Raw genomic sequence first — 115343 nt, forward strand, 5'->3', positions numbered from 1 at the left:
ATCGCTATTCCGCTGCCGACGGCATAGATGATCCGGTCACGCCGCCGGCAGTGTCACCACGCTGCCAGGCGCATCCCGCAACCGCAAATAGAGCTTCCCGTCCTGTGGCGTCGGCGCCTTCAGGGCGGAACCTGTATAGCCATGCGCGACCTGCGCCGCCTGATCGAGCGTAGGCATCGTACCCACCGCGTCGATCAGGAACAGGTCTCGGCCACGGATCGTACAACCGTTGCTCTTGGTCTCGCAGACCACCGCCTCGATCTGGGGCAGTCGCGCCAGCGTCACCAGCGGCTGCCAGTCGCTTGCCTCTTCGCCTCGCAGCAGACGGAAGCGGAGCGGGCCAAAGAGCGAGGGAGGCATTATTTTGGGGTCCAGCGTCGCGACCATCACCTGCGGTCCTTCCAGCCGCAGACCATTCGTCGTGGCGAGGCGAAGCGATGTCGTGCCGTCAACAGGTGCGACCTCAATCGCATCGGCAGCGGTCAATCGCGTATCCCCTTTCGCCTGCACCGAAAAGACCAATCGCCCATTGTCAGGCAGGACCTCGTCATCATTCAGCGTCAGCGCCTTGGCATTCGCAGCCGGTGCCCCTGGTGTGACGCTTTTGCTTAACAGGGCAATTTGAGGCCGAGCCGCCGCCACCGTCACCGCCAGGCTGACTGTCCGCCCGTCGAGCAGCTTCACCTTGGCGCTCGCATCACTGCCCGGACTAACTGTGGTGCCTTCACCCTGCGCCATCAGCCGCAGTCGATCCACCGTGCCGTCGCGCGTCAAGCCGTCGGGTCGCAGCACAAGTCCTGCCACATTAACGCTCTCCACTTGGTCGAGCCGCTGGCCCGACAGCAGCGCGCTCCTGTCTCCTGCATGGATCAGCAAATCATCCAGGCGGCTAGCCTGCACATAGCTGCGCAGCGAGACGATCGAGGGCTGGGCGACCCCCTGATATTTCACGGCGATGTCGAGTGTACCGGGCCGGCGCTCGGCCAACGGCAAGGTCAGCGCCAGCCCGTCCTGGCCCTGCACCTTCCACCCGATCGACTGGGCCTGCCCGTTCCCCTGACGGATCGTCACACTTTCCACACAGGCGGGGGCGCTACCCTTCAGCATCAGCGCATTGTCGCGCCCTACGACCAGCGCGGGCGTCTCTCCTTCGACGCTCCAACCGCCTTCGTCGGGCAGTTGCAGTGTAAAGTCCGGCCCGTCGAACCGGTCGAAGCCCCAATGACCATGGAGATGCCCCTCCACCGCCCCCTTGAACGCAGCGGGCAGGTCGGCCCGACCCGGCAGGACATAACCGCCCCGGTCGGCCCGTGCCGTGACCGGCAGTTCTACAGTCTCGCCCGACGCCGCCTTCAGCATCAGCTTCATGTCGCGCGCATAAGTGGTGGAATAGATGAGCGGCGCCCCCTCGACCGGTAGCACCGTACCTGCACCTACCGCACAGATCGGCGCTTCGGCCACGTTCCGCAGCCGGGGCGGGCTATCCGCCTCGATCGCAGGCATGGCGATCACCATCACCGACTTGGGCTTCTGGAAGGAGGGCGCGGCATTGAGCAACAGCCCGATGCCGTCGTCCCTGCGCACGCTGAGCGTCGGCAGATAGTCGAACTGCGGATTGCTGAACGCACCGAAAATCTTCGCCACATCGCGCACCACGGCGATATAGGGGCTGTAATAGCCAAAGCCTGCCTCACGCGTAGCGCTGAGCTGTAGCGCCAGGTCCGTCGGCGCGCCGGTCAGCGTCTCGGCCATGGAGCTGCTGTGCACATCGGCGAGCACCAGCGTTTCCCGATTATCGAGCAGACAGGACGCTTGCAACTCAACCACCTTCGACAGGCATTCCTCGTTGAGCTTCATCGACAGGCTGCGTGCCAGCGTCGGGGCTACGCCACGCAGAAATTCGGGATGAGTGTTTTCCTGGGCGCGGATCGCCGCCATGAAGGCATCGAGCCGCGACCGGTCGAGCGAAGCCTGGTTGAGATCCTGCGTCGCCCGCACGAACTCGCCCGGCTTGCCGCGTACCGCGCCGATCAGCGCACTTTCCGCCCCGCCCGTATCAGGGACCAGAAACATCACCATCTGTCGCGCGCCCTTCGGCACGGTCAGCGTCAGCGCCTTGTCCTTCTTCTTCCACGTCTCGGCAAAGCCAATCCAATCCTTGGGCGGCGGATTGGTTGCGCCGCGCAGGAAGGCGGACACCAGAATGAAGCGCGCACCCTGGTCGGCGGGCAAGTTCGCTTCGATTGACAGCTTGTCGCCTTCCGACAGGCTTGGCACCTGCGTGATCGGCAAACTCTGCGCCCCACGCGCCACCATGATGCGCAACGCCGGGCCGGACAGTTCGAATGGCGCAGGATCAGCCGCGTAAAGCGACGCCGGCGCCAGCAAGCCGAGCAGCATGACCAGACCCAAGCCAATGACGCGACATATCATCCTGTTGATCGGCAAATGCATGTTTTTATCTTCCGGCATCCTGTTCCGCGACCCTGACCGCCTCTCCCACATCGGCGCATACAAGCCAAGAGTAGAAGGATAACGTCGCGGTAGGCCGGCAGGTTCACCGGCGGGCAGGAGGGTGGCCCTACCCCAGCCTGCCGTCAGCCCATCGGATGATCGCGCCATCCGGCCAATATCCGCCTTTCATATGCGCAAAGACTGCCACGCCTGCTCCTCTTACCCCTGCATCCGTCACAACCGCGCGCGCAGCGTCGCCATCACGTTGCGCGGATCGCCATAGGCGTCCACCGACCCCCAGCGAATGTCATAACCCACTGCCTTATAATAGGTCTTGTCCAACACATTGTTGAGGTTCACCTGCAAGTCGATCCGGTCGTTCAGCTTAACGCTGCCCATCAGATCGAGGATGGCATAGGCGCCCTGATCCACGATGAAGGATATATTGTTGAAATTGGCGCCACGCAGATTCTGGTTATAGATGCGGCTCTGCCAATGCAGCGACGCTCCAACCCGGAACCGGTCGAGCGTGCCCGGCAAGGTGTAGAAGGATGACAGCTTGACGATATGTTCGGGATAGTCGGTGTCGAATACCCGGCTTTCATTGGTCGGATTGAGACCCTCGACATAGCGGACGCGGACATAGGCCCAACCCGCCGACAGTTGCCAGCCGGGCAAGGGCTCGCCCTGCACTTCCGCCTCGACACCCTTGCTGCGCACCAGCCCTGAGGAAACCGAACAGGAGGCAGCCGGGAAGGTCGGGCAACCGCTCTGGTCGACGGGCACGATCGCGCGATTGGTCTGGTCGACCTGGAACAGGGCGATCGTGGCGTTCAAATGGCCGTCCAGATATTCCCCCTTCAGCCCCACCTCATAATTCTTGCCAAGGATCGGGTCCAATATCCGCTGCGACCCGGCGTCGGGCGCAAACCCCTTCGCGCTCTGCGGCTGGAACACATCCGTGTAGCTGGCATAGAGGGTATGATGGCGGTCGAGATCCAGCAGCACGCCGGCATAGAATGTCTTATGCGCATTTACCCGATAGTCGCCGACGCTGGTTCCGACATTGTCATAGTCATACCAGTCAAGTCGTCCGCCCAGAATGATTTTCAACGGATCGGCGGGGTTCAACCGGATTGAGGCATAGGCGCCCTTCTGGGTGATGATGTTGGTGCTCACGTTCGTCGGCCGAAAATCCGGCCGGGCCATGGCCGACGGATCGAAATCGAACACGTCGATATTGCCGGCCACTTCGCCGCCGGGCGAATAATTCTGCGTCCGCGTCTTCGTTTCTCGCCAGCTCGCGCCCAGAATGATGTCGTGCGGCCGGCCGAACAGGGTCAACGGGCCGCCGGCATAGAGGTCAGCGCCTGCCTGGTCTTCGTCATAGCTGGCCTGATAGATGCTCTGGGTCAACGACAGGTCGTCGTTCCGGCGATAGACATAGGAACCGGAGAAAATGGCGTCCTGCCACGTCTTCATCCCGGCCAGCCGGACCTGCCAGTCATTTCCGAGAACATGCTTCAGTTCGCCGAACAGGCTGTTCGCCTTCTGCCACTTGCCTTCCCAATCGTTGGACAAACGGGTGGAACGAGGCAGATTCAGATGCGCGCCGGTCGCGCTCAACGGCAAGCCGCCCCAGAAACTGTTGTAGAAATCATCCTGATGGGTCGCACCAACCATCAGCAACGTGTTCGGCCCTACATCATATTCAGCGATGGCATGGATCAGCCCACGATGGATCTTCTCCCCGTCGCGAAAGCTGCTGCTGTCCTGGTAGCTGCCGACGGTGCGGACGCGCAACGTGCCGGATTCGTTGACCGGGCCGCCCATGTCGATCTCACCCCTGTAATTGTCCCAGCTTCCCGCTGCGGCCGTCAGGTCCATGTGAAATTCGCGCTGGGGACGCTTGCGGACCATGTTGATCGCCGCCGACGGATTGCCGCTGCCGGTGATGAGGCCCGTGGCGCCGCGCACCACCTCCACCCGGTCGAAAATGGCGAGGTTCGCCTGTAACCCGACAATAAAACCCTGATAACGGCTGGGCAGCCCGTCATACATAATATTGTCGATGTCGAAGCCGCGCGCGTTGAAGGCGGGGCGCCCTGGGCCATTGCCGGTATTCAGGAACAGGCCCGGCGTGAATTTCACCACATCGGTGACATTTATCATCTGCAAGTCATCAAGCCGCTGCCGGGTGACGATAGTCACCGATTGCGGCGTTTCGCGAAGCGACAGCGGCAGCTTGGTCGCGGTCTTGCTCGATTTGGCGGTGTAGCTGCCTGTTCCCTCGGTCGCATCGTCGCGCAGGCCGGTAACGACGATGGCGTCGCGATTGGGCTCCTCGACAGGCGCGGTTTCTCCGGCCGCAGCGGCGGCCAGGGCAAAAAGCGTGAATGACATGACGAACTCCCCTTTGTTCGGGGCGCTCGATAGGTCAGGTCACTCCATATTGCAAATGATTCTCATCATTATAATATCCGCACGTTTCAGCCTTCAGCCGTCTCGCGCTTTTCACCGCCCGGCACGCCATGGGCGACACGCTTCTCATAGTCGGGATCGTCCCCGGGCTTCGCCAAGGCCACCATCACGCGAGCGTGGATATCCTCCAGCGTACCGCGAAATTCCGGATAGGGCAGGATGTAAAGCTGATCCGCCTCCACCCCTTCCAGCACATATCGGGCCAGCATTTCCGGCTCCATGCCAACCGCGATCACCCGCTTGAGATGCGCCATGACATCGGGGTCAGCGCCATAATAGCCCGTCGTCTGCTGATGCGCCGGCCGCGTCAGCACCGCCTCATGAATGTTGGTGTTGACCGCGCCGGGACATAGCATCGACACACCGATGCCCTGATCCGTCAAGTCCAGCGCCAGACATTCGGTCAGCCCCCGGATCGCCATCTTCGACGTGCAATAAATACCTGTCCCCTTGAGCGCCACAAAGGCGGACATGGACGCGGTATTGACGATATGCCCGCCCTTCCCCCGCGCAATCATGCGCGGCACGAAGGTCTGGATGCCGTTGATGACGCCCCGCAGATTGACGTCGAGCTGCCAGTCCCAATCGTCATAGGTCGCATTCTGTAGCGGCCCGAAGATCGACACACCCGCCGTATTGAACAGCAATTCGACCGGCCCAAGTTTCGCCTCGACCTCGTCGGCGGCACGCGCATAGGCTTCCCGATCGGTGATATCGAGCTTCACCGCCATCACGTCATGGCCGCGCCCTTCGAACCAGGCCATCGCCTCGTCCAGATGATCCTGCCGAATGTCGGCAATCGCAACCTTGCAACCGGCCTGCGCAAACACCTTTGCCTGCCCCAGCGCCACGCCCGATCCCCCTCCGGTGATGAAGGCCGTACGTCCAGCAACCTTCGTCATGCCGCCAGTTCCTTCCCCTGCCGCCGTGCCAACTGATCGTCGAAAGCGGGGTTGGAAAGCAGGAAGCCGATCTCCTTCGCCCGATCCTGGTTGATCGCTTCGTCAGGCATGGATGCCAGGATCGCGTCGAAGCGCGTCCGCATCCCCGGCCCGAACTCCGGATGGGTCAATATGTACAGGTCGTTGTCGCGAATGCCAGCCAGCACCCGCTCCCCCACCTCATCCGCGCTCATCCAGAGCGGCGAAACAGGGCGCTTCTCCAGATCCTCCTCGCGCTGGCGATAGCCGCTGTCACTGCGATATTCGGCCGGGCGCAATTCGCCGCTATGGGCGATATGGCTTTGCACCGGGCCGGGCATGAAGGCCGACACGCCGATATTCTCTCCCGCCAGCTCACCCCGGATCGCCTCGGATATCCCCAGGATCGCCGCCTTGGCCGCCGTATAAATGGCCGAATAGCTGATCGGGAGCAGCGCCGATTGCGAGGAGGTCGTAACGATCTGCCCACCCTCTCCATGTGCCTTGATCCGCGGCAGGATGGTGACGATGCCGTTGATGACCCCGCCCAGATTCACGCCCATGCCCCAGTCCCAATCGTCGAAGCGCGCGTCAAGCACCGGCCCCATCACGCCGATGCCCGCATTGCCGACCAGCATATGGACCTTGCCGAACCGCGCTTCCGCCGCATCGGCGGCACGGGCAAAAGCAGCGCGATCGGTGACGTCGAGCTGGACCGTCTCCACCTGCGCATCGGAACCAATTTCGGCCCTGGCCTGCGCCAACGACTCCTCACGGATGTCGGCGATCACCACATTGGCTCCTGCTTGCACCAATGCGCGCGCGATCCCCAGCCCGATGCCGTTCGCTCCGCCGGTGATGAAGGCGGTCTTTCCCCGCACATCGCCCATCGGTGCCTTTACTGCCTGCGTCATCATCCTCTCCTTATTGTTTCAGGCCCAGCATGGCCCGCGTCTCTCCGGCGCTCGCTATGTCACCCCCGATCTTCTCGATCAGCTCGACGCCCCAGCGCACCATTTCCGCATTGTCCGCCGCCATCCGGCCGCGCCGCAGGTAGATCGTATCCTCGAACCCCACGCGCACATTACCGCCCAGCAACGCTGACTGCGCAGCCATGGGGAAGCTGTGGCGGCTGACGCCAAAGCCGGTGAAATGCGCGCCGCGCGGTATCTGGTTCTTCGCATAGAGCATCGCCTCAGTCGTCGCCGGCAAGCCATATTTGGTCCCCAGCACGAAGGTGAAGGGGACATTCTTCGGGATCGCTCCCTTGGCCATCAGATCGTCGGCGAACACGAAATCACCCGCCTCGAAACATTCGATCTCCGGCAAGACGCCGGCATCCTGGATCATATGCCCCATTTTCGTTATCATCGGGTCCAGGTTGATCGCCACCCCGCCCCAAAGCTGCATCGTGCAGATGTCGAGCGTGCACATATCGGGCTTCAGGTCCAGGATATGCTCCAGCCGCCGTTCGGCGGTGAACATCAGCGTACCGGGACCGCAGACCGACGGATCGTCATCGCTCTGCATCCAGGTGCAGCCCGGCCCGGTGGTGACGTTCAGGATCACCTCATTATTCTTCGCACGGATCAGGCCGACAACCTCACGATAATCTTCCAGCGCCTGCGACGGGTCGCCCGTCTCCCGGTCGCGCACATGGACGTGGATGATCGACGCGCCCGCCTCTGCCGCCGCCAGCGCCTGCGCGGCGACATGGTCGGGGCGAAAGGGGAAATCGGGGTGCGTTGGCATCGGTGAACTTCCCGTCACCGCGCAGGTCACAAATAGCTTGCCAGCCAATCTCGCTCTCCTGTCTAGTCTCGGCTATGCTGCCGATCGCAGGACGGAAGGTTTTGCAGAGGAGAAGGCCCGCAAGAAGGCCGGTGGATGTCCCATTATTGCGAGTAACTGGATAAGGCATGGCACAAAGGGAAGAATTGTCGCGGTTCCTGAAAGCGGCCCGAGCAAAGCTCGCGCCGTCCGAAGTCGGCCTGCCCGCTGGCGAACGCCGCCGCACGCGCGGCCTGCGGCGCGAGGAGGTGGCGACGCTCGCGGGAATGAGCGTCACCTGGTACACCTGGTTCGAACAGGGGCGGGATGTCCAGCTCTCCGCCCCGATGCTGGAGCGCCTGAGCCGCACCCTGCGGCTCAGCGCCAATGAACGCGAATTTCTCTTCGCCCTAGCGCAGCATCGCCCGCCCCCGCTGGCCACTCGTCCCGATGAGACGATCCACGCTGGCACCCAGCATCTGATGGATAGCCTCTCCATACCGGCCCTGGTGATCGTAGAGGACTGGACGGTGATCGGCTGGAACCGGCTCGTCGCCCGCGCCTTCCGCGATTATAGCGATATGCCGCGCGAGGAACGCAATCTGTTCCGCATCCTGATGCTGAACCCGCGCTACCGCGCCGACCCGGACAAGTTCCAGGACATGTGCCGACGCCTGATCGCCCGCTTCAAATGGGATTATAGCCGCACCGCCCAGCCCGAGGTGTTCGAAGGCATCATTACAGACATGATGGAGCAGTCCGAATTTTTCCGCCTCTATTGGCAGGAATCGGAAATCATGGCCCATTTCGAGGATACGAACATCGCCGACATGCCGGGCGTGGGCGAAATCATGTTCCGCCATACCAGCTACGCTATCGAGGAGGCGCCGGGCCAGCGCCTCCTGCTCTTCGCCCCGCTGGACGATGTCAGTGCCACGCGGCTGGCAAAGCTGGTCGCGGAAACGGAAAACCTCGCAGTCTGACAATTCATTGCCGCCATTCCCGCACAGGCGGGAATGGCGCTTCGATGGTCAGTTCGTCTCCAGCTTCAACCGTTCGGCCAAAGCCTCTATCTCTTCCGGCTCCAGCAGCCAGGTGCGCGTCTTGCGCCCGTCCCGGTGGACGGGTTGGGTCAGCAGGACGCGCGCCTGCGCTTTGGCATGAGGCTTAAAAAGGCCGAAATGAACGGCGCAGTCGCGAATCGTACCGATCAGCGGCGGCTTGCCATCCAAGTCTATCATGGTCGCGGGCTGGTCCCAGGGGATGCCGGCGACACCGGGGTATTTCTGTTCCATGACGCGGGGACACCACGGGCCGACGCCGAAATCAAGACCTATCCGAGCAGCGCCATCAGGATCGGGTCGCCAGTCGCACGCGGATCGCGCCGAATTTCCGCCTCCTCGCGCCCAATTGCGCGGAAAATGGCGTCGCCGATCTGGCCCGACACATTGTCGGCCAGCGCCGCATAATCCTTGCCCCCCGTGGCGGAGAGCGCAGCCGACAGCATTTCGAAGATGTCCGAGTGCAGCGCCCGCGACGCCCCGGGCAACAGCGCCTCGACCACCGATCCGCGCGTCTCCCGCGCCAGCAGATCGGTCGCCGCCGTCGGCCCGCCGCGCAGCACCGACACCGCGTCGGCCAACGTCATGCGATGCACCGCATCCATCACGATCGGCGCGGCATTGTCAGCCAGATCGACCGCCACGTCATTCAATCCCATCGCCATCCGATCCCGTACCGCGCGCGTGCGCAGCAAAGCGGAAAGCACCGCCCCGCCTTTCCCGCCGCCCAGGTCGGGCGGTACGATCCGTGTCAGTTGATCGTCATAAAAGCCGCCCGGCTCGGTCAGCCGGGCGAAAGCGCGCTGGCTCGACAATTCCAGCAACCGCCGCACCGCATCCTCGACCGTATAGCGTCCCATCGGCGTGGCGCAGGCCGCAAGCGGCAGAAGCACCAATGTCGCGATCAGGCTGCGCCTGTCGGATAGGCCGAACGATTGCTCCATGACGCATCTCCCTTTTTTGCAGAGCGACGCTATCGACCGGTCAGGCTTGACCGGCGCTGAACATCGGCTGGAGCATCATGTTATCTGGCGGGTGCGGGCTATGTCCATAAAATGGACCAAGGCAAAGACCTCCACCGGCACCACCTAACCAAAGGATCGTGCGCCACGACGGCATCCCAGTTACCGACACGGCGCACATATCGCCCAAGAACGGCTATCAGTCGTTGCCGGAAGCCTTTCGATAGTCGAGCGTCGGCCCCTTGTCGCCCAGCAGCGAACGATAGACGAAGTCAGCCCCCCGCCGCCGGTCCAGCTCGGCCTTGGCCTCGACCAGCGTATCCGGGCTTTGGAAAAGCTGCGCCGCACTCAGTGCAATCGTCTTTGCCGCCGTCACCGCGCCCTTGACGCCGACGGTGGTGCCGCTGGCCGCCACCGCTTGCCAGCTGTGCGGCGGCGTGCCAGGCGCCCAGGTCTCGGCCACCATCCCGGCGGTCGGCGTGGTGTAGCTGACATCGCCGACATCAGTCGACGCCGGAGAAAGCCGACCGCTCGAATAGGGTTCGACCGACCCGTCACCCATCCGCGTCCCCTTGGGGAAGGTCGACTGGATCTTCGTGATGAAGGCCTGCTCCTCCGCCGTATGAGCGGGTATCGTCAGGCTCTTGAGATTATCGTACATCACATGGCCCAGAGCATCGTTGGGCAACAGATCAAAGGTGCCGCCGACCTGATTGAACTCGACCGTCGTACCGGTGCCCAGCGCTGCGCCTTCCGCCGCTTTCTTCACCCGTTCCATAATATCGGCCACTATCTTCTGGTCGGGGTGGCGGACATAATAATAGACCTCCGCCGTGTCGGGCACGACATTGGGGGCCTTGCCGCCGTCGGTGATGACATAGTGGATGCGCGTTTCCTGCGGCACATGCTCGCGCATCATGTTCACCATATTATCCATCGCCTCGACGCCATCGAGCGCGGAACGCCCTCGCTCCGGCGCGGCGGCGGCATGAGCGGCGATGCCGTGGAAGCGGAATTTGCCGCTGATATTGGCAAGCGCCCGCCCCTGCGACGCGCTGTTCGCATCGGCCGCGTGCCAATGTAGCATCGCCGACACATCCTTGGTCAGCCCGGCCCGCACCATGAAGACCTTGCCCGATCCGCCCTCCTCGGCCGGTGCGCCATAAAGGCGAAGTTCGCCCTTGATCCCATGCGCAACCATCCATTTCTTCGTCGCGATCGCTGCCGCGACCGACGCCGCACCGAAGAGGTTATGCCCGCAACCATGCCCCGCGACGCCGGAAAGCGGATGGCGTTCCGGCTCCGCCGCCTGCGACAGGCCTGGCAGCGCGTCGAACTCGGCGAGAATGCCGATCACCGGCCCCTCCCCGCTCTTGAAGCTGGCGATGAAAGCCGTCGGCATCCCCGCCACGCCCGCATCGATCGTGAACCCTGCCGCTTTCAACTCCTTCTGCAACAGGGCGGAGCTTTTCGTCTCCTGAAAACCGACTTCGGCATAGGTCCATATCTGCAAGGCCGTCTTTTCGAGCGCAGGCGTCCCACGATCGATATCGGCGATGATCGCCATGCGATCGCCATCGGCCAGCGGACCCGCCAACGCCTGCGTGGAAACGCCCGCGACCAGCAGGCTGAGAAAGGACCAGGTTAAACTTTTCATGGATAGAAAACCCCGTTCAAATAGACCGCATCGAAAGGACAAGGATCAGCGCTTGCCGAACGCCACGCGCAACTGCACCCCGATAACGCGCGGTTCGTTGTAAACCAGCGTAGTCGAGGTGATGGACGGCGTCACCACGCCGCCGGCGGCGGCATAGGTTACATCGAACAGGTTGCGCACGAAGAGGCCCAGATCGATGCCGCGCCCCTGGATATCGTTGAGGTCGAATTTCAGATTGACCGTATCATAGGCCTTCTGAATGCCGTTCGTGTCCAGCGGCCGTTCGACATACCAGACCTTGGCGCTGTGGAACCAGTTGGCGTTGACCACCAGCTCGGCGAAATCACCCAGATCATGCGCATAGCGCGCGCCTGCCCCCAGGGTCCATTTCGGCGTATAGGAGAATTTATTGTTGACCGGATTGTTGCCGAGCAGCGAGACGAAGGCTGCGGGGGCAGCATATTCATCATATCTGGCGTCGGTATAGGCGCCGAATCCGGTCAGGCTGAACCCGCGCGCCGGTGTCACCGAGAAGTCGAATTCCGTCCCCTTGATGGTCGCTTTCGCCGCGTTGATGATCAGGTTGGCGGGATCATTGGCCGGATTATCATCGCCATCGAAGTTCGCGCCGGGGAATATGGAACGCTGGATATTGCTATATTTGCTGGTGTAGGCGGCGATGTTGAAGCGGCCCTTCACATCACCGATCTGCCAACTGCTCTTGATGCCCGCCTCATAGTCGGTGACCTTCTCCGGCTTGTAGGTTTCGAACCCGTCGAAATAGGAAGAAAGGCCGCTCTGGTTGAAGCCGGCGGCGCGATAGCCGCGGCGGTTAGTGATATAGAGGAAGATATCCTCATTCACCTTATAATCGAAGCCCAGCGTCCAGGTCGGTGCCTTGGATTTTTCCGCGCCGGTCCTGCCCCCCCGCGCTTCGCAGGCGTCCGGGCCGATCCGGTCGAGCGTGGAAAGCGCCGCGACGGAACAGCCCGAGGACTTGTCCCAAGTATAACGGAACCCGCCGTTGAAGCGCAGCCCTTCGGCAAAGCCGCCAAAGGCATAGCCGATCTGGCCGAACAGCGCCTTACTGGTCGCGCTGTTGTAATTCTCGTTATAGGTGAAGGTCCGCCCCGGAATGACCGCAGCGTAGGTGACACCGCCGTTGACACCGCTCGGATCGCTCTTAAGATAGAAAGCGCCCACGATCCAGTCGAGCCTGTCATTGAGCAACTTGCCCATGATCTGGAACTCGTTCGAATATTGCTCGACATTCGTGTTCGATACGCCATCGTTCAATTGCAGATAAGTGCCGTCCATGTCACGCGCGCCATCCACCTTGCTGCTGCGGTAGCCGAAGATATTCTTGAAGGTGACGGCGCCCGCATCCAGCGTGGTCGTATTGGCCACGCCCCAGAAGATTCGGTTGGAATAGGGATCGATGCTGGTGGCGATACCGCGAGCGCCGCGCGCCTGCTGTTCGGCCAGCGCGATATCGACGTCGCAACCCGCAACGCCGCAATCATAATAGGGGCGATTGGCCGCCGTGCGCGCGCTGCCGCCGCCCGGAACGGCGGGGTTGGGATAAACGCCGTTATTGACCAGGCCCGTGCCATTCTCCTTCGCCTTGTAATAGTCGAGAACGGTCACGTTCTTGAAGCCATCGACCGGTTCGATCAGCAACGACGCCCGAATGGCATTATTGTGCCGGTCGTCCAAGTCGCCACCGATACCGTAATTTCTGGTATATCCCTCACGCCGCGCGATCTGCCCGGCCAGGCGCAATGCCACGCGATCGTCCACCACCGGCACGTTCACCGCGCCCTCGAACGTCCGTTCATTATAGGAACCCAGCGTCACCTGCCCATAGCCGCCGAAATCATAGTCCGGCGCGACCGGATAGAGCAGCAGTGCGCCGCCCGTCGTGTTGCGGCCGAACAACGTGCCCTGCGGACCTTTCAGCACCTGGATCGACCCCACGTCGAAGGTCGGCACGATGCTGCCTTCATTGGGCAGCGGCACGTCGGCAAAATAGGTGACGACCGATGGCGCGGCGGCCCCGGCGGTGGCGCGACGCTGGCCGCGAATGACAATGCTGGGGGTGTCGCGCGAGGTTTGCGGCGCGACATTCAGGCCGGGCGTGGTGTAGGTCAGATCCTGCGTGCTGACTATGGCCTTTTCGCGCAACATTTCCGCATTGAACGCCGTGACGGACACCGGGACGGTCTGTGCGCTTTCTTCACGGCGGCGCGCGGTGACGACGATCTGGTCGCCCGGATCGCTCGCCTGCGGCGCGGCGGTCTGGGCATAGGTGCCCGGCGTTGCGATGGCGATGAGGGAGGAGGCAAGAAGCCATGCGGATGCAGTGCGATAGGCCATTATGATTTTTCCCCTTCTTATGTCGCGGCCCCACCCCATTTTTCGCGAGGCCGATGAACGCAAGACGCAGGCGCACGCAGATCATTCGCTCGTCCGGAAAAAATATTTCGGATGACGGTTTTCCTGAGCCTGGGCTAAGGGAGTAGGCAGGTTGATCGGAGGCTCAGGCCATTTTCTCGCTACGCAGGACATCGCCGGATCGCGCCGCGCCCGTGCGCGACCTGTCCGTCTATGCACCAATCCTGCGCCGCTACATCGCCAAGCGCGCCGATCCGGCAGACGTCGACGATCTGGTGCAGGACGTGATGCTGCGTATGCATGTGCGTGGCCAGTCGGAAGCGATCGCCAATATCGAGGGCTATCTGTTCCAGGTCGCTGCCAGCGTACTTACCGACCGTGCTCGTCGCGATCGCACCCGCGAACGTGGCGCCCATTGCGAACTGACCGAACCGCTGCATCCGGTGGAAGATCGCACGCCTGAACGGGTGCTGCGCGGGCGCGAGGATGTCGACCGGCTGGTGGAAGCGCTGGAGGCAATGCCCGACCTCACCCGCGATGCTTTCGTGCTCCATCGGTTCGAGGAAATGTCTTATGACGCCATAGGCGAGCATCTGGGCATTTCGACCAGCGCGGTCGGCCGCCACCTGATGAAGGCCATGCGCTTTCTCGCCGCGAGGGATCTGCCATGAGCAAGCCCTTCGATGCCCGCGCGCTGGAACAGATCGACTCTCCGCAAGCGACGGCAGCCGCCTATTTCAGCCATTTCCGTTCTCCGAACGCCACGGCGGAGGATTATGTCGCCTTCGAACATTGGCATGCCCGTGATGAAGCGCACCGCTCCGCCTGGGCGCGGATCGAGCGGGAATGGGAGGAAGCAGGCAAGATGCGAACCGACGCCCGGATACTCGCTATTCGCGAGCAGGCGATCGCCAATCGGCGCCCACGCCGACGCTGGCGGCGTCCCCTGGCGACCGCTGCAGCGCTGGGCGCGCTGCTGATCGGCGGGTCCGTCATCTGGCATCGCCACACCAATGCGCCCGCCGCATTCGTGCAGGCGGAAGGCCGCACAATTTCCACCGGCATCGGCCAGCAGGCATCCTTCCGCATGGCCGACGGTTCCACCATCACGGTGAACACCGGTTCGACATTGTCGGTCAGCGAAAGCGACACCCGACGCAGCAGCTTCCTCAAACAGGGCGAAGCCTTTTTCGAAGTGGCGAAGAACCCGCGCAAGCCGTTTGTCGTCGAGGTGGAGGGAGTGACGGTGACGGCGCTAGGTACCGCCTTTGCCGTGCGCGATCTGGGCGATGGCGGCGTGCGGGTGACGCTCGCCCACGGCCGGGTACGCGTCGACATGCCCGCCGCCAGCGGCAAGCCCGCGCAATCGGCGATCCTCTCTCCCCAAACCGAATTGCTTTGGCAGGCGGGGCGCTTCCGCACGACGTCGGTGGATGTCGACCGACAACTCGGCTGGCGGCAGGGAATGATCGCCTTCGACCATATGCCGCTCGACCAGGCGGTGGCGGAAATCAACCGCTACAGCCCGCAGGAAATCATTATCGCCAGCCCCGCTCTGGCCCATTATCCGATCAGCGGCAGCTTCCGCATCGGCGTGACGCGCGGCTTCCTGCAAAGTTTGGAACTCAGCGGCATCGCGCGCGTCACCAACGAAAGCGCCACCCGCGCCGAACTGGTCACGCCCTGATTACTCAAACGAATAACGCATTCGCAGCCCGAAAGTCCTGGGCGCGCCTGGAATGACGGTCGCAGCGGTGAACATCGGATTGAGCGTCCCGCCCCCGCTCGCATAGAAACGGTCGGTCAGGTTCCGTCCCCACAGTTCCACGTCCAGCGGCCTGCCCCCGATACGCCGCCAGCCGATCGACGCCCCCCATAAGCCGTAGGTTGGTTGAATACCGAAGGATTCGTTCACCCGTTCGGCAAAACGGATGGTGCTGACATGGCTATAATCGACGCCCAGTTCCAGCCGCCCCAGATCGCCCGCCAACGGAAATTCCCGCACCACATTGGCCACGCCGCTGAAACGCGGCGTATAGGAAAAGCGATTGTTGATTGGATCGCTTCCCAGCAGCGCGGCCAACTGCGGCGGCGCATTCACCCGAATATAGCGCGCATCGACATAGGACAGACTGACCGTGGCGCGCAGATGCGCGCCCATCGCGGCCGATAGATCACCGTCGAACCCGGCCACACGCGCGCGCGAAACATTGACGTAGAAGGAAATCGGATCATTGGCCGGGTCACTGTCACCATCGAAACCGGACGCAGGAAACAGCGCCCGCTGGATATTGCGATAAATCCCGGCATAAACTGCCGTGGCATAGGAGCCGTCGATCCCGCCCAATGTCCAGCGTCCCTTCACCCCCAATTCCAGATCCGTGAAGCTTTCCGGCTTGAAGGTCTGAAACGGCGCCAGCGTTCCCCCCAGCCTGGGACTATTATATCCCCCCGACCGGAAGGCGCGTCGGCTGGTAAGGTACAGGCTGCTTTCTCCCATTTTTTTGGTCAGCGCCACCGTCCACGTAACGCGTCCCGACCGTATCGAAGCCGATGATCCGTCCCAATCCACACAATCCGCCCGCGACAGGGGAGTGGCATTGCTGGTCCGCAACGCACATCCTCGCATTCGCTCCGTCGTGTAGCGAAGACCCAGATCCGCCGTCACGCCATAGTCCAGGGGCACCGTCACCTGCCCGAAGACCGCTGCGCTCTGAAAATGCTGATAATTGGCGATAATGCTGGCGGGATTGCCTGGCCGAACGAACTGCGCGCTTTGTTGCAACATGGTTCCCGCCGGCGCGCTGTCGAGAAAGAATATCCCGCTGATGTAGCGCAACCGCCCCCAACGCCCCTGCATCTGAAGCTCTTCGGTCCATTGGCGCAGATCCGTCCGGCTGGTGAGGTCGTTGATTGCAAGCAGCGTCCCGTCACCATCCAGCGCATTGGAAATCCTGGTGGATCGCCAGCCAACGATGTTGCGGACAAGCAGATCATCGTCGCCATACTCGGTCATGTTGGTCAGCCCGCGGAACCGTCTCTGGAATGTCGGTGCCAGTCCCGATTGCGACGTCCGCGGCCCCAGCATCTGCTGCAGGGCAAGATAATAGTCGACGTCGCATGACCCTTGGCCACAATCGAAATGGGACGCATTGCCTGCCATTCGCGCGCCGCCGCCCGTATAAACGCCGGTCAGCACCTGCGCCGAACCCTTTTCATCCGCGTTCAGCAGGTCGAATGTCAGCAGCGACCGGAACAGCCCCTCCGGCGCGAACCGCAACGCCGCGCGGACGGCATCGCTATGCACATCATCCGCCCGGCCGCCCGACGTCATGGCGATAAACCCGTCGCGGCGCATCCGCTGCCCGGCGATCCGCATCGACCAGGCACCGATAACGGGCAATTCTGTTGCTCCCTCGATCCGGGCCATGCCGTAATTGCCGGCATCCACCTCGATATAGGATGGCGTGCCCTCCCCTGGCCGAACGGACCGCAGCAGGATCGCGCCGCTGGTCGTATTCCGGCCGAACAGCGTCCCTTGCGGCCCGCGCAGGATTTCGACCGAAGCCATGTCGTAGAGCGGCGAAAGCGCGGCCTGGTTCGGCAGCGGCACCTCATCCTGATAGACCACCAGCGGCAAGCGGTTCTCATCGCTGATCGACCGTCTTTGGCCGCGCATGACCAGCAAGGGTGTTGCGCTCGACGTCTGCCCCGTAGCGACAAAACCCGGCGTCACCCGCGCCAGATCGGCCAGCGTCCGCAACGCCTGACGGCCAAGCGTTTCGGAGCCGAACTGCGTCACCATCAGCGGCACGTCGCCTTCCTTCTCCAACCGCCGCCGGGCAGTAACGAGAATGTCGGGATCGCTGTCGCTCCTCACGGTTTTGGACGAAGCGACGGATCGGGGCGACATGGGCTGGATAATATAGATCCCTCCGTCCACCCTCCGCACGGTCAGATCCAGGCCCCGTGTCATTCGGTTCAATGCGCTCTCCACTGTCATCGATCCACGGACCGGCCGCGTGCGATGCCGCTCCCAACGGGGCGCGTGGAGCAGAATTTCGACCTGGGTCTGCCTTGCCAAAGCCGCCACGGCCGATGTCAAAGGCTGCGCTGGAATGTTGATCGAAACGCTTTCCGCGCGGGCATCGATCGCTGCCGTTGCCACAACCGCTATCAGGATGGGAGTGCGAACAACGCGGATGGACAACCCGTCGGTTCCTACACTGGTCCTGCGGCCAAACAGGTAGCTGCCAACATGGCAATCCCGTAACCCTAGCCGGGCGGGATCACAAGCGGATGATCGCCATCGGTCGAAACAAAAGCAAGATCGTATCCGCTAGGCGGGATCGTCATTCAGTCCGCAGAAGGCGGCAACAATCTGACGATTTTGCCGGTCGGCCTCGAACCGAGCGAGCGCCGGATCGCGATGCAGGATGGCATCGATAATTTTAAGGCGCCCAACCTTCCATTGTCCCAGATCAAAGGCGCCATGCAACATGGCGTCGCCTTCCGAACGACGGGCCGTACCAAGGGCGACGCGCGTGAGCAGTTCGAACAAGGGCTGGCTTACCATGCGGAACAGAATGTCCTGCAAGCTGGTCTCCAACCCACCCAGAGCGGACGCATCCTCGCAAGACGCAATCTCAGCCCGAAGTTGACGCAATTCGGCATGAATAGCGAGGTCGTCGCATCGCGCGGCGGTGGCACAGAGCTGATTGAAGAGGAGTGATGTGATGTCGAGCACCTCGCGCCAGGAACCCGGTTCGCTATACAGATAGGCGCTCAACATGCGCTCCAGGTCCGCCAGTCCCGGCCGCCGGCCATAATAGCCACCGCCAGGCCCACGCCGGACTTCCAATATGCCCTCATGCTCCAGAATACGCGCGGCTTGCTGAACCGTCACGATACCGACACCCAGTTCGCGCGCCAGGGTCGTCAACGAACCGATCTGCTCCCCGGCGGGCCGCGCAAAAATCCGTCCCCGCAGCGCTTCGGCTGCATTGGCAACCACATTGCGCTTGCCGTCGCGTTTCTGACGGTCTGCCGCCGCTTGATCCATTTTACCCACCGATAAAAATATGCCTATAAAAGGGAAGTTCGCAAGGGCGATATCGCATAATCGCGGCTTGAACTTGAATAAATATAGCTTTTATTGAGTGATAAGCAACATAGCGGCTGGCACAGAGATGAACGGATTGAGTCGGAGAGTTCCGGCCGGGGAGAGAGAAATGGCGTTCACAGAACCATCAACCGACGCGCTGCCGCGTCATCCGATCATCATTGATGGCAAGCGCGAGGAGCAGGGAAGCGGCCTGGTCTACCCGCATGTCTATCCCGGCACCGGCAAGGTTACCCGCGAACTGCGCATGGCAAGTGCCGGCGACGTCGATCGCTCGGTTGCGGCAGCGCGGAAGGCTTTCCCCGCATGGCGGGCCATGCCCGGCGACAAGCGGCGTGACCTCATGTTCCGCATCGCCGCGTTGCTTGAGGCGAAATCGGGGGAGTTCGCACCCAGCCTCATCTCGGAAAACGGTTCGGTCGCCATGACGGCGCCTTATATGGGATATGATGCCGCACAGAAATTTCGCTATTTCGGCGGCTGGTGCGACAAGATCCACGGACGCACAATCCCCATGTGGGGCACGCCTGCCCATGACTATGTGTCTTACGAGCCCTATGGCGTGGTCGGTATCATTGTGCCCTGGAACGGTCCCCTCTTTGCCGCGACCATGGTTCTCGCCCCGGCGCTCGCAGCCGGCAATTGCATCATTCTGAAATCACCGGACCTTGCCCCCTACAGCGCCATGAAGCTTGTGGAGATCCTGCATGAGGCCGGGCTTCCCGACGGCGTCGTCAATCTTGTCACCGGCGGCGCGGACGTGGGCGAGGCGATGGTGGCGCATCCTGGAATCGACAAGATCGAGTTTATCGGCTCGGGCGCTACCGCAAAGAAGGTGCTGACCAGTGCGGCGCAATCGCTCAAGCCGGTGGGACTCGAACTCGGCGGCAAATCGGCCGTCATCATATTTGACGATGCAGATCTGATGCTGGCAGCGAAGAAGGGCCTGACCGGCGCAATCTCCTCCAATGGGCAGGGCTGTGTGAATGGCACGCGCCTGCTCGTACAGCGCGGGGTCTATGATCGCTATCTCCAGTTGATCGCGGCCATGGCCGCCCAGGTGAAATCCGGCGATCCTTTTGATCCCTCCACAATATTGGGGCCGGTCATCAGCCAGGGCGCGCTCGATCGCATCAGCGGCATGATCGATCGCGGCGTGACAGACGGCGGCAGGATCGTGGCGGGTGGCGCGCGTCTGGACGGGGCGTTTGCTCAGGGCTTCTTCCTGCCAGTGACCATCCTGGCGGACATTTCCAATAATTGCGAGATCGCCCAGACAGAGGTGTTCGGCCCGGTGCTGACCGTCACGCCGTTTGACGATGAGGAAGAGGCGATCACGCTGGCGAACGGCACCGACTATGGCCTGGGCGCCTATGTCCATACTCAGAATCTGCGTCGCGCCCACCATTTGGCGGGCACGCTGCAAGCAGGCATGATCCATGTGAACGGAGCGGGCGAAGCGATGCAGCCCAACTGCCCGTTCGGGGGGTTCAAGAAGAGCGGCCATGGCCGCCTGGGCGGGGTGGAGGGTCTGCACGAATTCCTCCAACCCAAGAATATCTGGATGAGCATGGCGCCGCCGGAGGGCGGACAATGAGCCTGCTCGACCCACGCCTGCGCACCGAACGGGGGCGTGCGCTCCAGACCGAGTTGACGGGTCAGCCCCCTGCCGAACCGGAAACGCTGCTCCAGCAAAGTTGGCGCGACTTCATCTATGCCGAAATCTGGTCGCGGCCCGGGCTGGATCAGCGAGCGCGCTTCCTTATCTCGATCGCATCGGCCGCCGGCAGCAATGGTCCGCGCGATGCACTCGACGCCTATGTCCGTGGAGCGCTTACCACCAAGGCGCTGACGCTGTCCGAACTGCGGGAGGCGGCGCTGCACGTCGCCGTTTATTCGGGCTGGGACCGGGGCGGCGATCTCGACGCAGCGATCACGCGCGTCGCAAAGACATTGGGGATCGCATCGGTCAGCCTTCCCCCGATCCGCAGCGCGCCCTGGGACCCCCGGCACCGGATGGAGGAAGGGTTCGCCGAGTTCAACGCCGTCATGACATTCGATGGCCCGCGTGTCGGCAACGGCCTGCCCTATCTGCAGGATGGAATTCTGAACTTCGTGTTCGGCGAAATGTGGTGCCGTGATGGGCTGGATCAGCGCGCACGCCGCTTCCTGACTTTGGTGGGGGTAGCGGATTCCGCCGCGGTGGTGCCGATCGGCAGCCATTTCCATGCCGCCATGGCGAGCGGAAACTGCACAGCTGCGGAACTGCATGAATTCGTGCTGCAATATGCCGTCCATGCGGGATGGCCAAAGGCATCGGTAATCCAGGGCGTCGTTTTCGAAATGGCCGGCAAGATCGAAAAAGGCCTGCCCTGGAACGGGTAAGGCGGGAGAGCATATGATGAATATCCGCATCGATATGACGGACAAAGTCGCCATAGTGACCGGGGCGGCTTCGGGCCTTGGCCAGGCAACCGCGCTAAAACTTGCCGAGGCAGGCGCGAAACTCTGCCTCGCCGATGTCAATGGTGAGGGGCTGGCGGAAACCCAGCGACTGCTCGCCGCCAACGACGGCACAAGCATTACGCATGTTGCGGACCTTTCCGATCCGGCCGCTTGCAGAGCATTGGTCGCAGCTACCGTAACGCATTTTGGGCGGCTTGATGCGCTGTGCAACGTGGCGGGTCTTATCTACCTCGCCAACTCGCCCGAAATGCCGGAAGAATTGTGGCATCGGACCCTTGCGGTCAATCTGACGGCGCCCTTCCTCCTTTCGCAGGCGGCAATCCCGCACCTGCTCGATACGCATGGCGCAATCGTGAATGTCGCGTCATCGGCCGCCTTTATCGGCGAAGCCTATGCCGCCGCTTACTGCGCCTCCAAGGCGGGGCTTGTGAACATGACCAAAGCGATGGCGATGGAGTTCCAGAAGAAGCCGATCCGTATCAACGCCATCGCACCCGGCGGCATGATAACCAACATCGTCACGAACTTCCGCCCTCCGGAAGGTTGCGATGTCGAATTGCTCAAACGATTTTCGGGTATGCGCGGCACGGTAGAGGTCGATGACGTCGCCGATATGGTTGTCATGCTGGCATCCCCCGCCGGGCGGGGCTTCCACGGCAACTGCCTGTCCATCGACGCCGGCATCACGGCAGGATGAGCGTGATGGAAAAGATCGGCTTCATCGGCATCGGCAGTCAAGGCGGCCCCATGGCCGAGCGGATCGCCGCTGCTGGCTATCCACTCACCCTTTGGGCGCGGCGGGCCGATGCATTGGCGCCCTTTCTAGCGAAAGGCGCGAAAGGCGCAGCGCATATCGCGGACCTTGGGGCAGTCTGCGATCATGTCGGCATCTGCGTGGTCGATGATGCGGGCGTTGCCGCGATCGTTGACGATCTCCTCCCGGCAATGAAGCCCGGCAGCCGGATCGTCGTCCACTCCACGATCCTGCCCGACCATTGCGTCGCCCTGGCGCAGCGTTGCGCCGAAAGGGGGGTCGGCTTCATCGATGCACCGGTGAGCGGGGGTGGAGCAGGCGCCGCAGCCGGGACGCTCACCGTCATGTGCGGCGGCGCGCTCGCCCTGTTTGACGCGGCGAAACCCGTTTTCGAGACATTCGGCGGTCTGATCGTGCACATGGGCGACGTCGGTGCGGGACAAAGAGCCAAGATCGTCAATAACGCCCTGATGGCGGCGAATATGGGGCTGGCCCATGCGGCGATGGATGTGGGGGCCGCGCTGGGGCTGGATGGCGCGGCGCTGCGCGACCTCGTGAAAGCCAGTAGCGGGCGCAGCTTCGGCTTTGAAGTCTATGCGCGCCTACCCACGCCCCAGGCCTTCTCGCACGGCGCGCCGCTCCTGATGAAGGACGTAAATCTTCTCAAGGCAACCCTCCCCGGCAATGCCGGCGCCGAAGCTCTCAGCTCGGCTGCCGATCCCTTTCTTTCCGCCGCGAGCGGCATCTGACAATTTCGGAGGACATAGTATGAGCTTCACTCTCGACCAGTTCCGCCTTGATGGCAAAGTGGCCATCGTTACCGGTGCCGGCGGGCGCGGCAATTCAATCGGACGCGCCTATGCGATCGGGCTGGCTGCGGCTGGAGCAGCGGTCATCGTGGCCGATCTCAACGGCGATGGTGCGCGGGCCGTTGCAGACGAAATCGCGGCAGCGGGAGGGACGGCGCTGGCCGTGCAGGTCGATGTCGCGGACGAAGCGTCAACGCTCGCCATGGGGGCAGCCGCCCGGGAAGCGTTCGGCGGTGTCGACATCCTTATCAACAATGCAGCGCTGATGGTCGATGTCAGCTACGACAATTGCGAGACGGTCAGCCTCGACGCCTGGAATCGCGCTTTCGCGGTCAATCTCAACGGGGCGCTGCTCTGTGCACGGGCCGTCATCCCCTCGATGCGCAAACGCGGCGGCGGCCGCATCGTCAATCAGACATCCGGCGGCGCGTTCCCGGCAAGTGGCCTCTATGGTATCTCGAAGCTGGCCCTGGTCGGCCTGACCACCACGCTCGCCAAGCAATTTGGCAAGGACAACATCACCTGTAATGCCATCGCACCGGGCAATGTGACGTCCGACGCCGGCAAGATGCTGGTTCCGGATGATTCGCCCTTCATCAAGTTCCTGCAGATGACGTGCGCCCTGCGCGCGCGCGGTGAACCTGATGAACTGGTCGGCACCGCACTTCTGCTCTGTTCCGAAGCAGGGCGGTGGATCACCGGCCAGACCATTCATGTCGATGGTGGATGGGTGCTCCGTCCCTGATCCACACCGTCATTGCGCGCCTAGCGAAGCAAGAACGCTTCTCGTGGCCTCGCTGCGTTACGCAGCGAGGTTTCTATAATCGCGAATGCCGAGTTCCAGGAGCCGTGCTTCCGCCTTGAGCAGGTGAGTTCGGCCCAGCGGGTTGGGCGTATGCAGGATATGTTGCAGGGCCATGTCGGTCGTCACGGTGACGACACGCTCCAGTCCGGTCATCAGCGCGGTCGCCATGCTGAAAAGCGGTGATTGCGATTGGCTAAGATCACCATCCATCTGCTCGACCAGCAGCCGCATTACCGGCTGGGCCGCCCCGACGCGATGCAGCATCATCCGCTCATTCTGCGCGTCGGCCATGCGATTTCGCAAGTGGAGCAGGCGCGAATGCTTGATCCAGAAGCCATGATAGGCGGTGACGAATGCCAGCGTCCGTTCACCCAGCACCGCATCGTCCCAACGGCTGCGCAACAACGAGATATACTCATCCTCGGCCGTCGCCATCACCGGCTCCAGCACCGCGACCAGCAATTCGGTGAGATCATTGAAATAATTATAGAGCGAGGTCATGCCCAGCGAAGCCTGCCGCGCCACCGCGCTGAGCGAAATCTCGATATCAGGCGGACCGGCAAGCAAGTCATTGGTGGCAGCGAGAATACGGTCGCGCGTGTCGCGCCCCTTGCGCCCCAGCCGCTGGCCGTTGAGATTGTGGCTGAGCAGTTTCGCGGTCGCCGATGCGCGCGGACGAGCAGATGACGCCTTGGCCATCTTCTCTACCGCCGCTTCATCCGCCTTTGTACCCAAAGTCCGATCCCGCTATCCTGTCATGCCCGCCAGGCCACCAGCTTGGTTTCGAGAAACTCCTCGATTCCCTCCAGACCCCATTCGCGGCCCATGCCACTGGCCTTGTAGCCGCCAAAAGGCAAGTCCCCGGCGATGCACATCCCGCCATTAACGCTCACCGAGCCCGCCCGTATCCTGCGGGCGACATTGATCGCGCGATCGAAATCCCCGGAAGCCACGCCGCCGGACAGGCCATAAGCGCTCTCATTGGCGATGCGGATCGCATCTTCGTCATCCTCATAAGGGATTACGACCAGAACAGGGCCGAAAATCTCCTCCTGCGCGATGCGCATGTCGTTGGTGACGTCCACAAAGCAGGTCGGTTCCACGAAATAGCCATGGCCCTTGTCGGGACGCGCCTTGCCGCCCGCGAGGAGGGTCGCCCCCTCCTCCTGCCCCAGTTGAACATAGGAAAGGACACGCTCCATCTGCTTCTTCGACACCACCGGTCCCATGATGTGCTGCGGATTGTCGAAATCGCCCCAATTATCCCCGAAACTGCCATAGGCATGTTTGAGCACCGCCTTCGCTTCCTCATAGCGGCTGCGCGGCACCAGCAGGCGCGAATGGACGGCACAGCCCTGACCGGCATGGAAAACGAGCATGGACTGGGCCACATCCATGGCGAAATTGGGCGCATCGTCGAGGACGATTTTGGCGGACTTGCCGCCCAGTTCCAGGAAAATGCGCTTCAGGCTGGCACCCCCCTGTTCCATGATGCGCTTACCCACTCCGGTCGAGCCGGTGAAGGAGATGAGGTCCACCCTGGGATCGGTCACCAGCATCTCACCCGCAAGCGCCGGATCGCTGCCGAAAACGACGTTGAGCACGCCGGCGGGAAAGCCTGCCGCTGCCGCCAGTTCACCAAAGATCGCGCCCATGCCCGGCGTGTTGGGCGCGGGCTTCAGGATGACGGTGCAACCGGCGAGCAGCGCGGCGACCACCTTCCCGACATTGACATAGAGCGGAACGTTCCAGGGCGTGATCGCCCCCACCACGCCAATCGGCTCATAAAAGGCCCGGCGTTGCGTTTCGAAGCCATATCCGGTGCGCGCGCCGAAATCCTTCTCCCATGCGATCTGGGGGAAGAGGCGCAGATAATCATCCCAGCCTTCCAGCGCCATGTCGACATGCGCGCGCCCGACCGCCCCTATGGCGGCGCCGGCCTCATGGCGGGCCAGATCGGACAGGCGATCCCTGTTCTCCTCGAACAAGGCCCGCAATTTCGTGACGAGCGCGACGCGCAGTGCGACATTGGTCGACCAGTCGGTCGTGTCGAATGCCCGGCGAGCGGCTGCGATCGCCGCATCGACATCTGCGGCCGAAGCGTCGGCGGCGCGGCCGACCGGTTCCCCTGTCCACGGACCGATCACCTCGAAAGTCCTGCCGTCCTCAGCCGTACGCAGGACGCCATCAATATAGAGTTTGGCGTCGGGGAGAATGGCCATGATCTTGGTCTTCCTATGAATGGCGTTATGGTTGGGCGCGACGGTCGGCAGTGAGCGCGACGTGACGAATATGGAGGTCGGCCGGCATGTCGACGACCGCGCGGAAGGCGTCCGTGACGGAATTATAGTGGCTGATGGGGCGTTCGCGGGGATTGAGGCCGATCTTCGCATTGTCCTGCATGAAGCGCATGGCGACATCCATCGGCCAGCTCGTCCCGGTCTTGGTCTCATCCATCATCTGCCCGGCCTGCACGACCGTCACGCGGACGCCATCGTCAGCCAGTTCGCGCGCCCAGATGTCAGACATCAATTCCATCCCCGCCTTGCCCCCGGCATAGAGCCACAGCATCGCCATCTTGATGGCCACGGCCTCACTGCTCACATTGATGATGTGGCCGTTGCCCCGCAGCAGCGGCAGCGCTTCGCGCGCGCAGAAAATGGTGCCGGCGACATTGGTCATCAACGAGGCGACGACCTGATCGTCCCGCACCTCGGCCAAGGTGAAGGGTTCGTAGATGGAGGCGTTGTTGATGAGGACGTCGATCTTAGGGTGAACCTCGGCAATCTTCGCAAAGGCCGCGCGTACCGATGCGGGATCGGCGATATCGCAGGCCAATGCCAGGTGTGACGCACCCAGTTCCGCCGCCACGGCCTCCACCTTGGCGGCGGTGCGTCCAAGCAGAACCACCGTCTCCCCGTCCGCCGCGAAGCGCCGGGCGAGCGCACGGCCCAAGCCATCGCCTGCACCGGTAATGACGATCGTCTTGCCCATGCCTTCCATCCTCTTTCCGCTCTTTCCCCCTACCTGCCTTCAGTCGCAGGTATCAGGCAAGAGACAGACCATCGTACGCGCGATAGTTCGCCGCTTCACCCCACCGGGCGAGCAAAATCCGCAGGATAGACCGACAGGTCGCCATCATAGGCGATGCCACCGGGCCAGAAGCGGGTGCCGCTCACCTTGCGGAAATAATGGACGGTGCGCGCGAAGGAGCCAGCCGCCGACCGAGACGCAAAGGCGACGCCGCTGGGGCTGACGCCACGCGCGCGCGCGCTGAAATCCTTGACGGTGAAGAGCAGATCGTCCGTCTGCTGCGCACAAAGAACTAGGTCACTACCGGGGCAGTAACGCCGTGGCTCGACCTGCACCGGCGACAGACGGCCACGCTTCATCGCCACCTTGCCCGGCACCCGCGTCACCTCAGGCGCGTGCACCGTGTCATACCAATGATGATATTCCGCCTCCCGTCCGGCGACGAAATTGGCAAGGATGATACTGACCCCGGAGAAAGGCTGGTCCGTGCGATGATTGGGGCTGAAGGCCCAGTCCCCATACATGGCATAGCTGTAGATGCGCTCGGTCTCTGCGCCATCGTCGATCAATCCCGCATCCCGCACCTCGGCCAGCAGCGGCCCCAAGGCCGGAAGATCGATTTCAGCCGCCGGATAATCGAAATCATAAATGCTGAGGAACGACCAGGGCTGGGGAATGTCCGGCATGATCTGCTCCGCCGTCACGGCGTAACGATCAGCCGAACGAAAACCCCGCAGACGAGCCAGATCATCCCGATGCCTGCCATCGAACCATTGCGCATAGTCACCCTCGCGCCCGGACGGGACGTTATGGAGATGGATGGTCGTATAGAGGCTCATGTCCCTCAATCTCCTGCATCTTCGGGCGGCAATGCAGCACGGACGGCCAGGTCATGCCAGCGCCTTGCACAGCGAAGGCGCAATGATCGCCGGGGCATTGATGGGCAACGCTGGCTTGACCCTCAGCCGGTCCGGCCGCAGCCTTTTCCGGTTGATGAAAGGGATGGCCATGCCTGAAAACGCCGCGCCACGCTTTGCCCTGTTCCGCGCCAGCGAGGCACGCGATTTCGAAGAGAGCGGGTTGATGTCGACCGTTCCGCCCACACCGGTCGAGATGGCGGGATCGATCGCCGCTGTCGAAGCGGGAATGCTGGAGGGTACGCGCGTCACGCTGCTCTTCTCCCTGCCGGGGATCAGCCTCACCCATGCCTGGTTCCGCAGCGGCTTCCCGCTTCCGAGGCACAGCCATGATGTCGACTGCCTTTACTATATCGTGGCGGGATCGTTGCGAATCGGCACCGAAACACTGGGGAAGGGCGACGGCTTTTTTGTCGGCGCCGACATACCCTATGCCTATGTGCCCGGCGAGCAGGGTGTCGAGGTGCTGGAGTTCCGGGCGTCCGACAGCTTCAACATCCGCCTTCTGGCCAATAATCCCGCTTATTGGACAAAAATGGTCGAAAGCGTGGAGTCGCGCCGGGCTGGCTGGAAGGACGAGGCACCCCCATCCGGATATGAACCGGCCTAGACGCCCGCCGCAAAGTCCAGGATCATCGGCGCCAGCAACGGCCAACGGCTGAACAGCCCGGCTTCACCCTTGAGGTTCGCCACCAGCCGTTCCACCCATTCTCCGTCGCCCCATGGCGGCTCCGCCAGCCGCGCGCCGGGGATCAGCGCCGCCACCGCCTCGCTGGTTGCGCGGCTATGATGCATGTCGGAAGCACCGCTGCGCAATAGCATGACCGGCATCGCGATCCGGGCGAGCTGATCGGTGGTGGCGCAGGGGATGGGCGCACCGGACTGCGGAAAGAAGGCTTCGGCCCAGGCCGTCATGGTCCCGATAAAAGCATCGGGATCAAGCGCCAACAGGCGGTCGCGATTGGGCGGATGACGCATGAGCGGCTCCTGCCAGCCGGGGAGTTCGGCCACTTCGGCCATGCCACCATGGGTGGCCGCGATCAGGGCGTCGGCACAGTAGAAGGACGGCAACGTCGCGATCCCCACTGCGCCACCGCTCAGCCAGAGGATGAACGCACGTTCCACGACATCAGGATGATGGATGGCGGTGAGCAAGGTTTCGCGGGCGCCGCCCGATCCACCGACCAGCAGCGCCGGTCCCATGTCCAACGCACGCAACAGGCCCGCGAGCATATTCGCATTCTGGAGCGATTCCGAAGGGCCGGACACGCGGATATCGGATTCTCCGCAATTGGGGCGGTCCCAGATCAGCACCCGGAAACCGCCCGCTGCGATTCCCTGCGCCAGTTCGTGGATCCCCGGCGCATCCTTCGAGAAGCGGCCACCCGGCGTAATCGCTGCCGTTCGCATACCATCGCCTATGATCTCATAGGCCAGCGCCACACCATCGACGATACAACGCGGCATCACCCCTCTCCCGTCGGCCGCTGCATCTCCAGCATCAAGCGTGTCAGGCGCGATTCCGCGATCTTCCAGCCGCCCGCCTGCCGTCGATAGCGCTCATGATAATGACCAAAGCCGGTGAGTGTACGACCATCCGGCCAGACGAGCCGGTCCTGCATCGGCCAGATCGCGGACGCCTGATCCTGCTCCACCGTGATTTCCGGCATATGCACCTGATGGACGGTCCGCGCCGCCTCGATCGATTGCCGCACCATCGCGACGACCGCTTCCCGCCCCGCAAGACGCGGTCCGCCCGAAGCACTGGTGTCGAGCAGGACATCCTCGGTGAAGAGATCGGCGAAAGCGGACCATTCCTTGAGGTCGAGCAGGCGACAATAGCGCGCCTTGAGATTGGCGATGGAGACCCAATCGGGAAAGCCGGGCGCGCCCATCAGAAACGGAAGCCCCGCATCTGATTGTTGCCATCGCACAATATGACCTGATTGTTGATGAAGCTGCCTTCATCCGAAGCGAGGAAAAGGGCAAGCTGGGCGATATCCTCCGCCGTTCCCTGACGCTTGACCGACTGCATCGCCTTCAGCTTCTCCCAGTTGGCGGCGTCGACCCCCTGCTGCGCGGCCTCCGTCGCCATCAGCCCCGGTGCGATGGCGACGCAGCGTATCTCATCGGCGCCGAATTGCTGCGCCATCGCATGGGTGAAGAGGTTGAGCGCCGCCTTGGTGATGCCGTAGGCGGTTGCCGGGTTATAGCTCGCCATCGACGATTTGTTGATGATGACCCCCTTGGCCCGCGCCAGGGCGGGCCGGAGCGCTTCGGCCAGCAGCATCGGCCCGATGGTGTTGACGGCAAAATAATGCTGCCATTTCGCCTGGCCCAGCCCGAAGAAACCGCGCGCAATCTCTCCGGCATGGAGACCGGCATTGTTGATGAGCACATCCAGCCGATCGTGCGCGGCCAGCACTGCGTCGGCACAGGCCTGGATGTCGGCTTCCTCACCCATATCGACGCGATGGATTTCGACGCTGGCGCCCACTTGCTCGATCAGGCTCCGGCTTTCTGCCAGACCGGCTTCATTGATGTCGGCGAGAATCAGGTGGGCACCTTCCCGCGCGAAGGCCAGGGCATGGGCACGCCCCAGCCCCCCGGCCGATCCGGTGACGAGCACCGTCCTTCCCGCGAACCGATCACCCATATCCATCCTCCTCATTCCAAACGGTCAAAGCGCACGCGCGCGATCCGCCATCCTTGCGGTGTCAGGCGGAACTGGTCCGAATAGCGGCCCAAGACGGTGTCGATGACCCCGTTTTCGCGCCGTTTGAGTTTGACCAGGACGGTCCAGTCGCCAGCAGCCTGATCGCCGTCGATCTCGATCTGCGGCGAATGCAGCATGTGCAGCACCCACAGGCTGTTGCCGGCGATGGCCGTGCAGAGAAAGTCGGTGATAGCCTGACCGCCTTCGAGCAGGCCCATGCCATAATCGCCGATGAAATCCGCCGTGAAGATATCGGCGAACAGATTGCGCGCCTCCGCTGAATCCTGCGCGACGCGATCGGCTGCGGCGCAATAGCGCGCCTTGAGATTGGCGATGGCCAGGGCCTGCTCGGCAAGCGCGCTCATGCGCCTTCCATTTCGAGCCGCTTCGCCACCAGCGCCTTGAGATCCGCCGTCCTGATCTTTGCGCTGCCGGTCAGCGACAGATCGCCCTCGCTGAAGAAGAGCACGCGGCGCGGCACCTTGTAGCTGGCGAGCTGCGCCCGGGCGAAGCCACGCACATCCTCCTCCGTCAACGTCGCGCCATCATGCCCGACGATGCAGGTGACGACCAGTTCACCAAGCGTGTCGTGGGGCACGCCGACGGTCTGGGTCATCTTGACGCCGGGACAGCCCTTGATGACGGCATCGATCTCCACAGGCGAGACATTGGCGCCGCCGGTCTTGATGATGTCGTTGAGGCGACCTTCCCAATAGAGACGGCCTGCGGCGTCGAGATAGCCGCCGTCGCCCGTCCGGAAAAAACCTTCCGCATCCACGCTCTCATCCAACGGCACGCCGACATAGCCGAGCATCAGTGTCGGCCCCTTGACCGCGATTTCCCCGCGTTCGCCCAGCGGCACGACCGCGCCGGTCAGCGGATCGAGGATTTTGAAGATATTGCCCGGCAAGGGTCTGCCATGGCTGCCCGCGATTTCCGCATCCGGCGTGCCGGATTCGAAAATGGTGCTGATCGTAAAGGTTTCGGTATTGCCATAGGCCGCCATCGGTTCCTGCCAGTCGGTACGGACGGTGGGATGGCGGCCGAGCGGCGTGTTCGGTCCAACATAATATAGCGAGGAAAGATCGACATCCTGCCAATTGGCGGCGCCCTCCAGTTGCGCCCATTGATGCGGCCAGGCGAAGGCCATGGTCGCCCGCTCCTTTTCCATCAGGCTGAGCGCCTCTTCCGGCTGGAAAGTCGCCTGCAGGATCAGGCTCCCGCCCGAAGATAGGGCACCGCCGATGGCCATGGCGAAATTGCCCGACCAGAAAAAACCGTTGGCCGACCAGGCGCGGGCATCCTCTTTCGCGGCAAGGAACCGCTTCCAGCGCCAGAGCTGGAGCGTGACCCCCCGGTGCATGGACAAAATCCCCTTGGGCTTGGCGGTCGAACCCGAGGAGAAGAAGAGCACACCCGGATCAGCGGGCATCACTGTCGCGGCCGCCGCATCGACCAACGCCTGATCGATCGTTGCGCCGCGCATCAGGAAATCGTCCCACGCCTCGATCATCCCCGCGCCGCCGCCGAGCGAGGCGATGTACCGTAGGAAAGGGAAGCGAACCGACGCCAACTCTCCCGATTTGCCGCTGGCGATCGCTGGCTCCAGCTCGGCGATCATGTCGGCAAAATCCTTCTTCAGGACCTTCCGCTCGATCAGCAGGACATGCGCACCCGAAGACTGAATCAAATGATCCAATTCGGCCGCTGTCGAAAAGGTGCTGAGTGTTGCCGCCACCCCGCCCGCCAGGGCTGTGCCAAACACCGCCGCGAGAAATTCGGGCCGGTTGGTCATCAGCACGCCGACGCGCGTTCCCTTGCCCACGCCGCAGGCGACCAGTGCGCGGGCCACTGCATTGGCCCGCGCCCACAGATCATCATAGGTCCAGCGCGTCACCGCTGCGCCCTCGTGCAGGACCAGCGCCTCGGCCGGTCCCGATCGCGCCGTCACCGCGCGCAGCCAGCCGCCCAGGGTCAATGCGCCCAGGCCCGGTTCCTCGTCCAGTGGCGAACCCGCAACGATGGAAAGCGGCCGATCGGTCATGATGTCGCTCCGGTTCCCGGCGTTCAGATCAGCGGCAGCTCGACATCGGCGACCGACTTAACCAGCACCATGCCGTCCTGGTTGGCCAGCGTCAGTTGTACCCGGACCAATGGCACGCCCCATTCGGTGACTTCGCGTTTCTCGACGACTTCCGCGTCGAAATAGGTGACGTCCCCTTCAAAGGCCGGGCCGCGGAAATCGGACTTGATCCAGCGAACCATGCCGTCATTGCCGGCCCAGTAAGCAATATAGTCGGTCGCCCAGGCCTGCATCGTTGCGCCATAGCCATAAGAGCGGCTCATGCCGACTTCGCCTGCCTTCTGGTCATCGACATGACCGCGCGAGGGGCCGAGATAGAGGCCGTCACGCTTGCGCGGGTCGATCAGCGCGCCTTCCTCGTCGAAGCCGAAGCCTTCGGCCCAGCCGGGGTCTTGATTGACCCAAGGATCATCGACCCCGGCAGGCGCGACCCAGTCCATGCTGCCCCAAATGTTGAACATGAAGGCGCGATACTCGGTGGCGAAGGTCGCCTTGGTATGCGGGCCAATGACACGGCGCACGAGCTTGTCGCCGACGGCCACCTCCTCCCAACGGGGGGACACGCCTTCACGATAAGCCATCAGCCAATTGTGGCGGATCGCGTCCACCTCCGCCAGTTCGGCATTGGACCAGCGCTTCAGTTCGCCCAACATGCTGTCATACATGCCGCGCTTCTCGGCTTCGTCCTTCAGATAGCGGATGGCGGTCGAGCGCGCCTTGGCGACCAGCGATCCGTCCTGCTTATAATGCAGCGTGTCTCCGCGCGAAAACATGGTCGGCCCGGCGAACTTGGTGTCGCTCACCTTATAGTCGTGGAAACGACGATTCTGGGTGAGATGGTCGCCGGGCCGGATGCGCGCGCCATAATACCACCATTCCTCCCCACCGAAGATCAGATGGGAATCCTTGATATAGCCGACACAGGCGGGCGCGCAGCCATGGCCATAGTCCATGCACACCGCGATCGACTGCGGCGCCACCAACCCGCCGAACGGGCTTTCCGCCGCGAAACGGGGGTCCCAATGAACAGGATTGGGATAGTCCATCGCCATCACCCAGCGGCGCAGATCGCTGGAAGTCAGGGGTTCGCGAATCTGGCCGCCACCGATTGCCGTGCCAACGCGCTTGTCGACGTCGCTAAGATCTATCGTTACCATGTCGTTCATCTGATCCTCTCCCTCTCGCGCGACCGTCAGCGGTTCACGTCAACGATGATGCGGCCGCGCACTTTGCCCGCCAGCAGGTCGGACGCCGCGGCCACAGCCTGCTCCAGCCCAATTTCTTCTGCGATCAGGTCGAGCAGGGCGGGATCGAGATCGCGCCCCAGCCGTTCCCAAGCCGCCATGCGCGGCGCGCGCGGCGCCATCACGCTGTCGATGCCGAGCAGGCGCACGCCGCGCAGGATGAAGGGCATCACCGTGACCGGTAAATCCGCCCCCTGCGCCAGTCCGCAAGCAGCAACCGCACCGCCATAGCGGGTTTGCGCGCAGGCATTGGCCAGGGTGAAGCTCCCGACGGAATCAACCACGCCCGCCCAGCGCTCCTTCTGCAATGGCTTGCCCTTTTCCGACAATTCCGCCCGATCGATCACGCCGTCGGCGCCAAGCTGCGTAAGATAGTCGGCTTCGGCCGCCTTGCCGGTCGAACCGATCACCGTGAAGCCCGCCTTCTTGAGCAGCGCGACGGCCACGCTTCCCACGCCGCCTGTCGCACCCGTCACCAGGACTTCGCCCTGATCCGGCGTCACGCCCGCCTTCACCAGCGCCTCGACGCACAGGGCCGCCGTATAGCCGGCGGTGCCGATCGCCATTGCCTGCCGCGGTGTGAAGGCATCGGGCAGCGGCACCAGCCAATCGCCCTTCAGTCGCGCCACCTGGGCAAGGCCACCCCAATGCCCTTCGCCCACGCCCCAACCGTTGAGCACCACCTTGTCCCCGGCCCTCCAGTCGACATGATCGGATTCCTGGACCGTGCCGACCAGATCGATACCCGGCACCATCGGGAATTTGCGCACGACCGGCGACGTGCCGGTGATGGCTAGGCCATCCTTGTAGTTCAGCGTCGAATAGAGAATGTCGATGGTGACATCGCCTTCGGGCAACTGCGCCCTGTCGACCTGTTTCAGTGAAACGCTCTGCCCGTCGTCGGTCTTGTCGATCAAGATGGCGGAAAACATCTGCTATTCCTTCCTGGAAGGGGATGAAGGGGATTTGGGGAGGCTCTGGCGCAAGCGATCGGCAATATCGGGATAGCGCTCCGGCCGCATCGATCCATACATGCACAAGCGCAGCGATTCCTGCGCGACACGACGGGCAAGATCACGCCGTTCCTGGTCCCCGCGCGCATGGGACCGCGCCCAGACGGGCCAGAGGAAGGCGCCCGCCAGCATCAGGACCGATAGGACTTCGACATCAATGTCGTCCTGCGACAGATCCGTGTCGGCGAAGCGCTGCAACGATCCTTCATATTCGCGCCAGAAGGGATCGGCCATGGGATCGGAAGACGCCAGTAATTGGAGCAGCCAGATCCGGCACAGTTCGGGATTGTCCATCGCAAAGATGGCAAGACGGTCGGTCGTATCGGCAATGTCCACCTGTTCGACACGCCGTTCGCCGATCGTTTCCGGATCGCCGAAAACCGTGCGGAACATCCGATCCGATACCGAATCGGCCGTCGCCTGAATCAATTTCTCCCGTGTTTCAAAATGCTGGTAGGCGGTGCCGCGATTGACGCCGGCCAGAACGGCGACTTCCGACAGGCTGATGCCTTCCGGTCCATCCTTGGCCAGTAACGCGCGTGCCGCTTCCAATATCGCTTCCCGTGTTGCTTCGGGGTCGCGAGACCGCCTTTTCCGTGCTTCCGTCATGCCGCCGTTCCTTGCTTTCCCAGGCCTCTCCCCACGCGCGCCTTGCCGCGCGACGAAGGCGCCACCGATGTGACGGCACAAGTCAACATCAGCATTGTCCATTCGGCAAGTGCAGTGATCATCACCGTTGTTGATTGCTTTATCCCTGCCCGTCTCAGCCACGGAGTCAATCAGGGCCGGCCGATCATCGCTGCCGCGAAGAATGGCAGTATTTTCCAGGCTTAAGACAGCAATTGGCCGGACGACGATCGGAGCCGCCCGGCCAATCCACCATGTCTGCACGCCTTATTCTCAGCGCGAACCGAAGAAGAAGCGGACGTTGACGCCGAACTCGCGCGGCGGCGTGACGGTAGCCCCTGTATAGGTGCTGGTGTAGGTTGCCGCCGTCGTCGTCGCCCCGGTCGATGTGAAACCGGTGATCTGCTGATAGGAGGTGAAGAGCGGCGTCGTGCGCGTCAGAACCTTGGTCGTGTCGAACAGGTTCTTGGCGAACAGGGAGATTTCCCAGCCACCGTCCGGATCGCGGATACCGGCATAGAGATTGGCCAGCGCATAAGCGCCCACATCGTCGAAATTATTGGCAGGATCACCCTGCGACTGGCCGTTGTAGCTGACAAGCCCCCGTAGGAAACCATCCACCTTATCGGAAATCGGCGCCCGATATTCGCTCTGTAGCGTCGCCGTCAGCGGCGGCATGAAGGATGCCCGCTGGGTCACGTTGCAGGAGGAGATATTGTTCGCACCGACCGCCGCCTGCAATTGAGTCAGGCTGGGCGCTGCACCGACAGGATCAGGCACGCCGTCCCCGTTGAGGTCATTGCAAGGGATGTTGCCACCCTTGATCTTACCCAGCGAATAGCTGGCGGACAGTCCGACATTCCAATGGCGGTTGACGTCGACGAACAATTCGCCCTCGACACCATTCACCTCGACCGGCACGGCGCCCACGAAGTTGAACGAATTGACCTGCTGCGCCGTCCCTGTCACCTGCCCCGACGCATTCCGGATGGCGATGGTATCGACATAATAGACACCGTTATTAGGCACGCGGAACGGGAAATTCTTGTACTTCTGGTGGTAGGCGGTGAGGTTGAAGCGCGCCTTTCCTCCCATCAATGTGCTCTTGAAACCAAGCTCATAGGATTTCGAGGTTTCCGGCGGCAGATTGAGGAAGCTATTTTCCAGTTCGGATTTGGCGATGTTGAAGTCACCCACGACATTGATGCCCGGACGCATCGAGCTGCCCGTCGCTGCATAGACCAGGAAGTCCCGTGAAAAATTATGCTTGATCGACGCGCTGTAGATCAGCTTTTTCAGATTCTGACTATCGGCAGCGATCGTGTTGCCGTTGACGGCCAAGAAATTCTCAGAGTCATATTTGATCCGCCGCAGGCCGCCCGAAAGCTCGGTCTTTTCCCCGATATGCGCCGTCAGATTGCCGAAGAAGGATTGTTCATGCGATCCGCCCGTTCGGGCAATGTCGGTCTGCACGATGGACGCGATGCCACCCCCAAACGCTGTGGGCAGGCGCACGATGGTCGGAGACGTCAGGCTGGTCGGCGGGCGGAGCTTGCTGTCGAAGAACCCGACCACATAGTCGAAGATATCGAACACCCGCGCTTCATTCTGTAGCCGCACTTCATGGGATGTCTGCTTGGCGATCGTATCGGTGATCTGGTTGACATCGCGTCCGATGAAGAAATTGCCTCGATCGATATTATCGGTCGAATGGAAATCCTGCTTCGACCATTGGCCCTGATAGATCAGCCGCTGGCCAGCAGCCGCCAGTTCAGCGCGCCAGTTGAAGATGTCGATCCGCTGATTGATGATGCGGGGCTGTTCCTGGATGGACAGCCGGTCCTTGGCGGTGATGAGCACCGGGCTGGGCGTCGCGTCAGGATTGGCCTCGCTGAAGGAGATCGCCTGATCGTATGTCCGCGCATCGCGATCAAGATATTGATAGGTGCCTTCCAGCTTGAGCCAATCGGTCGGCTCGACCGCGCCGACGACGCGGAAACTCTTCGTGCGGGAATGCGGATCGGGCGCGCCGGCGCTGCGCACCAGCGGACGCACGCGGTCGCCCTCATTTTCGTCCCACACACCTGACACGCGCAGACCGGCCACGCCTTCGATAATGGGCAGGTTCAGCGCACCCTTGAAATTCAACGTGCCGATGTCGTTGCCGGTCCAATCGACATAGCCGCCAAACTGGTTGAGGTCGGGTTTGCGCGAGGTGATGGTGATCGATCCGGACGGCGATGCACGCCCACGCAACGTACCCTGCGGGCCGCGCTGCACTTCGATCTGGCCGATATCGTACATCTGCTGAAGGACGACGCCGGGCGAGATTGGCGCATCGTTGAAGTAGAATTCGACCGTGCCGTTATTGCCGCTGGCATTGGCATCGAAATTGACGCCGCGCAGGCGCGCATTACCGCCGATACCGTTCGCGTTGGTGGACAGTTCCAGGCCGGGAGCGAGCGATTTCACTTCGGCGAACTCGCGGAAATTGAGATTGCCAAGCGACTGGCCGGTCACCGCGTTGATGACGGCCGGCACGTCCTGCACATCTTCTTCACGGCGACGGGCCTGAACGATGATGGTGGGCGCATCGAACCCGCCGTCCTGCGGCGCCTCCTGCGCCATTACCGTTGTCGAAGCGGCCAGGGCGGCAATGCTCGCGCCCATGAGGTGATATGCGGTGATGCGCTTCACTTGGTTCTCCTCCCCTAATCGGCGCCACGGCGAATCTTCGGTTCGCGATCGGCGCAAATGATCGTTTCTGTTCTTTACGATTCTCGTTATGCCCGATCCCCTCAGAGAGCGAAGCCCTTAACCAACAGGTCTGTCTATATATCGCCGCCGCGATTCTCCTTTGCGCTCCGCCACTTCACACGGCCATCGCACCGGCAATATCGTGCCCTGACTCCTTGCACCTGTCGCCTGTGTTACCCAGCCTATCTAGGCTCCGGTGAGGCCGCGCATGATCCGGGCAATCCTATGAATGGAGGAAAGCGATGGACCTGGACCTGAAAGGCCGAGTGGCGATCGTCACCGGGGCAACGGCCAATATCGGCCGCGCGATCGCACTGGACTTTGCGTCGGAGGGCGCCGCCATAATCGCTGTTGGGCGCGATCAGGAAGCGGGCGAACATGTTGTGGCCCAGTGTCTGGATCGCGGGGCCGAGCGCGCGCTTTTCGTCTCCGCCGACCTGACCAATCCGAACGCCGCGCTCCAGATCGCCGCATCCGCCGAAGCGATGGGGCCGGTTGCCGTCCTGGTCAACAATGTCGGCGGCAATATCGGCGCCGGCTTCTTCGCCGAGTCCGATCCCGCCACGTGGGACAGCGACATCGACCTCAATCTGGGTACGGTGCTGCGGATGACTCATGCCGTGCTGCCCGCGATGATCGATCGGAAGAGCGGCGCGATCATCAATATCGGATCGACCGCTGGATTGGTGGGCGACTATATGCTGCCCGTCTATTCCGCCGCAAAAGCCGCCGTCCATGGTTTTACCAGGGTATTGGCGAAGGAAGTCGGCCCGCTCGGCATACGCGTCAATTGCATCGCACCCTACGGCACGATCTCGACCGACCCCGACGCCTTCAGCAAAGGCAGCCGGTTCAATCCCGACAATGATTTCTTCCGAAAAGCCTTTGCCGGGACCAGCCCCGAGGACATGGCGAAGCGTGCGCGCCAGACAGTGTTGGGTCGGCCTGTCGCCACCGCTCAGGAGGTCGCGTCGCTCGCCCTCTATCTCGCAAGCGACCTGGCCGGATTCATCACCGGGCAAGTCTATGCGGTGGACGGCGGCAGCCTGCTTTAATCAGGCGGGCCGAAACGGAACACGACCAGCTTGTTGCCGTCGAGGTCGCGGAAATAGGCGCCGTAGAAACCGTTGGGATCGTCGCCGCGAATGCCGGGCCTGCCCTCGCATGTGCCGCCCAGGGCCGTGGCCCTGGCATGGATGGCGTTGACCTGCGCACGACTGGCCGCCTGGATGCCGGCCTGGGTGCCATTGCCCGGCGTCGCGTCACCCTTAAACGGCATACCGATCAGCAGCATTCCGCTGTCTGCCGTTCGGTAAGCGACAAGATCCGGACGATCGAACGCGCGAGTGGCGCCGACCAGGGCCGCGATCTCATCATAGAAGGCCTTGGCGCGATCCAGATCCCGCGTGCCGAAACGGACCAGGTTGATCATCGTCCGCCCATCGCCGCCCAGCGGTCAGGCACCATCCATACATATTCGGTGTAATGACCAAGCCATGGCCGCGTATCGAGATAGAGGAATTGCAACATATTCGGCGTCCCCCCTTTCAGGACGATCGGGAACGGCTGCCCGGCGACCTGCGCCATGAGTGCGTCCCAGTCGTCCACGACATGACAGACATGATGAAAGACCAGCCGGTCATCCGCAGGCAGCGCATCGCGATAGAGGGCAAGAACGTCGCCCTCCTTGGGTTCGATCAATTCATAGTTCAGATCTTCGACCCAGACGAAGGCCAGCTTCTGCACGCCTATTCCTTCGCCTTGCGGCGTCCAGACATGCACCGGCACTTCGATCTCATGCAGCGCACGCACATCGGCGCGCGCCTTGAACTCCGTCACCGCCTTGTCGACATTCCGCGTCACATACGCGTTCTGATAATGGCGTCCCACAATCATGGCCGGCCCTCTCCCGATTATCGTGACACCGAAATGGACAGTTATGACAGGCGCGCCAACCACGACATCTATCGACAGCGGGACTTACCCAACATATCCAGCCATAGCCCGCATCAACGTGTGCGCGACAGGTTTCGCTGACGAAACAGGCGAGGGGTGGAACCGGTCGCGCGGCGAAAGGCATAGGCGAAGCTGGAAGGAGAAGCGAAGCCGAGCGCGAAGGCGATTTCCTTGATATTCTCGTCGCTCGCCAGATGGCGCTTGGCCATTTCGATCCGCATCTGGGCGACATGGTCGCCAATGGAACAACCCCGGCTCGTCCGGAAACCGCGGGTGAGCTGACGCACCGACATGTTGCAGAGCGTGGCCAACTCTTCCAGCGGCGGCGGCGGGCCGGACTGGTGCAACCGTTCGTCTATCCGCCGCAACCGCCAGGAAGCGAGTCCTCCCGTGATCGGCCCCTCCGCAATCGCCTGACAATAGCGCGCCACCTCGATCGCCAGTTGCTGCGCGATCAGTTCAGCCAGAACTTCTCCCCCCGGGCCGGGATGCCGCACTTCCGCCGCCAGGCGCAGCAGGCAGGCGCGCATATGGGGATGGGCAATGTCCAGACCCGCCGCCAGCCGACGGTCGGTCCATTCCATGCTGCCGTCGAGCCAGCGGTCGATGGCGGCGGCGGGAATCTCGCACACCACCGACGCCTGTCGCCCACCGGCATCGCTGCGCACATGGATCGCCTCGCCGGGGGGCACCAGGAATATCTCGCCCAGCGGTTCATAACGATGCGGCCCCCAACGTTCGCGATAGCAACCGCGCGCCTGTTCCGGACGCGATGTCAGGCACAGGTCGAGCCAGTAATGATCGGTGCGGCGGAACAGCCGGTTCGTCGGCTGGTCGAGTTGCAGCCGCATGATCCGAACCAAAGCGGAAGGCACGACCAATTCCGCTTCAAAAATAGAATTGGCGAAACTTTCCTCCTGCGACACCCTGCTCTCCCCGGCTTCATCGGTCTTGGCCTTATCGGTGGATTATGGCTGGTAAACGATAGCCACGTCAATTGCAGGCGATGCCACTCTCGCGGACAGTCGCGCGTGTGACAACGACCGCCGACGGCGGCGACTATTCTCAAGGAGAGTGATGTGACGGGTCTGTTCGACTGTTCGGGCAAGGTGACGCTGGTGACCGGAGGCAATGGCGGGATCGGCCTGGGCTTTGCGCGCGGCATTGCCAGGATGGGCGGCAAGATCGCGATCTGGGCGCGCAACGCCGAAAAGAACGAAGCCGCCAAGGCCGATCTGCTGGCGGCTGGCGCGGGCCGGGTCGAAACCTATCGGGTCGATGTCGCGTCGGAACAGGCGATCATCGATGGCTATGCCAAGTTGCTGGCCGATTTCGGCCGGATCGACTGCGTCTTCGCCAATTCTGGCCGCGCTTCCCGCAGCCGATCGGTGCTGACGCTGGACGCGGAGGAATGGCATGACCTGCTGGCGGTCAACCTGCACGGCGCCTTCTTCACCCTGCGCGAAGGCGCCAGGGCGATGGTCGCGCGCGCCGAGGCCGGCGAGCCGGGTGGCAGCCTGGTATATTGCGGCAGCCTGTCGATGTTCCATGGTATGCCGGGAATCAACAATTATGCTGCATCCAAGGGCGGCATGGGCGCTGCCGTACGCGGCATGGCGGCGGAACTGGGCAAATATGCCATACGCGCCAACTCGATCGCCCCCGGCTACGTCAAGACCGGCATCGGCGGCGATGGTGAGATGAGCGAAGAGATGAAAGCGCGCATGGCCGCGGTCGACGCGCATTTTTCCGCCAAGACGCCAATCCATCGGCCCGGCGCAATCGAGGATTTCGAAGGGATCGGCGCCTATCTCTGCTCCGACGCCTCGCGCTTTCATAGCGGCGATACGATCGTGATCGACGGCGGCAGCCTGATCTATCCCCCTTATGCCTTCTGAACGGAGGACCATTCCCATGCGTCTGCTCACCATCCATGACGTGAACGATGTACGGCTTGATCCCTATGAACGGCCACAGGCCGGTCCGAAGGATGTCGTCGTGAAGATGAAAGCCTGCGGCATTTGCGGCAGCGACCTCAGCTACATCAAGAATGGGGGAATACCCACGCCGGGCAAACTGACCGCGCTGGGCCATGAAGGCGCGGGTGAGCTGATGTTCGTAGGTGCCGAGGTACAGGGCGTATCGGTCGGCCAAGGCGTCATCATCAACCCGATGATGACGCCCAGCTATATCGGCAGCGGCGGGCCGGAGGGCGCCTTTACCGAGGAACTGCTGGTCCGCGACGCCCGGTTGGGCGACAGCCTGCTGCCGATCCCCGATGGCATTCCCTTCGAAGTGGCCGCCATGTGTGAGCCGCTGTCCGTCGCGATGCACGGCGTCAACCGGGCGCAGGTCAAGGCGGGAGACAAGGTGGTCATCTTCGGCTGCGGGCCGATCGGCCTTGGCATGGTGCTATGGGCCATCGATCGCGGCTGCCAGGATGTGATCGCGCTCGATCTGGCCGAGGAACGGCTGGAACGCGCGCGGGCGCTGGGCGCGCATGGCGTCAATCCGGGCACGGAGGATGCGCTGCAACGGATCAAGGCGATCCACGGCACGGTGACGGTGTTCGGCCGCGAAAAGGCGCAGACCGACGCCTATATCGACGCGGCGGGCGCTCCGTCCATCCTGCGCGATGTAGTGACGCTGGCCAAGACCCATGCCCGGCATGTCATCACCGCCGCCTATCTGAAACCGATCGAGCTGCCGGCAGGTCCCATGCTGACCACGGAAATGACGATCACGACAGCGGTCGGCTATCCGACCGAGATGCCCGATGTGATCGCCGCCATGCCGCGCCTGAAGGACAAGATCGCCGCGCTCATCAGCCACACATTGCCTTTCGATCAGGTGATCGAGGGCCTGGATATCGCCGCCCGGCCACAGTCGGCCAAGGTCATGATCGAGTTTCCGGAGATTCAGCATGAGCAGTAAACCACAAACCCCGCTTGGCGCGCTTGTCACCGCTGGCGATGGCCAGACGGCGGCGGAACCGATTGCCGACGGCATCTTCATGGTGAAGGACATAACCAACGCCTATCTGGTGACGACGAAGGACGGCGATCTGCTGGTCAACACCGGCTTTCTGGGCCATGGCGCACGCAACAAGGAACTGTTCGCCCCCCACCGCACGGGTCCGCTGCGGCGCATCATCCTGACCCAAAGCCATGCCGACCATTATGGCGCGTTGCCTGAGCAGAAGGAGGACGGCACGCAGGTCATCGCGGGTGCTGGCTTCACCGACACGGCCGCCTATTTCGACCGGCTTGCTCCCTTCCTGGGGCGTCGATCTGGCAAGCTCTGGGCATCGATGACGCGGCGCGACGGGCCGCCACCCAAGCCGCCCGTCATCATACCGGACATCGCGGTGGCGACAACGCACGCATTCGAACAGGGCGGACGCCGGTTCGAGGTGGTGAAGACGCCCGGCGGCGAGACGCTATGTTCTGTCTTTCTTTGGATGCCGGATGAAAAGACCGTCTTCACCAGCAATCTCTTCGGCCCCGTGTGGCGAGCCATGCCCAACCTGGTCACTATCCGTGGAGATCGACCCCGGCTGGTGCGCGCCTATCTCCGATCGGTCGAGCAGGTTCGGGCGCTCGAACCGGAACTGGTCATCACCGGCCATGGCGATCCCATCCGGGGACGCGACACCATTCGCGCCGATCTCGACCGGATGCACGCGGCGGTCAGCTATCTGGAGCGTGAGACCATCGCGGGCATGAATGCGGGGCGGATGGTGCAGGATCTGATGCGCGAGATCGCCCTGCCCGACGACCTCAAGATCGGCGAGTTCCACGGCAAGACCCCCTGGGTCGTCCGCGCCATCTGGGAGGAGAATGCCGGCTGGTTCCATTATGCCGACGGCACCACCGCCCTCTACGGCGTACCGCGATCGGCGGTCGATGCCGACCTGGCCGAAATGGCCGGAGGCGCTGGCGCACTGGCGGTGCGCGCACACGCCCATGTCGTGAGCCAACGTCCGCTCGAAGCGCTGCACCTCCTCGATATCGCGCTGCATGTCGCGCCCGATCATGAGGCTGCGCTGGACGTCAAGAAGGCCGCGCTAGAACAATTGCTCGCCGCCAGTGGCGGCGCCAACCTGTCGGAGACCATGTGGCTGAAGGCGGAAATCGCCGATGCCGAAGCACGGCTGGCCAAACAAAAACAAGAAGGAGAAGGATGATGACCATCACAACCGCCGGGATCGATGCCGACGCCCTGCTGGCCGCAGCGCGCGCGCAGACCGGCCTCACCGACCTGGGCGACGACGCGATATTGGAGGGCTTCGGCGTCCTGGTCGATGCGATCAATCGCGAGGCGAATCTGACCGAGAGCGCCCAGGGCCGCTGGGCGCAGCAATTGACCGCAACGCTCATCAACCGGCTGAAGGTGGAGGACTGGCTCGCCCGGCACCCCGACCTGTTGGAGCGGCCGGTGGAAAAGCCGCTCTTCGTGTTCGGCCTGCCGCGCACCGGTACGACGCTGACCATCAACCTGCTGAACGCCGATCCGGCCCGGCGCTGCTTTCTGCGCTGGGAGGCGTTCGACACCGTGCCGCCCGCCGCCGCCGGGGCTTTGCACAGCGATCCGCGCTATGTGGCGGAGCAGGAGCGGCTCGCCCTGTCGCTCAAATATGCGCCGCATATCTCGGCCATCCATCATGAGGATGCCGACAGCCCGACCGAGTGCCAATTCTCGATGGCGCCGTCCTTCTGCGCGCAATATTTCGACTCGGTCCTCAACATCCCGAGCTATCAGAAATGGCTGTTCTCGACGAGCTACCTGCCGGCCTTCCGCTACCAGAAACGACTGTTCCAGCTATTGCAGACGCATAATGGCGGGCAGTGGACGCTGAAAAATCCCTGGCACCCGCTGTTCCTGGATGACCTGACCAGCGTCTATCCCGATGCACAGCTTGTGATGACCCATCGCGACCCGGCGGATGTCGTCGCCTCCGCCTGCAGCCTGGTCTATCAGGTGCGCAAGATGTTCAGCGCCGATGTCGATCCGGTCGTGGTCGGACAGTCGCAACTGCGCACCTTCGACAAGATGATCGAGCGGATGCTGGCCTATCGCGAGAAACATGGCTGGGAATCGATCCACGACATCCAGTATGATGAACAACTGCGCGATCCGATCGGCGAGATGCAGCGCCTCTATACGCGGTTCGACACGCCCTTCACGGCGGAGGCGGAAAGCGGGATGCGCGCGGCGCTGGCGGCCAATCCGCAGGGCAAGCATGGCAAGCACAGCTATGCCCTGGAGGATTACGGCTTCGACCGGGCAGGCATCCATGCGCATTTCAGCGACTATATCGATCGCTTCGCCATTCCTGTCCGGGGGTGAATCTATGTGGGAGGGATTTGTCCCCTCCCCCTTTTCTTCAGGCGCCACGCGCCATGGCGAAGCTGTGGCGCAAATGGGCAAGATGGCCGTCCGGCACGGGTGGAAACAACAGCGCGGCGTCGGTATCGCGAATGCCATCCATGTCCGCCGCGATCTGCTCGATCGTCCAGTCGGGGCGGAACACACCCTGGGTTTCCATCATATAGGCACGCGCCACGCGGCCGGCCATGGCGATCAGCATCTCGCCGGAAATGGTGCAATCCTCATGCGCCAGCCAGGCGACGGCGGGCGCCACCAGTTCCGGGTCCATTGGTGGATAGGCGCTGGTATCCAGCCCCTCCGCCATGCGGGTGACGGCGCCCGGCAGGATGATGTTGCTCTTGATATCATGCGCCGCACCCTCGATCGCGGCGACGTTCGACAGGCCGATCATTCCGGCCTTGGCCACGCTATAGTTCACAACGCCGGCATTGCCGTATAAGCCGTTGATCGAACCGGTCAGAACGATACGGCCATGATTGGCAGCGATCATGTGCGGGAAGGCCGCGCGCACCACATGGAACGCGCCGCGCAGGTGAACGTCGATCACCGTCTCGAAATCCGCGCAGGACAATTCGGCCAGCGCGCCGCGCCGAACGATGCCGGCATTGTGGATCAGGATGTCGATGCGACCGAATGCGCCGATCGCCGCATCGATGATCGCCTGCCCGCCTTCGGGCGTCGCCACGCTGGCGGTGGAGGCGAGCGCCGTGCCACCGGCTGCATGAATTTCATCGACGACCGCTTGCGCCGGACCAGCGTCGATCCCCTCCCCCTGCATCGAGACGCCGGGATCATTGACGATGATCTTCGCTCCACGCGATGCCAGCAACAGCGCATAGGCGCGGCCCAAACCCCGCCCCGCTCCGGTGATGACCGCTACGCGGCCGTCAAATCGCTTCTCGCCCATGGGCCGCACTCTCCCTGTCATCTCTTCGGACGACTGTAGCCATGGCGGAGAAGGACAGAAGGGGCCGCCGCCGCATATCGCACCGGCGACGGCTCCTTTTGATTAGGCCCGGCTCGGCAGTTCCGCGATGGCGGTGCCGAAGGCCGAAATCTCACCACGATGGGTTTCCGCGCGCTGCTGGATCTCGACATATTTCTTGCCGTTCTCCTCGAACTTGCGGATCACGCTGCCGTCGATGAAGATCACGTCGCCATCGGGATTGTGGCGGCGAATCTGGCACTTGCTCTTGTGCAGGAACCCATCGTCACCGATCCAGTTGGTGACCTGGTGCGTCAGCCAGCTACAGCGTTCCGGTCCATAGTCATAAGCACCGGGCGCGCCCACTTCGAGCGCGAAGGCTTCGTCCCAATGGACGCGCTCCGGGCAGTCTGGAACGTTGAAACGGTTCTTGATGCCGGTGCCCGGATGCTTCTGCTGCATCTTCCAGGCCAGCTTGTTGGCGCGGATATAGAGGCCGCCCCAACCCTGCGCGTAACAGATGAAGCCGGTGACGGTCATCGGCCCCTTCATCATGCGCGGCAGTTCGTCACCGACCTGGACATCTTCCCAATAACGGGGGGTGGCGCCGCGAATCTCTTCCTTCTCGTAGAGCTTGTACATCTCCGCCAGTTGCTCGTCGGTGAAAGGCTCCACCCGGCCACGGGCCTCGGTATATTTGGTGCCGCGTTCGCGCGCTTCGTCGCGGTCGGTGCGAAACACCCAGCTATCAGCCTCGCACAGCTTGTCGCCATGCTGGTTGAAGAAGTCGACATGGTAGATCTGCTGGAAGCTACGACCAGCGAACTTGGTCTGATGCTCGATCAGATCTTTCAGATAGGCTTCGGTACGGATCGTATCGCCCCGCAGCACCGGCTTATGCCAGGTCCAGTCCGCACCCGCCCACATGGCGTGAACCCCCGACAAGCCACCGCAATAACCCGAAATGATTCGGCTGGTTGTGAACAGGAAGCTCGGCAGCGCGACCAGCGCACCATATTTGGTCTTCGCCGCATAGTCCGGGTCGCACCACAGCGGATTATCGTCACCGATACCATGCGCATAGTGACGGATCGCATCGCGCGTCGCTTCATAGTTCCAGGGTTCGACCGTATTCTCGATCTTGACGCCGATGCGCTGGCGCAGGTCGTCCAGTCCTTCTTCGGTGATCTTGGGAAATTTGTTGGTAGGCTTTTCCGCCAATGTTGCCATGTTTCTTCTCCTGAAAATCAATGCGACAATTCTGCGGTCTTTGCCGCTTCCCGGTCGCGCAGCATTTTGCGATGAACTTTCCCCGCCGGGGTCTTGGGCAGTTCGCTTACAAATTCGACGATGCGGGGAAACTCATGCTGCGCCAGCTTTTCGCGGGTGAAAGTCTGAAGCGCCGTCACCAGCGCATCATCGCCCGTGACATTGGCGATGACGAAGGCCTTGACCACCTGCCCGCGCTGGTCGTCGGGCACGCCGATCACCGCGCATTCCAGCACTGTGGGATGCTTGAGCAGCGTATTCTCGATCTCCACCGCGCTCATCGTCCAGCCCGCCGAGATGATGACGTCATCGGCGCGGCCGCAATGATAGAAATAACCGTCCTCGTCGGTCTTCGCCCGATCCTTGGTCGACATCCAGCCGCCGCCACGCCAGAGCATCAATTCGCCAATCTCTCCCGGATCACAGACCGATCCATCGGGCCGCTGCACTTCAAGGCGCTGTCCGGGAACTGCCTTGCCCAGCGATCCGGGCTTGACCTGATAATCGTCGGCGCCCGGATAGTTGACCAGCACCACGCCGATTTCGGTCGTGCCATACATGGAGCAGGCCGGCCGCTGGAAATATTCGTCGATGAACTCCAGCGTCGCCGGGTCGATCGGCTCGCCAGTGTAGCTGAGCTTGTCGAAGTGGAAGCGATAGTCGCCCGCCTTCCCGCTATTCTTCATCATGCGATAATGGGTGGCTGCGGCCGACATGTTGGTGATGCCGAAATCGTCCAGTGCCTTCATCAGCCGCACCGGATCGAAACGCCCCGCGAACGTGCCGGTCGTGACGCCCAGCCCCAGCGGCGCCAGCGTCCCGTGCCACAGGCCATGGCCCCATGCGGGCGAGGACGGACAGAAAAATTCGTCGCCCGGCCGGATGCCCGTGCCATAGAGCGCCGCGAACATCAGCGTGACCAGCGCCCGATGCGTATGCTTCACCGCCTCCGGCAGCTCGCGGGTGGTTCCGGACGTATATTGGAACACGGCCAGATCGTTGGCCTTCGTTTTCGGTTCGTAGCTGGCCGGGAATTTGGCGATCTCGTCCAGCAGCCCCCCATCAGCCACGATCACGCGGGGACCGTCGATGCTGCGCGCCAGTTCCGCCTTTTCCGCATTGGTGATGAGGATGCTGGGCCTGCAATCATCGACCCGCAGTCGCAAGGCATCGGGACCAAACAGGGTGAACAGCGGCACCGAAATGGCGCCCGTCTGCATCGCCCCGAACAGGCAGACATAGAAGGGCAGCGAGGGTTCAAGCATGAAGGCGATGCGTTCACCCGGCTGAACGCCCTCCGCATCCAGCCAATGCGCGAATTGCGCTGCGCCTGCCGCGATCGCATCAAAGCTCAATATCTCGTCACGGGCTACACCGTCGGCATTGGCGGCATGAGCAATGCGCACCGCTGCGCGTCCCGATCCGTCTGCATGGCGCGTGATACATTCCTGCGCGATATTGAGATGATCGCGATCACCATCGAACAGTTCCCACAGGGCTGCGGAATTCGCATGGGCCTGCGCATCGGCATAGCGGGTCAAGTCGGTGAGCTTCGCCATTCATCCTGTCCATTCACCATGGCGAATGGCGGACCTGCCGCTTCGCCTCGACAAACGCCATGTCACGCCGACTCTATTGTTGTAAATTATGAATGATATTCTATATTTTGAATGATCGTCCATCGCCTGGGCGATGGAGAATATGGCAGATGACCGACCCTGTTCGAGCGCCCTCCCCCATCCGGAAGGTCGCGCGCACCATCAAGGAGAGCAAGGCGCCGGCCATTGCGCGAGCCGCCGCGATCCTGCGCCTGCTGGGACGGAGCGAACGGCCACTGGGCGTCCAGGCCATCGCCAAGGAACTGGGCCTGGTCCCATCCACCTGCCTCTATGTGCTGCGCGCGCTGGTGGAGGAGGAACTGGTATCCTTCGATCCCGATACCAAACGCTACGCGCTGGAGGCCGGGGTGCTGACGCTGGCGCGTCACTGGTTGCGGCGCGATCCGTTCAACGATCTTGCCCAGCCCCTGCTCGATCGGCTGGCGCAGCGCTTCGGCCTCACCATGCTGGGCGTGCAGGCTATGGGCCTGGATCATATGATCGTCGTCGCCATGGCCCAGTCGTCCAGCGGCTTCCAGCTCAGTACCCAGGTCGGCAGCCGGTTTCCCGCACTCATCAGCGCAACGGGACGCTGCATCGCCGCGTTCGGCGATTATCCGGAAGAGGAACTCAGACGCCGGTTCGACCAGTTGCGATGGGATGATCCGCCGCCCTTCGCAGACTGGATGGAGCAGTTGTGCCAGACACGCGCGCAGGGCTTCGCGATCGATGAAGGGCAATATATCGCAGGAGCCACGGTCGTGGCGGCTCCGGTCTGGAAGGGGCCGGGCCGCCCGGTCCATGCGCTGGTGGCCATCGGTATCGGCTCGGCGCTGCAACGGGACGGAGCGATGACGCAATTATCGGCAGCGTTGATGGAAGCCGCCCGCGCCCTGTCCGGTCAGCTAGGCGGGGCGTAGAAGGATCACGCTGCCTTCCGCATCGGCCGACAGATAGAGCGCCCCATCCGCGCCAGCGGCGATGCCAGCGAAATTAATCATCGGGCCAGCCATGTCGCCGATCGGCCCCAGATATTTGGGCTTTATGCCAAGGGGGGCGCCGACCGGCAGATTCTCCGCCAGCGTTTCGCGCGCACCTCCGGACAGCGAATAGCCAATCACGCACCTGTCACCCGTATCGACCACAAACAGCCGGTCGCCGCTAAGGGCCAGTCCTTCGGGACGGTTCAGGCCGTCGAGGACGATGTCGGTTCGTCCGCCCTTCAACCGGACGATACGACCCGCCCCGGCTTCCGCCACATACACATCCCCGTCATCCGAGACGGCCACCCCCATCGGTCCGTCCAGCCCGTCGGCCAATATATCGACCGATCCGCCGGCGGCGCTGAGCAGGCGTCCCGTCCCATATTCGGCGAAGATCACCGCACCGCCCGGCGCGACCGCCACGCCCATCAGCCGGTCATGGCCATGGGACAGGAAATCGCTCGCGCCTTCCGCGGGCCGATAACGCGCCACGCTGCCCGTGCCGGTGGTGACGACCCACTCCCCGGCCTGTGCGCCCGGTGCGACACCGCGCATATAGCCGGGGCAGCCGGGATAGAAAATCATACCGGCAAGGTCGGGCGCGCCACCGGGCCGCAGATGATAGCCGAACGTGCCGTCGGCCACGAACAATACGCCGTCCGCCCCCATGGCCAGACCCAGCGGCCACTGCAACGCACGCGGGACGATGGAGCGGACCTTCCCCGGTTCCACAATCTCGGTAATCTCACCGGGGATGCTGGACACGAAGATGCGGTCGCCGATGAAGGCGACATTGTCGAGACCCGGACCAATATCCGCCAATATCTCCCGCGTGCCGCTGACCGGGTCGATCCGCAGCACCTGGCCGCTGGCGACCTGGGTGGTGACGATCCGTCCCTTACTGTCGAACTTCACCGAATCGGGCACGCCCAGATCGCCCGCAACCACCTCATGCGCGCCAGTGTCGATGTCGACGCGCCATATCTGGTTGGCGCCCATGACCGGGACGTAGAGCTTGCCGTCCGGACCAACCTGGAAAGCATTGGCCATGGGTATGCCGTCCAGGATGACGCGCGGCGCGGCGCCATCGACAGGCAGTTCCAATATGCGGGCGCCCATCCGACACTCACCGGCGATCAGCCGTCCCTGATGCCAGGTGATGGGATTGGCAACGGGAATGTCCCCACGGATGACGCGCGCCTCTCCGCCCGGTGTGAGCATCGATACCCGGCCCTCGGTAATTTCGGTGAGGTAGAGATTGCCCGCTTCGTCAAATACCAGATCATCGGGGGCCACGATCGCCCCGCCCATCGGGCTGATGGTCGCGATGCTCCCGTCATCGACGTTGATCGCACTGACCTGACTGCCACCGACCTGCGCGACATAGAGCCGACCGTCGGGACCCGTCGACAGGCCATTCGCACCATAAAGGCGGCTGGGTGTCGTCAATCGCTCCAGCCCCCAGCCATCAGCCGCGGCCATGCCCTGCGGCGGGGTATAGCGCGCACTCATGTCAGGCGTAGCCAAGCATCGATTTGGTCTCCAGATACTCATGGAAACCGAACTCGCCCCATTCGCGGCCATTGCCGCTACGCTTGTAGCCGCCAAAGGGGGCGTGGAAGTCGAAACCGCCATTCATGCTGATCCAGCCAGTGCGCAGCCGCCGGGCGATCGCATGAACCGCATCCGTGTCGAGGCCGTTCACATAACCGGCCAGTCCAAAGGGGCTGTCATTGGCGATGGCCACGGCGTCGTCGATATCCGCATAGGGGATGATGACGAGGACCGGCCCGAAAATCTCCTCGCGCGCGACGACCATGTCGTTGGTGCCCAGGAAGACGGTGGGCCGGACGAACCAGCCGCGCTCCACCCCTTCGGGTCGCCCGGAGCCGCCGGCGACGAGGGTCGCCCCTTCCTCCAGTCCCTTGGCGATATAGTCCTGGACGATATTATATTGCGCCTTGGACACGACCGGCCCCATGGCGACCTCTCCCGCTGGATCGCCCACCGTGACGCCTTCGGCCGCCGCCTTCGCTACAGCCAGCGCGTCATCGATCCGCGCGCACGGCACGAGCAGGCGCGAGCCGGCGCTGCAGGTCTGGCCGGAATTGCCCATCATGCCGGTCGTCGCCGCCGCGACATTGTCGGCCAGGGTCGCGTCGTCCAGCACGATGAAGGCGCTCTTGCCGCCCAGTTCCAGCCCGACCCGTTTGACCGTGCGCGCGGCATCCTGCTGAATCTGGACGCCCACTGCTTCCGATCCGGTGAAGCTCACCATGTCGACATCCTCATGGGTCGACAAGGCCGTGCCGATGACACTGCCCTGCCCCTGGATCATGTTGAACACGCCCGCCGGCACACCGGCCGCATCAAGGATCTCGGCCAGTATCTGCGCCGAAAAAGGCGCGAGTTGCGGCGGCTTCAGGATCATGGTGCAGCCGGTCGCGAGCGCGGGGAAGACCTTCACACAGGTCTGGTTCATCGGCCAGTTCCACGGCGTGATGAGCGCGCAAACGCCGATCGGCTCGCGACGGATCAGCGTGCTCCCCCGCAGTTCCTCGAACGGGAAAGTCTCAAGCAGTTCGATCGCGGTCTGGAGATGCCCGGCGCCCAGGCCGACATGGAAACCATTGGCCAGGCCCGAAGGCGCACCCATCTCTTCGCGAATGGCCGCCCCCAGATCGGGAAGGCGCCGTTGATATTCGGCCTGTATCGCCTTGAGCAGGTCAAGGCGCTCTTCCCGCGTCGTTTCCGACCAGACCGGGAAAGCCTTGCGCGCGGCGGCGACCGCCTTGTTGACATCCGCGACCGAACCAAGCGCGATCGTGCCGGCTACCGCCTCGGTGGCGGGGTTGATGACATCCGCGGTCTTCGGATCGACCGGGGCGACCCATTGGCCGTCAATATAGAAGTTCCGATAGTCGCGCATGTCCACTCCTTCTCATCCTCCCCTGCAAAGGGAGGAACTTTTCGTTACTGCGTCCCCTCGGCATACCAGGTGCGGAACTCGGCATATTTCGGCATCTCTTCCGAATTGGCCTTGGGGTCGATCACGACATGAACCACACCCACCTTGCCGCTGGCATAGGCTCGCTCGATCGCCGGTTTGATGTCCTGCGCCCTGGTCACATATTCGCCGTGACCGCCAAACCCTTCGGCGATCTTGTCGAAACGGACGTCCTTGCTCCAATGGGTGCCGGTCTCTTCCGTGCCCTGGCCGAAGGTGCGCTTGTAGACGCCCACTTCCAGACCCCATTGATGATCGACGCCGACGACACAGACCAGCGGCAGCTTCTTGCGCGCGGCCACTTCCAGTTCGCCAATGTGGAACAGGAAGGAGGAGTCCGACGTGATGAGCATCCCCGGCCGCGTCACCCCCGTCGCCGCCTGATCCGCGAGCATCGCGCCGGTGGCATAGGGCAGGCCGGTGCCGATATGGCCGAAATTCTGGTTCCAGATCACGTCATGCGGCTTGCATTGCGAATAGGTCCACTGGAAGATCACACCTGCGCCGCCGTCGCGGATCAATATGCCATCCTTGGGGAAAGCCTGCGTCGCCTCCACCGCCAGACGGGCGGGATGGATTGCCAGTTCGCCGGTGCCGTCGCTCTTGGTCAGCGATTCCGCCGCCAGTTCGTCCAGTTCGGCCTGCCCTTCCTTCATGAACTTGGCGAGGCCCGGCGCAGGCGCGCGCGGCGTGTCCTTGAGCGCCGCCACCAGTTGCGGCACCACGCCGCGCAGGTCGCCGACCAGCGGCACGTCGATCGGGCGATTGACGCCGATCGCCGCAGGGTCCTGCTCGACATAGATCCACTTACGGATCGCCTCATTCTTCTGCCAGTAGCGCCACTTGCCGAAATGCACCGGCTCGCCCAGTTCCGTACCCAGCGCCAGCACCAGGTCGGATTCCGTCACCGCCTCGATCGAGGCGTTGGAGAAGACATATTGGAAGGTCCGGTCCTCCAGCCCCTTGATATAGCTGGTGCCGCCCGAAGTCTGGATCACCGGGCAGTTCATGAGGTCGGCCAGTTCCTTGACCGCCGCGCCGGAACGCGATGTGTGGACCGCATGACCAAGCAGCAGGATCGGGTTCTTCGCCGCCCGGATCAGCTCGGCCGCTTCCTTCACCCGGTCGATGTCCGCCCCCTGGTTGACCAGGCGGTAGCGTTCGGGCGCCAGCGGCGCGGGCAGGTCCAGCTCTTCCAGGATGATGTGGCTGGGATATTCGATATAGACCGGGCCAGGCGTGCCGCCCATCGCCTTGCGGATGCCCTCGCGGATCACCTCGTCGGTCTGGTCGGCATATTCGATCGATGCGGCATATTTCACCGAATTTTCAAACAGCGGCATTTGCTTGACGAACTGGATGCGGCCACGGCGGACACGCTGTTCGGTCACGCGGGCGCGCTGGCCCGACAGGAAGATGACCGGCGAATGTTCGACCAGCGCGCACTGGATGGCGGGCGCCATATTGGCGATGCCCGGCCCCAGCGTGCCGATGGCGACCGCGGGCTTGCCGGTGATGCGCGACGCGGCCTCGGCCATGAAGCCGGCGGCGGCTTCATGATGGGGGGCGACGACGGTCCAGCCGCGCCGCTCCGCCTCCAGGAACATATGCACGAAATTGGGATCGGGAATACCGAACAGGGTATTGATCCCCTCCGCCTCGAACAGGTCCAGCACGCGCTTGTAGACCGGGGTTCCCTGCTTGCCCGATGGAGTCACTGTCGTTGCGGGCTTGGGGTCGTCATAGCTCATTTCAGTAACCTCGGTGCGCCCGTACCCATGTACGCGGCTAGGTTGCGGTGGAAATTGGTGATCTTGCGTTCCTGATGCGGATTGGGCAGCGGCCCGCGGAAACCGCGCGACTTCATGCCCTTCTGCACCCACTCCATATTGGAGAAATCCTGCGCGAGGACCGAACCCCAGCCTTCTGCGGTCGGCTCGGTCTCTTCCCACTCGGTCGTCGGCTCCTCCCCTTCGGGGAAGCGCTCGATCGCATAGGATTCGAAAATGCACATATTGGGATCGTCGCCAAAGGGCCGCGTCCGGTAGCACAGCGCAAAGGTGATGCCGTGCAGCACCGACATGTTGGGAAAGACGTTCCAGGCCAGCCCCGCCTCGGACATGACCTCCGGCGGAATTTCCGGCCAGATCACCCCGCGCGCCGCGTCGTCCGCCTTGGCGGATTTCAGCCAGTGCGCGATGACATCGGACGCGGGCGTGCCTTCGGGCAGTTCGTCCACCAGCCGGCTGGCCGCGTTGACCAGCGTTTCGGTGGACGCGGCATAGTTCAGCGTCTCATAATTTTCGCGGATCAATTCATAGGTCGACCGGCGCGGATCGTCGCCCTTGCCCGCGCGCGTCACGCTGCTGCTCTGGCTCATGGCGAAGGCCGGGTCGCGCTGGTCGAAACCGCTCACGCCATGCAGGCCATAGGCCGCGCTGTAGGCGTAATAATCGCCATAGGCGAGCAACTGGCTATGCGTGCCCGCGACATGATAGGGTTCCATGAAGGCTTCGAGCGCGGTCTTCCAGTTGGCCGGATAAACCACCCATTTGCGCCATTTGTAGCGCATCTTGTCCAATTCGAAATGGGACAGGATGCGCCCTGCGTCGCCCAGAAATTCGGTCAGCGGTTCTGCGTGCTGATCCATATGGACCCAGATCCAGCCGCCCCAGATATCCACCCGAACCTCCGACAGGTGCGTGCATTCAGGCGTCAGCGCGCCCTGCCAGTCCTGCGGATCGAGGATATAGATGTTGTTGCCTTCCGTATCGAAGGTCCAACCGTGGAAGCCGCAGATGAAATTGCGCCTTTTGGTGCCGCGCACCGAATGAACATGGCGCGGGACATCGACCAACTGCCGCCCGCGATGGGGGCAGACATTGTGGAAAGCCTTCAACCGATCGGGCGCAACCCGGACGATGATGATCGAATCGTCGCATATGTCATAGGTCAGCCAGTCGCCAACCTCCGGCAGTTCCTCGACCCGCGCGGCCATCTGCCACACTTTGGGCCAAAGCTGCTCCTTCTCGGCCAAGGCATAGTCTTTCGACAGGAAGGCCTCGACCGAATAGGTCAGCGGCTTGGCCAGATCCTCGACATCGATGTTGGTCGGCTTGTTCACGCCATCCTCCCGCATCCTGCTCCGGCTTGCCAGGCTATCGCGATCGAGTGCGGGCGCCCAAGCGAAAGCGGGCGGACGAGCCACATCATCCCCCCGGCGATCACGACCGCAATTCCATTCCGGCCAGGTCGCCCTGCTCTCGCCAGTCGTTCAGCAGCGCCTGGAAAGCACCCCAGCCGGGGCCATAGCCGCGGAACAACGCCCAAGGCGCCTTCACCTGGCCTTCGTTGGTGAAATAGCTGGGCGTGCATTCGCGCTGGAAGGCGGATGTGTCCATTTCCGTCTCGGTGAAATGGCGGACATAATCGTCCTGCGCCACCTGTGTGGTTTCGACCGACAGCGCGCCTTTCGCCATCGTCGCCTGGATGACATGGGCGATATGTTCCGCCTGATAGCCGAATTGTTCGGTGACGCTGGCGTTCAGCCCTCCCTGGATATAACCGATGAAGAACTGGTTCGGAAAACCATGGGTCATGGTGCCGTGCAGCGTCTTCGGCCCTTCGGCCCAATGGTCATAGATGGACAGGCCATCGCGGCCCTCCACCACGTCGATGCCCCAGCGCCGTTTCAGTTCGCTCGTCACTTCAAAGCCGCTCGCGAAAATCAGGCAGTCGACCGGATATTCGACGCCATTCGACACGAAGCCGCTTTCGGTGATCGCTTCCAGCCCCCTGGAACCGGCTACGTCTATCAATTCGACATTGGGCTGGTTGAAAACGGCATAGAAGTCGTTGCTCGACAGCGGCCGTTTGCACAAAAAGCGATACCAGGGCTTGAGCGCTTCCGCCGTCGCCTTGTCCTCGACCATGGAATCGACGCGCGCGCGCAACCGCTCCATCACCCGGTAATCGACGACCTCGCGCCGCGCCATGAACTCTTCAAATGTCAGTTGCGGCCAGCCCGCAGCCTCCAGTTCGGCGGCAAGGTTACGCGCAATCTCGGTCCATATGTCGCAGATGAGGTCCGGTTCGCCAGGCGCGAAGAATTCCATCGCCGCGCGATGGAAATTGGCCTTGCGCTCCGCCTGCCAGCCGGGCTGAAGCGCGGCGGCCCAGTCGGGATCAGTCGGCGGATTGGGCCGCTCGTCCACGGTCGAGGGGGTGCGCTGGATAACATAGAGTTGCTTCGCGTGCCGGGCGATATGCGGCACCGCCTGGATCGCGGTGGCGCCGGTGCCGACGATGGCGACACGCTTGTCGGCCAGCTTGTCGAGCAGGGGCGCGGCATGGCTGCCGCCGGTATAATCATAGTCCCAGCGCGCGGTGTGGAAAATCTTCCCCTTGAACCGGCCGATCCCCTCGATGCCCGGCAGTTTGGGCATATTGAGCACACCGCAGCCCATGATGACGAAGCGGGCGCGGAACTCGTCGCCCCGGCTGGTGCCCACACGCCAGCGCTGTATCGCCTCATCCCATTTGAGCGAGGTGATGAGCGTATGGAACAACGCGCGATCGGCGAAACCGAACCGTTCCGCAATCAGCCGGCAATAGGCCTGGATCTCCGCTCCGTCCGCGAATTTCTTCGACGGCATGAAGCCGGTTTCCTCCAGCAGCGGCAGATAGCAATAGGCGTCATTGTCGCACTGGATGCCGGGATAGCGGTTCCAGTACCAGACGCCGCCGAAATCGCCGGCATGGTCGATGTTGCGGAAATTGGTGACGCCCTGCCGGGTCAGGTGATAGCCCGCCAGCAACCCGGCAAAGCCCGCGCCCAGCACCAGCACGTCCAGATCCTCGACAATCGGGTCGCGCGCCGCGACCGGCATGTGCGGATCGACATCATAGCTGTGAGTCGTATCGTCCGTCGTCGGCTGATACTGGCCCTGACCGTCGCTGCGCAGCCGTTTGTCGCGCTCTTCACGATATTTCTCGCGCAGCGCAGCGATGTCGAAACTGTCGGCAGCCGGCGTCCGCGTGGGATTGCAGCTCATATCCACTCCTGGTCTTGTCACCGGCACCTAATCAACAGGCCTGTCTACTTGCAACGTCGGCCAGGCTGTTAGCGCGGGAGCGATGTTTCCATCGCCGGGCTGTTTCGCGCTTCGAGCATCGGGCTAGGTTCGCTCCGCAAAAAGGAGAGGAATCGAGCATGGCGCAGCAGCTCATCGACTTCACGGGACGAACGATCATCGTCACCGGCGCGGCAGGCGGCGGCATCGGCACGGCCACGACCCGAATGCTGGCGCAGGCGGGAGCGACCATTATCGCCGCCGGGCGCACGCAGGAAAAATTCGACGCGAACATCGCGCCGCTGATCGCCCAGGGCCTGCCCATCGTGCCCGTGATCGCCGATGTCGGCACGGATGAGGGCGTGGCGCGGGTGATGGAGGCCGCGCTCGCCGCACCGGGCACGCTTCATGGTCTCGCCAATGTGGCGGGCGGCGCCGCGCCGCAGACCTGGATGCGGGCCGAGCGCGTCACCCGCGCCGATTGGCGCGCGCTGTTCGAGCAGAATCTGGAAACGATGTTCTTCATGAGCCAGGCGGTCGCGCGCGAACTGCGCGCACGGGGCCTGCCAGGTGCGATCGTCGGGGTTTCCTCCATCAGCGGGATGAACACCGCCCCTTATCATGTCGCCTATGGCACGGCGAAGGCGGCGATCGTCGCGGCGACGCGCACGCTGGCGACCGAACTGGCGCTCGACAATATCCGCGTCAACACGATTGCCCCCGGCACGACCATCACACCGGGTTCGGGCGCCTATATTGACGAGGATGCCGCACGCGACCAGGCGGCGATCGCCATGGGCCGCCGCGCCCAGCCGGAAGAGCAGGCGGGGGCCATCGCCTTCCTCCTGTCCGACCTGTCGAGCTACATCACCGGCCAGACCATCCTGGTCGATGGCGGGCTGAACCTCAAATGGACGCATCTGGGCGCCGACAATACGTCGCTTTTCCTCAAGAATGAGGATTTCCGCGCGGCCATTAAGCGCTAAAGGTCGGGCATGAGTGAAATCGAACGTCTGACTTTGCGTGGCACCAACGTGGACCTGGCCGCCGATGCGATCGGACCGGCCGATGGCCAGCCCGTCCTGTTCCTGCATGGCAGCGGGCAGACCCGGCAGAGCTGGGGCAAGGCACTGCTGGAAGCGGCACGCCATGGCTATCGCGCGATCAGCATGGACCTGCGCGGCCATGGCGACAGCGGCTGGTCGCCCGATGGTCAATATAGCCTGACCGTCTTTGCCGACGATCTGCGAACGGTGCTGGCCGCCCTCGACCAGCCGCCCGTCATCGTCGGCGCGTCGCTCGGCGGCCTGGTGGCGATGATCGTCGCGGCAGCCGATCCATCGGCGATCCGCGCGCTGGTGCTGGTCGACATCACCGCCCATGTCGACATGGATGGCGCCCAGGAAGTGATCGCCTTCATGAGCGCGGGCGCCGACGGCTTCGCATCGGTCGAAGATGCTGCCGATGCGGTCGCCGCCTATCTACCCCATCGCGAACGGCCGGCCAGCAGCAAGGGGCTAGCGCGCAATCTGCGGCTGCGCGACGGCCGCTATTACTGGCACTGGGACCCCGCCTTCATGTCGATGGGCGCTGATCCCAAGCAGCAGGCCGAGGGACCGAGCGTGCTGGAGATGGCGGCGCGCGACCTCACCATCCCGACCCTGTTGATCCGCGGCGGCCGTAGCCGGATCGTGACGGAAGAAGGCGCGCGCGCCTTCATGGAACTGGTTCCCCATGCCGATTATGTCCATATCGACGGGGCGCATCACATGGTGGCGGGTGACGCCAATGATGCCTTCAACGACGCGGTCATTGCCTTCGTCGACCGGCAGGCAGGATAGACGGACGCGCAGGGCATTGACGGGACGGGAAAAGCGCGGTGGCGCCCGCTGAGCCATGCGCTATTGTGCGGACATGGCTTGCGCATCGTCACTCAAGATCAAGGTCCAGCTCTATAGCGGCACGGAAATCGCCATGGGACCGGGCAAGGCCGACCTGCTCGACGCCATCCGGACGCACGGCTCCATTTCGGCGGCGGGGCGGGCGATGGGGATGAGCTATCGCCGGACCTGGCTGCTGGTCGATGCCATGAACCGCTGCTGGCAGGAGAAGCTGGTCGATACGGTGCCGGGCGGCGGGCGCGGGCGCGGCGCGCATGTCACCCCGGCGGGGGAAGCGGTGCTGGCCGCCTATCGGGCGATGCAGACGGCAGCGACTGACGCCGCCGGTCCGGGCGCAGCGCCCTTGCTCGACACGATGCTGCGCGATACCCCGCTGACGCCCGATGGCGCGCCATCCTCATAGCGGTTTGCCGCAGGCGCGATCCGGCCGGGACAGGCGCGGATCGGCGATGAAGTCCGGGTCGGTCAGGCTATCGAAGAACGCGAGGAGCGCCGGCATGTCCGTGACCGGCACAGCAACCGGATGCCGCCGGATCGCGGCCTCCAGCGTCGCGGCCCTGCCGTCATGCCACCAGGGTCCCGTCAGGGCGACATTGCGCAGCGAGGGCGTCCGGAAGCGTCCCGCATCGTCGGGCCGGCCCGTCTGCTCGATCAGGCCGGGATCGGACGGCTGGGCCGGTTCCAACTGATGATAATTCATGCCACCGAAGTTCACACCGTCATGGCAGCTCGTGCAGCCCCGCGCCTGGAACAGCCGCGCGCCCTCCACAGCCAGCGGCGAGAGCGCGATGCGATCTCCAGCCTGATAACGGTCATAGGCGCTATGATAGGATATCATCGTCCGTTCGAACGCGGCCAGCGCGGCCGTGACGCTGCCGGTATCGATCCGCCCCTGTCGTTCAGGAAAGGCGCGGGCGAACATCGCGCGATAGCAGCGGTCGGCGCCCAGCCGCCGAGTAAATTCCGCATCCCGGCCCTTCATCCCCATTTCCTCCGGCCGTTCGCCGAACAGCGGCACCAGCGCCTGCGCCTCCAGCGTGGTGATCGCGGGATCGGCAACGGTCAGTCGCGCGAACCAGCCGACATTGGCCAGGCCCGGCACATTGCGCCGCCCTGCCCCGCCATGGACGCCCGGCCGGGTCGCATTGCCATCGGCGAAGGCGCGCTTCTGCTCATGGCATCCCGCGCAGGCAAGCGTGCCGTCCGCCGACAGATCGGCGTCATAAAAAAGGCGACGGCCCAGCTCCACCTTGGCCGCGCTCATCCCATTGTCCGCCGGCACGACCGGCGCGACGACGCCCTGGGGCAGATCCCAACGCCAGACGGGCGCCGCAGCGACCAGCAATAACAGCGCCGTCGTGTACAACGTCGCGTACAGCAAGGCCCTCACGACAAAGGCGTCACCAGCAGCGTCACCTTGTCCGATCCATTGGCAGCGATCTGAAGCACATAGTCGCCCGGCTCGAGCGCATAATCGACCATCTTGCGGATGCCCGAACAGTCCGGTCCATGCCCGTGCGCGGTCGAGATCGACGCCTTCCCGTCCCGCACCACATCGACCCATGCCGGGGTGCTGAGCGCCACGCGCCACGTCCCCGCCTGGGCGACGGTGAACCGCGCCAGACCGCCATAGCTGACGCTGCCGCCCGGTTTTTCCGGCCGCAACGGATAGGCGACCTTCGGCGTCGCCAGCAGGGACATCGCCACCGCCTGCGCCGGCGTCAGCGTCGCGGCCGCCAGCGTCTTGCGTTCACCTGCAGCCTGCAACGGCTTCGCATTGGGCCAGGACGCAAGCGCCGGCGGCAGGTCGGCGGGGGCGCTACAGGCTGCGGCAGGCACTTGGGCCATTTGCGCGGACGCACCACTGCCCCCGGCAAGCAGCGCAAAGGACAGGGCCAGCAAAGACGATAACCGAAGCATGAGGGGCTTTCCTCCCGATCGCGAAACTATATATCGCCAGATATAGCGAGTCGAACGACCAAAATAGGGGGAAAATCACATGCGTATCGCCTTGACCTGCTTATTGGCAGCAGGCTCCATCCTCGCGTCCGCCGCCCATGCCCAGGATGCCGCGCCCGAAGCGAGCGATCGCTTTTCCCTTGGCCAGATCATCGTCACCGCGCCGCGCACCGAAGGGATCGGCATCGACAGCACCACACTCTCTTCCGACGCCATCTACAGCTTCAGCCGCACCGCGCTGGATGACGCCATCAACCTGATGCCCGGCGTGTCGTCCGGCAACAGCGGCGGCACGCGCAACGAAAGGCTGGTCTTCGTGCGGGGCTTCGACCGGTTCCAGGCGCCGCTTTCGATCGACGGCATTCGCGTCTACCTGCCCGCCGACAACCGGCTCGACTATGGCCGCTTCCTGACCACCGACATCGCCGAAGTGCAAGTGGCGAAGGGCTATGCCTCCGTTCTGGACGGCCCCGGCGCCATGGGCGGCGCCATCAACCTGGTCACGCGCAAGCCGACCAAGGAACTGGACATCGACGTGCGTGGCACGGTCAATTTCGACAATGACACCGACTATGCCGGCTATTCGACCTCCGCCATGGTCGGCACCCGCCAGGACAAATGGTATGCGCAGGCCAGCTACGCCCGCAGCTTTACCGATCATTGGAACCTGCCACACGGCTTCACCGCCCAGGTGCCTTCGCTGGAGGATGGCGGCGCGCGCGATTTTTCCCGGACGCAGGATTGGCGCGTCAATGCGAAAGTCGGCTTCACCCCCAACGCCACCGACGAATATGCGCTCAGCTACACCCATCAGGAAGGATCGAAGAACGCGCCGCTGCACGTCAGCGACACGGTGACGACCGCGCGTTTCTGGGACTGGCCGTCCTGGGACATCAGCAGCATCTATTTCCTGTCGACCACGGCGCTGGGCGACCGGGCGACGCTGAAAACTCGTGCCTATTACAACAAGTTCGATTCGATCCTGCGCTCCTTCAACGACCGCAGCCAGACGACGCAGAGCCGCCCCTATGCCTTCGATTCTCCTTATGAGGATCGTGCCTGGGGCGGGTCGGCGCAACTGGATTTCGCGGCGAGCGATGCGGACACGCTGCGCCTCGCCTTCCATTATCGCCATGATCGCCATGTCGAGTTTCAGACCAGCTTCTCGACCGCCGGCGTGCCCGCTACCGAACCGCGCCAGACCCAGACCGAGGAGACCTTCTCCGCCGCGCTGGAAAATGAATTGAAACTCAGCCCCGACCTGACCTTCACGCTCGGCGGTAGCTTCGACTGGCGCAATCTCATCAGGGCGGAGGAATATGGCGCGCCGCTCGGCACGTCGGGCGCATCGGTGCTCTATAATTATCCGCGCCGCGATGCCGACACCTGGAACCTGCAGGGGCGTTTCGACTGGCGGGCGAGCGAGGCGCTCACGCTCCATGCCAGCCTCTCCTCACGCGCGCGCTTCCCCACCATCTTCGAACGGTTCAGCCAGCGTTTCAACACCGCCATCCCCAATCCCGCGCTCAAGGCCGAGCGCGCGACCAACGCGGAAATCGGCGGCAGCTGGGCGCAGGGCAAGCTGCGTCTGGAAGGCGCGCTCTTCTACAGCTGGGTCGACGATGCGATCTTCAGCGTGCTGACGCCCGCCTATCCCTGCACCGCATCGACCACGCCACCCGCCGTCGCCCGGCCCGGCTGTGCGCTCACCAATCTGACGCAAAGCCAGAATGTCGGCAGCGGCCATTATTATGGCGTGGAATTGTCGGTGTCCGCGACGCTATTGCCCGGCCTGGACGTCGGCGCCAACTATACCGGCATCAGGCGCAAGCTCGACTATGCTGCAAACCCCGCCTTCCAGCCGGTCGGCGTACCGACGCACAAGGGCTTCGTCTGGGCGGACTGGTCGCCGTTGGACAGGCTCCACATCATACCCAGCGTCGATCTGGCGTCGAACCGCTGGACGCTGTTCACCGCGACGACCGCCAGCCAGCCGCAACGCTATTACCGTACCGGCGCCTATGCGAATGCGGGCCTGCGGATCGATTATGCGCTGACCGATCATGTCGACATCGGCATCGGCGGACGTAATCTGTTCGACGATTATTACACGCTGACCGACGGCTTCCCGGAACCGGGCCGGACGCTCTTCGCCAGCCTCCGCGCGCGCTATTGAGCCTGTGCGGTCATCGCGGGTACCTTCCGACAGCGCCCGCGATGGCCGGCGTGGAACCTTATACCCTTCCCGTCACCGGGATGAGAGCACCCGTGATTGCCCGCGCTTCCGACGACAGGAGGAAGGCCGCCACTGCCGCCAGTTCCTCCGGAGCTACCCAGCGGGCAAAATCCGCATCGGGCATGTCCCTGCGGTTGGCGGGGGTGTCGATGATGCTGGGCAACAATGCGTTCACTCGCACGCCCTCATCCTTATGCTCTTCCGCCAGTGCCTCGGTCAGACGGGCCACGCCGGATTTGGATGCGGCATAGGCGCCCATCCCCGCGGCTGCCTTGACTGACGCCGCCGCGCCGATATTGACGATCGCTCCCTTGTTCGCCCGCAACAGGGGCAAGAGCGACCGGCTGGCGATCAGCGCCGTCCGCACATTCATGGCATAGAGCCGATCCCACGTCTCCACGCTGCCGTCCGCCACGGTTTCCCAAGCAAAGCCGCCCGCAATATTGACCAGCCCATCCAGGCGGCCCAGCTCGCTTTCGATCCGGGCAGCCGCATCGGCCATTGCCGTTTCGTCGCTCAGGTCCACGCCACCCAGCGCGAGCGCCAGTCCCGGCGTCGCGACATCGGCCAGATCGATCCCCACGACGGACCATTGCGCTGCGCGCAAATGCTCCACCACCGCACGCCCCAGGGCGCCCGCCGCCCCCGTCACTGCCACAACGCCCTTCATCGCCTTCTCCTTTTCCCGACAGCTGGAGGAAGGACGGCTGCGCCACCCCCCTGCCCTGCCGACTAGTCGATTGATTTTGATATTCGAGAGCTACCTAGCCTCAAGCGGTATCGAGTGTCAGAAGAGCTTTCGGCCGGGCGACCTAAGCGATTGATTTCGCAGCAAAATCATAAACTTAAGAATTCGCCATGGGCAGCATTAGCATGCTTTCAATTCGTGGAATAGGCTGGACGGCGATGGACGTAGTGATTTGAGTGCTCGTGCGGTCCAGTGCATCTGATCTTGGGACATTCGCGACAGTCAGCTTCTGAACACAAATCTGCGAATGCGGCCGTTCCGCTATCATCATGTCTGCGATCGGAACTACTTTCGGTTTGGGCGTCCGCAGAATACAGCTCCGCTTTCCCGGTTTGAAACTCAGGGACGAAAGTGCTCCAGATGGCTCGCTTCTGCAGTTTCCATAGCCCGTGCCTTGCATCCGCCCATGAGTTGCTTTTAGTTTGATATCCAACTAGTATGACTCGGGAGAAGAAGCAAACGGGGGAATTGATGCCGTCGCCAGGGTCCGTGTCGCTGCGATTTGCCTTGGGTGACGGGCCGTCACCGCGCGATTCCACCCGGCCTAGGCGGACAAAAGGCGGTATCCTCTGCGACCACCCCTTCCTGTCCCGTCTCACACTCGGCCAACTCAATGAATTCGCCCCTCGTGCCGATGCACAAATAGAAAGTTCGTTTTAATCATGTATACGACATCGAGCGCTTTTCTGGACGCACTGATCGAACATGGCGTTTCGTATATCTTCGCCAATCTTGGCAGCGATCATCCTGCGTTGGTGGAAGCCATCGCGGAGGCGCGCGCGCAGGGGCGAAAAATCCCCGAGGTCGTGACTTGTCCCAATGAAATGGTCGGCATGAGCGTCGCGCACGGTTTCTGGCAGACTAGCGGTGAGCCACAGGCCGTAGTGGTGCATGTCGAATGCGGCACCCAGGCCTTGGCCGGCGCGGTGCATAATGCGGCCAAGGGCCGGGCGCCGATGCTGATCTTCGCCGGCGCGTCGCCCTTTACCCAAGAAGGCGAGCTTAAAGGAAGCCGGAACGAGTTCATCCAGTGGATACAGGATGTGCACGACCAGCGCGGCCTTGTTCGGGGCTATATGCGCTATGACAGCGAAATCCGCACCGGCCGGAATGTCAAGGATCTGGTCCACAGAGCCTTCCAATTCGCCCAGTCGGAACCCCAAGGGCCCGTCTATTTGATGGGCGCGCGCGAAGTGATGGAGGAGGAGGTCGAGCCGAAAGCCGACCAGTCGGCAGCCTGGCGCCCGATCGAGCCCGCCGCGCTCACGCCCGAAGCCCTTGACGACATCGGCCGCGCCCTGCTGACGGCCAGACGCCCCCTGATTGTCACCTCTTTTGCGGGACGCGATCCCGCAGCGGTGCCTGCGCTCGTCAGGCTGTGCGACGCGCTGGGGATAGGCGTTCTGGAATCCGTGCCCAATGCGATGAATTTTCCGCACGATCACCCCCTCTATCTGGGCAATCAATGGAACCAGCCGGTCCAGAATGCGGACCTCGCCGAAGCCGACGTCGTCCTGGTGATCGACAGCGACGTGCCCTGGATCCCCACCGTGTCGCGCCCTTCGCCCTCCGCGCGTATCTTCCACATCGACGTCGATCCGCTCAAGGAGCAGATGCCGCTATGGCACGTCCCGGCGCAGCGCGTCTGCCGCGCCCAGGCGGCCACGGCATTGGGCCAGCTCTCTGCATGGCTGGAGGGTCAATCCATCGATCCGGCGCAAGTAGAAGACCGGAAGATGCATTATGCGGCGCGTCATGCCGACCGCGACCGGGCGCTGGCGGAACTGGAGGCCGCGCCTGTCGGCAAGATCACGCCGGAATATTTCCTGTCCCGGCTGCGCGCCGCGCAGGATGACAGCATGATTTTCGTGAACGAGGCCATTTCCAACTATCCCAACGTCTTCAACCACCTGTCGCTCAATCGACCGGGCGCTATTCACACCAGCGGCGGCGGCTCGCTCGGTTGGAACGGCGGCGCCGCCATCGGCGTGAAGCTCGCACGTCCGGACGCCACCGTGGTCGCCCTGACGGGAGACGGGTCCTTCATGTTCACCGTACCCAGCTCCGTCCACTGGATGGCGCGCCGGTACGAAGCGCCGTTCGTCCAGATCATCTTCAACAACCGGGGCTGGAAATCGCCCAAGCTCTCCACCCTCGCCGTCCATCCCGAAGGATATGCGGCGCACGCCGAAAGTCTCGACACCTCCTTCGACCCCGCCCCGGATTATGTCGGGATCGCGACAGCCGCCGGCAATGGATGGGGTCGGCAGATCAAGGATCCTGCGGAAATAGACAGCGCCATCGCCGAGGCTTTGCGGGTCGTGAGAGAAGAGCGTAAATGCGCCATATTGGACGTCTGGCTGGATCATCACTGAAGATGAAGCGAGGGCTGTTCACGATCGAGGATTATCGACGCGAGGCGCGGCGGCGCCTGCCCCATATGGTTTTCGATTATCTTGAAGGCGGCGCGGGCGACGAACGCGGGCTAGAACGGAACATTGCGGCCTTTTCGCGAACGCTGCTTCAACCGAGACGACTGGTCGACGTGTCCCTCCGCAACCAGTCGGTGGCGCCGTTCGGCCACCCTTGGGCCAGCCCTTTCGCGATCGCACCAATGGGTCTCAACTCCGCGATCTGGCCGGGCGGTGACCTGATCCTCGCCAGGGCCGCTGCCCGGGCGGGCATCCCCTTCTGCCTGTCGACCGCGGCCAACGCCACGGTCGAAGAAATCGCCGCAGCGACGGACGGGGAATTGTGGTTTCAACTCTATGTGGTCCAGAGATCGCTGGCGGACCAGCTGGTGCGTCGCGCCGAGGCGGCGGGATGCACCACGCTTGTCCTGACCGTCGATGTCGCCACAAATGGCGACCGGATAAGGGACAAACGATCGGGGTTCGGCATTCCGTTCCACTATTCGCCGCGGATCATCTGGGATGCGGCGACCCATCCCCGATGGTCCGTGGCGCAGCTGATGCACGGCTTTCCCCAACTAGCGCATTTTGCAGGGGGATCGAATGATATCGAGGCGCAGGCGGCGCTGATGTCGAGGCAGATGGACGCCAGTTTCGACTGGGATGCGCTCAGCCGTTTGCGCGACCTGTGGAAGGGCACCCTGCTGGTCAAGGGCATCATGCGGAGCGACGATGCGGCGCAATGCGAGGCACGCGGCGTCGATGGCCTGATCGTGTCCAACCATGGCGGTCGCCAGCTCGAAGATGTGCCCGCGACCATCGACATTCTGCCGTCGATCCGAAGCGCGTGCACTATTCCTCTGCTGATCGACAGCGGAGTGCGCAGCGGCGCGGACGTGATCAAGGCTCTGGCCAAGGGTGCTGCCGGTGCCCTGATCGGGCGCCCGCTGCTGTACGGGCTTGCGGGGGGCGGGACGGGCGGCGTCGATGCCGTTCTTCAGATCATCCGGCAACAGGTCGACAACACGCTCGCTCTTGTCGGCCACCTGAATGCTGGCACTCTGTGTAAAGCGATATGACAGCAAATCGGCATCCTCAAGGACGCTGTTTCAACTCTTCCGCCAGCTTTTTGAGTATCTGAAGGAACATCACCCGGTTGTCGCTTCCGACGATACGATCGATTTCTTTGTCATGGGCCAGGGCATGCGATTCCAGCTGCCTTAGCTGTTCCCCACCCGCTGCGCTCAGTATGAGCCGGACGTTGCGTCGATCGGTTTCGTCCCGCGTTTTTTCGACCAGTCCAGCTTTCCCGAGTTCGCGAAGCGATGCGGTCAGAGTGGATTTGTCTCTTCCCGTCGCTAGGCTGAGTTCGGTCTGGTTTATGCCGGGATTATCATTGATGATCTTCAGGAGCGAATACCAGCCGGGCCAGATGCGCGTGTCCCCTACCATGCGCGCATAGGCGGCAAAGGATGCCTCCTGGGCAAGACGAAGATGATACCCAACGACGTTGTCCAGGCCGCCAGTCCCGATCACGGTCGGGACCTTGTCGCCTGCCTTTTTCTTCCCTCGTGACGAACCGCTGTTCATTCACCCCCCCTGAGCTTCCTGTTCTTGGTGACAACCGCGCGACCAAAGCCATGCCGTATGCGCATGCATCCGATCCCACGCAAGCCCCACCACGTCGGTCATTCCTCTAGCCGCACAGGACAGCCAGGGACTTCGCGATCGATCGAGGCGACCAGATATAGCATCCCTGCCGACGCTGTCAGTCTAGCACAGCGAGCCTCGCCCGTCAGATATTGGTTTGATATAAAACTGTATGGCGCTAAAAGTGCGCGGAGAGAGACGAGCCAGGAGAAGGTCGATGCCTAGTTTCACCCGTATGAACCCGGTTACCGGGGATGTCGCCTCCAATGCCGAAGCCATGACGGTGGATGCCGTCCGTGCCATCGCGGCCAATGCCGGCCGCGCCTTTCCACAATGGGCTTCGGTCGGCCCTAACGCCAGGCGCGCCATATTGAACAAGGCTGCCGACGCCCTGCTCGCCAGAGAGGACGCTTTCGTCGATGCGATGATGGGCGAAATCGGCGCAACCCGCGGCTGGGCACTGTTCAACCTGACACTGGCTGCCTCCATCGTGCGGGAAGCCGCCGCGCTCACCACGCAGATCGCGGGAGAGGTCATCCCTTCGGACAAGCCTGGGTGCCTGTCGATGGCGCTCAAGGAGCCGGTTGGCGTCATCCTGGGTATCGCGCCGTGGAACGCGCCGATCATCCTTGGGGTGCGCGCGATCGCAGTGCCGCTTGCCTGCGGCAATGCCGTGATTTTGAAGGCGAGCGAAATCTGCCCCCGTACCCATGCCCTGATCATCGAGGCTTTCGCCGAGGCAGGATTTCCCGAGGGGGCAGTCAATGTCGTCACCAACGCGCCGGAGGATGCGGGCGATGTGGTGGGCGCGCTGATCAACGCGCCGGAGGTGAAACGCATCAACTTCACCGGATCCACCCATGTCGGGCGGATCATCGCCAAGCGTGCGGCGGAGCATCTCAAGCCCTGCCTGCTGGAACTGGGCGGAAAGGCGCCGCTGCTGGTGCTGGAGGATGCCGATCTGGATGAAGCGGTGAAGGCCGCCGCCTTCGGCGCCTTCATGAACCAGGGACAGATCTGCATGTCGACTGAGCGGATCATCGTGGTCGATGCGGTGGCGGACGCCTTTGCCGAAAAATTCGCGACCAAGGTGCGCTCGATGCACACCGGCGATCCCCGCGAGGGCAAGACACCGCTGGGCGCTGTTGTCGACCGCAAGACCGTGGATCATGTCAATGGACTGATCGGCGATGCGGTGGAAAAGGGCGCGCGTTTGATCGTGGGCGGTGCGGCGGACAGCGTGCTGATGCCCGCCACCGTCGTGGATGGCGTCACTTCGGCGATGAACCTCTATCGGGATGAGAGCTTCGGGCCAGTCGTCGCGATGATCCGCGCCCGTGACGTCGATCATGCCGTGGAACTCGCCAATGACAGCGAATACGGTCTTTCCGCAGCTGTGTTCACGCGCGACACTGCCATGGGGCTTTCGGTCGCGCGGCGCATCCGGTCGGGCATCTGCCATGTCAACGGGCCTACCGTGCATGACGAGGCGCAGATGCCCTTTGGCGGCGTGGGCGCCTCGGGCTATGGCCGCTTTGGCGGGCGGCAGGGCGTTGATAGCTTCACCGAGACACGCTGGATCACCGTCGAAACACAGCCCGGTCATTTTCCGATCTGATCTGATGACGGGGCGGCTGACACCGCCCCGTCATCAGCGCACCGCAAAGGCCCGTACACCGGGCATGCTGCCGGCCTGCGGACACGACGAGGAAATGTCCTGCCCTTCGAATTTCGCGTTCAATCCTGTCGATTGCCGCCATGTCCGTCGGCCTCAACCCGCTCTTCCAGAACCAGGCTGACCGGCCCCATCAGGCCGGAGGGCAGCAGCTTTGACTCCTTGGTGTAGGGATTGAATACGGCCAGCGCCCTGGGACCATCATATCCGGGCTGCTGATCCCCGATAAGGCGGTTCGGCCACAAATTGGTGACGGCGATTTCCACGATATTGCGGCCGGGGCGGACTGCCTTGCTGATATTGAGCGCATAGGGGTTAGTCCAGGCCAGACCCGCGTCGATCCCGTTGACTTTGACCCGCGCCATTTCCCTTAGACCGCCCAGATCGATCTTCACTTGCCGAGACGCGCCCAGCCATGTGGACGGAATATCCACTGTCGTCTTGTAGACGGCAGTGCCGGAAAAATACTTGATGGCGTCATCACTCGACTCCGTCCACGATCGCAGGCGCCAAGGGGTCTGGATACGAGCCCCGGGCACTTGCAGGCTCCAGGTCGATGTCAGGGGCAAACGCTCTTTCTGGACTATAGTCGGCGCGTCCCAGCGCGACGCGGGCGCCTTTCCACGAAAAACGACGAAGAGCGCTTCGCCGCCCTGAAGCACGAGCGGCAGTTCCATCCGGTCGCCGACTACCCTGTAGCTGACGGGCGCCATGCTGCCATCTACCGCCTTCCATATCTCCGGCACTCGATCGGCCACGCGGAACTGCCCTACGAACCGCACCGCTTCGGCCGATGTATTGGCAAGGAAATAGATGTCCGCATCGGGCAGCAGCCGATGAACAAAGCCGGCGAGCTTCGGGCCGTCGTAAGCGCGCGTGGAGAAATCCGGAGCGAGACCCATACGATCAAGCGCCTGGCCGACGCTGCGTTCGAGCGGCTCTAGCATATCGGTCGACCAGATGGCATTTGCTACGCGATCCCACTCCAGCCTGTCGTCGGTCAGGCTTGGCGACCCAATCGGCCGTCGACCGATGATCGGCACCCCTGCGCGCTTGGCCTCCAGCAACTTCCTCAGGACCGGCAAGGAGATTTCGGTTGCTTGCGGATCGATCGCCAACACGGCGTAGCTCGCACCGCCCGGCGCCACCAGACGACCGTCCTGAACCGTCATCTCCTTCTCCAGTGCATCGGCGCTCATATAATCAAAGCTATAGCCGTCAGGGAGCTTAGGACCCGCCGTCGCGAAGCGGTTGGTGATATTGTCGTCTTCGCTGTAAAAATAGGCGATATCCGCGACCGCCCGCCCCTGCTGCAACAGGTACGAGCTGCGTCCAAGATATTGAATCCAGGCGCCCGCCTCAGAAGCCCAGCTTTCTTTCCGGGTAAACCATTGGCCGAACGAGCCAAGCCCCACACCGGGGCCGGCCGCTTCCAGGGGCTGATGGACGGAGGTATGAATGACGAAGCGATTAAGGCCGTAGGACATTTCGCGGTCGGCCGTGGCCTTCAGCCCAGCAGGCGAAAAAGCATAGGTGTCGCCACTGGCCGTGAAGGATTCCGCAGCAACAAGATTCTGTCCATAGATGCGTGCGACAGACGCTGACTCGCGTATGTCGGCCTCGTACATGGCGTCCTGGCCCTCGCGTCTGGCCCACATAGCGCCCATTGGTATGGTTGCCGAGGCCTTGACCGCCATGCCGTCACCGACAAATGCGCGTCCGGATTCATGCGCCTCACCATAGCGGCCCATGCCCCGGCTTTTCAGCTCGGTGGAAAGCTCGCCATAATGTTCGTCGGCGATCATCTCGCCCAGGGTTTTGCGAAAGTCCCAAAGGACCGCCTCGCTTCGTTCGGAACTATCCAAAGGTTCCCCGGCCAGCACGGGAAGCCAGCAGGTGAGATCATACCCGCGACGCTGCCTGAATTCCGCCAACATGCCTTCAGTCCAATTCGAAGGCCCAGCCTCGAAACTGTCGGTCATCACATAGCTGATGCTGTTCGCGCCCAAAGGCGTTAGATTTAGCGCGCTTTGATAGTTGGCGAGATATTTATCGACATAATCCCGCACATGATTCCGATTGAGCTTGTCGACCTCCAGCCCTTCTCCCCTGGCGGAGGCAGGACCATTGGTATGCCCCTCCAGCGACCACCCGAAACGATAGATCGTCCAGCGACCGCCCGAAGGCTTCCAGTCCAGCGTTCCATCGGCCTTCAGGTGCTGGCTGATATCTAGAACCTGTGGATATTGCGCGATGCCTCTAACTTGCGGGGTGGGGAAAATCGGCCAGTCGGGCCTTTCACCAAACCCCGCCTTGTCCTCGAAGCGGTGGATCCGTGCACGGGAGTGCAGCCGCAGTTCCGCGATCTTCAGGGGCGGCAATGCGCTGCCTTCCCGGACCGTCTCCGGCGGACTGAACCTGACGCGGAACGTGGTCGATCGCGTGGATGGAAAACTGACTGTCTGATGTTCAGAGCCGCGGACCGGCAGTTCGCCGATCGTACGGAAACGCCCGTCGGCTGCAAGCGCCTCGATTATCCCGCGGGGCCCCCGCGCGCCTGCCGGGCCTCGCCCTGCAACCCGTTCGGCCACAAAGCTCAGCGCGGCGATGCTTTGCGGACGATCAAAATCAAACCGCACCCACGCTTCGCGATCGCCAGTATAGGGGATGGACAGGAAATGATCGAACACATCATCGTCGAGGATGGAAGAGTTGCCCTCACCGCTGCTGATCGATATGCGCGGGCGGATATCTGCCTGCCCGGCTGGCACCGGAACCGCGATTACTGCCACGTCTCCGCAAGCTGCTGGCGGCTTTTCAAACGGCCTGCCGGTCAGGCCGGCGGAAAAGCCCTGATGCGCGTGCAAGGTCTGGAACGGTCCGGTCTCACAGGGCGCCTTTGGAAGCGAGATCGAGCGAGCACCACTTTTGACGTCGACCGAACTCCAGACCAACTTTTTCATGGCCTGGCCGGGCTTCACCCATGGCCCGCCCGTCTCGCTCCATCCTGGTGACGCCGAGATGGCAAATTCCAGCCCTAGTGCATTCGCCTTCTGGACCGCATGTTTGAACAGGGCGTCCCATTGCGGAGACAGATATTCGGCCGGGTCGGGGACAAGCACCGGAGTCTTTAGCGCCGCATCGAAGTTCTGCACCCCTGCGATGCCGATGGATGCCAGCCATTCCAGATCGGCATCGATGCCCTCCTTCGTCACGTTGCCGTTCATCCAGTGCCACCAAACCCTCGGCCGCGCTTCGGCGGGAGGATTGCTAAATCCGGCGGCTAGAGGATCATTCGCCGTCTCTGCGCCATAGGAAGGGGATGTCACGCATATCAAGCAAACGGCCGGCAACAGGACTTTTCTCAAGATGTTGACCTTTAGAGGAGTTGTCTATGTCGGCCCGGGCGGCGCTTCCCTGTCGGTTGCCCGGGCGGCGGTTTAAACGCCACCCGGGCAAGCTCTCAGAACTTCGCCCCAAGCGTGAGGAAGAACGATCGTGCCTGGTTCAACAAGATATTGAACGGCGCGGTCGGGTTAGCAGCAACCTGCGCGGGCGTCAGATTCTGCCGGTTGAGCGCGGCGAGCAGGGCGCCCGACGGCGCCCAGGACAGCACGCCCTTCGAGTTGAACACGTTGTTCACATTGGCGCCGACGCTGATATTTTCAGTCAGGTTCCAGTTCATGCCTAGGTCCACCTCATGATAAGCGGGCAGATTGAAAGCATTGTACCGATTGGCCGGGCGCTTGCCCAGATAGCGCCATGTCACGAAGGTCGAGAAGGCCTCGTTAGGGGTATATCGCAACGTGGATGTGGACATGATTTTCGCGGCGTTATCCGCCTTGCCGTCAGGCACCGCCACGATTGTGTCGTCTTGGGGGCCAGGCGCGCCGAAATTATAGGTCGCGAACCCCTTTGACTTCGAATCCTGCAGTGTTAGCGCAACGCGAAGGTTGAGGCTCTCGATCAAATTGGCGTCCGCCTCCAGTTCAACACCATAAGTCTTTGTCGAGGACAAAAGCGGCGCCGGCACGTAGGAAGTGCCATCGACATTGGTCCCGAAGGCGGTGGTCCCGACGTTGCTGAGCTTGCTGTAAAACGGCGTCAATGTCGCGCGCAACGGCCCCTGCCGGAAACGATAGCCTGCTTCGATCTGCTGGATCTTCTGCGGGATCGGCACCACGTTCTGCAACTCAGGCAGCGTATCGTAGGCGGTGAAGAAGCCGAAGTCCGGCGCCTTCTTGCCTTGCGAATAGCGGACGTAGATCGAGTTATTGTTATCGAACTTATACGTAGTGGCCGCCGAAAAGGACAGGAAATCGAGGCTGAACCGATATTGGAAAGGCGTCAGATATGTCACCGCAAAATTATCGAACAGCGTGTTGGGGTTGCCGTCCAGGCCACCATAGGCGCTATTGCCCGACTGCGGGTTAGCGATGGCAACGTCATTCGACCCCTTGTTGCGGATATACTCGTAGCGCAGCGCACCTTCGACCGTGAGCCCGTTCAGAATTTCGTAGTCGGCGCCGCCGAAGATCGAAAACTGCCGCTGCTTCCCGCGATAGGGCACGCCAAGAAACCGTTGGCCGATACCGGCAAAACCTGCGGAATTCGTCACATCCTTGACCACACCGCCCGGAGTGGTGAGTGTTATGCCCAGCATATGCGGCTGATTTTGAAGGGTCGAAACGCCGAAGCCTGCGCCGCCACCTGCTTGGCTGACGGTGGCGTCGGCCAGAAACGCGCCGAGCGTGATGCTTCCCCGGTCCAGCTTTTTGGAAATACTGAACTGATCCATGATCTCGCGGACCTTGGGATCGAAGTTGAATGCGGTCTGGGTGATGATGGGATTGGCGATCACCTGCGCATTGGGCAAGGAACTGGACAGGACGGTGCGCGTTCCGTTGACGTTCTGAACCTGGGCAAGAACCTGGCCCGTCACCAAATCGCGATAAGAGTAAATCCCGTTGGCAGACGTGTTCAGAAGCGTGTTGGTGAAGCTGTCGGTGATCGGCAGGGCAAATGCCAGCGCCGTGCTGTCATAGTCCGCCTTGTTCCAGTTGGCCTTGAAATTATTGCGCACCGTCCATCCGCTGTCGGTGGTGTGATCAAACTTCATGCCTATCATCTTGACCGTAGAACGAACGAGGTTGCGACCGTTCCATCCCTTGACCGGACCATTGATGGTTTCGACATAGTTGTGGGGAGCGGCCGGGACCAGAAACGAATCATAGCGTGAGATGCCTGGCGCAAGGCGTGGATCGCTGAAATCGACGGCAGGTTGGAACTCGTAGAACGCGTTCCGATCATCCTGATATTTGCCGTACAGAAGGACCGATCCGTTGCCATAGTCCCACAGCAGATTGCCTTTCACATGGCCACCGCGGTTCATCGGATATTCGTTGTCGCGGGCGCCCTTGCTGTGGCGGTAAAAACTGCTGATACTATAGTAGAGATCGCTCGTACCGATCTGGCCGCCTGCGCGCGCGTCGATGCGGTAATAAGGATAGCGGCCATTGCCTTCCAAGCCGAGACGAACCCGCATTTCGAGGCCCGGATCGTCCTTTCCAGTCTTGGAGATATAGTTGAAGATGCCGCCAGGCGCATTGGGGCCAGTGACGACCGCGGTGCCGCCGCGCAGAGCCTCCAGCCGCTCGAGGCTGAGGTCCTGCCGATAGAAGAAGTCCGGCGTATAGTTGGTGGTCGTCACGTTCGTGACCGGCAGGCCGTCTTCCTGCAAAGACACGTAATAATAGCCTGTCGACGCCTCCGTCGAATTGGCCGAAATGCCGCGCGAGTAGACAATGTTTCGCACTTCGCCGAGGGCGGAGTTGACGAACACACCCGGAACATTGCGCAGTAGATCGGCAGCACTGGCCGGTACGGACTGCTGCAAGGTGGCGGTATCGAGCGTGGAAACCGCCACCGAAACCGGCGCGCGCGCGGTAAGCGTTCCAGTTACGACGATATCTGCGGAAGCTGCTGTTTCTTCACCTTGTGCCGATGTTCCGACACGAGTCTGTGCAAAAACCGGATTACTAATAGTAATCAACGCCGCGCTAGCCATTAGGACTAATTTATATTGACGGTTCATGTAACTCTCCCTGATTTATCCAAATTCTTTTTTTGTGATCTCCACGTATCGATGCACGGTGGCCCCACAATTGAAACTTGGATTGTTGAAAAAATTTTGGCGCGGTATCTGCAGATGTCCGAAAAAATCCTATGATTGACACCGTTAGTTATCCATCGATCAAGCGACGCAAGCAGCTTATCCGCCCCGGTAGGCATACGAGCCTCTGTGATCCGAGTGGCCCCGATGGCACCCGTCAAGATTTGCCGGGAGCGGGTCATTGCTAGCTGCTACGGCGGCCGAGCGGCGTTGGCGCGGAGATATGTTTTCGCAGGATCAACAGGGCGAACAGCGAGCCGAGCATCGCAATCACAATGAGCATGAAATAAGGTTTGCCACCGCCGGTCGCGATCACCGCCGCGCCGGCAAAGGCACTGGCGATCGCCCCCATACGTCCGATGATCAGCGCGACGGCGGTCCCGCTGGCGCGGACATGCGTGGGATATAGGTTGGCGGAAACGGCATACATGGTGGACTGAACGGCGTTCACGAAAAGACCATTTATGGCGATGCCAATGGTCAGAATGAGTGGGGCAGCAACGATATTCGTCACCGAGAGGAGCAAGGCGCTGCCCGCAGCGCCCGCGCAGCAGAACACCAGCGGCCAGCGGGATCCGAAGCGCTTGATCGCAAATGCGCAGGTCAGCGCCCCAAAAATCCCCCCGAGATTATAGAGGGTGAGCCCCGCAGAAGCCTGGGCCACGTCCAGCCCCTCGCTGCTCAACAAGGTCGGCAACCAGCTAAAAACCAGATAGACAGAGAGCAGCGTGAGAAAGAATGCTGTCCAAAGCGCATAGCTGCTGCCTGCACGACCTTCCGCAACGATCGCCCGCAAACCTCCACCATCCCGCACCGACGATGTTTCGTCGCCGTCGACAAAGACGATATCGCTGCGGAACCCATGGCCGCAACGCGCAAGCAATCGCGCCAGTTCAGGCGACCCCGGTCGACACCGCGCGAGCCAGCGCGGGGATTCCGGCATGAGCATGAAGAGAACCAGCGCAAAGAAGACCGGGATCGCCCCGCCAATGTGGAACAGTGCGGTCCACCCGTAAGCAGGCAGGATCTGGGACGCGAAGATGCCCGCGAACATGCCGCCGACGGGAACGCATACGATCGTCGCCGTGACCGCCACCGTCCGGTTGCGGGCGGGCATGAATTCCGCCGCCATGGTTGTCGATGTCGGTAACGCGCCGCCGATGCCCAGACCTGCGATAAAGCGCAGCGCGCCGACCATTACGATGTCGGCCGAAAAGCCGATGGCAATTGTCGCCAAGCCGAAGGTCAGGATCGAACCAACGATCGCGAGTCGCCTGCCGAATAGGTCCGCGGCATAACCGGCAACGCCACTGCCGACCGCCATACCCAAAAGCCCCATGGCCACGACCGGAGCAAAGTCCGCCTTGGGTACATCCCATTCGGCGATAAGCACCGGCAAAGCGAAACCGAACAGCTGGCCATCGAAGCCGTCGAGGATGATTGAGAGGGCGGCCAGCAGCACGACCGCGATCTGCAGTCGGCTTGTCGCACTGCCGTCGATCAGCGCCGCCACGTCGACAGCCTCTGCTTTCCACGGTTCGGACGAAGCGGCATGCTTCATACGCCATCCCCTCACATACGCCACTCACTGACGATTTGGTTTTAGTTTTATACCAAACTATTTGTCTTATGAGACACTCCGGCTAAGGATGCAAGTCCGATCGAAGACACTGTGTTGATTCCTGCCCGGCATTGTTTGGGGAAGGTGCTGTCGAAGCAAAGGACAATAGATAGGCGGCGCTTTGGCATCCCAATCCAGCCCATACACCCCGGTTCGGGCTGCTCTGCTGACTGGCTGCTGTTACCTCGATCACCGGTCCCGGCGCGACCTGACATTCCGCTGCTACCTCGGAATGGCTTGAGTTGGTCGCGACATGCCGGTTAGCGGACGGACGAGCAGGTCTCCGCCTATGAAGGCTTGGCATGCCGCCTTGATGGCGTCGAGCTTGGCCTGCCGCTTCTTACCGGACATCTCCTCCAGCGCCTCGACACTTGCATCTTGGCCGATGTCTTCGCGAAATACCGTGATGTCGATGTCCTCGGAGAAACGCTGAATCAAGCCGAAGCCCTTCGACAGCGACGTACCCCCTTTGAACAGGAAGCGCGGACCATGGGATGCCGGACCGTTGAACAGCGCGTCGAGGGTCCAGCAGACCCAGAAATCCTTCTCGATATTCTGGGGCGCTGTGCCGAGCCGCTGCCCGGCGCCGATGAATACATCCCGTCGATCCGTGGGATCGGCCGCCAGAAACTGGGCGTAAGCGGGGTTCATTGTCATGCTCGCTTGGTCTTCAGGCGGTCAGCTGACGAGGTAACCGGTATCGTATCGCGCAGGATATTCTGCATCCAGAGCGGGAGCGTCAGCATATCGGCCTGGAGGTCGTTGACGATGTCGGCGCCGTGATCAGGGTGGGCGAAGATGGTGCGCAGGCGCTTGGCAACAGCCGGATCGGTGTCGCCCCCGGCGTCGTGCAACCAATGCAGGGCCTGAACGACACGCATCGCTGGCCGCCCAGCCCAGTGAAGCCGACTTGGCGCAGTGGTTTTGAAATCGATCTTGAGGTTGCCGAGCGTAATGGGCTTCAATCTTGCATCGGTATGGACGACGATGCGAGCCGGGACGGCATCGGAGAGTCCTAGATCGTTGGCCGCGGTTACGCCATCGACGAGGATACGGGCTTGGTCCCGGCGAGCCAGCGCATCGACGACGGCGCGCGGATCGGGGTGCGTGGACTTGCCCGTGAGGGGGTTGAGTTTGGGCTTGTCATAGAGGCCACGGGCAATCCTGCGAATGTCGCCATTGCGGGTCAGTCGATGGAGCGCCTGATCGACGGCGTCGCGAGAGCCGAGATCGAGAAAGTCCTGCGGCGTCCAGACTGAAGGCACGCCTCCGGAGACCATCCGGCTTGATATGGCACTTTTGAGATCGAGACCCGGCCCGCGCATGGTAATTCCTTTGTCAGAAGCGTGTATACGCAATTCTGACAAACCGCAATCGGTTTGTCAGATACATGACGCGGATTTCTAACAAATTACGGCTTCGTTCTTGGCTTGGCGGCATTGATCTGGATGTACGTCAGCATGGTCGTTTTCCCAGCAAGGCCGGGTCGATCCGAGGGCACCAAAAAGAGCAACGTTTTGGGGTCGCTGCTGGTGCTCTTAGCCGGATTTCGCCGGACGATGCCTCGCGATTCTCTGTCTAAAAATGCTGTGAAACCAGCCTCTTACTGGACGATCCTGGACGTATCCAGAGCCAGTATTGGTGCCCAGAATTGGACCACTAGATGCCGGACATGCACATATATTTGATCTCGGTATAATCCTCAATCCCGTGACGCGATCCTTCGCGCCCCATGCCCGATTCCTTGATCCCGCCAAAGGGCGCAACCTCGGTCGAGATGAGCCCGGTATTGATCCCCACCATGCCCACCTCCAGTGCTTCCGCCACGCGCCAGGCCCGCGCCAGATCGCGCGTGTAGAAATAGCCGGCCAGACCCACATCGGTTTCATTGGCGAGCGTGACGGCCTCGTCCTCGCTGTCAAAGATGAAGAGCGCCGCCAGCGGCCCGAATGTCTCCTCCTGCGCCAGCGTCATGTCGGGCGTGCACCCCGCGATGATCGTCGGCTGATAGAAGCTCCGGCCCAGCGGATGGCGCTGGCCGCCCATCACCAGTCGGCCACCCTTGGCGAGTGCGTCGGCGACATGTTCCTCGACCTTCTCCACCGCCTTGTCGTCGATCAGCGGCCCCTGGTTGACCCCGGTTTCCGTGCCCGGCCCCACCTTCAGCTTCTCGACGGCGGTTTTCAGCTTCGTCAGGAAATCGTCGAATATGCCCCGCTGGACGAAGATGCGGTTGACGCAGACGCAGGTCTGGCCGCTGTTGCGATATTTGGACGCGATCGCTCCCTCGACCGCCGCATCAAGGTCGGCGTCGTCAAAGACCAGAAAGGGCGCGTTGCCGCCCAGTTCCATCGACAGCTTCTTCATCGTCGGCGCGCATTGCGCCATCAGCGTTTTGCCGACCTCCGTCGAACCGGTGAAACTCAGCTTGCGGACGTCGGGACTGTCGGTCAGTTCCGCGCCGATAATTCGTGACGATCCCGTAACGATATTGAAGACACCGGCCGGCACCCCTGCCCTTTCGGCGAGCACGCCCAGCGCCAATGCGGTCAGCGGCGTCTGTGTGGCAGGCTTGAGTATCATGGTGCAGCCGGCCGCCAATGCGGGCGCAGCCTTGCGGGTAATCATCGCCGCCGGGAAGTTCCAGGGCGTGATCGCCGCAACCACGCCGACGGGTTGCCGGATGACAATGATGCGGCTGTCCGCGCGATGGCTCGGAATGATTTCGCCATAAACGCGCTTGGCTTCCTCCGCGAACCATTCGACAAAGCTGGCGGCATAGGCAATTTCTCCCCTTGCCTCCGCCAGCGCCTTGCCTTGCTCGCGCGTCAGGATCATCGCCAGATCATCCTGGTGGATCATCAACAGATCGAACCAGCGTCGCAGGATGCGGGCGCGTTCGCCCGCCGTCCTGCCACGCCATTCGGGCAGTGCGGCCTTCGCGGCGGCAATGGCCGCCTGCGTTTCCCGGCCATCCATATCTGGAACGGCGGCGATCTCCTCGCTGCTGGCGGGATCGGTCACTGGAATGGCCGGCGTACCGATCCAGCGGCCGTCAACCAGGCACTGGTCCCGCAGCAGGGATGGATCGGCAAGGGCAATGGTCATGAGATCACCTTTCGCTAGTCTCCGGCAACCACCGGCGCCGACCGGAATTCGGGACGGACGAGTTGGCCATCGCCTGCTCAACGTCGCAGCGTCTGTTTGGGATGCAGGGTTTGGCGGGCGTGGTCGTATCCGTCAACGCAGCACCGGATCACCAATGCAGGGATCGACCCTGCGATGCCCGCTTTGGCCCTGCCTTACAGGCCTGCATCGAAACAATATTCTTGTGGATGCATAGCGTCAGCATATTTGCTATAATCCATATATCAGTGAATTATATGTATTATATTATTGATATTAAATCATTTTATTGAATTATGAATCTTCAACAAATGACCCCGGGAAACGGTTGAAGCCGCTATGGATGATATGAGCCTGATCTCCTCTTACGCCGAAGCCCAAAGCCTTCTGGCGCGCGTTGAGGAACGTCGACGCCTTAGCCCGATCCGGCTTCCACTTGGCATACGCAGTCGTGTGGCGGAGCGCCATGCGCTTGCGCGGCTCGACAATCTTCCTCTCCAGGATGAAGATATCCGCGTCGACGGGCGCGGCGCGGTGCGAACGTCGGACTTTGACCTGAGCCATGGACGCCGGGCAATCGGCACGCCGATCAACCTGGAAACCATCACCAGCGATAGCGCGGGCCTGCTCGATTGGCTGGGGATCAGGCCGGACAGAGGCATCCTGCCCATGCAGGTCTGGCAACGCCCGCTGGCCGATATGATAGAGGCCGTCACGGCCTGGCAGCGCGATATCGCCGTCCTCTCCCCCTCCCCTCCTCTGCTCCATAGCGCGCATATGGCGCATCTCTGGAGACACCATGCGCCGGTCGGCCGTGGCGATCTGGTCTACAGTCTGTTGATCGGCGATCGCTGGGGTCCGGGACGCTGGGATGGATCGGCCGGTGGACTGATCGCGCTTGGGTTGGAGCGTAGTTCCGCCCCATGGCGACGCGCACAGGGCAAGGCTATGGAGCAGATATGGCTGAGCGCCATCATCACGGGCGCGCAGGCCCATCTCGACCTGGAGGTGCGACTGCGTGGCTATGCCGCGCGGGCATCGCAGTTTATCAACGCGCGGCGGCGACCGGGTCGGCTGAAGGAGGTGCTCGCCCTCGCCATGGCCCACCCGCGCATCAGCAGCGGCAGTGTCGCCAAGTCCCTCGACCTCAGCGTCGCCGGGGCCATCAAACTGCTGTCGATCGCGACTGACGCCGGTCTGCTGATCGAGCGATCGGGACAGGCGAGCTATCGCAGCTATGCTATTCCCGTCGCGGCACCCTCTGAGGCCCCGTCGCGCACGCGCGCGGACCCATTTGAGGTGGCCTCATTCTGGTCTGACGAGGACGATGGCGATTTAGCCCCTATCCCCATTTGACGCCGTCTGTTTCAGATGGGACGCTTGGCACGGACAGCCGACATTATCGCACGTCCGCATATAGCAATTCGCGGCCTGGGAATCATCGCGTTCGATATGTTCAAGTCAACATACTTGGGCGCACCAGTTCCAAACGATCTTGGATACGTGATCCAGGCGCATGATTCTAATAACACGTTCAATCAGTCGAGCTGAGGCATCGAACAGCATCGAGATCGAAACTTCTCGGAAGTTCCACCTGCTTTCTCATTCTCGATCGGGCGAAAGGAAAGGCATCCCGAAAATTCGAGCTAAGTGACGTGTTTTCAGAATCAGACTGTAAACCCGCGAATGGGGGCAATTGCGCAGGACTGCTCCTGCTCTCCCTCACAAAAGGGGAGGGGTAATAGCTTGGTTCGACGGGGTTTATCAGCCAGGGGGTACCTTCATCGGTGGCGTCTGGCCGGTTTGTCACCCAGAGTCATCGCGATTCCGAAAACACGATGGATGTGCTCATCAAAGCCGATATTTGTTCCGGCGATGATGTTCCTTGACGAACCCGTAGAAGCGCTTGGAATAGTTACGCGGTAGCTCATGCGGATTGGCGCCAAGGAAGGCATCGAAACGCCGCATCAATTCATCATAGTCCCATCCGGGAAAATCGGTGCGAATCGCTTCATAAATATCGCGATCGAGAATCTTGATCGCACTGTCCCGCCCGGCGGAGGCGCGGGCAGGGCGGATGCTATGCGCTCGTGAAACGGATGGCTGCTCTCTCTCACCGACACGCAAACCCTGCGATAATTGTGAAATCAGACCAAGGGCAAGGTGCGGCTCGACCAGTTCCTCCGACGTGTGATCGGATCGTTCGCCATTATCCGGCGGAGTAGGGGAGGGCGCCCGTTCCGCACGCTTCCGACGATTGGCCTCGTCCAGATAGCGGCGCATGACCATCTTGAGCTTCGGCTTGGCATTATCGCTGTCGATAACCTCCAGGCTGATATCCGGTAGCTCATTCCCCCGCGCCAGGTCGAGCAGCTTGCGTTTGAACACCGGATAGCTGCTTTCGCTTCCGCTCTTCTGGTGCAGCGTTTCAAACCCGATGGTGAACCCGTCGGCGCCATTGCCGCCCGCATGTTTGCGCGACGCCCGATAGAGCCATTTGCCAAGGCCGCTCGTAATCTCGAAATAGAGGGGTGAAATCGATAGCACGTTGCGCTTGTCCATCACCCCGTCGAAGAACCATTTGGACAGGGTGATCTCCATGCCCAGCGACCGCTGCGACCGCTCGTCCACCAGATGCGTATAGCTGTCGATCCAGGAGAAAGTGGTTTCCCGGCTTTTCGCATTGGCACGGATATTGGTCTTGATCGTCGTGGCCTGCAGCCGGTCAAGCGCGCTGACCAGCCGTTCATAAGCCCGGCCACTGGTGCCCCAACAGATGCGTTTGAGAAGGTCGCCGGGCTGCAATCGAATGGCAGGGGAAATGTCATTCGTCCCGCGTTCACGCAACTCGTTCAAATGTGATGCGAGATAGATCATGATGTCCGCATCCCAGATCGTCGCCATGCCATAGGCCGAATTGGGCAGCACCTGCACGGTGACGGTGCGGTCGGGACTGACATAATCGATGGGCTTGACGCGCTTGCGCTTGGACAGACTGAAGAAGGGACGCTGCATCGTCTCCTGATAGTCGCGCAGCGAAATATCGCTGAAATCAGGCAGGGTGAAGAACATCTCGAACTGGACCTTGCGCTCCTTGAGCGCCGTCTTCAGTTCCGTCTCACTGGGTGCCGCTACCATTTCGTCCCCGCTTCCCCCCGGAGGGAAATTCAATATAAATAACTGAAATAAAAGGATTATTTCTCCATTTTCAGCTTTTCATCCCACATATGCATCAATCACCGCCGCCGGGCGCTGCGAATCTTCGCCTGCTCGATCACCGGGCGCAGCGCCTCCAATATCTCGTCCGTCGACAGGCCGCTCGGCGCCAGCGACAGCGTCAATATCTTCTGCTGATCCTTCTCAACCTGACCGATCGAAGCGCCTCCCGCCGCAGCAATCGCAGCCTTCTGAACCCGGCCCTTGGCAAGGGTCGCCTGGACCAGCCGCGTCATCACTTCCGCGCCGCTGATCGGCTGTTCGTCGCCCGAACGACGAAAACTCTGCTCAGAGGCAATCTGATCCGCCGCCGCCTCAAGCTTCGTGCGATTTGCCGGATCGCGCAGCAAGGGCAGCAGCTTCTCCGCATATTTCGCCTGCAAATCCATCGGCGAATGGAAAGCGCTCACCAGGAAGGGCGGGATTTCGGTCAACGCGATGTAGCGCGATAATTGCGACTTGGAGATTTTCAGCCGCTCGGCCATGCGCAGTTGCACGCCGCCATAATAGCTGTCGACCGCCGCCTTGTAGTTGAGGCCGCGTTCCAGATCGGAAATATCCTCGCGCTCGCGATTCTCGATGTCAGCCAGGCGAAAAGCCGCTTCATCGTCGAGATCCTCGATGATCGCGATAAGGTCTATGTCGGGATAATGATTGGCGTTGAGCCAGGAAATGGCCCAATGCCGCCGCGTCCCCGTGACCAGTTCATAGGGCAGGGGACCATTGGGCGTGCGCCGCACCACCGCAGGCACGCGATTGCCGCTTTCCGCAAGGATGGAATCGATCAGGCTGCGCAACCGATGCTCGTCAAGCAGCGAGTGATCGCGCGCATTGCCCGGCCAGATCGAACATTCCGCCGGCTTCAACCTTATCGTCGGACGCTTCACGATCCGCGCGGCCTCGCCAAAGGCTTCAAGCCGCTTGTTGGTGAAGTTCGGGCGCGCCGCGCTTGCCAATTCGGCGGCAGGCACGACATTGGCGGTCGGCTCGTTCGGGACCGAAGCCAATGCTTCGCTAATCAGCGAACGCCGGCTCATGCCGCTACACTCACATCAGAAGTCAGACTGGTCGATGGCCATTGCTGGCGGATCTGCTGTTCGACTTCGCCAAAGACCGCATCCAGATTCTCGCGGCATCGCATATAGGTCTGGTGAGAGGCCGACGGCTTGGATTCATAGATGGACCGGAAAGCCTGGGTCGCATTCTTGATCTCTTCCGATGCCAAGATCGGCTGCCCCAGCAACAATCCCGCATAGGTCGCCTGCATGATGCGCCACATGTCATTCTCCCCCGGTTTGCTGGGCGAAAAAGTGGAACAGACGACGCGAATGAAGCCGTAATTGACCGGCGTGCCATTCTGTTCGAGAATTTCGATATTATCGGCGATTGTATCCATGAAATGGATGGTCGACAGATAGTCGAGTTGTCGCGCCGGCACTGGAATCAACAGCCCGGTCGCGGCCGCCATGACATTGAGACCGAGGAAGCCCATCGCTGGCGGCGGATCGAGCAGGATGACATCGAAGTCCTTGGTAACGCTGGCGATACCGATGCGCAGCGCCTGCAGGCTTTCGCGCACGGCTTGCCCGCCCTCGCGCAGGGTGGAGGTCAGATCCCATTCCGCATCCTGAAGGCCCAGGCTCGACGGCACGATCTTGATCGTGGGCCAGGGTGTGTCGCGAATGGTGCGGGAAAAATCGCTGAATGTGCTCCGTGGGGACAGAAATGCGCCCAGGGTCTCCTCGTCGTCGATCAGCGTCTCCGGCTGGATGTCGAACATAGTGGTGGTCGATGCCTGCGGATCGCAATCGATGACGAGCACCCGATAGCCATGCAATGCCAGATAGTCCGCAAGATGCTTGGTGATAGTGCTCTTGCCGACGCCGCCCTTGAAATTCTGTACCGCCAGCACGACGGCATCTTCGTCCGGCTGCTTGCCGACATGGATGCCCAGGGCGCTGCGGATATGGGTCAGGTCTTCGAGCGTATAGTAACGACGGCCGTTGGGAAGCTGCTTGGGTTGCGGCAGGCGGCCCTTGGCTTCCGCCTTGGCAAGCGCCTCCGGTGTGCGACCGATCAGTTCCGCTGCAACGGTCGGTCCGAAACTGATATCGAGCGTTTTGCGACTATCGGGCCGGAACACGATCGTCTTGATATGATCACGCATCTGCTGGCAGGCGGTGGTGACATTGCGTAAAGTGTTGACGGTAAAGGACATGGCACCCCTCATGGCCGAATCGCAACTGGAAACGGGTTTGCGTTTTATGCGCCTATCACGGCCTGAAAGTCAAACCTTGCCATTTTGCGCTATGCGATCGCCTTCGCACTTGCTCAGTTGGACCAGAAAAGGAACCGGTCGGGAGAGAGGTGACGGGAGACCAAGAGTTCCTGCTGATAGCCCATTATAGCGAACTCTCCTCAATGAAAGGCTCCGGTTGGCAAATGAGATGTCATCCCGCAGCGGTTATGGATTTTATTTGGAGATTAGAGAAATTAGCGGGCCGGCCAGGCGCATTTTCCCCCGTAAATCCGGCGATTCCCGGTGGAGGCCGCCAAACCGATCACACGTCGGACCAGGTTTGAAAACACGTTGCCGCGATTCCGAAACCACGTCGGATGAGTCGTGATAACACGCTGGCGGATCAGGGAAATTTGATCCGCCAGCGTGGTCCGGCTAGTCTTCGTTCGTAGCGACAGCCTTGGCTTCAGCGCTCAAGTCCAGCATGACTTTGTCCGCGCCATAGCGGCGCCAGACGGGCAGGCGGACGCCGTTCGGATCACCCGCTTTCACGAAATTGACCAGATAGGCGCTGGCGATCCGGCCCATCTCCTTGTCCCGATCCGTTGTCGCATCGCCATATTTGACCGCCACCGTGTCGAAGAAATAGGGGATTTCGCTGGCATGTCCGGCACCCTTGGTTTCCGCCTTGCGCAGTGAAGAGGCGACATAGGAGAAGCGATAATAATAGGTCGGCACGCCCTGTGCGGCGAATTGCTGCGCCATGGCGCGCGCGCCAGCGACCATCGGACCTGTAGGCCCGCCAATATCGTCGCTGGTCGCGCCGATCATCACCGGCACCTTAACGAAGCGTCCGGCCTGATAGGCGGCCTGGCTGTCGACCGCGATCCTGCTGTCGACGATCGGGCTGCTATAGGTGCGCGGCCCTCCTGCGAACAACTGGGCAAGGTTCAGCCCATCGACCACCATGTCCGCCGGCAGCGCCCGCAGCTTCGCCAGCGCATCGGGATCATCGGCCGCCACGCCCTTCTTCTCGGCAAAGGCCGCACCCAGTTTTTCCGCCCCTGCCAAGGTTGCGTCACCCATCGGCATCGGCCCGCCCGACTGGATCACCGCCTTCTGGAACAGTCCCTGGGTCATTGGCGAGGTCAGCAGCGCATGGACGGACATGCCGCCCGCGCTCTCGCCGATGATGGTGATATTGGCGGGATCACCGCCAAAGGCTGTAATATTGGTCTGAATCCAGCGCAGCGCGGCAACCTGGTCCATATAACCATAGTTGGCGAGCAGCCCCTTATCCGCATCCGCCTTCGTCAGGGCAGGATGGGCGAATGTGCCGAAACGGCCGAGGCGATAGTTGAAGCTCACCACCATGATGCCCTGCTTCGCCAGCGCTGCACCCGCATAAGTGGGCGGGGAGGAGCCGCCATTGACGAAGCCGCCGCCATAGATCCACACCATCACCGGCAGCTTCCTGGCGGGGTTCTCCGGCCGCCAGACATTGGCGTAGAGGCAATCTTCCGCTGGTGGCGTGCCGAGCGGCGCGGCGTCGCTGGGGAAGGGGAGCTGCATACAGTCATGGCCGTAACGGCTGGCGTCGCGCACCCCTTGCCAATGCGCCATCGGCTGTGGCGCGCGCCAGCGCAGATCGCCCACCGGCGGCTGGGCGAAGGGAATGCCCTTGAAGGCAACGATGCCGTCCTCCGCCACGCCGCGCAGCGCGCCATCGGCTATGGTCACTTCGGGTTGGGCCGGGGCGGCCGAAGTGCCGGTGGCCGAACCGAGCGCGGCGGCCAGCAGGATTGCACGCAGGGGCATGTCTGATTTCCTCTCATTCTTGTTGGTTATGATAGTGTCACCGTTCGCGCTTCGCGTGCGGACAGGCACGCCGCCTCGATCACTTCCTGCACGGCTATCGCCTCACCGGTCGAAACGGGGAGGGGGCTTCCCGTGCGCAGGGCATCGGCAACCTGCCGGTAGAAATGCTCCTGGCATCCCGGCCTCGCCCTGTGCTGTGTCACGCCGCCTTCGCCATCAAGACGTTCGACCGGATCGGGATCGACGCCCCATCCGGCATCGCCCGGCCGCAGCCCCGCGATCAGTTGTGCTTCCTGCGGATCAAGCCTGCGCTTGATGAGGGTTCCCCCGGTGCCATGCACCGTGAAGCGCGGCGCACCGCCCGTCTCGCCACTCGGCGCGACGAGGCTGGCGTGCAGGATGACCCGAAGCCCTGCGTAGCGCAGCACCACATGCGCCCAATCGTCGGCCGTCGATCCCTCGCGCAAGGCGATGATGTCCGCGCTGACCGCCACCGGTCGTCCGAACAGCGCCAGCGCCTGGTCGACCAGATGCGGCCCCAGATCGAACCACACGCCCGACCCCGGCGACCCGTCCTCGCGCCAGCGATCGCGCACCTGTGGACGGAAGCGGTCGAAATGGGATTCGAAGTGCGTCACCCGGCCGATCGCGCCATCTTGGATCGCCGCACGGATGCTCAGATAGTCGCTGTCAAAGCGGCGATTATGAAATACCGTCAGCCGCCGACCGACCGCATCGGCCAGGCTGGCCAGATCGCGCGCCTCCGCCAGCGACAGGGCGAAAGGCTTGTCGACGACCACATGCTTTCCCGCGCGCAACGCCGCAGCGGCAAGCTCTGCATGTGTCGCGCTCGGTGTCGCGATCACCACCAGGTCGATTGCCGGATCGGCCAGCACATCTTGCGGCTGCGCCATGCAGGCGATCGCCGGATCGAGCGCCGCGACTTCCGCGGCGCGGCTGGTGGCGATGGCCCGAAGCGCCAGCCCCGACGCCGCCCGGATCAGCGGCGCATGGAAAACGCGACCCGCCATGCCATAACCGATCAGGCCAACCTGGATCCGCTGGTCGCTCACGCCTTCAATTCCCCCGCCACCAGCGGCGCCAGCTTGCCGACGATCACGGCCACACCCTTGTCATTGGGGTGGATGCCATCGGGCAGCAACAGCGCGCGGTTGCCGATCACCCCGTCGAGCATGAAGGGATAGAGCGCGGCATCATATGCCTTTGCAAGGTCGGGATAGATGGGATTGAACGCTGTCGCATAGTCCGGCCCCATATTGGGCGAAGCCTTCATCCCGGTAAGTATCACGCGGATTCCTCGCTTCTTCGTCTCCGTCAGGATCGCGCCCAGATTGGCGCGCGTTTCCTTGGGCGACAGGCCGCGCAGCATGTCATTGCCGCCCAGGCCCACCAGCATCAGGTCGGGCTTGCGCGGCAACCCGTCGAGCGTGAAGGCCAGCCGCGCCAGGCCCGCCGCACTGGTGTCGCCCGACACGCCGGCATTGACGACCCGTGCTTTCATCCCACGCGCGTTCAGCACCCGCTCCAGCACCGGGGCCAGCCCCTTGCCCTGGTCCAGATTATAGCCGGCATAGAGGCTGTCGCCGAACGCCACCACCAGCCGCGCATCGGCGGCCGGGGCCGCGGCCTCATCACTTGCCTGCGCAACATTGGCCGGCGGGGGAGGAGGGGGCGATCGATCCGAGCAGGCCGTCGCCAGATGGACAAACAGCGCCAGCGCCCCATATTGCATCAGCCTGCCCGCCAAGGAGCGCTCCTTCTTCATGCACATGCCCATCGATCCCGCCACTATCGCGATCCGCGCGCAGAATGTCACCCTCCAGCTTGGCACGCGCGTCGCACCGGTGACGATCCTCAAGGGCGTGGACCTTTCCATCCTGCGCGGTGAGAGTGTCGCCATCCTGGGCGCATCGGGATCGGGCAAAAGCTCACTGATGGCCGTACTGTCCGGCCTTGAACGTGCCAGCGGCGGCAAGGTTGATGTTGGGGGCGTCGATTTCGGCGCGCTGGGCGAGGATGATCTTGCCCGCGCGCGCCGGGGGCGGATCGGCATCGTGCTGCAATCCTTCCATCTGCTGCCGACCATGACGACGCAGGAAAATGTCGCCGTGCCGCTGGAACTGGCCGGTCATGCCGATGCCTTCGCCCTGGCGGCGGAGGAATTGCGCGCCGTCGGCCTTGGCCATCGGCTCGACCATTATCCCGCCCAGCTTTCGGGTGGCGAACAGCAGCGTGTCGCCATCGCTCGCGCGGTCGCGCCGCGACCCACTTTGCTCTTCGCCGACGAACCGACCGGCAATCTCGACGCTGCCACGGGCGCCGCGATCATGGACCTGCTGTTCGATCGCCAGATGGCGGCGGGCGCGACCCTGGTCATCATCACCCATGACCCCGTGCTGGCCGAACGTTGCGGCCGCATCATCGAAATGCGCGATGGACAGATCATCGCGGATCGCGCGGCGTGAGCGGCCTCTCCTGGCGTACGGGCTGGCGTATTGCCCGGCGCGATCTCCATCTGGGTTTCCGCGGCCTGCGGCTGCTATTTCTCTGTCTCTTCCTTGGCGTTGCGGCGCTGGCGGCGATCGGCAGCCTGACCGCCGCGATTACGCAGGAACTCAGCGATCGCGGCCGGGTGATATTGGGCGGCGATATCGAGATCGGCATGACCCAGCGCGAAGCGGGCCTGGGCGACAAGGAAGCTTTCCGCCAGCTCGGCACGCTCAGCGAGACGATCCGGATGCGCGCCATGGCGCAGCGTGTCGGCCGGGGCGGGGGGCAGGGCAGGGGGGATGCGCCGCCCGCCGTGCTGACCGAACTCAAGGGGGTCGATGCCGTCTATCCCCTCTATGGTGCGCTCGCCCTGCGCGACGGCGTCTATCGTCCGATGGATGCGGACCATATCCTGATCGGCGTGGCTTTGGCCGATCGGCTCCAGGTCCGGCGCGGCGATCCGCTCCGCTATGGCGCTGCGACCTTCACCATCAGCGACATCATCGCCGATGAACCCGACCGGCTGGGGGAGGGCTTCACCCTGGGACCGGTGGCGATCGTGTCGATGGAAGGATTGCGCCGCACGGGTCTGATCCAACCCGGCAGCCTCTATGCCACCAAATATCGAATCCGGCTCTCGCCCCGCTATGATCCGGTTATCGTCCGGCAGGATTGGGAAAAGGCGCGTGCGAACGAAGGCTGGACCTTCAAGGATCGGGACCGCGCGGCGCCCGGCGCCAATCGCTTCATCGAACGGATGGGCCAGTTCCTATCGCTCATCGGCCTCGCCGCGCTGGTGATCGCCGGTATCGGCGTCAGCAACGGCGTCGCCTCCTATCTGGCGGGCAAGCGCGGCGGCATCGCGACGTTGAAAGTGCTGGGCGCGACCTCCACGGACATTGCGCGCATCTACCGGATGCAGGTGGGCGTGGTCGCCCTGCTCGGCATTGCGGCGGGCCTGATCGTCGGTGCGGCGCTGCCGCCGCTGGTGGTGGCGATCGCCGGCGACGTGCTGCCGGTCAGCCCTGGCTTCCGCCTCCATCCCTTGCCGCTGCTGGCGAGCGCCGCCTATGGCCTGCTCATCGCCTTCCTCTTCACCTTCCCGCCGCTTGCGAAGGCGCGCACGCAGCCCGCCGCGGCCATCTTCCGGGGCGCGGTGGAAACACGCACGGGTCTCGACCGGCGCAGCATCGCCGCCATGGCCGCCGCCGGAGCGCTGCTGGTGCTGCTGGCGCTTTCGACCGCGCGCGATCCGCTTTTCTCCGCCGCCGTGCTGGGCGCGGTGGCGGCGGTGCTGCTGTTGCTCCTTGGTCTGGGTGCCGCCGTCAGCCGCCTTGCGCGTCGCTTGCCCCGTCCGCGCCGCCCGCTGCTGCGCCTGGCGCTCGCCAATCTCCACCGCCCCGGCGCGCAGACCGCCGCGCTCATTGTGGCGCTGGGCCTTGCCCTCACCCTCTTCGTCACGCTGGCCGGGATCGAAACCAGCCTGGACGCCGAAATCCGCAATGTCGTGCCGAAGAAGGCGCCCGCCCAGATCGTGCTCGACATCCCCGCGCCCCAGCAGGCCCGTTTCCGGCAGATCGTCGCGGCGCAGGCGCCCGAAGCCCAGCTCAACATCGTCCCCGTCCTGCGCGGCACGATCACCGCCTATGACGGCCAGCGCGTCGCCGACCTGAAGGATGTGCCCGAAGGCGCCTGGTTCCTGCGTGGCGAGCGCGGCGTCACCTATAGCGCGACCCTGCCGGAGGGCAGCGATCTGGTCGCGGGCCAATGGTGGCCGAAGGATTATCGGGGTCCGCCACTCGTCTCGCTCGACGCCGAAGCGGCGAAGACGCTCGGCATCGGCGTCGGCGACACGCTCACCGTTTCCATCCTCGGCCGTGAGATAGAGGCGCGCATCGCTTCCCTGCGCAAGGTCAACTGGGACACGATGGGCTTCAACTATATACTGGTCTTTCCGCCCCATACCCTTGCATCGGCGCCGCACAGCGTCGCTGCGACCATCACCATGGATGCGCGTCACAACGCCGCCATGACTCGCGCCCTGCTTGCTGCCTTCCCCGGCGTATCGGTGATCGCGGTGGGGGAGGTGATCGACCAGGTCGGCACCATCCTGACCCAGATGTCGCGCGCCATCCTGGTCGCCGCCTCGGTCGCGATCCTCGCCGGTATCGCGGTGCTGGTTGGCGCCATCGCCGCATCGCGGCAGGCGCGCAGCTATGACAGCGTGATATTGAAGACGCTGGGCGCGACAAGGGCGCAATTATTGGGTGGACAGGCGCTCGAATATGGACTGCTCGCCGCGATCCTGGCGCTGGTCGCGTTGGCGTTGGGCAGTGCGGCGGCATGGTTCGTAATCGTCCAGGTCTTCGATTTCGGCTGGGCGCCCGACTGGCCGATCGTGCTTGCGACCCTGGCAGGGGGGGCGCTGTTGACGCTTGGCATCGGCCTTGCCGGGTCGATCCCGCTGCTTTCCGTCCGTCCGGCCAACGCCTTGCGGCAGGTCTGACGGTCCATCCCGCGCCAAACGGCGCATCGTGCCGTGCGGGGCGGATTATCCTGCGACCGATCCAACAGGAAAGGCCGCCATGACGAACGAGACTTTGACCCGCAGCTTCATCGATCTGCGCGCCTGGGCCGCCGGTGCGGCCGTCAGGGCCGGGGAGGGCGATCCCTTCCTTGCCACACGCGCGCAATTGCCGCTGGCGGAAGGGCCGATCACCGCCGGCCTCATCGCCCTGCCACAGGGCGCGGGCATGGTCGATGCGATGCCCGCCGACGAGTTCGTCATCCTGGCGTCCGGCGCCGTCCGCATCGCGCAGGGCGATCTCGCTGTCACGCTGAACGAAGGCGACAGCCTGGTCCTGCGCAGCGGCGCGGCCTTCGCCTGGACGGCGGAGAGCGACAGCCGCCTTCTCTTCATCCGCCGTACCGGCGGTCCGGTGAGCGATGGTGCGATCATTCCGGTCGATGCCGACGCCCCGCTCGAACCCTCGGGCGCGCCGCTCGCCGAACTGCTGGTCGGTTCGACGCCCCAATGCCGCAACCATAGCGACTGGAAGTCGGAGGATGGTGAATTCATGGCCGGCACCTGGGATTCGACCCCCTATCACCGCCGCGCCATGCGCTACGGCCATTTCGAACTCATGTATCTACTGGATGGTAGCGTCACCTTCGTCGATGAAGCCGGGGTGGAAGGCACGTTCGACAAGGGCGACATCTTCCTGGTCGAACAGGGCGCCAGTTGCAGTTGGGACAGCCGCGTCGACGTGAAGAAGGTCTACTGCATCTACCGCCCGGTGTAAGAGGCTGTCTGGGATGCGCCTATCGGCGCATTGCGGCACCGGCCCTCTCCCCCACCCGGCCGCCCAACGGCAGTATTCTATGGGTGGCCGGGTGGGGGAGAGGGCTGGTGCGGTACTGAAAATGCGCCCTTCTGCGCATTTTCAAACAAACTCTAAGCCATCGGATCGAGCGTCCCCAGCCAGGCGACAAGGCCGATGATGGCAAGGGCGGCGCTTGTTTCCACCAGCAGCGACAGCCGCAGATGTGCGATCGCGCGCTGCGGCGTCCCGCCCGCTTCCAAAGCCGGGGTCAGCCACCAGCGATTGGCCGCCGCCAGCCCCAGCATCAGCCCGAACAGCGCCAGCTTGGCGCCCAGCAGCCAGCCATAGCGGCTGCCGGCCAGCGCGGGCAATTGCGCCAGCCCCACGATCATGATCGCGTTGATCGCCCCGGTCACGACCAGCGTCGCGACGATCAGCGTCCCCATCAGCGAAAAGCGCGCCAGCATCGCCGCCACGCGAGGCATATCGTCCTTCGCGCGCAGCCTCGATACGGCATGAAGCAGCACCGCGAGCGCGCCGATCCATCCTGCCGCCACCCAGATATGCGCGATATCGGCAGCACGGTGGAGCGACCCGGCACCATCTTCGGTCGCCCCTGCATGACCCGTCCATGCCAATGTCGCGGCGGCAATCGCGCCTGGCGCAAGCGCCCATCGCGCCCCGCGCGGCAAGGCGGTCGCGCCCAGCGCGACCAGCAACGCCGCACCGCGCACCGCCGCCACCGACCCGATCGGCGTCATCGTCAGCAATATCCGGGCGCTCGCCCAATCGGGGGAAGTGATCGGCGTGCCGGTCATCGCCGCCACGCTCGCCATCAGCCACAGCACCGACAGCGCCATGCCCATGGCGGCCAGCGCGGCCAGCACCCATCGCTGCCCCGCCATGCCCATCGCCCACCAGAACAACGGCAGGCCCATGAGCATGGCAAGGTCCAGCATCAGCGCGAAGCGCGCGCCGATCAAAGCCCCCTCGGTCATCGCGGCTTACTTGACCGTGAAGCTGTAGCCGCCTTCCATCTTGTGCTGGTCGGCGCCGACGATATGCCATTTCAGGTCATAGCTGCCGGCGGGCAGCGCGCGGGGCAAGGTAACGATCAGCGTCTTGCCGTCCGGGCCGACGCTGGTCTTGAAGCCCTTGATCGGCATCGGTTCGTGACTGGCCATGCCCGGCATCCCGGTCATCGTCAGGTCCACGCCGCTCATCGGCGCCAGGAAGGTTTCGGAAAAGGTCAGCGTCAGCCGGGTCGGCTTGGCGATGGTCGCATTGGCGGCCGGGTTGGCCGAAACGAGCTTGCTGTGCGCACTCGCCACGCCGGGCAGGGCCAGCGCAAAAGCGGCGGCGGCGGTCAGGAAATAACGGGTCATGTCGGTGTCTCCATCAGGGTGGTCAGGAACGTTTACGCATGGACTTGTCGGACCCCTCATCCCATGCGCATAATTTTCCGCGTCTTGTTCCGAGGGGTGGACGTGTCATGCGCGTATAGGGCCATGAGGATGGAGATTGAAGCGATGACCGATCTGGACCGGATGCTCGACGCGGTGCGGGGGATGCCCACCGATGCACGGCTGGAGGATATGAACGCTGCCGTCATGAGCGGCCTTGCCCACCGTCGCGACCGGACGACCGCGCGGCGCAGCCTGATGCTCGCGGGTGTGCTGGCGATCGGTATCGGCTGGGCGGGCAGCATCGTGCCGGCCGCCCCGGCGCAGGCGTCGTCGGTGCCGATCGGCATGTCCGACTATGCGCCTTCGCGCCTGCTCGGCCAATGAGCGTCCGGCGCTATTTCCTCGTCGCGCTGGTCGCCTTTGCCGCAGCGCTGGCGGCGGTGCTGGTCGCGCGCATTTGGCTCGCCCCCGCGCCGCGGGTGGAGAGTGAAGTCCATGCCCTGCTGCATCAGCGGCTGACGCTCGACGCGGCGCAGGAACAGCGCATCCATGACCTGGAGGCCGCCTTCGCCACACGTCGCGAGGCGCTGGAGGCGGAAATGCGCGCGGACAATCAACGGCTGGCCGACGCCATCGCCGCCGAACATGGCTATGGTCCGAAAGTCAGCGAAGCCGTCGACCGTTCGCATCATGTGATGGGCCAGCTTCAGAAGGAAACGCTCCAGCATATCTTTGCGATGCGCGGTGTGTTGCGCCCGGATCAGGCGTCGCAATTCGACGCCGCCATCGTCAAGGCGCTGACCCAGCCTGCCCAGTCAACCCAATAAGGTGAGCGGGTCGGACCCCGACGATCGTGCGCTCGCCGCCCGCGCGCTGGCGGGGCAGCAATCGGCCTATGGCGCGCTGATGCAGCGGCATCGCGATGCGGTCTATCGGCTGGCGCGCAGCCATGTCGGTGACAGCGACGAAGCGCTCGACATCACGCAGGAGACGTTCGTCGCCGCCTTCGCCGCGCTCGCCCGCTATGATGGATCGCGCCCTTTTCGCGTCTGGATCGCGCGGATCGCGCTCAACAAATGCCGCGACTGGGCGCGGCGGCGTGCGGTTCGTCGTTTCTTCACCTTCGCCAGGCCCATCGACGATGCGCTCGACATCGCGACCCTCGACGCCACGCCCGAAGAGGCCGCGCATTCGAACCGTGAAATCGCCCGCATCAATGCCGCTATCGCGTCATTGCCCGTGACCCTCAAGGACGTGCTGCTCCTCCGCGCGATCGAAGGGATGAACCAGGCGGAAGCGGCGCAGGTGCTGGGCGTCACCGAAAAGGCGGTCGAAACCCGCCTCTATCGCGCCCGCGCCAAATTGACGGAAATTTTGAGGGATTGGCCGCCCGCTCGCGTATGATGGGGCATGACGATATTGTCCCTCAATCGCCGCACCCTCTTCAAAAGCGCCGCCGCCCTCGGCCTGGCCCAGGCCTTTCCCGCCTGGGCGCGTAGCGGCACGCCCGGCCTGCGCCCCGCGCCTGGCGTGCTTTCTGGCGATAATATCGCGCTGACCGTGGGGACAAGCCATTTCGGCACCGGCGGTCGATCGGCCCATGCGATCACCATCAACGGCACCGTCCCCGCGCCGCTCATCCGCCTGCGGGAAGGGCAGACTGTCCGCCTCGCCGTCACCAACAACCTGAAAGAAGACACGTCGATCCACTGGCACGGCCTGATCGTCCCCTTCCAGATGGACGGCGTACCGGGCATCAGCTTCCCCGGCATCCGCCCGCAGGAAACCTTCACCTATGAATTTCCGATCCGCCAGTCGGGCACCTACTGGTATCACAGCCATTCCGGAATGCAGGAGGCGATGGGCCATTATGGCCCGATCGTGATCGACCCCGCCGGTCCCGATCCGGTGGTTAGCGATCGTGAGCATGTCATCGTGCTCGCCGACTGGAGTCCGGTTCATCCCCATGTGCTGCTGAAACGCCTCAAGCAGTCGGGCGGCTATTATAATATGCAGCGCCAGACGCTGGCCAGCCTGCTCAAGGGCAAGGACCAGAGCGCCAGGGACCGGAAGGACTGGGGCAAGATGCGGATGGACCCCACCGACATTTCGGACGTCACCGGCTCCACCTACAGCTTCCTGGTGAACGGCCATGGCACGGCGGAAAACTGGACCGGCCTGTTCACCCCCGGCGAGCGCGTTCGCCTGCGCATCGTCAACGCCTCGGCCATGACCAATTTCAACGTCCGCCTGCCCGGCCTCCCCATGACCGTGGTCCAGTGCGACGGCCAGCATGTCCAGCCGGTCGAAACCGACGAGTTCCAGATCGGCATCGCCGAAACCTACGACATCATCGTCCAGCCGACCGAGGCGAAGCCCTATGGCCTGATCGCCGAAGCCATCGACCGTTCCGGCCTGGTCCGCGCGACGCTCGCGCCGCAGATCGGCATGGCCGCGCCCATTCCCGAACTGCGTCAGCGCCCGCTGCTGACGATGAAGGATATGGGGATGGACATGTCTGGCATGGATATGGGGCAGGGGGGCGTCATCGATTTGAGCCAGCCCGCCAATGACAGCATGTCGGGCCATAGCATGAAGATGCTCGATCCTTCCGTCGCGCCGAACGTGCCGATGGGGCCGGGCGTCGCGACCCTCTCTCCCATGCCGGCGGATCGTACCGCCGACCGGCCCACGGGCCTTGAGGATGTGGACCATCGCGTCCTCACCTATGCCGACCTGCGGTCGCTCGAACCCAATGGCGACACCCGCACGCCCACGCGCACGCTCGACATCCATCTGACCGCCAATATGGAACGCTATATGTGGTCCTTCGACGGGGTGAAGCTGTCGGACGGCGCCGATCCGATCCCGTTCCGCCATATGGAGCGCGTGCGCGTGAACCTCATCAACGACACGATGATGCCGCACCCCATCCATATCCACGGCCATTTCTTCCAACTCGTGACCGGGGATGCCGACCATAATCCGCGCAAGCATACGGTGAACGTCCTGCCCGGCGGCAGGATCAGCTTCGACCTGACCGCCGATGCGCTGGGCGACTGGGCCTTTCACTGCCACATGCTGATGCACATGCACGCCGGGATGATGCGCGTCGTGACCGTGCGCCGCGAAGGAGAGGTGGCATGAAGCGCTTGATCTGCGCCGCAGCGCTGATCCTCACGACCGTCCCGCCCGCATTGGCGCAGACGATGGACCATAGCCAGATGGATCATGGCGCGCACCAGATGCCGCCGGCACAGGAAGTCCCGTCGCCGGAGCAGCCCGTCGATCCCCATGCCGGCCACGGCGCGCCCGCGACCGACGATGCCATTCCGCAGGGCGTCGCCCCACTCGTCCCCACCGACCATGCCGCCGAGGTTTTTTACGATCCCGCCGTCATGGCCCGCGCCCGCGCCGCGATGCTCAAGGAAAGCGGCGGCATGACTTTCTCCCAGCTCATGATCGACCGCCTCGAATATCGCGCCCAAAAGGGTGGGGACGGCTATCATTGGGAGGGCGAAGGCTGGATCGGCGGCGATATCAACCGCCTCGCGATCAAGTCGGAAGGGGAGGGGGACGTTGGCGGTCGCCTCGAAAGCGCCGAACTCCAGGCGCTCTACAGCCGCGCCATCGACCCGTGGTGGAACATCGTCGCCGGCGTACGCCAGGATTTCCGCCCCCAGCCGCAGCGCACTTACGCCACCATCGGTATCGAAGGCCTCGCCCCTTATTGGTTCGAACTGGAGGCCCAGGCCTTCCTCTCCGACAAGGGCGATGCCCATCTGCGCGTCGAGGGCAGCTATGACCAGCGCCTGACGCAGCGCCTGATCCTGCAACCCGCCGCCGAAGTGAACATCGCCGCGCAGGATGTGCCCGAACTCGGGATCGGCTCGGGCGTCTCCGACATCGAACTGGGCTTGCGCCTGCGCTACGAGTTCGCCCGCGAGTTCGCTCCCTATGTCGGCGTCAACTGGGAACGCAAGCTGGGCGATACCGCCCGCTATGCCCGTGCCGCAGGAGAGGGGGCGTCGGCCACCAGCCTGGTGATGGGCATCCGGTTCTGGTTCTGACGGTGGTCGTTCTTCAGCCCAGATGCCGCTCGGCCAGCGCGACATGCAGGCGTATGCCAATCCCCAGCACATCGTCGTTGAAGTCATAATGCGGATTGTGCAGCGGCGCCGACCCTTCGGCCTTCGCCTGGCCCAACCAGATATAGGCGCCCTTGCACGCCTGCAGCATGAAGGCGAAATCCTCCGACGTGAAAGCGGGATCGGGCGCCAGCTTTGCTTCGCCCACGGTTGCCGCGGCGTCCAGCGCTTCCTGCGCGGCCTCCGCATCGTTGATCGTCGCGGGATAGTAACGCTGATAATCGACCGTCGCGGTCAGGTCGCCCGCTTGCGCGACACCCGCCGCTACCTGCCGGATCGACGCCTCGATCCGGTCCTGCACGGCGGGATCGAACGTGCGCACCGTCCCGGAAATCGTCACCACTTCCGGGATCACATTATGCGTATGCCCGCCATGGATCTGGGTGATCGACAGCACGGCCGACGCGGTCGGCGCGATCCGGCGCGACACGATGGCGTTCAATTGCTGCACCAATGACGCTGCAGCAAGAATGGCGTCCGGCGTATCCTGCGGGATCGCGGCATGACCGCCGCGCCCTTCCAGGCGGATCTCGAACTTGTCGGCCGCCCCCATGATCGGGCCGGGTCGCGTGGCGATCGTACCGGCGGGCAGGTCGGGCCAGTTGTGTAGGCCGAACACGCGGTCGCATGGGAAGCGTTCGAACAGTCCCTCATTGACCATCTCCCGCGCGCCGCCCTGGCCTTCCTCGGCGGGCTGGAAGAAGAAGTTCACCGTCCCATCGAAGTTCCGCGTCCGCGCCAAATGCTGCGCCGCGCCCAGCAGCATCGCGACATGGCCGTCATGGCCGCATCCATGGAAGCTGCCCGGCGTCTTGCTGGCATAGGGCAGGTTGGTCTGCTCATGGATCGGCAGCGCATCCATGTCCGCGCGCAATCCGATGCTGCGGCCGGACGTGCCGTTGCTCAGGACGCCGACGACGCCGGTCCTGCCGATCCCCTCATGCACCTCCAGCCCCAGCGCGCGGAGTTGCTCGGCGATGCGCCCGGCGGTGCGATGCTCGCAGAAACCAAGCTCGGGATGCGCATGGATGTCGCGGCGGAACGCGACGAGCGGCTCGATCAGGTCGGCAATGTCGGTCATAGTTCGAACTTGTCCCTCTATCACAGTCTGGACCCCGGCCTTCGCCGGGGAGCATCCTCATCAAACCCTATCGCTGCTCGCCGAACAGGTGCTGGATCGGATAATGATGCTTGATGAAGGGTGACTTGATGACGACGTAGCTGAAATATTTCTCGATACCGTAATCGCTTTCCAGCATCCCTTCGATGATCGACTGATAATGCGCCACGCCGCGCGTCACGAATTTCAGCAGATAGTCGTATCCGCCGCTGACCAGATGGCATTCGACGATTTCGTCCAGCTTGCGGATGCGCGTCTCGAACCGGGAAAAGTCCCCCGCCCGATGCTCGGTCAGCGTCACTTCGGTAAAGACGGTCAGATATTCGCCCAGCTTGTGCAGGTTGATATGCGCGCCATAGCCGGTGATGTAGCCCGCCTTCTCCAGCCGCTTGACGCGGGTGAGGCAGGGGCTGGGGGACAGGCCGACCGCATCGGCCAGCTCGACATTGGTGATGCGGCCCGATAGCTGAAGCTGCGTCAGTATCTTGAGGTCGATCCTGTCCAGTCTGGGTCCGCCCAACATATCCCTGCTTCCCCTTTATATATTATCCTATCGCCGCGCGAATATCCGCCTCTTCGAGCAGGTCGTCGAGCGTTTTGCGGATGCGGGCGAAGATCATGTCCATCTCTTCATCGGACGCGCAGAGCGCCGGCGCAAGCCCGATGATATTGTCGGCAAAGGCGCGGAAAATGACGCCATTCTCATATCCCTTGGCGAACAGCCGATCGGCCAGTTTCAGCGCGGGGTTGAACCGCGCCTTGCTGCCCTTGTCCGCGACCAGTTCGATCGCGCCCAGCAGGCCGCGTCCGCGCGTGTCGCCGACCATCGGATGGTCGGCAATGCCCGCCATCCCGGTGTCGAAGCGCGCGGCGACCTTCTGCCCGTTCGCCAATATGCCGCCCTCGGTATAGAGGCGCAGCACTTCCAGCCCCACCGCCGCGCTGACCGGATGGCCCGAATAGGTGGCGCCATGGCCGATCGCGATGTCCGGCGCCGCGCCATTGGCGATGCCCTGATATATCTTGTCCGACATCAGTAGCGCGCCCATCGGCACATAGCCGGCGGTCAGCCCCTTGGCGAGGGTCATGAGGTCGGGCGTGACATCTTCCGCGTCACAGGCGAACATCGGCCCGGTGCGGCCGAAGCCGGTGATGACCTCATCCGTCACGAACAATATGTCCAGTTCGGTGCAGGCCTCGCGCATGGCCTTGAGCCAACCGACCGGCGGCACGATCACGCCGCCTGAACCCTGGATCGGTTCGCAGAAGAAGGTGGCGACATTGTCCGCGCCCAGTTCCGCCACCTTGTCCTTCAACTCCTGCACCGACCGGGCGATGATCGCGGCGTCATCCCCCTCCAGATCGCTGCGATAGGGGTAGGGTGACGCGATATGATGCTGCCAGCGCAGCGGCAGGTCGAAGCCGCGATGGAAATTGGCGAGCGCCGTCAGGCCCGCGCCTGTCGTGCTGGACCCATGATAGCCCCGCTCCAGGGCGATGCACTGCTTCTTCGCCGGCTTGCCGATCGCGTTATAATAATGGGTGATATAGCGGATCGCGCTGTCCACCGCGTCCGACCCACCCAGGGTGAAATAGACATGATCCAGCCCCTCCGGGCTGATATCGACCAGGCGTTGCGCCAGCCTGACCGCCGGCTCGCTGCCGAAATGGAAATAGCCGGTGGCGTAGGGCAGGCGGCGCATCTGCTCGGCCGCCGCCTCGACGATGCTGTCCTGGCCATAGCCGACATTGACGCACCACAGGCCGGCAAAGGCGTCCAGCAATTCCTTGCCGTCCATATCCTTCAGCCACATGCCCTTGCCGCTTTCCAGCAGCAGCGCGCCATGCGCCTCATGCCCACGGAAGGAGGTGACGGGGTGGATCAGGTGGTCGCGGTCGATGTCCAGCAAGGACCGGTTGGATTGCAGAGTCATCAGCAGGCTCGCCATTGTGGGTCTTACGATTAGCCTAGTCTCATGCGGCAGAGCGAAAGCCCGATATGGGACACATGGCGACCGTCCCCGCGCTTAATCGCAAAGCATCGCAGCATAATATGCCGCTGTCCTACAGGCGGCCGGATATGGTATGGAAAAGGAGAAGGCCGCCCCATCCGGGACGCCCCTCTCTCTATCGCTGGGACACTTTCCGATAGGATCAGGCCAGCGCAACAAAATGTCTGATTCAGCAGGAAATGTGCGAAGTTAAGCGTATGATTTCCTATTTCACGCCAGCGCGTTGGCGATCGCCTTGCCGCATTCGATGGTGCTTGCCTTGCCCTTCAGGTCGCCGGTGCGCAGGCCCGGCTCCGCCAGCACGGTTTCGACCGCGCGCATGATCGCGGCGGCGGCGTCCGCCTCGCCCAGATGCTCCAGCATCATCGCCGCCGACCATATCTGGCCGACCGGGTTCGCAATCCCCTTGCCCGCAATGTCGGGGGCGGAACCATGCACCGGCTCGAACAGTGAGGGCGCGGTGCGGTCCGGGTTGATATTGCCCGACGGCGCAACCCCGATCGTGCCGGTGCAGGCTGGGCCGAGATCGGACAGGATGTCGCCGAACAGGTTGGACGCCACCACCACGTCGAACCGGTCCGGGTTCAGCACGAACTGCGCGGTCAATATGTCGATATGATATTTGTCATGGGTGACGGTGGGATAATGTTTCGCCATCTCCTCCACCCGCTCGTCCCACCAGGGCATGGTGATGGCGATGCCGTTGGACTTGGTGGCGGACGTGACATGCTTGCGCTCGCGCGCCGCCGCCAGCTCGAACGCATAGCGCAGCACGCGGTCGGTGCCGTGGCGGGTCATCACCGTTTCCTGGATCACCACCTCGCGCGGGGTGCCGGGGAACATCTTGCCGCCGACGGAGCTATATTCCCCTTCCGTATTCTCGCGCACCACCCAGAAATCGATGTCGCCCGGCTCGCGCCCGACCAGCGGGCAGGGGACGCCTGGCATCAGGCGGACGGGGCGCAGATTGACATATTGATCATATTCGCGTCGGAACTGGAGCAGCGATCCCCATAGCGAGATATGATCGGGCACCGTGTCGGGCCAGCCGACCGCGCCGAAGAAGATCGCATCGGGATTGCCGATCCGCGCCTTCCAATCGTCGGGCATCATCTGGCCATGTTTGGCATAATAATCGCAGCAGGCGAAATCCTGCCATGTCTGCTCGATGGTGAAGCCATAGAGGCTCGCCGCGCGCTCCAGCACGCGGATGCCTTCGGGCATGACTTCCTTGCCGATGCCATCGCCGGGGATGACGGAGATATTGTAGGCGCGGTTGGTGGCGGACATAATTTACTCCCGTTCGCCCTGAGCCTGTCGAAGGGCTGCACTTCACTTCAAGAACAAGAACGAGGCTTCGACAGGCTCAGCCCGAATGGAGGTAGAGGGGATTAAAGTTTCAGCCCCGCAATATGGAACGCCTTGGTCTCCAGATATTCCTCGATTCCCGCATGGGCGCCTTCGCGGCCCAGACCCGACATCTTGACCCCGCCGAACGGTGCGACCTCCATCGCGATCGATCCGCTGTTGAGCGCGACCATGCCCGCCTCCAGCCGCTCCGCCACGCGGAAGGCGCGGTGGAGATTCTCGGTATAGAAATAGCTGGCCAGGCCATAGCTGGTGGCGTTGGCGAGTTCGATGCCTTCCTCTTCATGGGTGAAGCGGAACAGCGGCGCGACCGGGCCGAACGTCTCCTCCTCCGCCAGCCGCATGTCGCGGGTCGCGCCGGTCAGGATGACAGGCGTCGCGAAACGCTCGCCGGTGGTGCCTTCGGGCGCCTGGGCGAACAGCGTCGCGCCATGCGCCAGCGCGTCGTCGATATGCGCCTTCACCTTGTCGGCGGCGGCGGCGTTGATGAGCGGACCGATCGTGCTGCCCGCCTGGTCACCCGGCGCGACCCGGAGCGCGGCGACCGCCTTGGCCAGCTTCTCGGCAAAGGCGTCATACACGCCGTCCTGCACCAGGATGCGGTTCGCGCAGACGCAGGTCTGGCCCGCATTGCGGAACTTGCTGACCATCGCGCTGGCGACGGCGATGTCGATATCGGCGTCGTCGAACACGATCAGCGGCGCATTGCCGCCCAGTTCGAAACTCACCCGCTTCACCGTATCGGCGCATTGCCGCATCAGCAGCGATCCCACCCGCGTCGATCCGGTGAAGGACAATTTGCGCACTACCGGACTGGCGGTCAGCGCCCCGCCGATCGCGGCCGGCATACCGGTGACGACGTTGAACACCCCTGCGGGGAAACCCGCCTGCTCCGCCAGCTTCGCCAGCGCCAGCGCGGAAAATGGGGTGAGTTCGGACGGCTTCACGACCACCGGACATCCTGCCGCCAAAGCGGGCGCGCATTTGCGGGTGATCATCGCCGCCGGGAAGTTCCACGGCGTGATCGCCGCGGACACGCCGACCGGTTCCTTCATCAGCAGGATGCGACGATTGGCTTCGGGTGCGGGGATGATGCCGCCGTCGATGCGGCGGGCTTCTTCGGCGAACCATTTGATGAAGCTCGCCGCATAACGGATTTCGCCTTCGGCCTCCGCGATCGGCTTGCCCTGTTCCGCGGTCATGATGCGGCCAAGGTCTGCGATATTCTCCAGCACCAAAGCGTGCCATCGCTCCAGCAGCGCTGCGCGTTCGCCGGCGGTCTTCGCGCGCCACGCCGGCCAGGCGGCCTCGGCCGCAGTAATGGCGGCCTGCGTCTCGGCCTCGCCGCAATCGGGCACGGTGCCGATAATCGCACCGGTGGCGGGGTTGTCGACCGGAACGCAGGCGCCGGACGCGACGCCGGTCCATTGGCCGCCGATGAAGGCCTGTTCGATGAAGAGAGCGGGATTGGTGAGCGAAAGGGTCATCCGAGCGCCTGCGTGGTGAGGGAAAAGGTGGTGACGGTTGGGTCAGCCTTGGGCATCGGGCCGCGCACCATGCGCATCACCCGACCTACACAGGGCAGGCCCAGCGCATCGAGCCAGGTCGACAGCTCACTTTCTTCCGGCACGTCGAGCCGGCAGAACATGCCCGCATTGGACCCCAGCCAGTGGGAGATCAGCGCCCGCGCCCCGCCTGTATCCGGGGCGATGGTCGGTCCCACCACATAGCCTCGCCCGAAGCGGCGGAAGAGCGCGAAGCCCACCGGCTCGTTGCGGCGCGTCAACACCACGCCCTGGGCGCCCGGGACGAGCGCGTCGAGCAGAGCGTCGCGATTCATGCCGGTGGCGCGTTGCGCCAGATCGCGCAGCGTCGCCATATCCTTGCTGCCCAGCGGCCGGACCCGTTCGTCGGGGATCAACTCGGCCATCGGGACGGCAAACGCCGCGCCTTGATGCTGGAACACCGGGCCTACGGGCATGAAACCCAGCTTGCGATAGAGCGGCGCGCCTTCGTCGGTGGCGTTGAGCAACACGGTGCGCCCGTCCAGATCGCCCAGCACCGCATCCATCAGCCGGCGGCCGACGCCCATGCCCTGGGCCTGAGGTGACACGATCACCATGCCCAGCGTTGCGGCATCCGTGCCATAGAGCCACGCCATGGCCGTGCCGATCACCTCCTTTTGATGATCTGGCTTTTGATGATCTGGGCCATCACGCTCGGCGACATAGCCGAAGCCCATGCTCAGCAGCATCTCCCAATCCTCGATACGGTGGGGCCATTTCTGCTCGCTGGAAAGTCCATGGGCGGCGGTGAGGTCCTCGACGGTCATGCGCCGCAGGGTCACCATCGCCTCTATGCCTGTCGCCATGCGTCTTGCTCCTTGGCGGAAAGGGTTGGTCGGAATCGGTAGCCGGACATTAGGGGGCCGCGCCAAGCATTGGCTGCTGCCTTCGTCCTGTTTTTGGAAGAATATCGCGCGGATTTTCCTGTGCAATCGCCACAAATGCCGTCGTGCACGCCTATTCTGCCGCGAAGTCCGAATAAGGAGACAAGGGCCGTGACCGGTTTCGACCCCGATCAGATCAGCGTGGCGCAGGCGAATAATTTCATCGGCGGCCGCCGGGTGGAAGGGCGCGGCGCGGCGATCGCCGTCCGCCGTCCTTCGGACGGTCGGGTGCAGGCGGATCTCGACAGTGTGGACGCGGACCAGCTTGCCCAGGCGGTTGAAAATGCGCAGGCCGCCTACAAGGGCAGCGGCTGGGCGCAGGCCGACCCGCGCGGGCGGATGAAGGTGCTGCGTCGCTGGGCTGACCTGATCGAGGCGGATGCCGCTCAACTCGCGCCGCTGGAAGCGCTGGGTTCGACCCGGACGATCAACGAAATCAATGCCTGGGATCTGAGCTATACCGCCGAAACGATCCGCTTCTTCGCGGAGTGGGCCGACAAGGTCGGCGGCGAAGTCGCGGCCACCACGCCCGACAAGCTCGGCTTCACCATCGCCGAACCCTATGGCGTGGTCGCGGCGATCGCGCCGTGGAACCTGCCGCTGGTCATGGCCGGCTGGAAGATCGCACCCGCCATCGCGGCGGGCAATTCGGTGGTATTGAAGCCCTCGGAAATGACGCCCTTCAGCATCGTGCGCCTGGCTGAACTGGCGATCGAGGCGGGGCTGCCCGCTGGCGTTTTCAACATTGTGCAGGGGGATGGCCGATCGGTCGGCGATCCGCTGGTGCGTCGTCCCGAAGTAGCGAAAGTCACCTTCACTGGCTCGACCTGTACCGGAGCTGCGATCATGGCGGCCTGCGCGCAGACCGGGCCGAAGCCGGTCACACTGGAACTGGGCGGCAAGAGTCCGCAGATCGTCTTCGCCGATGCTGGGATCGACAAGGCGGCGGCCTTGGTCGCGCGCGCTATCACGCTCAACGCCGGGCAGGTCTGCGTCGCCGGATCGCGGCTGCTGGTGCAGGATAAGGTCGCCGACCAGGTGATCGACCGCATCCTGTCCGCCTTCGCCGCGCACAAGGCGGGGCCGACCTGGCGCAGCGACACGACGCTGGGTCCGATCATTTCCGAAGGTCAGCTCGATCGCATGGAAGGCATCGTCAAGCGCGCGGTGGCGGACGGTGCCGAACTGCTGGCGGGCGGCGGCCGGGCCACTGCGCCGCAGGAAGGCAGCTATTTCGCGCCGACCCTGCTCGCGAATGTCGATCAGAAGAGCGAGGTGGTGCAGGGTGAGGTTTTCGGTCCCGTGCTGACCGTCCAGACCTTCACCGATGAGGCGGAGGCCTATACGCTGGCCAATGACAGCGACTATGGCCTGGCCGCAGGCGTCCATACCGGCGACGTGGCCAAGGCGCTCCGCGCCACCCGCGCACTGGAGGCGGGCACGATCTGGGTCAACCGCTATGGTCGTAGCAACGACTTCATCCTGCCGACGGGCGGCTATAAACAATCGGGCATCGGCAAGGATCTGGGCCGCGAAGCCTATATGGCGAACCTCAAGACCAAGACGGCGCTGATCGAATTTTGATCCTTTGGCGTCATCATTCCATGTGTTACATTGCACTTTGTTGGCAAAACATGGAATGATGACGCCGTGAATGAGGCAACATTTACCTTTCGCGTCGACGAACAGTTGAAGAGCCAGTTTGCGCGCGTCGCCAAGGCGCGAGATCGGTCCGGTGCTCAGTTGTTGCGCGATTTCATGCGCGACGTTGTGCGACACGATCAACTGGAAGATTCTCATGACGCCTGGTTCCGACGTCAAGTCGAAGCCGGGCGCGTGTCCGCACAGGACGGTGCGATGACCTCCGGGGAAGATGTCGAGGCGCATTTCGCCGCGCGACGGGCCGCCACCCTGCGGAAGATCGATAGCGGAGAATGAGACTGCGCTGGACGGCGGAGGCGGTCGCCGACCGCGACGCCATCTATGACTATGTCGAAGCACGCAATCCTCGCGCCGCGCTCAGGCTCGATGGTCTGTTCTCGGAAAAGGCCCTCCCTGGCCGATCATCCTGCCATGGGCCGGCCGGGGCGGGTCGCGGGGACACGTGAACTGGTGGCGCACCGCAATTATATATTGGTCTATGATGTGGCCGAGAGCGAAATACGCATTTTGCGTTTGCTCCATGCGGCGCGCCGATGGCCTCCGTCCCGATGAATCTTCACTTTATTGCTGGTCAGCAAACCGTCCGATCCTGTACGGTTCCATCGGGATATCCGTCGCGCTCTTGGCGATGATTTCCGCCATCGTCTCGCCCACGCCTGGCCCGATCTGGAAGCCCGATCCTGAAAAGCCGAACGCATAATAAAGCCCGCTGGTTGTGGCGCTCGGTCCCATGACCGGCTGGCTGTCGGGCATATATCCCTCGATCCCGGACCAGACGCGGATGATGTTGAGCTTGCCCAGTTGCGGCGCGAGCCGGCGGATCTGCTTCAACTGGCTCAGCGTATTTTGCGGTTCGACATAGGCGCGATACTGGTCGGGGAAGGACGGCCCACGCGTGCTGCCGCCCAGCACGATATTACCGCGCGCCACCTGGCGGAAATAGACCGTTTCCTCCTCCAGCGGCGTCATCACGCCGACGGCGGGATGGATCGCATAGGGCACCGGCTCGGTGACGCTCATATTCGGGCCGCGCGGGATGATCGGCACCGGTTCGCCGAATTGCGAGGACAGCGTATTGCCCCACGCGCCCGCCGTCACCAGCAGGATTGGCGCGCGGAAAGTCCGCCCGTCCGCCGCCGTGACAACGAAATCCTCGCCCAGCTTCTGCGCGTCGACGATCTTCGTATTCTCATGCACCACCGCGCCTAGTTTCTGCGCGGCACGGGCGAAGGCAGGGGCGGCTAGGCGCGGATTGGCGTGGCCATCCAGCGCCGAATAGGAACCGGCCAACACGTCCGGCCCGAAGAAGGGGAATTTGCTGCGCAGCGCATTGCCGCTCAGCAGTTCGAGATCCAGCCCTTCCAGTCGTGCCTTTTCGGCATAATCCTCCATCGCGCCGACCAGTTCGGGCCGCTCGCGATAGCAGACACGGATATGCCCCGACTGGAGATATTCGACCTCCGCGCCCAGCAATTCGCGCGACTTGCGCCAGATGGCGATGGCGCGATTGGCGAGCGGGAGTTGATGGAACGGCCGCCCCTGACGGCGCACATTGCCGAAATTGGTGCCGCTCGCCTGCCGCCCGATCAGATCGGTTTCCAGCAAAGTGACCGACAGCCCATGACCGCGCAGGAACAAGGCGGCCGACGATCCCATCAGCCCGCCGCCCACGATGATGACGTCGCTCGCGCCGCTCATTCTTCTTCTCCGATCGCGATGGTCAGCGGCTTGACCGGCGCCTGTCCGCGCAAACGCCCGACCTGTTCGACCGGGATGCCGGCTTCCGCCGCGATCAGCTCTGCGGCGGCCAGGCCGCAATAGCGCCCCTGGCAGCGGCCCATGCCGACCCGGCTGAACGCCTTGGCCCGGTTCGCTTCCTGCGCGCCCGTTTCGCGCATAACGCCACGCAGGTCGCCCGCCGTCACGCCCTCGCAGCGGCACAAGATCGCCTCGTCGGGCAGATCGGCAGCCTGTTTGACCGGCCAGGGGAAAGCCGTGGCCAGCCCGCGCGCGAACTTCGCATAAGTCGCGACATCGCCGCGCAACGCCGTCATCTCGCCCTTGTTTGCCGGCAGGCCCAGATCGTCCAGGGCCGCCAGCGCCGCCAACTTCCCACTCGCTTCGGCCGACCGCGCGCCCAATATCTTGGCGCCGTCGCCCGCCAGATAGATGCCTTCGACACTCGCGCGCCCGTCGCCGTCGCGGTCGGGCAGCCATTGCCGGGTGAGGGGATCGAAGGAGAAGGCGCAACGCGCCAGATCGGCCAACTGCGTTTCGGGCCGCAGATGATAGCCCATCGCCACCGCATCGCAGGCAATGTCTCGTTCCGTGCCTCTGCCATCGCGGAATCGAAGACCGCTGACTCCCGTTTCGGGATCGCCTATGATCTCCACCGGCGTCACGCCATGATGCATCGCCACGCCCGCTCGCTTCAGCGCCTGCGTCAGCTTCACCCCGTTCCACAGTACCGACGGCATCGCCAGCAGGTCCGGCAAGGCCCTTATCCGCGTGGAGAAGGGCGATGTGTCCAGCACCGCCGCGACATTTGCGCCCGCTTCCACATATTGGCTGGCGACCAGATAGAGCAGCGGTCCCGACCCCATGAACACGACCCTGTGCCCGATCGACACGGCTTGCGACTTGAGCGCCACCTGCGCGCCGCCCAGGCTATAGGCGCCCGCGAAGTTCCAGCCCTTGATCGGCATCAGCCGATCGGTCGCCCCGGTGCAGAGCAGCAGCGCATCGAACGGCAGAGCGTCCTGACCCGTCGCTCTCGCTGTCCAGACATGGCGGCCCGCAATGTTCCACACCAGCGTTTCGGGCCGATAGTCGATGCGGTCCCGGATCATATCGAACGCGCCATGCACTGCCTGCGCCCGCCCTGCTTCGGTGCCGTAGAGCTTGGCATAGGACCTGGTGAAATGATCGGGCTGTCGCCGATAGATCTGTCCTCCGTCACGCCGTCCCTCGTCGATGACCACGGGCCGTAGTCCTGCCTCCACGCAGGCCTGCGCTGCGCGCGTGCCAGCCGGTCCCGCGCCGACGATGATTATCCGTGGCTGGGCCATGACGCCTCCGGCTGGCTGGTGACGATCCGCTGGCCGGGTGCCGCCAATGTGGAGCAGGCGCGCAACCGGTCGCCATTTTCGGTCCAGACCCAGCAATCCTGGCACGCGCCCATCAGGCAGAATCCCGCCCGCTTCTCCGGCCCGAACTCACTCTGGCGCAGCGTGCCGCCGCTGGCGAGCAGCGCGACCATCAGCGTATCGCCCTCCAATGCTTCGACCGGCCGGCCGTCGACATATAGGGTCACAGATGGGCGATCGGTTTCGCCCAGTCGAACGAACCGGCTCATGACGCGATCAAACCTTCATCTCCATGGTGGCACAATATGCGGCTGACCCCGGCCGATCCTTTATCCAGCGGATGGCGGGGTGGCGGGGTGGTGTTGCAAAGCCCATTCACGCGCACAGCGCAACGGGGCAGGAAGCGGCAGAGGTCGGGATGATCCCCGGCCATGCCGATCGGCGGTGGCGACTGTCCGGCATGGCTTTCCTCCAGCCAGCCCGCGCGCATTTCCGGCACCGACCCGATCAGCAGGTCGGTATAGGGGTGGAAGGGCGCCGCCTGAAAAGCCGCGCGCGGCCCCATCTCGACCATCGTCCCGGCATAGAGGACAAGAATATCGTCGCAGATCGCCCGCACGGTCGAAATATCATGGCTGATGAACATGGTCGCGATCCCCAGTTCCCGTCGCAGCTCCGCCATAAGGTCGAGGATCGCCGCACCCACCACCGTATCCAGCGCCGACGTCACCTCATCACACAGGATCAGTTGCGGGTCGGCGGCCAGTGCGCGGGCCAGATTGACGCGCTGCTTCTGGCCCCCGGAAAGACCCCCGATATTGCGGTCGATGAGGCTCGCAGGCAGGCGGATCAGATCGAGCAGCTCCAGCACCCGCATGTGTGCGGCATTGCCCTTGAGGCCGTGATAGAAGGCCAGCGGCCGCTCCAATATCTGCCCCACGCTATGCGCGGGATTGAGCGCCGTGTCGGCATTCTGGAACACCAGTTGCACCCGGCGGAACTGCTCGCGGCTGCGCCCGGCCAGACCCGGCGGCAACGGTTCGCCGTCCAGCAGCACCTGTCCGCTCGCGGGCGGCAACAGCCCGGCAATGACCCGCGCGATAGTGGATTTGCCCGATCCGGACTCGCCGATCACCCCCAGCGTCGCGCCGCGCTCGATCGTCAGGTTGATATCACGCAGCACCGGCACGCGCGGCCGTCCATCCTTGCTGATCTTGCCATAGCCCGCCGTCATGCCCCGGATCTCCAGCAGCGGCGCGGAGGGCAGGTTGGCCTTCGCGGGCGTCGGCCGGATCGCCGGGCGCGCGGCGGCCATCAGCGTTCGGGTATAATCGTCGGTCGGCGCGTGCAATATCTGGGCCGCCTCGCCCGCCTCGCGGATGCGCCCCTGACTGAGCACGACGATCTGGTCCGCCATCTGCGCCACCACTGCCAGGTCGTGCGAGACGTAGATGGCGGTCGCCCCGCGCTCCAGCACTACTGCCTTGAACGCGCGCAGCACCTCGATCTGGGTGGTGACGTCCAGCGCGGTGGTCGGCTCGTCCAGGATGACCAGTTCGGGATCGGTGATCAGCGCCATCGCCGCCATCAGCCGCTGCAACTGCCCGCCCGACAATTGATGCGGGTAGCGCGACCCGATCGTGTCGGGGAAGGGCAGGGCGAGCGCGCGGAACAGCTCAACCGCTTTCGTCTCGGCCTGTGCGCGCGACATCAGGCCGTGGATCAGCGCCGGTTCCACAACCTGATCCATGATGGTGCGCGACGGGTTGAAGGCGGACGCGGCGCTCTGCGCGATATAGGCGATGCGGTTGCCGCGCAGGCTGGCAAGCCCCTTGGCGTCGAGCGCACGAATGTCGGCGTCGCCCACGCGGATGCTGCCACCCGCAATTGTCGCGCCCGGCCGGGCATGGCCCAGCAGCGTCAGCGCGATGGTGGTCTTGCCCGACCCGGATTCCCCGATCAGCGCCAGCACTTCGCCGCGCTTCAGCGCGAAATCGATGCCGCTGACGATGGGAAATGTCTCGCCCGCCGCATTGCGCGCGGTGACGGTCAGGTCTTTCACCTCGACATGGATGGTCTCGCTCATACACGCTTCCCCTGACCGGGCAGCGCATCGATCAGCAGGTTTACTCCCACGGTCAGCGTGGCGATAGCCACGGCGGGGGCGAGGATGGCGAGCGCGCCTTCGCCCAGCCCCGAAATATTCTCGCGCACCAGCGATCCAAGATCGGCGTCGGGCGGCTGTACGCCCAGCCCCAGGAAGCTGAGGCCCGACAGCAGCAGCACGATGAACACGAAGCGCAGCCCGAAATCGGCGAGCAGCGGGTGGATCATGTTGGGCAGGACTTCGGCGATGGCGATGTGAAACCGCCCTTCGCCTCGCGCCTTCGCCACCTGCACATAGTCCATCTGCGCCAGATTGACCGCCAGCGCGCGGGCGATGCGATAATTGCCCGGCACATAGGTCAGCGCCGCGATCAGCAGCAACAGCGGCAGCGACGATCCGAACGCCGCCACCAGCACCAGCGAGAAAATCTTCGACGGAATGGAGATCAGCATGTCCATGAAGCGCGACAGCGGCTCGTCCACCTTGGGGCCGCCCACCGCCGCGGTGAGCGCCAGTGCCGTGCCGGTCGTGCTCGCCAGCAGCGCGGCGGCGGCGGCCAGCGTCACCGTATAGCGCGCGCCCCAGAGCAACCGGCTCAGCACGTCGCGGCCCAGATAGTCGCTGCCCAGCATATGGGCGGCGGACGATCCGTCGAACACGTCATAGGCGACGAACGCGCCAACCGGATAGGGCGCCAGCATCGGCCCGAACAAGGCGGCGAGCAGCCAGAACAGTACCAGCGTCAGGCCGATCTTGCCCGACAGCGGCAGGGCTTTGACCCTTCGGAGAGCGGCGATCCTCATTGCGCGCGCAGCCTGGGGTTGGCGAGGATCGCGGTCACGTCCGCGATCAGCATCAGGATCAGATAGGCGGCGCAAAATATCATCGCGCAGGCCTGGAGCAGCGGCATGTCGCGGCTGGTGACGGCATTGACCATCAGGCTGGCTAGCCCCGGATAGTTGAAGATGGTTTCCACGATCACCGCGCCGCCCAGCAGATAGGACAGGCTCAGCGCCATGGCGTTGACGATCGGCGCGATCGCATTGGGCATGATATGTTTCAGCACGACCTGCACCGGCGCGACGCCCTTCAGCACTGCCATCTCGACATAGGGCCGGTCCATCTGGTCGATC

At 63.1% G+C, this 115343-nt stretch carries 100 protein-coding genes and 1 pseudogene (1 of these 101 only partly in view); 36 read left to right on the top strand and 65 right to left on the bottom strand.

Going from position 1 to position 115343, the window contains the following annotated elements; translation table 11 throughout:
* Window positions 1-36: 36 nt before the first annotated feature.
* The 5 genes from MOK15_RS19825 to MOK15_RS19845 form a co-directional block, all read right to left on the bottom strand.
* Window positions 37-2400 carry a hypothetical protein gene (locus MOK15_RS19825; RefSeq protein WP_242933797.1) on the bottom strand — a complete coding sequence of 788 codons (2364 nt, stop codon included), beginning with the start codon at window positions 2398-2400 and terminating at the stop codon, window positions 37-39.
* A 288-nt stretch (window positions 2401-2688) separates the two neighbouring features.
* The gene (locus MOK15_RS19830) at window positions 2689-4857 is read right to left on the bottom strand and encodes a TonB-dependent siderophore receptor (protein WP_242933405.1); all 2169 of its coding nucleotides are present in this window, start codon (window positions 4855-4857) and stop codon (window positions 2689-2691) included.
* Between the two features lie 86 nt (window positions 4858-4943).
* Window positions 4944-5837, bottom strand: a complete 894-nt coding sequence (locus tag MOK15_RS19835) for an SDR family NAD(P)-dependent oxidoreductase (RefSeq protein WP_242933406.1) — start codon at window positions 5835-5837, stop codon at window positions 4944-4946.
* Entirely contained in the window at window positions 5834-6772 is a 939-nt protein-coding gene (locus MOK15_RS19840; protein WP_242933407.1) for an SDR family NAD(P)-dependent oxidoreductase, read from the bottom strand. Before MOK15_RS19840 ends, MOK15_RS19835 begins: the two co-directional genes overlap by 4 nt.
* A 7-nt stretch (window positions 6773-6779) precedes the next feature.
* Complete coding sequence (locus MOK15_RS19845; RefSeq protein ID WP_347567248.1) at window positions 6780-7637, bottom strand: 3-keto-5-aminohexanoate cleavage protein; 858 nt, start codon at window positions 7635-7637, stop codon at window positions 6780-6782.
* Between the two features lie 137 nt (window positions 7638-7774).
* On the opposite strand from MOK15_RS19845, the gene MOK15_RS19850 reads away from it, so the two are divergent.
* Entirely contained in the window at window positions 7775-8608 is an 834-nt protein-coding gene (locus tag MOK15_RS19850) for a helix-turn-helix transcriptional regulator (protein ID WP_242933409.1), read from the top strand.
* A 48-nt stretch (window positions 8609-8656) separates the two neighbouring features.
* On the opposite strand, the gene MOK15_RS19855 is transcribed toward MOK15_RS19850, so the two are convergent.
* From MOK15_RS19855 to MOK15_RS19870, 4 genes are all read right to left on the bottom strand, one after another.
* Window positions 8657-8920: a hypothetical protein gene (locus MOK15_RS19855; RefSeq protein ID WP_242933410.1), complete on the bottom strand. Its 264-nt coding sequence runs from the start codon at window positions 8918-8920 to the stop codon at window positions 8657-8659.
* Window positions 8921-8958: 38 nt separating this feature from the next.
* Window positions 8959-9630 carry a DUF4197 domain-containing protein gene (locus MOK15_RS19860; RefSeq protein WP_242933411.1) on the bottom strand — a complete coding sequence of 224 codons (672 nt, stop codon included), beginning with the start codon at window positions 9628-9630 and terminating at the stop codon, window positions 8959-8961.
* 217 nt (window positions 9631-9847) lie between these two features.
* Complete coding sequence (locus MOK15_RS19865; protein ID WP_242933412.1) at window positions 9848-11305, bottom strand: amidohydrolase; 1458 nt, start codon at window positions 11303-11305, stop codon at window positions 9848-9850.
* 45 nt (window positions 11306-11350) lie between these two features.
* Window positions 11351-13681, bottom strand: a complete 2331-nt coding sequence (locus MOK15_RS19870) for a TonB-dependent receptor (RefSeq protein ID WP_242933413.1) — start codon at window positions 13679-13681, stop codon at window positions 11351-11353.
* Window positions 13682-13893: 212 nt separating this feature from the next.
* Between MOK15_RS19870 and MOK15_RS19875 the strand changes: the two genes are divergently transcribed.
* Together MOK15_RS19875 and MOK15_RS19880 are read left to right on the top strand one after the other, a co-directional pair.
* On the top strand, window positions 13894-14370 hold the full coding sequence (locus tag MOK15_RS19875) for an RNA polymerase sigma factor (RefSeq protein WP_242933414.1): 477 nt from the start codon (window positions 13894-13896) through the stop codon (window positions 14368-14370).
* Complete coding sequence (locus MOK15_RS19880; RefSeq protein ID WP_242933415.1) at window positions 14367-15386, top strand: FecR domain-containing protein; 1020 nt, start codon at window positions 14367-14369, stop codon at window positions 15384-15386. The genes MOK15_RS19875 and MOK15_RS19880 overlap by 4 nt, the downstream gene beginning before the upstream one ends.
* Here MOK15_RS19880 and MOK15_RS19885 read toward each other — a convergent pair whose 3' ends face one another.
* Together MOK15_RS19885 and MOK15_RS19890 are read right to left on the bottom strand one after the other, a co-directional pair.
* Window positions 15387-17675, bottom strand: coding sequence for a TonB-dependent receptor (locus MOK15_RS19885; RefSeq protein WP_242933416.1), 2289 nt, complete (start codon window positions 17673-17675; stop codon window positions 15387-15389).
* A gap of 363 nt (window positions 17676-18038) precedes the next feature.
* On the bottom strand, window positions 18039-18761 hold the full coding sequence (locus MOK15_RS19890) for a GntR family transcriptional regulator (protein ID WP_242933798.1): 723 nt from the start codon (window positions 18759-18761) through the stop codon (window positions 18039-18041).
* A gap of 169 nt (window positions 18762-18930) precedes the next feature.
* On the opposite strand from MOK15_RS19890, the gene MOK15_RS19895 reads away from it, so the two are divergent.
* Genes MOK15_RS19895 through MOK15_RS19915 form a run of 5 tightly spaced genes read left to right on the top strand, consistent with a single transcriptional unit; the run spans window position 18931 to window position 23595 of the window.
* Entirely contained in the window at window positions 18931-20418 is a 1488-nt protein-coding gene (locus MOK15_RS19895) for an aldehyde dehydrogenase family protein (protein WP_242933417.1), read from the top strand.
* Window positions 20415-21206 (top strand): carboxymuconolactone decarboxylase family protein, encoded by a 792-nt coding sequence (locus MOK15_RS19900; RefSeq protein WP_242933418.1) that lies wholly within the window; start codon window positions 20415-20417, stop codon window positions 21204-21206. Before MOK15_RS19895 ends, MOK15_RS19900 begins: the two co-directional genes overlap by 4 nt.
* Window positions 21207-21219: 13 nt before the next feature.
* Window positions 21220-21984 carry an SDR family oxidoreductase gene (locus MOK15_RS19905; RefSeq protein WP_242933419.1) on the top strand — a complete coding sequence of 255 codons (765 nt, stop codon included), beginning with the start codon at window positions 21220-21222 and terminating at the stop codon, window positions 21982-21984.
* Complete coding sequence (locus MOK15_RS19910; protein WP_242933420.1) at window positions 21981-22790, top strand: NAD(P)-dependent oxidoreductase; 810 nt, start codon at window positions 21981-21983, stop codon at window positions 22788-22790. Before MOK15_RS19905 ends, MOK15_RS19910 begins: the two co-directional genes overlap by 4 nt.
* A gap of 19 nt (window positions 22791-22809) precedes the next feature.
* On the top strand, window positions 22810-23595 hold the full coding sequence (locus MOK15_RS19915) for an SDR family oxidoreductase (RefSeq protein WP_242933421.1): 786 nt from the start codon (window positions 22810-22812) through the stop codon (window positions 23593-23595).
* 57 nt (window positions 23596-23652) lie between these two features.
* On the opposite strand, the gene MOK15_RS19920 is transcribed toward MOK15_RS19915, so the two are convergent.
* The 4 genes from MOK15_RS19920 to MOK15_RS19935 all read right to left on the bottom strand — a co-directional run bounded on the left by MOK15_RS19920 (window position 23653) and on the right by MOK15_RS19935 (window position 27527).
* Complete coding sequence (locus MOK15_RS19920; protein WP_242933422.1) at window positions 23653-24390, bottom strand: TetR/AcrR family transcriptional regulator; 738 nt, start codon at window positions 24388-24390, stop codon at window positions 23653-23655.
* 20 nt (window positions 24391-24410) lie between these two features.
* Window positions 24411-25877 (bottom strand): aldehyde dehydrogenase family protein, encoded by a 1467-nt coding sequence (locus tag MOK15_RS19925; RefSeq protein ID WP_242933423.1) that lies wholly within the window; start codon window positions 25875-25877, stop codon window positions 24411-24413.
* Between the two features lie 25 nt (window positions 25878-25902).
* Window positions 25903-26649 (bottom strand): SDR family oxidoreductase, encoded by a 747-nt coding sequence (locus MOK15_RS19930; RefSeq protein WP_242933424.1) that lies wholly within the window; start codon window positions 26647-26649, stop codon window positions 25903-25905.
* A 95-nt stretch (window positions 26650-26744) separates the two neighbouring features.
* On the bottom strand, window positions 26745-27527 hold the full coding sequence (locus tag MOK15_RS19935) for a hypothetical protein (protein WP_242933425.1): 783 nt from the start codon (window positions 27525-27527) through the stop codon (window positions 26745-26747).
* Between the two features lie 169 nt (window positions 27528-27696).
* Here MOK15_RS19935 and MOK15_RS19940 point away from each other — a divergent pair, with 169 nt between their 5' ends.
* Window positions 27697-28215 (top strand): cupin domain-containing protein, encoded by a 519-nt coding sequence (locus tag MOK15_RS19940; RefSeq protein WP_242933426.1) that lies wholly within the window; start codon window positions 27697-27699, stop codon window positions 28213-28215.
* Here MOK15_RS19940 and MOK15_RS19945 read toward each other — a convergent pair.
* Genes MOK15_RS19945 through MOK15_RS19980 form a run of 8 tightly spaced genes read right to left on the bottom strand, consistent with a single transcriptional unit; the run spans window position 28212 to window position 35270 of the window.
* Window positions 28212-29072, bottom strand: coding sequence for an alpha/beta hydrolase (locus MOK15_RS19945; protein WP_242933427.1), 861 nt, complete (start codon window positions 29070-29072; stop codon window positions 28212-28214). The two genes, MOK15_RS19940 and MOK15_RS19945, sit on opposite strands and share 4 nt — an antisense overlap.
* On the bottom strand, window positions 29072-29500 hold the full coding sequence (locus MOK15_RS19950; RefSeq protein WP_242933428.1) for a nuclear transport factor 2 family protein: 429 nt from the start codon (window positions 29498-29500) through the stop codon (window positions 29072-29074). Before MOK15_RS19950 ends, MOK15_RS19945 begins: the two co-directional genes overlap by 1 nt.
* Window positions 29500-30261 (bottom strand): SDR family oxidoreductase, encoded by a 762-nt coding sequence (locus tag MOK15_RS19955; RefSeq protein ID WP_242933429.1) that lies wholly within the window; start codon window positions 30259-30261, stop codon window positions 29500-29502. Before MOK15_RS19955 ends, MOK15_RS19950 begins: the two co-directional genes overlap by 1 nt.
* Before the next feature lie 11 nt (window positions 30262-30272).
* Window positions 30273-30686 (bottom strand): nuclear transport factor 2 family protein, encoded by a 414-nt coding sequence (locus MOK15_RS19960; protein WP_242933430.1) that lies wholly within the window; start codon window positions 30684-30686, stop codon window positions 30273-30275.
* Window positions 30683-32365: an AMP-binding protein gene (locus tag MOK15_RS19965; protein ID WP_242933431.1), complete on the bottom strand. Its 1683-nt coding sequence runs from the start codon at window positions 32363-32365 to the stop codon at window positions 30683-30685. Before MOK15_RS19965 ends, MOK15_RS19960 begins: the two co-directional genes overlap by 4 nt.
* Before the next feature lie 23 nt (window positions 32366-32388).
* Window positions 32389-33570 (bottom strand): MaoC family dehydratase N-terminal domain-containing protein, encoded by a 1182-nt coding sequence (locus MOK15_RS19970; RefSeq protein WP_242933432.1) that lies wholly within the window; start codon window positions 33568-33570, stop codon window positions 32389-32391.
* Between the two features lie 26 nt (window positions 33571-33596).
* Window positions 33597-34580: an MDR family oxidoreductase gene (locus tag MOK15_RS19975; RefSeq protein ID WP_242933433.1), complete on the bottom strand. Its 984-nt coding sequence runs from the start codon at window positions 34578-34580 to the stop codon at window positions 33597-33599.
* Window positions 34581-34583: 3 nt separating this feature from the next.
* Complete coding sequence (locus tag MOK15_RS19980; RefSeq protein ID WP_242933434.1) at window positions 34584-35270, bottom strand: TetR/AcrR family transcriptional regulator; 687 nt, start codon at window positions 35268-35270, stop codon at window positions 34584-34586.
* A gap of 42 nt (window positions 35271-35312) precedes the next feature.
* On the opposite strand from MOK15_RS19980, the gene MOK15_RS19985 reads away from it, so the two are divergent.
* Entirely contained in the window at window positions 35313-35495 is a 183-nt protein-coding gene (locus MOK15_RS19985; RefSeq protein ID WP_242933435.1) for a hypothetical protein, read from the top strand.
* Between the two features lie 66 nt (window positions 35496-35561).
* On the opposite strand, the gene MOK15_RS19990 is transcribed toward MOK15_RS19985, so the two are convergent.
* Window positions 35562-37985, bottom strand: a complete 2424-nt coding sequence (locus MOK15_RS19990) for a TonB-dependent receptor (protein ID WP_242933436.1) — start codon at window positions 37983-37985, stop codon at window positions 35562-35564.
* Between the two features lie 302 nt (window positions 37986-38287).
* Here MOK15_RS19990 and MOK15_RS19995 point away from each other — a divergent pair, with 302 nt between their 5' ends.
* Window positions 38288-39100, top strand: a complete 813-nt coding sequence (locus MOK15_RS19995; protein WP_242933437.1) for an SDR family NAD(P)-dependent oxidoreductase — start codon at window positions 38288-38290, stop codon at window positions 39098-39100.
* Here MOK15_RS19995 and MOK15_RS20000 read toward each other — a convergent pair.
* The 3 genes from MOK15_RS20000 to MOK15_RS20010 form a co-directional block, all read right to left on the bottom strand.
* Window positions 39097-39477 carry a VOC family protein gene (locus MOK15_RS20000; RefSeq protein ID WP_242933438.1) on the bottom strand — a complete coding sequence of 127 codons (381 nt, stop codon included), beginning with the start codon at window positions 39475-39477 and terminating at the stop codon, window positions 39097-39099. The genes MOK15_RS19995 and MOK15_RS20000 overlap by 4 nt on opposite strands.
* Window positions 39474-39908, bottom strand: a complete 435-nt coding sequence (locus tag MOK15_RS20005) for a VOC family protein (protein ID WP_242933439.1) — start codon at window positions 39906-39908, stop codon at window positions 39474-39476. The genes MOK15_RS20000 and MOK15_RS20005 overlap by 4 nt, the downstream gene beginning before the upstream one ends.
* A 146-nt stretch (window positions 39909-40054) precedes the next feature.
* Window positions 40055-40876, bottom strand: coding sequence for a helix-turn-helix transcriptional regulator (locus MOK15_RS20010; RefSeq protein WP_242933440.1), 822 nt, complete (start codon window positions 40874-40876; stop codon window positions 40055-40057).
* A gap of 204 nt (window positions 40877-41080) precedes the next feature.
* Between MOK15_RS20010 and MOK15_RS20015 the strand changes: the two genes are divergently transcribed.
* The 4 genes from MOK15_RS20015 to MOK15_RS20030 are packed head-to-tail and all read left to right on the top strand — an operon-like array spanning window position 41081 to window position 45350.
* The gene (locus tag MOK15_RS20015) at window positions 41081-41899 is read left to right on the top strand and encodes an SDR family oxidoreductase (protein ID WP_242933441.1); all 819 of its coding nucleotides are present in this window, start codon (window positions 41081-41083) and stop codon (window positions 41897-41899) included.
* 16 nt (window positions 41900-41915) lie between these two features.
* A complete protein-coding gene (locus MOK15_RS20020; protein WP_242933442.1) occupies window positions 41916-42935 on the top strand; it encodes a zinc-binding dehydrogenase in 1020 nt (339 codons plus the stop codon).
* The gene (locus MOK15_RS20025) at window positions 42925-44187 is read left to right on the top strand and encodes an MBL fold metallo-hydrolase (protein WP_242933443.1); all 1263 of its coding nucleotides are present in this window, start codon (window positions 42925-42927) and stop codon (window positions 44185-44187) included. Before MOK15_RS20020 ends, MOK15_RS20025 begins: the two co-directional genes overlap by 11 nt.
* Window positions 44187-45350, top strand: coding sequence for a sulfotransferase (locus MOK15_RS20030; RefSeq protein ID WP_347567249.1), 1164 nt, complete (start codon window positions 44187-44189; stop codon window positions 45348-45350). The genes MOK15_RS20025 and MOK15_RS20030 overlap by 1 nt, the downstream gene beginning before the upstream one ends.
* 37 nt (window positions 45351-45387) lie before the next feature.
* Here the strand turns inward: MOK15_RS20030 and MOK15_RS20035 are convergent, their stop codons facing one another.
* The 3 genes from MOK15_RS20035 to MOK15_RS20045 all read right to left on the bottom strand — a co-directional run bounded on the left by MOK15_RS20035 (window position 45388) and on the right by MOK15_RS20045 (window position 49145).
* On the bottom strand, window positions 45388-46299 hold the full coding sequence (locus MOK15_RS20035; protein ID WP_242933445.1) for an SDR family NAD(P)-dependent oxidoreductase: 912 nt from the start codon (window positions 46297-46299) through the stop codon (window positions 45388-45390).
* Window positions 46300-46401: 102 nt separating this feature from the next.
* The gene (locus MOK15_RS20040) at window positions 46402-47547 is read right to left on the bottom strand and encodes a MaoC family dehydratase N-terminal domain-containing protein (protein WP_242933446.1); all 1146 of its coding nucleotides are present in this window, start codon (window positions 47545-47547) and stop codon (window positions 46402-46404) included.
* 17 nt (window positions 47548-47564) lie between these two features.
* Window positions 47565-49145: an AMP-binding protein gene (locus MOK15_RS20045; RefSeq protein WP_242933447.1), complete on the bottom strand. Its 1581-nt coding sequence runs from the start codon at window positions 49143-49145 to the stop codon at window positions 47565-47567.
* A 149-nt stretch (window positions 49146-49294) separates the two neighbouring features.
* Between MOK15_RS20045 and MOK15_RS20050 the strand changes: the two genes are divergently transcribed.
* Window positions 49295-50104, top strand: coding sequence for an IclR family transcriptional regulator (locus MOK15_RS20050; protein ID WP_242933448.1), 810 nt, complete (start codon window positions 49295-49297; stop codon window positions 50102-50104).
* Here the strand turns inward: MOK15_RS20050 and MOK15_RS20055 are convergent.
* The 5 genes from MOK15_RS20055 to MOK15_RS20075 form a co-directional block, all read right to left on the bottom strand.
* Window positions 50090-51679: an SMP-30/gluconolactonase/LRE family protein gene (locus MOK15_RS20055; protein ID WP_242933449.1), complete on the bottom strand. Its 1590-nt coding sequence runs from the start codon at window positions 51677-51679 to the stop codon at window positions 50090-50092. The genes MOK15_RS20050 and MOK15_RS20055 overlap by 15 nt on opposite strands.
* Window position 51680: 1 nt before the next feature.
* Window positions 51681-53096, bottom strand: coding sequence for an aldehyde dehydrogenase family protein (locus MOK15_RS20060; protein WP_242933450.1), 1416 nt, complete (start codon window positions 53094-53096; stop codon window positions 51681-51683).
* 44 nt (window positions 53097-53140) lie between these two features.
* A complete protein-coding gene (locus MOK15_RS20065) occupies window positions 53141-54925 on the bottom strand; it encodes a thiamine pyrophosphate-binding protein (protein ID WP_242933451.1) in 1785 nt (594 codons plus the stop codon).
* Window positions 54922-56298, bottom strand: a complete 1377-nt coding sequence (locus MOK15_RS20070) for an aromatic ring-hydroxylating dioxygenase subunit alpha (protein WP_242933452.1) — start codon at window positions 56296-56298, stop codon at window positions 54922-54924. The genes MOK15_RS20065 and MOK15_RS20070 overlap by 4 nt, the downstream gene beginning before the upstream one ends.
* 100 nt (window positions 56299-56398) lie before the next feature.
* On the bottom strand, window positions 56399-58228 hold the full coding sequence (locus tag MOK15_RS20075) for an NAD(P)/FAD-dependent oxidoreductase (protein ID WP_242933453.1): 1830 nt from the start codon (window positions 58226-58228) through the stop codon (window positions 56399-56401).
* Between the two features lie 158 nt (window positions 58229-58386).
* On the opposite strand from MOK15_RS20075, the gene MOK15_RS20080 reads away from it, so the two are divergent.
* From MOK15_RS20080 to MOK15_RS20090, 3 genes are read left to right on the top strand one after another with little or no spacing between them, the layout of a single operon-like run.
* Window positions 58387-59232 carry an SDR family oxidoreductase gene (locus tag MOK15_RS20080; protein WP_242933454.1) on the top strand — a complete coding sequence of 282 codons (846 nt, stop codon included), beginning with the start codon at window positions 58387-58389 and terminating at the stop codon, window positions 59230-59232.
* A 9-nt stretch (window positions 59233-59241) separates the two neighbouring features.
* A complete protein-coding gene (locus MOK15_RS20085) occupies window positions 59242-60087 on the top strand; it encodes an alpha/beta hydrolase (protein ID WP_242933455.1) in 846 nt (281 codons plus the stop codon).
* Between the two features lie 55 nt (window positions 60088-60142).
* Entirely contained in the window at window positions 60143-60550 is a 408-nt protein-coding gene (locus MOK15_RS20090) for a LysR family transcriptional regulator (protein ID WP_242933456.1), read from the top strand.
* On the opposite strand, the gene MOK15_RS20095 is transcribed toward MOK15_RS20090, so the two are convergent.
* Together MOK15_RS20095 and MOK15_RS20100 are read right to left on the bottom strand one after the other, a co-directional pair.
* Window positions 60545-61537: a cytochrome c peroxidase gene (locus MOK15_RS20095; protein ID WP_242933457.1), complete on the bottom strand. Its 993-nt coding sequence runs from the start codon at window positions 61535-61537 to the stop codon at window positions 60545-60547. The two genes, MOK15_RS20090 and MOK15_RS20095, sit on opposite strands and share 6 nt — an antisense overlap.
* Window positions 61534-62067 carry a hypothetical protein gene (locus tag MOK15_RS20100; protein ID WP_242933458.1) on the bottom strand — a complete coding sequence of 178 codons (534 nt, stop codon included), beginning with the start codon at window positions 62065-62067 and terminating at the stop codon, window positions 61534-61536. Before MOK15_RS20100 ends, MOK15_RS20095 begins: the two co-directional genes overlap by 4 nt.
* 79 nt (window positions 62068-62146) lie before the next feature.
* Between MOK15_RS20100 and MOK15_RS20105 the strand changes: the two genes are divergently transcribed.
* Window positions 62147-64282 carry a TonB-dependent receptor gene (locus MOK15_RS20105; RefSeq protein ID WP_242933459.1) on the top strand — a complete coding sequence of 712 codons (2136 nt, stop codon included), beginning with the start codon at window positions 62147-62149 and terminating at the stop codon, window positions 64280-64282.
* A 58-nt stretch (window positions 64283-64340) separates the two neighbouring features.
* On the opposite strand, the gene MOK15_RS20110 is transcribed toward MOK15_RS20105, so the two are convergent.
* Window positions 64341-65012, bottom strand: a complete 672-nt coding sequence (locus tag MOK15_RS20110) for an SDR family NAD(P)-dependent oxidoreductase (protein WP_242933460.1) — start codon at window positions 65010-65012, stop codon at window positions 64341-64343.
* A 740-nt stretch (window positions 65013-65752) separates the two neighbouring features.
* Here MOK15_RS20110 and MOK15_RS20115 point away from each other — a divergent pair.
* On the top strand, window positions 65753-67465 hold the full coding sequence (locus MOK15_RS20115) for a thiamine pyrophosphate-requiring protein (RefSeq protein ID WP_242933461.1): 1713 nt from the start codon (window positions 65753-65755) through the stop codon (window positions 67463-67465).
* Window positions 67466-67467: 2 nt separating this feature from the next.
* Window positions 67468-68580: an alpha-hydroxy-acid oxidizing protein gene (locus MOK15_RS20120; protein WP_242933462.1), complete on the top strand. Its 1113-nt coding sequence runs from the start codon at window positions 67468-67470 to the stop codon at window positions 68578-68580.
* A gap of 16 nt (window positions 68581-68596) precedes the next feature.
* Here MOK15_RS20120 and MOK15_RS20125 read toward each other — a convergent pair whose 3' ends face one another.
* Window positions 68597-69091 (bottom strand): MarR family winged helix-turn-helix transcriptional regulator, encoded by a 495-nt coding sequence (locus MOK15_RS20125; RefSeq protein ID WP_242933463.1) that lies wholly within the window; start codon window positions 69089-69091, stop codon window positions 68597-68599.
* A 277-nt stretch (window positions 69092-69368) separates the two neighbouring features.
* On the opposite strand from MOK15_RS20125, the gene MOK15_RS20130 reads away from it, so the two are divergent.
* Window positions 69369-70769, top strand: a complete 1401-nt coding sequence (locus MOK15_RS20130) for an aldehyde dehydrogenase (RefSeq protein ID WP_242933464.1) — start codon at window positions 69369-69371, stop codon at window positions 70767-70769.
* Between the two features lie 119 nt (window positions 70770-70888).
* Here MOK15_RS20130 and MOK15_RS20135 read toward each other — a convergent pair whose 3' ends face one another.
* From MOK15_RS20135 to MOK15_RS20160, 6 genes and pseudogenes are all read right to left on the bottom strand, one after another.
* The gene (locus tag MOK15_RS20135) at window positions 70889-74155 is read right to left on the bottom strand and encodes a glycosyl hydrolase (RefSeq protein ID WP_347567238.1); all 3267 of its coding nucleotides are present in this window, start codon (window positions 74153-74155) and stop codon (window positions 70889-70891) included.
* Between the two features lie 134 nt (window positions 74156-74289).
* On the bottom strand, window positions 74290-76920 hold the full coding sequence (locus tag MOK15_RS20140; RefSeq protein ID WP_242933466.1) for a TonB-dependent receptor: 2631 nt from the start codon (window positions 76918-76920) through the stop codon (window positions 74290-74292).
* 262 nt (window positions 76921-77182) lie between these two features.
* The gene (locus MOK15_RS20145) at window positions 77183-78559 is read right to left on the bottom strand and encodes an MFS transporter (RefSeq protein ID WP_242933467.1); all 1377 of its coding nucleotides are present in this window, start codon (window positions 78557-78559) and stop codon (window positions 77183-77185) included.
* A gap of 348 nt (window positions 78560-78907) precedes the next feature.
* Window positions 78908-79270 (bottom strand): annotated as a pseudogene (locus tag MOK15_RS20150) (nucleotidyl transferase AbiEii/AbiGii toxin family protein); the annotation flags it as partial.
* A gap of 2 nt (window positions 79271-79272) precedes the next feature.
* Window positions 79273-79944, bottom strand: a complete 672-nt coding sequence (locus MOK15_RS20155) for a DUF6088 family protein (RefSeq protein ID WP_242931807.1) — start codon at window positions 79942-79944, stop codon at window positions 79273-79275.
* A 334-nt stretch (window positions 79945-80278) separates the two neighbouring features.
* Complete coding sequence (locus tag MOK15_RS20160) at window positions 80279-81727, bottom strand: NAD-dependent succinate-semialdehyde dehydrogenase (protein ID WP_242933469.1); 1449 nt, start codon at window positions 81725-81727, stop codon at window positions 80279-80281.
* 357 nt (window positions 81728-82084) lie between these two features.
* Here MOK15_RS20160 and MOK15_RS20165 point away from each other — a divergent pair, with 357 nt between their 5' ends.
* A complete protein-coding gene (locus MOK15_RS20165; RefSeq protein WP_242933470.1) occupies window positions 82085-83101 on the top strand; it encodes a hypothetical protein in 1017 nt (338 codons plus the stop codon).
* Between the two features lie 495 nt (window positions 83102-83596).
* Here the strand turns inward: MOK15_RS20165 and MOK15_RS20170 are convergent, their stop codons facing one another.
* From MOK15_RS20170 to MOK15_RS20195, 6 genes are all read right to left on the bottom strand, one after another.
* Window positions 83597-84883, bottom strand: coding sequence for a replication initiator protein A (locus tag MOK15_RS20170; protein ID WP_242933471.1), 1287 nt, complete (start codon window positions 84881-84883; stop codon window positions 83597-83599).
* A 98-nt stretch (window positions 84884-84981) separates the two neighbouring features.
* Window positions 84982-85998, bottom strand: a complete 1017-nt coding sequence (locus MOK15_RS20175; protein ID WP_242933472.1) for a ParB/RepB/Spo0J family partition protein — start codon at window positions 85996-85998, stop codon at window positions 84982-84984.
* Entirely contained in the window at window positions 85995-87179 is a 1185-nt protein-coding gene (locus tag MOK15_RS20180) for an AAA family ATPase (RefSeq protein ID WP_242933473.1), read from the bottom strand. The genes MOK15_RS20175 and MOK15_RS20180 overlap by 4 nt, the downstream gene beginning before the upstream one ends.
* 456 nt (window positions 87180-87635) lie before the next feature.
* Window positions 87636-89018, bottom strand: a complete 1383-nt coding sequence (locus MOK15_RS20185; RefSeq protein WP_242933474.1) for a carboxylesterase family protein — start codon at window positions 89016-89018, stop codon at window positions 87636-87638.
* A gap of 26 nt (window positions 89019-89044) precedes the next feature.
* Entirely contained in the window at window positions 89045-90091 is a 1047-nt protein-coding gene (locus MOK15_RS20190; RefSeq protein ID WP_242933475.1) for an oxidoreductase, read from the bottom strand.
* Window positions 90088-90804 (bottom strand): arylesterase, encoded by a 717-nt coding sequence (locus tag MOK15_RS20195; RefSeq protein WP_242933476.1) that lies wholly within the window; start codon window positions 90802-90804, stop codon window positions 90088-90090. The genes MOK15_RS20190 and MOK15_RS20195 overlap by 4 nt, the downstream gene beginning before the upstream one ends.
* Here MOK15_RS20195 and MOK15_RS20200 point away from each other — a divergent pair.
* From MOK15_RS20200 to MOK15_RS20210, 3 genes are all read left to right on the top strand, one after another.
* Complete coding sequence (locus tag MOK15_RS20200; RefSeq protein ID WP_242933477.1) at window positions 90803-91504, top strand: ATP-binding cassette domain-containing protein; 702 nt, start codon at window positions 90803-90805, stop codon at window positions 91502-91504. The genes MOK15_RS20195 and MOK15_RS20200 overlap by 2 nt on opposite strands.
* Window positions 91501-94035, top strand: a complete 2535-nt coding sequence (locus MOK15_RS20205; protein ID WP_242933478.1) for an FtsX-like permease family protein — start codon at window positions 91501-91503, stop codon at window positions 94033-94035. The genes MOK15_RS20200 and MOK15_RS20205 overlap by 4 nt, the downstream gene beginning before the upstream one ends.
* A gap of 79 nt (window positions 94036-94114) precedes the next feature.
* Complete coding sequence (locus tag MOK15_RS20210; RefSeq protein WP_242933479.1) at window positions 94115-94831, top strand: cupin domain-containing protein; 717 nt, start codon at window positions 94115-94117, stop codon at window positions 94829-94831.
* 152 nt (window positions 94832-94983) lie between these two features.
* On the opposite strand, the gene copD is transcribed toward MOK15_RS20210, so the two are convergent.
* Both copD and copC read right to left on the bottom strand, forming a co-directional pair.
* Window positions 94984-95850 carry a copper homeostasis membrane protein CopD gene (copD, locus tag MOK15_RS20215; protein WP_242933480.1) on the bottom strand — a complete coding sequence of 289 codons (867 nt, stop codon included), beginning with the start codon at window positions 95848-95850 and terminating at the stop codon, window positions 94984-94986.
* A 6-nt stretch (window positions 95851-95856) separates the two neighbouring features.
* Complete coding sequence (gene copC, locus MOK15_RS20220; RefSeq protein ID WP_242933481.1) at window positions 95857-96237, bottom strand: copper homeostasis periplasmic binding protein CopC; 381 nt, start codon at window positions 96235-96237, stop codon at window positions 95857-95859.
* A 144-nt stretch (window positions 96238-96381) separates the two neighbouring features.
* On the opposite strand from copC, the gene MOK15_RS20225 reads away from it, so the two are divergent.
* Genes MOK15_RS20225 through MOK15_RS20245 form a run of 5 tightly spaced genes read left to right on the top strand, consistent with a single transcriptional unit; the run spans window position 96382 to window position 100328 of the window.
* Window positions 96382-96642 carry a hypothetical protein gene (locus tag MOK15_RS20225; protein ID WP_242933482.1) on the top strand — a complete coding sequence of 87 codons (261 nt, stop codon included), beginning with the start codon at window positions 96382-96384 and terminating at the stop codon, window positions 96640-96642.
* Complete coding sequence (locus MOK15_RS20230) at window positions 96639-97085, top strand: periplasmic heavy metal sensor (protein ID WP_242933483.1); 447 nt, start codon at window positions 96639-96641, stop codon at window positions 97083-97085. Before MOK15_RS20225 ends, MOK15_RS20230 begins: the two co-directional genes overlap by 4 nt.
* Window position 97086: 1 nt before the next feature.
* Window positions 97087-97662, top strand: coding sequence for a sigma-70 family RNA polymerase sigma factor (locus tag MOK15_RS20235; protein ID WP_242933484.1), 576 nt, complete (start codon window positions 97087-97089; stop codon window positions 97660-97662).
* A gap of 6 nt (window positions 97663-97668) precedes the next feature.
* Window positions 97669-99405 carry a copper resistance system multicopper oxidase gene (locus MOK15_RS20240; protein WP_242933485.1) on the top strand — a complete coding sequence of 579 codons (1737 nt, stop codon included), beginning with the start codon at window positions 97669-97671 and terminating at the stop codon, window positions 99403-99405.
* Window positions 99402-100328: a copper resistance protein B gene (locus MOK15_RS20245; protein ID WP_242933486.1), complete on the top strand. Its 927-nt coding sequence runs from the start codon at window positions 99402-99404 to the stop codon at window positions 100326-100328. The genes MOK15_RS20240 and MOK15_RS20245 overlap by 4 nt, the downstream gene beginning before the upstream one ends.
* Before the next feature lie 13 nt (window positions 100329-100341).
* Here MOK15_RS20245 and MOK15_RS20250 read toward each other — a convergent pair whose 3' ends face one another.
* From MOK15_RS20250 to MOK15_RS20275, 6 genes are all read right to left on the bottom strand, one after another.
* Window positions 100342-101487: a M20 aminoacylase family protein gene (locus MOK15_RS20250; RefSeq protein WP_242933487.1), complete on the bottom strand. Its 1146-nt coding sequence runs from the start codon at window positions 101485-101487 to the stop codon at window positions 100342-100344.
* Window positions 101488-101554: 67 nt separating this feature from the next.
* A complete protein-coding gene (locus tag MOK15_RS20255; protein ID WP_242933488.1) occupies window positions 101555-102049 on the bottom strand; it encodes a winged helix-turn-helix transcriptional regulator in 495 nt (164 codons plus the stop codon).
* A 22-nt stretch (window positions 102050-102071) separates the two neighbouring features.
* Complete coding sequence (locus MOK15_RS20260) at window positions 102072-103475, bottom strand: aspartate aminotransferase family protein (protein WP_242933489.1); 1404 nt, start codon at window positions 103473-103475, stop codon at window positions 102072-102074.
* Window positions 103476-103748: 273 nt separating this feature from the next.
* Window positions 103749-104828, bottom strand: a complete 1080-nt coding sequence (locus MOK15_RS20265; RefSeq protein ID WP_242933490.1) for a tartrate dehydrogenase — start codon at window positions 104826-104828, stop codon at window positions 103749-103751.
* 101 nt (window positions 104829-104929) lie between these two features.
* Window positions 104930-106393: an NAD-dependent succinate-semialdehyde dehydrogenase gene (locus MOK15_RS20270; RefSeq protein WP_242933491.1), complete on the bottom strand. Its 1464-nt coding sequence runs from the start codon at window positions 106391-106393 to the stop codon at window positions 104930-104932.
* Window positions 106390-107277, bottom strand: coding sequence for a GNAT family N-acetyltransferase (locus tag MOK15_RS20275; protein WP_242933492.1), 888 nt, complete (start codon window positions 107275-107277; stop codon window positions 106390-106392). Before MOK15_RS20275 ends, MOK15_RS20270 begins: the two co-directional genes overlap by 4 nt.
* A 189-nt stretch (window positions 107278-107466) precedes the next feature.
* Here MOK15_RS20275 and MOK15_RS20280 point away from each other — a divergent pair, with 189 nt between their 5' ends.
* The 4 genes from MOK15_RS20280 to MOK15_RS20295 all read left to right on the top strand — a co-directional run bounded on the left by MOK15_RS20280 (window position 107467) and on the right by MOK15_RS20295 (window position 109569).
* Window positions 107467-108939: an aldehyde dehydrogenase family protein gene (locus tag MOK15_RS20280; protein ID WP_242933493.1), complete on the top strand. Its 1473-nt coding sequence runs from the start codon at window positions 107467-107469 to the stop codon at window positions 108937-108939.
* 66 nt (window positions 108940-109005) lie between these two features.
* Window positions 109006-109293: an antitoxin of toxin-antitoxin stability system gene (locus MOK15_RS20285; protein ID WP_242933494.1), complete on the top strand. Its 288-nt coding sequence runs from the start codon at window positions 109006-109008 to the stop codon at window positions 109291-109293.
* The gene (locus MOK15_RS20290) at window positions 109290-109463 is read left to right on the top strand and encodes a type II toxin-antitoxin system RelE/ParE family toxin (protein WP_242933809.1); all 174 of its coding nucleotides are present in this window, start codon (window positions 109290-109292) and stop codon (window positions 109461-109463) included. Before MOK15_RS20285 ends, MOK15_RS20290 begins: the two co-directional genes overlap by 4 nt.
* Window positions 109429-109569, top strand: a complete 141-nt coding sequence (locus MOK15_RS20295) for a type II toxin-antitoxin system RelE/ParE family toxin (protein ID WP_242933495.1) — start codon at window positions 109429-109431, stop codon at window positions 109567-109569. The genes MOK15_RS20290 and MOK15_RS20295 overlap by 35 nt, the downstream gene beginning before the upstream one ends.
* Window positions 109570-109578: 9 nt before the next feature.
* Here the strand turns inward: MOK15_RS20295 and MOK15_RS20300 are convergent, their stop codons facing one another.
* The 6 genes in view from MOK15_RS20300 to MOK15_RS20325 are tightly spaced (each overlapping or abutting the next) and all read right to left on the bottom strand, a layout consistent with a single transcriptional unit that may run on beyond the window.
* Window positions 109579-110715, bottom strand: coding sequence for an FAD-binding oxidoreductase (locus tag MOK15_RS20300; protein ID WP_242933496.1), 1137 nt, complete (start codon window positions 110713-110715; stop codon window positions 109579-109581).
* Window positions 110712-112085, bottom strand: coding sequence for an NAD(P)/FAD-dependent oxidoreductase (locus MOK15_RS20305; RefSeq protein WP_242933497.1), 1374 nt, complete (start codon window positions 112083-112085; stop codon window positions 110712-110714). Before MOK15_RS20305 ends, MOK15_RS20300 begins: the two co-directional genes overlap by 4 nt.
* Window positions 112067-112372 carry a (2Fe-2S)-binding protein gene (locus MOK15_RS20310; protein WP_242933498.1) on the bottom strand — a complete coding sequence of 102 codons (306 nt, stop codon included), beginning with the start codon at window positions 112370-112372 and terminating at the stop codon, window positions 112067-112069. Before MOK15_RS20310 ends, MOK15_RS20305 begins: the two co-directional genes overlap by 19 nt.
* Window positions 112369-114189 (bottom strand): ABC transporter ATP-binding protein, encoded by a 1821-nt coding sequence (locus MOK15_RS20315; RefSeq protein ID WP_242933499.1) that lies wholly within the window; start codon window positions 114187-114189, stop codon window positions 112369-112371. Before MOK15_RS20315 ends, MOK15_RS20310 begins: the two co-directional genes overlap by 4 nt.
* Window positions 114186-115013 carry an ABC transporter permease gene (locus tag MOK15_RS20320; RefSeq protein WP_242933500.1) on the bottom strand — a complete coding sequence of 276 codons (828 nt, stop codon included), beginning with the start codon at window positions 115011-115013 and terminating at the stop codon, window positions 114186-114188. The genes MOK15_RS20315 and MOK15_RS20320 overlap by 4 nt, the downstream gene beginning before the upstream one ends.
* Window positions 115010-115343 carry the end of an ABC transporter permease gene (locus tag MOK15_RS20325; RefSeq protein WP_242933501.1) on the bottom strand. It continues 647 nt past the right edge of the window, so 334 of the gene's 981 nt are visible here — the last part of the coding sequence; its start codon lies beyond the right edge, outside the window; it ends in the stop codon at window positions 115010-115012. Before MOK15_RS20325 ends, MOK15_RS20320 begins: the two co-directional genes overlap by 4 nt.

The organism is Sphingobium sp. BYY-5, from assembly GCF_022758885.1.
In the GTDB taxonomy this organism is placed as follows: domain Bacteria; phylum Pseudomonadota; class Alphaproteobacteria; order Sphingomonadales; family Sphingomonadaceae; genus Sphingobium.

Coding starts and splice junctions, on each gene's coding strand:
- MOK15_RS19825 (WP_242933797.1), bottom strand. CDS start 2,400: ATGCTGCTCGGCTTGCTGGCGCCGGCGTCGCTTTACGCGGCTGATCCT.
- MOK15_RS19830 (WP_242933405.1), bottom strand. CDS start 4,857: ATGTCATTCACGCTTTTTGCCCTGGCCGCCGCTGCGGCCGGAGAAACC.
- MOK15_RS19835 (WP_242933406.1), bottom strand. CDS start 5,837: ATGACGAAGGTTGCTGGACGTACGGCCTTCATCACCGGAGGGGGATCG.
- MOK15_RS19840 (WP_242933407.1), bottom strand. CDS start 6,772: ATGATGACGCAGGCAGTAAAGGCACCGATGGGCGATGTGCGGGGAAAG.
- MOK15_RS19850 (WP_242933409.1), top strand. CDS start 7,775: ATGGCACAAAGGGAAGAATTGTCGCGGTTCCTGAAAGCGGCCCGAGCA.
- MOK15_RS19855 (WP_242933410.1), bottom strand. CDS start 8,920: ATGGAACAGAAATACCCCGGTGTCGCCGGCATCCCCTGGGACCAGCCC.
- MOK15_RS19860 (WP_242933411.1), bottom strand. CDS start 9,630: ATGGAGCAATCGTTCGGCCTATCCGACAGGCGCAGCCTGATCGCGACA.
- MOK15_RS19865 (WP_242933412.1), bottom strand. CDS start 11,305: ATGAAAAGTTTAACCTGGTCCTTTCTCAGCCTGCTGGTCGCGGGCGTT.
- MOK15_RS19870 (WP_242933413.1), bottom strand. CDS start 13,681: ATGGCCTATCGCACTGCATCCGCATGGCTTCTTGCCTCCTCCCTCATC.
- MOK15_RS19880 (WP_242933415.1), top strand. CDS start 14,367: ATGAGCAAGCCCTTCGATGCCCGCGCGCTGGAACAGATCGACTCTCCG.
- MOK15_RS19885 (WP_242933416.1), bottom strand. CDS start 17,675: ATGACACGGGGCCTGGATCTGACCGTGCGGAGGGTGGACGGAGGGATC.
- MOK15_RS19890 (WP_242933798.1), bottom strand. CDS start 18,761: ATGGATCAAGCGGCGGCAGACCGTCAGAAACGCGACGGCAAGCGCAAT.
- MOK15_RS19895 (WP_242933417.1), top strand. CDS start 18,931: ATGGCGTTCACAGAACCATCAACCGACGCGCTGCCGCGTCATCCGATC.
- MOK15_RS19900 (WP_242933418.1), top strand. CDS start 20,415: ATGAGCCTGCTCGACCCACGCCTGCGCACCGAACGGGGGCGTGCGCTC.
- MOK15_RS19905 (WP_242933419.1), top strand. CDS start 21,220: ATGATGAATATCCGCATCGATATGACGGACAAAGTCGCCATAGTGACC.
- MOK15_RS19910 (WP_242933420.1), top strand. CDS start 21,981: ATGAGCGTGATGGAAAAGATCGGCTTCATCGGCATCGGCAGTCAAGGC.
- MOK15_RS19915 (WP_242933421.1), top strand. CDS start 22,810: ATGAGCTTCACTCTCGACCAGTTCCGCCTTGATGGCAAAGTGGCCATC.
- MOK15_RS19925 (WP_242933423.1), bottom strand. CDS start 25,877: ATGGCCATTCTCCCCGACGCCAAACTCTATATTGATGGCGTCCTGCGT.
- MOK15_RS19930 (WP_242933424.1), bottom strand. CDS start 26,649: ATGGGCAAGACGATCGTCATTACCGGTGCAGGCGATGGCTTGGGCCGT.
- MOK15_RS19935 (WP_242933425.1), bottom strand. CDS start 27,527: ATGAGCCTCTATACGACCATCCATCTCCATAACGTCCCGTCCGGGCGC.
- MOK15_RS19940 (WP_242933426.1), top strand. CDS start 27,697: ATGCCTGAAAACGCCGCGCCACGCTTTGCCCTGTTCCGCGCCAGCGAG.
- MOK15_RS19945 (WP_242933427.1), bottom strand. CDS start 29,072: ATGCCGCGTTGTATCGTCGATGGTGTGGCGCTGGCCTATGAGATCATA.
- MOK15_RS19950 (WP_242933428.1), bottom strand. CDS start 29,500: ATGGGCGCGCCCGGCTTTCCCGATTGGGTCTCCATCGCCAATCTCAAG.
- MOK15_RS19955 (WP_242933429.1), bottom strand. CDS start 30,261: ATGGGTGATCGGTTCGCGGGAAGGACGGTGCTCGTCACCGGATCGGCC.
- MOK15_RS19960 (WP_242933430.1), bottom strand. CDS start 30,686: ATGAGCGCGCTTGCCGAGCAGGCCCTGGCCATCGCCAATCTCAAGGCG.
- MOK15_RS19965 (WP_242933431.1), bottom strand. CDS start 32,365: ATGACCGATCGGCCGCTTTCCATCGTTGCGGGTTCGCCACTGGACGAG.
- MOK15_RS19970 (WP_242933432.1), bottom strand. CDS start 33,570: ATGAACGACATGGTAACGATAGATCTTAGCGACGTCGACAAGCGCGTT.
- MOK15_RS19975 (WP_242933433.1), bottom strand. CDS start 34,580: ATGTTTTCCGCCATCTTGATCGACAAGACCGACGACGGGCAGAGCGTT.
- MOK15_RS19980 (WP_242933434.1), bottom strand. CDS start 35,270: ATGACGGAAGCACGGAAAAGGCGGTCTCGCGACCCCGAAGCAACACGG.
- MOK15_RS19995 (WP_242933437.1), top strand. CDS start 38,288: ATGGACCTGGACCTGAAAGGCCGAGTGGCGATCGTCACCGGGGCAACG.
- MOK15_RS20000 (WP_242933438.1), bottom strand. CDS start 39,477: ATGATCAACCTGGTCCGTTTCGGCACGCGGGATCTGGATCGCGCCAAG.
- MOK15_RS20020 (WP_242933442.1), top strand. CDS start 41,916: ATGCGTCTGCTCACCATCCATGACGTGAACGATGTACGGCTTGATCCC.
- MOK15_RS20025 (WP_242933443.1), top strand. CDS start 42,925: ATGAGCAGTAAACCACAAACCCCGCTTGGCGCGCTTGTCACCGCTGGC.
- MOK15_RS20030 (WP_347567249.1), top strand. CDS start 44,187: ATGACCATCACAACCGCCGGGATCGATGCCGACGCCCTGCTGGCCGCA.
- MOK15_RS20035 (WP_242933445.1), bottom strand. CDS start 46,299: ATGGGCGAGAAGCGATTTGACGGCCGCGTAGCGGTCATCACCGGAGCG.
- MOK15_RS20040 (WP_242933446.1), bottom strand. CDS start 47,547: ATGGCAACATTGGCGGAAAAGCCTACCAACAAATTTCCCAAGATCACC.
- MOK15_RS20045 (WP_242933447.1), bottom strand. CDS start 49,145: ATGGCGAAGCTCACCGACTTGACCCGCTATGCCGATGCGCAGGCCCAT.
- MOK15_RS20050 (WP_242933448.1), top strand. CDS start 49,295: ATGACCGACCCTGTTCGAGCGCCCTCCCCCATCCGGAAGGTCGCGCGC.
- MOK15_RS20055 (WP_242933449.1), bottom strand. CDS start 51,679: ATGAGTGCGCGCTATACCCCGCCGCAGGGCATGGCCGCGGCTGATGGC.
- MOK15_RS20060 (WP_242933450.1), bottom strand. CDS start 53,096: ATGCGCGACTATCGGAACTTCTATATTGACGGCCAATGGGTCGCCCCG.
- MOK15_RS20065 (WP_242933451.1), bottom strand. CDS start 54,925: ATGAGCTATGACGACCCCAAGCCCGCAACGACAGTGACTCCATCGGGC.
- MOK15_RS20075 (WP_242933453.1), bottom strand. CDS start 58,228: ATGAGCTGCAATCCCACGCGGACGCCGGCTGCCGACAGTTTCGACATC.
- MOK15_RS20080 (WP_242933454.1), top strand. CDS start 58,387: ATGGCGCAGCAGCTCATCGACTTCACGGGACGAACGATCATCGTCACC.
- MOK15_RS20085 (WP_242933455.1), top strand. CDS start 59,242: ATGAGTGAAATCGAACGTCTGACTTTGCGTGGCACCAACGTGGACCTG.
- MOK15_RS20090 (WP_242933456.1), top strand. CDS start 60,143: ATGCGCTATTGTGCGGACATGGCTTGCGCATCGTCACTCAAGATCAAG.
- MOK15_RS20100 (WP_242933458.1), bottom strand. CDS start 62,067: ATGCTTCGGTTATCGTCTTTGCTGGCCCTGTCCTTTGCGCTGCTTGCC.
- MOK15_RS20105 (WP_242933459.1), top strand. CDS start 62,147: ATGCGTATCGCCTTGACCTGCTTATTGGCAGCAGGCTCCATCCTCGCG.
- MOK15_RS20110 (WP_242933460.1), bottom strand. CDS start 65,012: ATGAAGGGCGTTGTGGCAGTGACGGGGGCGGCGGGCGCCCTGGGGCGT.
- MOK15_RS20115 (WP_242933461.1), top strand. CDS start 65,753: ATGTATACGACATCGAGCGCTTTTCTGGACGCACTGATCGAACATGGC.
- MOK15_RS20120 (WP_242933462.1), top strand. CDS start 67,468: ATGAAGCGAGGGCTGTTCACGATCGAGGATTATCGACGCGAGGCGCGG.
- MOK15_RS20125 (WP_242933463.1), bottom strand. CDS start 69,091: ATGAACAGCGGTTCGTCACGAGGGAAGAAAAAGGCAGGCGACAAGGTC.
- MOK15_RS20130 (WP_242933464.1), top strand. CDS start 69,369: ATGCCTAGTTTCACCCGTATGAACCCGGTTACCGGGGATGTCGCCTCC.
- MOK15_RS20140 (WP_242933466.1), bottom strand. CDS start 76,920: ATGAACCGTCAATATAAATTAGTCCTAATGGCTAGCGCGGCGTTGATT.
- MOK15_RS20145 (WP_242933467.1), bottom strand. CDS start 78,559: ATGAAGCATGCCGCTTCGTCCGAACCGTGGAAAGCAGAGGCTGTCGAC.
- MOK15_RS20155 (WP_242931807.1), bottom strand. CDS start 79,944: ATGCGCGGGCCGGGTCTCGATCTCAAAAGTGCCATATCAAGCCGGATG.
- MOK15_RS20160 (WP_242933469.1), bottom strand. CDS start 81,727: ATGACCATTGCCCTTGCCGATCCATCCCTGCTGCGGGACCAGTGCCTG.
- MOK15_RS20165 (WP_242933470.1), top strand. CDS start 82,085: ATGGATGATATGAGCCTGATCTCCTCTTACGCCGAAGCCCAAAGCCTT.
- MOK15_RS20170 (WP_242933471.1), bottom strand. CDS start 84,883: ATGGTAGCGGCACCCAGTGAGACGGAACTGAAGACGGCGCTCAAGGAG.
- MOK15_RS20175 (WP_242933472.1), bottom strand. CDS start 85,998: ATGAGCCGGCGTTCGCTGATTAGCGAAGCATTGGCTTCGGTCCCGAAC.
- MOK15_RS20180 (WP_242933473.1), bottom strand. CDS start 87,179: ATGTCCTTTACCGTCAACACTTTACGCAATGTCACCACCGCCTGCCAG.
- MOK15_RS20185 (WP_242933474.1), bottom strand. CDS start 89,018: ATGCCCCTGCGTGCAATCCTGCTGGCCGCCGCGCTCGGTTCGGCCACC.
- MOK15_RS20200 (WP_242933477.1), top strand. CDS start 90,803: ATGCACATGCCCATCGATCCCGCCACTATCGCGATCCGCGCGCAGAAT.
- MOK15_RS20195 (WP_242933476.1), bottom strand. CDS start 90,804: ATGAAGAAGGAGCGCTCCTTGGCGGGCAGGCTGATGCAATATGGGGCG.
- MOK15_RS20210 (WP_242933479.1), top strand. CDS start 94,115: ATGACGAACGAGACTTTGACCCGCAGCTTCATCGATCTGCGCGCCTGG.
- copD (WP_242933480.1), bottom strand. CDS start 95,850: ATGACCGAGGGGGCTTTGATCGGCGCGCGCTTCGCGCTGATGCTGGAC.
- copC (WP_242933481.1), bottom strand. CDS start 96,237: ATGACCCGTTATTTCCTGACCGCCGCCGCCGCTTTTGCGCTGGCCCTG.
- MOK15_RS20225 (WP_242933482.1), top strand. CDS start 96,382: ATGACCGATCTGGACCGGATGCTCGACGCGGTGCGGGGGATGCCCACC.
- MOK15_RS20230 (WP_242933483.1), top strand. CDS start 96,639: ATGAGCGTCCGGCGCTATTTCCTCGTCGCGCTGGTCGCCTTTGCCGCA.
- MOK15_RS20240 (WP_242933485.1), top strand. CDS start 97,669: ATGACGATATTGTCCCTCAATCGCCGCACCCTCTTCAAAAGCGCCGCC.
- MOK15_RS20245 (WP_242933486.1), top strand. CDS start 99,402: ATGAAGCGCTTGATCTGCGCCGCAGCGCTGATCCTCACGACCGTCCCG.
- MOK15_RS20250 (WP_242933487.1), bottom strand. CDS start 101,487: ATGACCGACATTGCCGACCTGATCGAGCCGCTCGTCGCGTTCCGCCGC.
- MOK15_RS20255 (WP_242933488.1), bottom strand. CDS start 102,049: ATGTTGGGCGGACCCAGACTGGACAGGATCGACCTCAAGATACTGACG.
- MOK15_RS20260 (WP_242933489.1), bottom strand. CDS start 103,475: ATGGCGAGCCTGCTGATGACTCTGCAATCCAACCGGTCCTTGCTGGAC.
- MOK15_RS20265 (WP_242933490.1), bottom strand. CDS start 104,828: ATGTCCGCCACCAACCGCGCCTACAATATCTCCGTCATCCCCGGCGAT.
- MOK15_RS20270 (WP_242933491.1), bottom strand. CDS start 106,393: ATGACCCTTTCGCTCACCAATCCCGCTCTCTTCATCGAACAGGCCTTC.
- MOK15_RS20275 (WP_242933492.1), bottom strand. CDS start 107,277: ATGGCGACAGGCATAGAGGCGATGGTGACCCTGCGGCGCATGACCGTC.
- MOK15_RS20290 (WP_242933809.1), top strand. CDS start 109,290: ATGAGACTGCGCTGGACGGCGGAGGCGGTCGCCGACCGCGACGCCATC.
- MOK15_RS20295 (WP_242933495.1), top strand. CDS start 109,429: ATGGGCCGGCCGGGGCGGGTCGCGGGGACACGTGAACTGGTGGCGCAC.
- MOK15_RS20300 (WP_242933496.1), bottom strand. CDS start 110,715: ATGAGCGGCGCGAGCGACGTCATCATCGTGGGCGGCGGGCTGATGGGA.
- MOK15_RS20305 (WP_242933497.1), bottom strand. CDS start 112,085: ATGGCCCAGCCACGGATAATCATCGTCGGCGCGGGACCGGCTGGCACG.
- MOK15_RS20310 (WP_242933498.1), bottom strand. CDS start 112,372: ATGAGCCGGTTCGTTCGACTGGGCGAAACCGATCGCCCATCTGTGACC.
- MOK15_RS20315 (WP_242933499.1), bottom strand. CDS start 114,189: ATGAGCGAGACCATCCATGTCGAGGTGAAAGACCTGACCGTCACCGCG.
- MOK15_RS20320 (WP_242933500.1), bottom strand. CDS start 115,013: ATGAGGATCGCCGCTCTCCGAAGGGTCAAAGCCCTGCCGCTGTCGGGC.